Origin of the sequence: Paraburkholderia sp. 32, assembly GCF_050435345.1 — a bacterium.
In the GTDB taxonomy this organism is placed as follows: Bacteria; Pseudomonadota; Gammaproteobacteria; order Burkholderiales; family Burkholderiaceae; genus Paraburkholderia; species Paraburkholderia tuberum.
Genome location: NZ_JBNDKD010000001.1, coordinates 1 through 115343 on the forward strand (window position 1 = coordinate 1; position 115343 = coordinate 115343).

The 115343-nt window shown below is 63.9% G+C and carries 96 protein-coding genes and 9 pseudogenes (1 of these 105 running past the window's edge); 37 read left to right on the top strand and 68 right to left on the bottom strand.

The features are described from left to right. Positions 1 to 879 (bottom strand): annotated as a pseudogene (locus OKW26_RS00005) (deoxyuridine 5'-triphosphate nucleotidohydrolase); the annotation flags it as partial. Beyond that, the gene (locus OKW26_RS00010; RefSeq protein ID WP_429352271.1) at positions 879 to 2120 is read right to left on the bottom strand and encodes an extracellular solute-binding protein; all 1242 of its coding nucleotides are present in this window, start codon (positions 2118 to 2120) and stop codon (positions 879 to 881) included. The gene OKW26_RS00010 and the pseudogene OKW26_RS00005, both read right to left, overlap by 1 nt. 652 nt (positions 2121 to 2772) lie before the next feature. On the opposite strand from OKW26_RS00010, the gene OKW26_RS00015 reads away from it, so the two are divergent. The 3 genes from OKW26_RS00015 to OKW26_RS00025 all read left to right on the top strand — a co-directional run bounded on the left by OKW26_RS00015 (position 2773) and on the right by OKW26_RS00025 (position 6446). Further along, positions 2773 to 3555, top strand: a complete 783-nt coding sequence (locus OKW26_RS00015; RefSeq protein ID WP_184039263.1) for an ABC transporter substrate-binding protein — start codon at positions 2773 to 2775, stop codon at positions 3553 to 3555. A 267-nt stretch (positions 3556 to 3822) separates the two neighbouring features. Next, the gene (locus OKW26_RS00020) at positions 3823 to 4938 is read left to right on the top strand and encodes a succinylglutamate desuccinylase/aspartoacylase family protein (protein WP_429352272.1); all 1116 of its coding nucleotides are present in this window, start codon (positions 3823 to 3825) and stop codon (positions 4936 to 4938) included. Between the two features lie 329 nt (positions 4939 to 5267). Further along, positions 5268 to 6446, top strand: coding sequence for a porin (locus OKW26_RS00025; RefSeq protein ID WP_429352273.1), 1179 nt, complete (start codon positions 5268 to 5270; stop codon positions 6444 to 6446). Between the two features lie 94 nt (positions 6447 to 6540). Here the strand turns inward: OKW26_RS00025 and OKW26_RS00030 are convergent, their stop codons facing one another. Next, complete coding sequence (locus OKW26_RS00030; protein ID WP_429352274.1) at positions 6541 to 6675, bottom strand: hypothetical protein; 135 nt, start codon at positions 6673 to 6675, stop codon at positions 6541 to 6543. A gap of 134 nt (positions 6676 to 6809) precedes the next feature. Here OKW26_RS00030 and OKW26_RS00035 point away from each other — a divergent pair, with 134 nt between their 5' ends. Both OKW26_RS00035 and OKW26_RS00040 read left to right on the top strand, forming a co-directional pair. Beyond that, entirely contained in the window at positions 6810 to 8102 is a 1293-nt protein-coding gene (locus OKW26_RS00035) for an MFS transporter (RefSeq protein WP_429352275.1), read from the top strand. A gap of 43 nt (positions 8103 to 8145) precedes the next feature. Further along, the gene (locus OKW26_RS00040) at positions 8146 to 9201 is read left to right on the top strand and encodes a serine hydrolase domain-containing protein (protein ID WP_429352276.1); all 1056 of its coding nucleotides are present in this window, start codon (positions 8146 to 8148) and stop codon (positions 9199 to 9201) included. Positions 9202 to 9331: 130 nt separating this feature from the next. Here OKW26_RS00040 and OKW26_RS00045 read toward each other — a convergent pair whose 3' ends face one another. The 3 genes from OKW26_RS00045 to OKW26_RS00055 form a co-directional block, all read right to left on the bottom strand. Next, positions 9332 to 11065 (bottom strand): IlvD/Edd family dehydratase, encoded by a 1734-nt coding sequence (locus tag OKW26_RS00045; RefSeq protein WP_090809494.1) that lies wholly within the window; start codon positions 11063 to 11065, stop codon positions 9332 to 9334. Between the two features lie 220 nt (positions 11066 to 11285). Next, positions 11286 to 11711: a DUF1801 domain-containing protein gene (locus tag OKW26_RS00050; RefSeq protein ID WP_184008000.1), complete on the bottom strand. Its 426-nt coding sequence runs from the start codon at positions 11709 to 11711 to the stop codon at positions 11286 to 11288. A 240-nt stretch (positions 11712 to 11951) separates the two neighbouring features. Further along, positions 11952 to 12743, bottom strand: a complete 792-nt coding sequence (locus OKW26_RS00055) for a DUF899 domain-containing protein (protein ID WP_429352277.1) — start codon at positions 12741 to 12743, stop codon at positions 11952 to 11954. Between the two features lie 297 nt (positions 12744 to 13040). Between OKW26_RS00055 and OKW26_RS00060 the strand changes: the two genes are divergently transcribed. After that, positions 13041 to 13484 (top strand): VOC family protein, encoded by a 444-nt coding sequence (locus OKW26_RS00060; RefSeq protein ID WP_184060608.1) that lies wholly within the window; start codon positions 13041 to 13043, stop codon positions 13482 to 13484. A 53-nt stretch (positions 13485 to 13537) separates the two neighbouring features. On the opposite strand, the gene OKW26_RS00065 is transcribed toward OKW26_RS00060, so the two are convergent. From OKW26_RS00065 to OKW26_RS00105, 9 genes are all read right to left on the bottom strand, one after another. Continuing rightward, positions 13538 to 13915, bottom strand: a complete 378-nt coding sequence (locus OKW26_RS00065; RefSeq protein WP_187613935.1) for a BON domain-containing protein — start codon at positions 13913 to 13915, stop codon at positions 13538 to 13540. Positions 13916 to 13945: 30 nt separating this feature from the next. Continuing rightward, on the bottom strand, positions 13946 to 15091 hold the full coding sequence (locus OKW26_RS00070; protein ID WP_429352278.1) for a porin: 1146 nt from the start codon (positions 15089 to 15091) through the stop codon (positions 13946 to 13948). 138 nt (positions 15092 to 15229) lie between these two features. After that, the gene (locus OKW26_RS00075) at positions 15230 to 16855 is read right to left on the bottom strand and encodes a 3-(methylthio)propionyl-CoA ligase (protein WP_429352279.1); all 1626 of its coding nucleotides are present in this window, start codon (positions 16853 to 16855) and stop codon (positions 15230 to 15232) included. A 49-nt stretch (positions 16856 to 16904) separates the two neighbouring features. Next, positions 16905 to 17261: a Rieske (2Fe-2S) protein gene (locus tag OKW26_RS00080; RefSeq protein WP_429352280.1), complete on the bottom strand. Its 357-nt coding sequence runs from the start codon at positions 17259 to 17261 to the stop codon at positions 16905 to 16907. Between the two features lie 32 nt (positions 17262 to 17293). Then, entirely contained in the window at positions 17294 to 17860 is a 567-nt protein-coding gene (locus tag OKW26_RS00085) for an RBBP9/YdeN family alpha/beta hydrolase (RefSeq protein ID WP_187613938.1), read from the bottom strand. Between the two features lie 18 nt (positions 17861 to 17878). Beyond that, positions 17879 to 18727, bottom strand: a complete 849-nt coding sequence (locus OKW26_RS00090) for a TauD/TfdA dioxygenase family protein (protein WP_090809460.1) — start codon at positions 18725 to 18727, stop codon at positions 17879 to 17881. A gap of 10 nt (positions 18728 to 18737) precedes the next feature. Continuing rightward, a complete protein-coding gene (locus OKW26_RS00095; RefSeq protein ID WP_429352281.1) occupies positions 18738 to 19718 on the bottom strand; it encodes a quinone oxidoreductase family protein in 981 nt (326 codons plus the stop codon). A 107-nt stretch (positions 19719 to 19825) separates the two neighbouring features. Further along, positions 19826 to 21148 (bottom strand): MFS transporter, encoded by a 1323-nt coding sequence (locus OKW26_RS00100; protein ID WP_429352282.1) that lies wholly within the window; start codon positions 21146 to 21148, stop codon positions 19826 to 19828. Between the two features lie 154 nt (positions 21149 to 21302). After that, the gene (locus OKW26_RS00105; protein ID WP_187618072.1) at positions 21303 to 22358 is read right to left on the bottom strand and encodes a 3-keto-5-aminohexanoate cleavage protein; all 1056 of its coding nucleotides are present in this window, start codon (positions 22356 to 22358) and stop codon (positions 21303 to 21305) included. Between the two features lie 243 nt (positions 22359 to 22601). On the opposite strand from OKW26_RS00105, the gene OKW26_RS00110 reads away from it, so the two are divergent. Further along, positions 22602 to 23603: an AraC family transcriptional regulator gene (locus OKW26_RS00110; RefSeq protein WP_429352283.1), complete on the top strand. Its 1002-nt coding sequence runs from the start codon at positions 22602 to 22604 to the stop codon at positions 23601 to 23603. 87 nt (positions 23604 to 23690) lie between these two features. Here the strand turns inward: OKW26_RS00110 and phaC are convergent, their stop codons facing one another. The 11 genes and pseudogenes from phaC to OKW26_RS00165 all read right to left on the bottom strand — a co-directional run bounded on the left by phaC (position 23691) and on the right by OKW26_RS00165 (position 37209). After that, positions 23691 to 25433 (bottom strand): class I poly(R)-hydroxyalkanoic acid synthase, encoded by a 1743-nt coding sequence (gene phaC / locus OKW26_RS00115; protein WP_429354156.1) that lies wholly within the window; start codon positions 25431 to 25433, stop codon positions 23691 to 23693. A gap of 198 nt (positions 25434 to 25631) precedes the next feature. Further along, positions 25632 to 25919, bottom strand: a pseudogene (locus OKW26_RS00120) (MaoC family dehydratase); the annotation flags it as partial. A gap of 84 nt (positions 25920 to 26003) precedes the next feature. Next, positions 26004 to 26951, bottom strand: a complete 948-nt coding sequence (locus tag OKW26_RS00125; protein ID WP_429352284.1) for an electron transfer flavoprotein subunit alpha/FixB family protein — start codon at positions 26949 to 26951, stop codon at positions 26004 to 26006. Between the two features lie 13 nt (positions 26952 to 26964). Next, positions 26965 to 27714 (bottom strand): electron transfer flavoprotein subunit beta/FixA family protein, encoded by a 750-nt coding sequence (locus tag OKW26_RS00130; RefSeq protein ID WP_429352285.1) that lies wholly within the window; start codon positions 27712 to 27714, stop codon positions 26965 to 26967. Positions 27715 to 27785: 71 nt separating this feature from the next. Then, a complete protein-coding gene (locus OKW26_RS00135; protein ID WP_429352286.1) occupies positions 27786 to 29588 on the bottom strand; it encodes an acyl-CoA dehydrogenase in 1803 nt (600 codons plus the stop codon). Positions 29589 to 29800: 212 nt separating this feature from the next. Next, positions 29801 to 30805 (bottom strand): AraC family transcriptional regulator, encoded by a 1005-nt coding sequence (locus tag OKW26_RS00140; RefSeq protein ID WP_090809441.1) that lies wholly within the window; start codon positions 30803 to 30805, stop codon positions 29801 to 29803. Between the two features lie 122 nt (positions 30806 to 30927). Beyond that, entirely contained in the window at positions 30928 to 31389 is a 462-nt protein-coding gene (locus OKW26_RS00145) for a hypothetical protein (protein WP_184053585.1), read from the bottom strand. A gap of 101 nt (positions 31390 to 31490) precedes the next feature. After that, positions 31491 to 32360 carry a class I SAM-dependent methyltransferase gene (locus OKW26_RS00150; protein WP_187619987.1) on the bottom strand — a complete coding sequence of 290 codons (870 nt, stop codon included), beginning with the start codon at positions 32358 to 32360 and terminating at the stop codon, positions 31491 to 31493. Positions 32361 to 32402: 42 nt separating this feature from the next. Beyond that, positions 32403 to 33605 carry a sodium/glutamate symporter gene (gene gltS, locus OKW26_RS00155; RefSeq protein WP_429352287.1) on the bottom strand — a complete coding sequence of 401 codons (1203 nt, stop codon included), beginning with the start codon at positions 33603 to 33605 and terminating at the stop codon, positions 32403 to 32405. Positions 33606 to 34081: 476 nt separating this feature from the next. After that, entirely contained in the window at positions 34082 to 36523 is a 2442-nt protein-coding gene (locus OKW26_RS00160) for a glucose/quinate/shikimate family membrane-bound PQQ-dependent dehydrogenase (RefSeq protein ID WP_429352288.1), read from the bottom strand. Between the two features lie 245 nt (positions 36524 to 36768). After that, positions 36769 to 37209: a hypothetical protein gene (locus OKW26_RS00165; protein WP_429352289.1), complete on the bottom strand. Its 441-nt coding sequence runs from the start codon at positions 37207 to 37209 to the stop codon at positions 36769 to 36771. Here OKW26_RS00165 and OKW26_RS00170 point away from each other — a divergent pair. Then, positions 37159 to 37329 (top strand): annotated as a pseudogene (locus OKW26_RS00170) (PLP-dependent aminotransferase family protein); the annotation flags it as partial. The gene OKW26_RS00165 and the pseudogene OKW26_RS00170 sit on opposite strands and share 51 nt — an antisense overlap. A 29-nt stretch (positions 37330 to 37358) precedes the next feature. On the opposite strand, the pseudogene OKW26_RS00175 reads toward OKW26_RS00170, so the two are convergent. Continuing rightward, a pseudogene (locus OKW26_RS00175) lies at positions 37359 to 38307 on the bottom strand (GlxA family transcriptional regulator). A 208-nt stretch (positions 38308 to 38515) separates the two neighbouring features. Between OKW26_RS00175 and OKW26_RS00180 the strand changes: the two are divergent. Beyond that, positions 38516 to 39799 (top strand): annotated as a pseudogene (locus OKW26_RS00180) (epoxide hydrolase family protein). Positions 39800 to 39839: 40 nt separating this feature from the next. Next, positions 39840 to 40187, top strand: a pseudogene (locus tag OKW26_RS00185) (alpha/beta fold hydrolase); the annotation flags it as partial. Here the strand turns inward: OKW26_RS00185 and OKW26_RS00190 are convergent. From OKW26_RS00190 to OKW26_RS00225, 8 genes and pseudogenes are all read right to left on the bottom strand, one after another. Further along, positions 40180 to 40425: pseudogene (locus OKW26_RS00190) on the bottom strand (IS5/IS1182 family transposase); the annotation flags it as partial. The pseudogenes OKW26_RS00185 and OKW26_RS00190 sit on opposite strands and share 8 nt — an antisense overlap. A 168-nt stretch (positions 40426 to 40593) precedes the next feature. Then, positions 40594 to 40737 (bottom strand): annotated as a pseudogene (locus OKW26_RS00195) (ATP-binding protein); the annotation flags it as partial. Between the two features lie 10 nt (positions 40738 to 40747). Continuing rightward, the gene (locus OKW26_RS00200; protein WP_429352290.1) at positions 40748 to 40969 is read right to left on the bottom strand and encodes a hypothetical protein; all 222 of its coding nucleotides are present in this window, start codon (positions 40967 to 40969) and stop codon (positions 40748 to 40750) included. After that, positions 40969 to 42828, bottom strand: coding sequence for a type VI secretion system baseplate subunit TssF (tssF, locus tag OKW26_RS00205; RefSeq protein ID WP_429352291.1), 1860 nt, complete (start codon positions 42826 to 42828; stop codon positions 40969 to 40971). The genes OKW26_RS00200 and tssF overlap by 1 nt, the downstream gene beginning before the upstream one ends. Next, complete coding sequence (locus OKW26_RS00210; protein ID WP_429352292.1) at positions 42825 to 46385, bottom strand: ImcF-related family protein; 3561 nt, start codon at positions 46383 to 46385, stop codon at positions 42825 to 42827. Before OKW26_RS00210 ends, tssF begins: the two co-directional genes overlap by 4 nt. Continuing rightward, positions 46351 to 47658, bottom strand: coding sequence for a hypothetical protein (locus OKW26_RS00215; RefSeq protein WP_429352293.1), 1308 nt, complete (start codon positions 47656 to 47658; stop codon positions 46351 to 46353). Before OKW26_RS00215 ends, OKW26_RS00210 begins: the two co-directional genes overlap by 35 nt. Next, a complete protein-coding gene (locus OKW26_RS00220; RefSeq protein ID WP_429354157.1) occupies positions 47658 to 47918 on the bottom strand; it encodes a PAAR domain-containing protein in 261 nt (86 codons plus the stop codon). The genes OKW26_RS00215 and OKW26_RS00220 overlap by 1 nt, the downstream gene beginning before the upstream one ends. 33 nt (positions 47919 to 47951) lie before the next feature. Beyond that, positions 47952 to 48419 carry a hypothetical protein gene (locus OKW26_RS00225; protein WP_429352294.1) on the bottom strand — a complete coding sequence of 156 codons (468 nt, stop codon included), beginning with the start codon at positions 48417 to 48419 and terminating at the stop codon, positions 47952 to 47954. A 198-nt stretch (positions 48420 to 48617) separates the two neighbouring features. Between OKW26_RS00225 and OKW26_RS00230 the strand changes: the two genes are divergently transcribed. Then, the gene (locus OKW26_RS00230) at positions 48618 to 49640 is read left to right on the top strand and encodes an IS30 family transposase (RefSeq protein ID WP_429352295.1); all 1023 of its coding nucleotides are present in this window, start codon (positions 48618 to 48620) and stop codon (positions 49638 to 49640) included. 37 nt (positions 49641 to 49677) lie between these two features. Here the strand turns inward: OKW26_RS00230 and OKW26_RS00235 are convergent, their stop codons facing one another. Both OKW26_RS00235 and OKW26_RS00240 read right to left on the bottom strand, forming a co-directional pair. Further along, positions 49678 to 50481 carry an IS5 family transposase gene (locus OKW26_RS00235; protein ID WP_143037180.1) on the bottom strand — a complete coding sequence of 268 codons (804 nt, stop codon included), beginning with the start codon at positions 50479 to 50481 and terminating at the stop codon, positions 49678 to 49680. Positions 50482 to 52726: 2245 nt separating this feature from the next. Further along, on the bottom strand, positions 52727 to 55099 hold the full coding sequence (locus OKW26_RS00240) for a DUF2345 domain-containing protein (protein ID WP_429352296.1): 2373 nt from the start codon (positions 55097 to 55099) through the stop codon (positions 52727 to 52729). Between the two features lie 673 nt (positions 55100 to 55772). Here OKW26_RS00240 and OKW26_RS00245 point away from each other — a divergent pair. Further along, entirely contained in the window at positions 55773 to 57038 is a 1266-nt protein-coding gene (locus OKW26_RS00245; RefSeq protein ID WP_429352297.1) for an IS256 family transposase, read from the top strand. A 336-nt stretch (positions 57039 to 57374) separates the two neighbouring features. Here OKW26_RS00245 and OKW26_RS00250 read toward each other — a convergent pair whose 3' ends face one another. Then, positions 57375 to 57698, bottom strand: coding sequence for a type II toxin-antitoxin system RelE/ParE family toxin (locus OKW26_RS00250; RefSeq protein ID WP_429352298.1), 324 nt, complete (start codon positions 57696 to 57698; stop codon positions 57375 to 57377). Between the two features lie 250 nt (positions 57699 to 57948). On the opposite strand from OKW26_RS00250, the gene OKW26_RS00255 reads away from it, so the two are divergent. Further along, complete coding sequence (locus OKW26_RS00255; RefSeq protein WP_429352299.1) at positions 57949 to 58338, top strand: DUF6232 family protein; 390 nt, start codon at positions 57949 to 57951, stop codon at positions 58336 to 58338. A 113-nt stretch (positions 58339 to 58451) separates the two neighbouring features. On the opposite strand, the gene OKW26_RS00260 is transcribed toward OKW26_RS00255, so the two are convergent. Beyond that, complete coding sequence (locus OKW26_RS00260) at positions 58452 to 60905, bottom strand: glycogen/starch/alpha-glucan phosphorylase (protein ID WP_184060547.1); 2454 nt, start codon at positions 60903 to 60905, stop codon at positions 58452 to 58454. Between the two features lie 779 nt (positions 60906 to 61684). Between OKW26_RS00260 and OKW26_RS00265 the strand changes: the two genes are divergently transcribed. Beyond that, on the top strand, positions 61685 to 63055 hold the full coding sequence (locus OKW26_RS00265; protein WP_429354158.1) for an MFS transporter: 1371 nt from the start codon (positions 61685 to 61687) through the stop codon (positions 63053 to 63055). A 141-nt stretch (positions 63056 to 63196) separates the two neighbouring features. Here the strand turns inward: OKW26_RS00265 and ltaE are convergent, their stop codons facing one another. The 3 genes from ltaE to OKW26_RS00280 form a co-directional block, all read right to left on the bottom strand. After that, positions 63197 to 64204 carry a low-specificity L-threonine aldolase gene (ltaE, locus tag OKW26_RS00270; protein ID WP_429352300.1) on the bottom strand — a complete coding sequence of 336 codons (1008 nt, stop codon included), beginning with the start codon at positions 64202 to 64204 and terminating at the stop codon, positions 63197 to 63199. 186 nt (positions 64205 to 64390) lie between these two features. After that, the gene (locus OKW26_RS00275) at positions 64391 to 65203 is read right to left on the bottom strand and encodes a peptidoglycan DD-metalloendopeptidase family protein (protein WP_429352301.1); all 813 of its coding nucleotides are present in this window, start codon (positions 65201 to 65203) and stop codon (positions 64391 to 64393) included. A 149-nt stretch (positions 65204 to 65352) separates the two neighbouring features. Beyond that, complete coding sequence (locus tag OKW26_RS00280) at positions 65353 to 65664, bottom strand: cupin domain-containing protein (RefSeq protein ID WP_184037116.1); 312 nt, start codon at positions 65662 to 65664, stop codon at positions 65353 to 65355. A gap of 230 nt (positions 65665 to 65894) precedes the next feature. On the opposite strand from OKW26_RS00280, the gene OKW26_RS00285 reads away from it, so the two are divergent. Beyond that, positions 65895 to 66215, top strand: a complete 321-nt coding sequence (locus OKW26_RS00285; RefSeq protein ID WP_184060543.1) for a hypothetical protein — start codon at positions 65895 to 65897, stop codon at positions 66213 to 66215. 153 nt (positions 66216 to 66368) lie between these two features. Here the strand turns inward: OKW26_RS00285 and OKW26_RS00290 are convergent, their stop codons facing one another. From OKW26_RS00290 to OKW26_RS00315, 6 genes are all read right to left on the bottom strand, one after another. After that, the gene (locus tag OKW26_RS00290; RefSeq protein WP_090809377.1) at positions 66369 to 66704 is read right to left on the bottom strand and encodes a DUF4148 domain-containing protein; all 336 of its coding nucleotides are present in this window, start codon (positions 66702 to 66704) and stop codon (positions 66369 to 66371) included. 276 nt (positions 66705 to 66980) lie between these two features. Then, positions 66981 to 68390, bottom strand: coding sequence for an NADP-dependent phosphogluconate dehydrogenase (gene gndA / locus OKW26_RS00295; protein ID WP_184037125.1), 1410 nt, complete (start codon positions 68388 to 68390; stop codon positions 66981 to 66983). Between the two features lie 265 nt (positions 68391 to 68655). Then, positions 68656 to 69264, bottom strand: a complete 609-nt coding sequence (locus tag OKW26_RS00300; RefSeq protein WP_429352302.1) for a DUF938 domain-containing protein — start codon at positions 69262 to 69264, stop codon at positions 68656 to 68658. 56 nt (positions 69265 to 69320) lie between these two features. Beyond that, positions 69321 to 70190, bottom strand: coding sequence for an NAD-dependent protein deacetylase (locus tag OKW26_RS00305; protein WP_184060535.1), 870 nt, complete (start codon positions 70188 to 70190; stop codon positions 69321 to 69323). Positions 70191 to 70231: 41 nt separating this feature from the next. After that, positions 70232 to 70507 (bottom strand): oxidoreductase-like domain-containing protein, encoded by a 276-nt coding sequence (locus OKW26_RS00310; RefSeq protein WP_429352303.1) that lies wholly within the window; start codon positions 70505 to 70507, stop codon positions 70232 to 70234. Between the two features lie 102 nt (positions 70508 to 70609). Then, positions 70610 to 71374 carry an SDR family oxidoreductase gene (locus OKW26_RS00315; protein ID WP_187619826.1) on the bottom strand — a complete coding sequence of 255 codons (765 nt, stop codon included), beginning with the start codon at positions 71372 to 71374 and terminating at the stop codon, positions 70610 to 70612. A gap of 273 nt (positions 71375 to 71647) precedes the next feature. Here OKW26_RS00315 and OKW26_RS00320 point away from each other — a divergent pair, with 273 nt between their 5' ends. Further along, positions 71648 to 72481 (top strand): polysaccharide deacetylase family protein, encoded by an 834-nt coding sequence (locus OKW26_RS00320; RefSeq protein WP_429352304.1) that lies wholly within the window; start codon positions 71648 to 71650, stop codon positions 72479 to 72481. A gap of 35 nt (positions 72482 to 72516) precedes the next feature. Here the strand turns inward: OKW26_RS00320 and OKW26_RS00325 are convergent, their stop codons facing one another. Further along, positions 72517 to 73929: a DUF2252 domain-containing protein gene (locus OKW26_RS00325; protein ID WP_429352305.1), complete on the bottom strand. Its 1413-nt coding sequence runs from the start codon at positions 73927 to 73929 to the stop codon at positions 72517 to 72519. Positions 73930 to 74224: 295 nt separating this feature from the next. Between OKW26_RS00325 and OKW26_RS00330 the strand changes: the two genes are divergently transcribed. Beyond that, positions 74225 to 74908 carry a Pr6Pr family membrane protein gene (locus OKW26_RS00330; RefSeq protein ID WP_090809359.1) on the top strand — a complete coding sequence of 228 codons (684 nt, stop codon included), beginning with the start codon at positions 74225 to 74227 and terminating at the stop codon, positions 74906 to 74908. 181 nt (positions 74909 to 75089) lie between these two features. Next, positions 75090 to 75356, top strand: coding sequence for a CsbD family protein (locus OKW26_RS00335; RefSeq protein WP_013091250.1), 267 nt, complete (start codon positions 75090 to 75092; stop codon positions 75354 to 75356). Positions 75357 to 75449: 93 nt separating this feature from the next. Here the strand turns inward: OKW26_RS00335 and xth are convergent, their stop codons facing one another. Further along, a complete protein-coding gene (gene xth, locus OKW26_RS00340) occupies positions 75450 to 76262 on the bottom strand; it encodes an exodeoxyribonuclease III (protein WP_429352306.1) in 813 nt (270 codons plus the stop codon). A gap of 112 nt (positions 76263 to 76374) precedes the next feature. On the opposite strand from xth, the pseudogene OKW26_RS00345 reads away from it, so the two are divergent. The 7 genes and pseudogenes from OKW26_RS00345 to OKW26_RS00375 form a co-directional block, all read left to right on the top strand. Further along, a pseudogene (locus tag OKW26_RS00345) lies at positions 76375 to 76458 on the top strand (formate hydrogenlyase); the annotation flags it as partial. Positions 76459 to 76728: 270 nt separating this feature from the next. Next, positions 76729 to 77451: a (2Fe-2S)-binding protein gene (locus OKW26_RS00350; RefSeq protein ID WP_429352307.1), complete on the top strand. Its 723-nt coding sequence runs from the start codon at positions 76729 to 76731 to the stop codon at positions 77449 to 77451. A gap of 11 nt (positions 77452 to 77462) precedes the next feature. Continuing rightward, a complete protein-coding gene (locus OKW26_RS00355) occupies positions 77463 to 78464 on the top strand; it encodes an FAD binding domain-containing protein (protein WP_187613611.1) in 1002 nt (333 codons plus the stop codon). Continuing rightward, on the top strand, positions 78461 to 80674 hold the full coding sequence (locus OKW26_RS00360; protein ID WP_429352308.1) for a xanthine dehydrogenase family protein molybdopterin-binding subunit: 2214 nt from the start codon (positions 78461 to 78463) through the stop codon (positions 80672 to 80674). The genes OKW26_RS00355 and OKW26_RS00360 overlap by 4 nt, the downstream gene beginning before the upstream one ends. A 131-nt stretch (positions 80675 to 80805) precedes the next feature. Further along, positions 80806 to 81393: a nucleotidyltransferase family protein gene (locus OKW26_RS00365; RefSeq protein WP_184060523.1), complete on the top strand. Its 588-nt coding sequence runs from the start codon at positions 80806 to 80808 to the stop codon at positions 81391 to 81393. Between the two features lie 415 nt (positions 81394 to 81808). After that, positions 81809 to 82516 (top strand): PIG-L deacetylase family protein, encoded by a 708-nt coding sequence (locus tag OKW26_RS00370; RefSeq protein WP_090809333.1) that lies wholly within the window; start codon positions 81809 to 81811, stop codon positions 82514 to 82516. A gap of 129 nt (positions 82517 to 82645) precedes the next feature. Then, a complete protein-coding gene (locus OKW26_RS00375) occupies positions 82646 to 82798 on the top strand; it encodes a hypothetical protein (RefSeq protein WP_166618176.1) in 153 nt (50 codons plus the stop codon). 45 nt (positions 82799 to 82843) lie between these two features. On the opposite strand, the gene OKW26_RS00380 is transcribed toward OKW26_RS00375, so the two are convergent. Genes OKW26_RS00380 through aepX form a run of 3 tightly spaced genes read right to left on the bottom strand, consistent with a single transcriptional unit; the run spans position 82844 to position 86825 of the window. Next, on the bottom strand, positions 82844 to 83911 hold the full coding sequence (locus OKW26_RS00380) for a 2-aminoethylphosphonate aminotransferase (protein ID WP_429352309.1): 1068 nt from the start codon (positions 83909 to 83911) through the stop codon (positions 82844 to 82846). 23 nt (positions 83912 to 83934) lie between these two features. Further along, on the bottom strand, positions 83935 to 85098 hold the full coding sequence (aepY, locus tag OKW26_RS00385) for a phosphonopyruvate decarboxylase (protein ID WP_429352310.1): 1164 nt from the start codon (positions 85096 to 85098) through the stop codon (positions 83935 to 83937). Further along, positions 85095 to 86825: a phosphoenolpyruvate mutase gene (aepX, locus tag OKW26_RS00390; RefSeq protein ID WP_429352311.1), complete on the bottom strand. Its 1731-nt coding sequence runs from the start codon at positions 86823 to 86825 to the stop codon at positions 85095 to 85097. Before aepX ends, aepY begins: the two co-directional genes overlap by 4 nt. 550 nt (positions 86826 to 87375) lie before the next feature. Between aepX and OKW26_RS00395 the strand changes: the two genes are divergently transcribed. Together OKW26_RS00395 and OKW26_RS00400 are read left to right on the top strand one after the other, a co-directional pair. Further along, positions 87376 to 88917 carry a methyl-accepting chemotaxis protein gene (locus tag OKW26_RS00395; protein WP_429352312.1) on the top strand — a complete coding sequence of 514 codons (1542 nt, stop codon included), beginning with the start codon at positions 87376 to 87378 and terminating at the stop codon, positions 88915 to 88917. Between the two features lie 321 nt (positions 88918 to 89238). Further along, positions 89239 to 90978: a peptidoglycan D,D-transpeptidase FtsI family protein gene (locus OKW26_RS00400; RefSeq protein WP_429352313.1), complete on the top strand. Its 1740-nt coding sequence runs from the start codon at positions 89239 to 89241 to the stop codon at positions 90976 to 90978. Between the two features lie 27 nt (positions 90979 to 91005). Here OKW26_RS00400 and OKW26_RS00405 read toward each other — a convergent pair whose 3' ends face one another. Next, entirely contained in the window at positions 91006 to 92121 is a 1116-nt protein-coding gene (locus OKW26_RS00405) for a diguanylate cyclase (RefSeq protein ID WP_429352314.1), read from the bottom strand. Between the two features lie 342 nt (positions 92122 to 92463). On the opposite strand from OKW26_RS00405, the gene OKW26_RS00410 reads away from it, so the two are divergent. Then, the gene (locus OKW26_RS00410) at positions 92464 to 92718 is read left to right on the top strand and encodes a DUF2866 domain-containing protein (protein WP_090809319.1); all 255 of its coding nucleotides are present in this window, start codon (positions 92464 to 92466) and stop codon (positions 92716 to 92718) included. Between the two features lie 16 nt (positions 92719 to 92734). On the opposite strand, the gene OKW26_RS00415 is transcribed toward OKW26_RS00410, so the two are convergent. Then, entirely contained in the window at positions 92735 to 93364 is a 630-nt protein-coding gene (locus OKW26_RS00415) for a 2-hydroxychromene-2-carboxylate isomerase (RefSeq protein WP_184060509.1), read from the bottom strand. 111 nt (positions 93365 to 93475) lie between these two features. Then, on the bottom strand, positions 93476 to 94102 hold the full coding sequence (locus OKW26_RS00420) for a LysE family translocator (RefSeq protein WP_429352315.1): 627 nt from the start codon (positions 94100 to 94102) through the stop codon (positions 93476 to 93478). A gap of 113 nt (positions 94103 to 94215) precedes the next feature. Here OKW26_RS00420 and OKW26_RS00425 point away from each other — a divergent pair, with 113 nt between their 5' ends. The 4 genes from OKW26_RS00425 to OKW26_RS00440 all read left to right on the top strand — a co-directional run bounded on the left by OKW26_RS00425 (position 94216) and on the right by OKW26_RS00440 (position 97474). Then, positions 94216 to 94857 (top strand): IMPACT family protein, encoded by a 642-nt coding sequence (locus OKW26_RS00425; protein ID WP_429352316.1) that lies wholly within the window; start codon positions 94216 to 94218, stop codon positions 94855 to 94857. Between the two features lie 150 nt (positions 94858 to 95007). Continuing rightward, positions 95008 to 95589: a hypothetical protein gene (locus OKW26_RS00430; protein ID WP_429352317.1), complete on the top strand. Its 582-nt coding sequence runs from the start codon at positions 95008 to 95010 to the stop codon at positions 95587 to 95589. 97 nt (positions 95590 to 95686) lie between these two features. Next, the gene (locus OKW26_RS00435) at positions 95687 to 96307 is read left to right on the top strand and encodes a LysE family translocator (protein ID WP_026226576.1); all 621 of its coding nucleotides are present in this window, start codon (positions 95687 to 95689) and stop codon (positions 96305 to 96307) included. Positions 96308 to 96496: 189 nt separating this feature from the next. Continuing rightward, the gene (locus tag OKW26_RS00440) at positions 96497 to 97474 is read left to right on the top strand and encodes a 2-dehydropantoate 2-reductase (RefSeq protein WP_429352318.1); all 978 of its coding nucleotides are present in this window, start codon (positions 96497 to 96499) and stop codon (positions 97472 to 97474) included. Positions 97475 to 97559: 85 nt separating this feature from the next. Here OKW26_RS00440 and OKW26_RS00445 read toward each other — a convergent pair whose 3' ends face one another. The 3 genes from OKW26_RS00445 to oxlT form a co-directional block, all read right to left on the bottom strand. Next, positions 97560 to 99011 (bottom strand): aldehyde dehydrogenase family protein, encoded by a 1452-nt coding sequence (locus OKW26_RS00445; RefSeq protein WP_184060772.1) that lies wholly within the window; start codon positions 99009 to 99011, stop codon positions 97560 to 97562. Positions 99012 to 99103: 92 nt separating this feature from the next. Beyond that, complete coding sequence (locus OKW26_RS00450; protein WP_429352319.1) at positions 99104 to 100087, bottom strand: LysR family transcriptional regulator; 984 nt, start codon at positions 100085 to 100087, stop codon at positions 99104 to 99106. A 30-nt stretch (positions 100088 to 100117) separates the two neighbouring features. After that, positions 100118 to 101473, bottom strand: coding sequence for an oxalate/formate MFS antiporter (gene oxlT / locus OKW26_RS00455; RefSeq protein WP_429352320.1), 1356 nt, complete (start codon positions 101471 to 101473; stop codon positions 100118 to 100120). A gap of 370 nt (positions 101474 to 101843) precedes the next feature. Here oxlT and OKW26_RS00460 point away from each other — a divergent pair, with 370 nt between their 5' ends. Further along, the gene (locus OKW26_RS00460) at positions 101844 to 102791 is read left to right on the top strand and encodes a LysR family transcriptional regulator (RefSeq protein ID WP_018424728.1); all 948 of its coding nucleotides are present in this window, start codon (positions 101844 to 101846) and stop codon (positions 102789 to 102791) included. Between the two features lie 96 nt (positions 102792 to 102887). Further along, on the top strand, positions 102888 to 103208 hold the full coding sequence (locus OKW26_RS00465) for a hypothetical protein (RefSeq protein WP_429352321.1): 321 nt from the start codon (positions 102888 to 102890) through the stop codon (positions 103206 to 103208). Positions 103209 to 103298: 90 nt separating this feature from the next. Here OKW26_RS00465 and OKW26_RS00470 read toward each other — a convergent pair whose 3' ends face one another. The 6 genes from OKW26_RS00470 to OKW26_RS00495 form a co-directional block, all read right to left on the bottom strand. Further along, on the bottom strand, positions 103299 to 104144 hold the full coding sequence (locus OKW26_RS00470; RefSeq protein ID WP_429352322.1) for an NAD(P)(+) transhydrogenase (Re/Si-specific) subunit beta: 846 nt from the start codon (positions 104142 to 104144) through the stop codon (positions 103299 to 103301). Positions 104145 to 104198: 54 nt separating this feature from the next. After that, positions 104199 to 105014 carry a fumarylacetoacetate hydrolase family protein gene (locus tag OKW26_RS00475; protein WP_187613597.1) on the bottom strand — a complete coding sequence of 272 codons (816 nt, stop codon included), beginning with the start codon at positions 105012 to 105014 and terminating at the stop codon, positions 104199 to 104201. A gap of 9 nt (positions 105015 to 105023) precedes the next feature. After that, on the bottom strand, positions 105024 to 106271 hold the full coding sequence (gene frc / locus OKW26_RS00480; RefSeq protein ID WP_429352323.1) for a formyl-CoA transferase: 1248 nt from the start codon (positions 106269 to 106271) through the stop codon (positions 105024 to 105026). 24 nt (positions 106272 to 106295) lie between these two features. Then, entirely contained in the window at positions 106296 to 108059 is a 1764-nt protein-coding gene (locus tag OKW26_RS00485) for a thiamine pyrophosphate-binding protein (protein ID WP_429292371.1), read from the bottom strand. A gap of 458 nt (positions 108060 to 108517) precedes the next feature. Beyond that, complete coding sequence (locus OKW26_RS00490; protein ID WP_013091210.1) at positions 108518 to 109237, bottom strand: GntR family transcriptional regulator; 720 nt, start codon at positions 109235 to 109237, stop codon at positions 108518 to 108520. Next, positions 109215 to 109433 (bottom strand): hypothetical protein, encoded by a 219-nt coding sequence (locus OKW26_RS00495; protein ID WP_184010619.1) that lies wholly within the window; start codon positions 109431 to 109433, stop codon positions 109215 to 109217. Before OKW26_RS00495 ends, OKW26_RS00490 begins: the two co-directional genes overlap by 23 nt. 374 nt (positions 109434 to 109807) lie before the next feature. Between OKW26_RS00495 and shiA the strand changes: the two genes are divergently transcribed. From shiA to OKW26_RS00510, 3 genes are all read left to right on the top strand, one after another. Next, complete coding sequence (shiA, locus tag OKW26_RS00500; protein ID WP_429352324.1) at positions 109808 to 111127, top strand: shikimate transporter; 1320 nt, start codon at positions 109808 to 109810, stop codon at positions 111125 to 111127. Between the two features lie 418 nt (positions 111128 to 111545). Further along, positions 111546 to 112949, top strand: a complete 1404-nt coding sequence (locus OKW26_RS00505) for an L-lactate MFS transporter (RefSeq protein ID WP_187613591.1) — start codon at positions 111546 to 111548, stop codon at positions 112947 to 112949. Between the two features lie 10 nt (positions 112950 to 112959). Then, positions 112960 to 113088 (top strand): MFS transporter small subunit, encoded by a 129-nt coding sequence (locus tag OKW26_RS00510; RefSeq protein ID WP_090809263.1) that lies wholly within the window; start codon positions 112960 to 112962, stop codon positions 113086 to 113088. Between the two features lie 74 nt (positions 113089 to 113162). On the opposite strand, the gene OKW26_RS00515 is transcribed toward OKW26_RS00510, so the two are convergent. From OKW26_RS00515 to OKW26_RS00525, 3 genes are all read right to left on the bottom strand, one after another. After that, the gene (locus OKW26_RS00515) at positions 113163 to 114197 is read right to left on the bottom strand and encodes an SGNH/GDSL hydrolase family protein (protein WP_429352325.1); all 1035 of its coding nucleotides are present in this window, start codon (positions 114195 to 114197) and stop codon (positions 113163 to 113165) included. Positions 114198 to 114328: 131 nt separating this feature from the next. Then, the gene (locus OKW26_RS00520) at positions 114329 to 114754 is read right to left on the bottom strand and encodes a DUF3830 family protein (protein WP_018424716.1); all 426 of its coding nucleotides are present in this window, start codon (positions 114752 to 114754) and stop codon (positions 114329 to 114331) included. 300 nt (positions 114755 to 115054) lie between these two features. Beyond that, a protein-coding gene (locus OKW26_RS00525; protein WP_184037292.1) for an AraC family transcriptional regulator crosses the window boundary here: on the bottom strand, positions 115055 to 115343 show its final stretch. 623 nt of this gene lie beyond the right edge of the window; 289 of the gene's 912 nt are visible here — the last part of the coding sequence; the start codon falls outside the window, past its right edge — the gene reads right to left on this strand; its stop codon occupies positions 115055 to 115057.

Genomic DNA, 115343 nt, shown 5'->3' on the forward strand with positions numbered 1-115343 from the left:
CGGCCGCCGCACGAACGCGAGCACACGGCCGGCCGCCTCGCCGGGTCTCGCGAGACCGTTGATGAGCACCTCGCTTTGGCGTTGCTCGAACAGCTGCTTCGTGGCCGGGAAGCTGTCCTGCATCAGCACGCGCCTGCCGCGGTCGAAGCCGAAGGTTTTCGACGCGTCGGGATGGATCAGGAAGTCGCCCCACTCGTTCGCCAGATAGACCTGATAGTCGCTCGGCAGATCGCTCTGCAAACGCCGCAGCATGCCGGCCAGATCGACATCGATTACGACGACGCCGACCACCGTGCCGCGCGCATCCGCGATCGGCGTGCCGAGACGCAGCGTCGGCTTGCCTTCTGCCGCATGCGTGCCGGATTCGTGATTGACCGAAATCGGCGACGTGTAGATGCGGCCCGGCGAAAACGCGAGCGTTTCGAATACGTAGGGAAACTGAGCTTTTTCCTGTAAATCGTCACCCTCTACACGCACGAGGCCATCGCTATCGCGATCGAAACGGATCAGTTCGAGACCGTGATGCTGCCGCGTGATCAGCCGCACCTGCAGATACTCCGGGTGGTGCAGCATGAAGCTCGAATACACCTGCGCGAGCCGCTCGCGGCCGAGGTTCGGGCCGATACCGTCGTCGGTCTGCGCGACGCTCACCGACGACGGCATCGTCGCGAGCACGAGCGCGTCCGCCGCGACGTCGTCGATCGATACCGCGATGCGCTGGCCGAGCAGCTCCGTCGACGTCTGCAGGCTGTGCTCCGCTTCGTTGACCAGCATCGTGCGATTCGCGCGATACGCGTAATAGCCGGTCGCGCCCGACGCCAGCACGCCGATGCACGCGAGCAGCACGGATAGCTTGAAGGTCAGGCCGCGATGCAGCATCAGAAGCGCTCCGAACGGTCGCCCGACACGATGCGCGTCCACAGTTGCTCGCGGCGCTCGATATCTTCCACCGGACTGATCCAGACGATGTGCGCGTTGGCGCTGCCTTCGGCCGGCTCGGTCAGCGTGTTCGCGAGCCCCTGGCGCTGTGTCAGCAACGCGCTCACGCTCGGCTCGAGCATGTAGTTGATCCACTCGAGCGCAAGCGGCTGGTCGCTCGCCGCGCGCGTCATCGACCAGCAATCGAGCCACGCGAGCGCGCCTTCGTCCGGAATCACGTAGCCGACGTCGGCGCCCGCGCGCCGCAGCAACTGCACCTGCTGCGTGCCGTAGTTGCCGAACATCAACGCGACCTTGTGCTGGATGAAGAACGCGGTCGCCTCTTCGGGCAGCGTGTAGTAGGTCAGCAGGTTGCGGCGCAGATCGACGAGCTTGTGCGCGATCGTGCGCATCTGCGCGGGGTCGAGTTGAAACGGATGCGGATAGCCGAGCGCAAGCGCGGTGAACGAGAAGTTGTGCTGCGCGCTATTGAAGTCGAGCACCTTGCCACGATAGCGCGGGTTCCACAGTTCGAGCATCGAATGCGGCGCAACCGGAATCTGCTTGCGATCGTAGATGAGTCCCATCGACGAATACGTGAACGGAATCGCGTATACCTTGCCCGCCGAGGTCAGGCCGTCGATCGAGCCGAGCGCCTGGAAACGCGGCAACTGCTTCTTCGTATTCGGCAGACTCGCGAGATCGAGCGGCGCGAGCAGATTCGCCTGCGTATAGCGGCGGATTTCGGCGGTGTTGGCGGCGAGTACGTCGAACGGCGGCGCGCCCTTGCTGTGCATCTGCGCCCACAGCGCCTCATCGGAATCGACGAGCGTGACCTCGACCTTCGCGCCGTAGCGTGCTTCGAACGCCTTCACGACGTCCGGGTCCGCATAGCCGGGCCATGCGAGAACGTGCAGCACTTTCTCGGCGGCCGCTGCGGGCGTCGCCGCGCCGAAACCCGCGCACAGCAATGCGCCTATCAGAACGCGCGACACGCGGGGCAAAACCCCGGAAAAAACGTCGCACGAAAATCCGGATGAGCCAATCGATGAAAATCCCGATGTAACGCTCGACAAAAAACCGTCAAAAAACCGGCGCTGCAATAATGCCGCGCGAGCCCGCACGCCGGCGCTCGCGATTCGTCGCTTGAAAGTCTGTTTACAACAGCCTGTTTGATCCGCCGTGAACAACATCGTGTGCATGCATAACACCGTTGAGCAGAAAGGCCATGTGAGCGAGCGCAAACGCGCGGAATTTGAATCTTGACGGCCGTCCGACGACCTGCGCCCGAGCGATCCCCGCCTGCGCGGGCGGCCGGCGTCCAGCGCAGGGAGCATCGATGATAGCGCCAAAGCCTTTGTTTTTTGCACCGGTTCGAAACGGCGGCGCAAAAATATCGATGCTGGTAATAACGTGTAGGGCAATAGCCTCGAGGCCGTTCTTAATTAACGGCAAATTCAGCCGCGAGCTTTAACGATCCGTCCACGTTTCAAACTCGCGTTTCAAACCGGTTTTCGGTGAACTCGCGACAAAACCGGCGTAACTCCCAGTCGATTACGCTCGCCAGCCCTTCGTATTACCGCTCGTGCATTGCATCCGCGTTACGCAAACCCTACCAACGGTGTACGATCCGGTCACACCGGCTGGGGCGCAAGCGTTGCTCTAGAGGGCCTCCTCCCGCGCCATCCGGTGTTTTACTAGCTTCCCAATATTTTTGAACTGATAAGCTTGGCGCGCGTTGCAGGCCACCCCGGCTTGCATCCTGACCAGAAGCCCGTTTGCGAGACGCGCCGGGCGTCCCAAGGCGGCACAACCGCCGAGGGCGTAATTGAACTACACCGAGGAGTAAAAACAGTGAAAAAACTGCTAGCGGCTTTGACGGTTGCTCTACTTGCCACCGTCTCGATTGGCGCACACGCTAAAGATTGGTCGACGATCCGTTTTGGTGTTGATGCCAGCTATCCCCCGTTCGAGTCGAAAGGCGCGGACGGCAAGCTCGTTGGCTTCGATATCGACCTCGGCAACGAAATCTGCAAGCGCGTCGGTGCGAAGTGCGTGTGGGTGGAAAACGACTTCGACGGCATGATCCCGGCACTGAAGGCGAAGAAGTTCGACGGCGTGCTGTCGTCGATGTCGATGACGCCGCAACGCGCCGAACAGATCGCTTTCTCGTCGAAGCTGTTCAACACGCCGACGCGCCTCGTCGCGAAGCAGGGCTCGGGCATCCTGCCGACCGCTGAATCGCTGAAGGGCAAGACGGTGGGCGTCGAACAGGGCACCATCCAGGAAACCTACGCGAAGACCTACTGGGAACCGGCGGGCGCGAAAGTCGTGGCGTATCAGAACCAGGACCAGGTCTACGCCGACCTGATCTCGGGCCGTCTGGACGCAGCGCTGCAAGACGCGGTGCAGGCTGACCAGGGCTTCCTGAAGACGCCGCGCGGCAAGGGCTTCGCGTTCGTCGGCAAGGACCTCGACGATCCGAAGATCCTCGGCAATGGCGCCGGCATCGGCATGCGCAAGGAAGACACCGATCTGAAGGTGAAGGTCGACAAGGCGATCGCCGACATGATCAAGGACGGCACCTACAAGAAGATCGAGAAGAAGTACTTCGACTTCGACGTGTACGGCAGCTAAATCGCCCACGCGCGCCGTACGGCGCGCCGGCAGCTTGTCCGAAACGGGCTCCGCGACGCGGAGCCCGTTTTGTTTTTGCGGCTCCACATCTAGCCGCATCAAGCCACATCGTGTGGCATATCGGCTAAGATCGTGCGAGACGCGGCTTCCCTGAGACAGGTTGCCGCAGTCCGCGCATGCGGACCACGCGCGCTGCCGGCGCGCATCTTTCCCCTTGCAATCAACCACCTAGCGCGGCTGCTCCGAACGGGCCGCGAAGCCAAAACCATGCAAACCCTGACCCATCCGCTGATTGCCCCGTCGCTTGGCACCGCCCGTGAACTGACGAGTTTCCACTACGGCCCCGGCGGCGGCCAGAAAATCTATATCCAGTCGTCGCTGCATGCGGACGAACTGCCCGGGATGCTGGTGTCGTGGTCGCTGCGCCGCAAGCTGGCCGCGCTCGAAGCCGCGGGCAAGCTGCGTGGCGAAGTCGTGGTCGTGCCGGTGCCGAATCCGATCGGCCTTAATCAGCATCTGCTCGGCCAGATGCTCGGCCGCTTCGAAACCGGCAGCGCGCAGAACTTCAACCGCAACTTCTACGACCTCGCGGAACTCGTGCAGCCGTTCATCGAATCGCGTCTGACCAGCGACATCGACGCGAACCGCGCCGCCATCCGCGCGGCGATGCGTGAAGCGCTCGACGCGCAGCAGCCGACCACCGAACTCGGCTCGCAACGCCTCGCGCTGCAAAAGCTCTCGTACGACGCCGACGTCGTGCTCGATCTGCATTGCGACTGGGAAGCCGCGATGCACCTGTACACCAATCCGGACCTGTGGCCCGAAGTCGAACCGCTCGCGCGCTACCTGGACGCGAAGGCGTCGCTGCTCGCGCTGAACTCGGTCGGCAATCCGTTCGACGAGATCCACAGCTTCTGCTGGTCGGATCTGCGCGGCCGTTTCGGCGAGCGCTTCCCGATCCCGAACGGCGGCATCTCGGTCACGATCGAGCTGCGCGGCCAGCGCGATGTGTCGCACGAACTCGCGGAAAAAGACGCGCAGGCGATCATCGAGTATCTGACCTCGCGCGGTGTGGTCGACGGCGAGCCGGCTGCGCTGCCGCCGCTCGAATTCGCGGCGACGCCGCTCGCAGGCGCCGAGCCGCTCGTCGCGCCGATCAGCGGCGTGCTCGTCTATCGCTGCGAGGTCGGCACGTGGGCGGACGTGGGCCAGGAAATCGCGGACATCGTCGATCCGTTGACGGACCGCGTCGTCACGATCAAAAACACCGTGGCCGGCGTGCTGTACGCGCGGCATCTGGCGCGTTTCGCGACGGCCGGCCTCGAATTCGCGCGCATCGCCGGCCAGACGCCGTTCCGCAGCGGCTCGTTGCTGAGCAACTGACGCCAGAGCCGCTGCGACCGTCGCTGCTGTCGCGGCCGGCCATGTAACTGAATTTTCACGCACCAGTTGAAATAACCGATCGCCCGCCGTCAGGCGGGCGATTCGCTGCCACGCGTCCAGCCTCGCTCCAGGGTCGACCGACCCGCCCCGCCACCGATACACCTGCCTCCGGTGCACACGCAAAGTGTCGCGCCGACACGACACCGTGAAAAGAATTTTTCAGTGTCACATACCTTACTCTGCGTTCCCTTAAATTGCCGGCCATCGCACGACGATGCCACAGAGCAGCGCGTCGCGATCGCCAAAATTTGCTAACTCGGAGAAGTATTTTGAACAAGAAAATCCTGACCGCCGCTACGCTTGCCGTCTTCGCCTCCGCCGCTCACGCACAAAGCAGCGTCACGCTGTACGGCCTGATCGATGCCGGTATCAGCTACGTAAACAACTCGAAAACGACCACCGGCCACAGCAGCCTGACCAAGTACGACGACGGCGTCGCGAACGGCAGCCGTTGGGGCCTGCGTGGCACGGAAGACCTCGGTAACGGCCTGAAAGCGCTGTTCGTGTTGGAAAACGGCTTCAACAGCGGGAACGGCACCGCCGGCCAGGGCGGCGCGATGTTCGGCCGCCAGGCGTACGTCGGCGTGTCGCAGAACAACGTCGGCTCGCTGACGTTCGGTCGCCAGTACTCGTTCTCGACCGACTACCTCGGCTCCAACTACGCGACCGGCGGCCAGACCGTCGCGGGCAACTACGCTTACCACATCAACGACGTCGACCAGCTCACGTCGAGCCGTATCAACAACTCGGTCAAGTTCAGCAGCGCGAACTTCTCCGGCCTGACCTTCGGCGCGATGTACGGCTTCTCGAACACGGCAGGCGGCTTTGCCGGCACGCCGGGTACGGGCACGTCCACTGCCCCGGTGGCAGGTTCGTCGCGCGCTTACAGCTTCGGCGCGAACTACGCGAACGGCCCGTTCGGTATCGGCGCGGCGTACACGGACATCCGTTATCCGGGCCAGGCATCGCCGGCCTTCTCGACTTCGCTGGCAAACGTCAGCTTCCCGACGATCGGCAACGGCCAGATCCAGGATCTGCGCACGGTCGGCGTTGGCGGCCGTTACGCTTTCGGCCCGGCGACGCTGTGGGCCCTGTACACCAACACGCGCCTCGCACCGATCTCGGGTGGGTCGACCACGTTCGCCGCCTACGAAGCAGGCGCGAAGTACGCGGTCACGCCGGCTATCACGGCAGGCGCGGGCTACACGTACATGCACCTGAGCGGCGCGAACGTCGGTCACTGGAACCAGGTGGACCTGAGCGGCGACTACGCGCTGTCGAAGCGCACGGACGTGTACGTGCTGGGCATCTATCAGATCGCGTCGGGCCGCAACGGCACGCAGGATCTGCAGGCACAGATCGGTTCGAGCACGAGCTACTTCAGCACGTCGGGCGTCGGCGCCGACAACCAGCTGGCGTTCCGTGTCGGTCTGCGTCACAAGTTCTAAGCAGACGGTTCGCGGAGGGGAACATCTGTGTTCCCTGTCTGATTGAATCGATGGAAAGCGCCCTACGGGGCGCTTTTTCTTTTGCGGCGCGAAATCAGTCGAGCAACGCCGGATTCTCGATCGCGTCCGTCAGCAATTCGACGAACGCCGGATCGAACGCGAGGCCTTCGAGACTGCATGCGATATCGAATAGCTGGGTCAGCTCGATTCCGCTTTGCCGTTTCGGCAACGATATCTGCCAAATATTGTAATTGTCTATAAATATCGTCCACCCCAACATCGGGTCACACGCTTCGATCCCGCGCCCGCGCCGCTCACGCGACACTGCCGGCGCGCCTCCCAATGCCGCCAGAGGACTTCGTCATGAGCATGGACTCCGTCACCGCCGCCGACGCGCTCGCGCGGCACACTTCGCGCTCGAGCGTATCGCGGCTGATTCTCGCGACCTCGATCGGCAACGCACTGGAGTTCTACGATCTGGTCGTGTACGGCTACTTCGCGGCCGTGCTGTCGCGCACGTTTTTTCCGGTGCACGACCGCACCGTATCGCTGCTGCTCACGCTCGGCACCTTCGCGCTGTCGTATCTCGCGCGACCGATCGGCGCGCTCGCGCTCGGCTCGTTCAGCGACCGCAAAGGCCGCAAGGCATCGTTGACGCTATCGATTGCGATGATGACGCTCGGCACCAGCATGATCGCGTTGATGCCGTCGTATGCGGCGATCGGCGTGCTCGCGCCGATCGGCGTATTTGCGTCGCGGCTGTTGCAGGGATTCTCGGCGGGCGGCGAGTTCGGCAGTTCGACCGCGTTTCTGATCGAACATGCGCCGGAGCGCAAAGGCTTCATGGCGAGCTGGCAGTTCTCGAGCCAGGGCGCGAGCACGGTGCTGGCGTCGATGTTCGGCGCGGTGTTGACGAGCACGCTGACGACCGCGCAACTCGAAGGCTGGGGCTGGCGCATTCCGTTCCTGTTCGGCATGCTGATCGGTCCGGTCGGGCTCTACATTCGCCGCCGCATCGACGAAACGCCGGAGTTCGAGCGCGCGGAAAAATCCGCCGCGCCGGTGCGAGAACTGCTCGCGACGCAAAAGGAACGGGTGCTCGTGTCGATCGGCGTGCTCGTGCTGACCACCACGGCCAACTACATGCTGCTCTACATGCCGACCTACGCGGCGCGGCAGCTCGGACTCGCACCGTCGTCGGGCTTCATCGCGACACTCGCGGCCGGTCTGATCATGATGATGCTCACGCCGGTCGTCGGTCATCTGTCCGACAAGGTAGGCCGCGTGCGCATCATGCTCGGCGCCGGCGTGCTGTTCTTCGCGACCGTGTATCCCGCCTTCGTGCTGATGAACGCGCGCCCGTCGCTCGGCTCGTTGCTTGCCGCGGTCACGTGGGTCGCGTTGCTGAAGGCGACCTACTTCGCGCCGATTCCGGCCTTGATGTCCGAGCTGTTCCCGACCCGCACGCGCACGACCGGCATGGCGTTCGGCTACAACATCGGCACCACCGTGTTCGGGGGCTTCACGCCGCTCGCCGTTGCCGCGCTGATCGCGGCGACCGGCAATAATCTCGCGCCCGGACTCTATCTGATGCTCGCGGCCGTGCTGAGCCTTTTCACCGTGATGTGGGCACGCGTGCGACTGCACGCACGCTGAGTCTCTGCCTCGCGGGCTTCGTTGAACCGACAGGAACTTATCCATGCAAGACCGTTTGCAGCAAGCCGTGCAGTTCGCGGTGAATCATGAATCGCTTTGGGACCGCCATGTGGGTGGCGCATGGGGTGTGCACGTCAACGACCCGCCGCCGTGGAACAGGCTGCTCGGTCCCGTGCATGATCGCGGGCCGGTGTCGGGCGCGATCGCCGTCGACGGCCGCGTGCTGACGAGCTGGGGCGAACCGGATCGCGCCGACCTGACCTTCAGTGTCGCGAAGATGTACCTCGCGCTGCTGGCCGGCGTCGCTCACGATCGCGGCCTGTTGCCCGACGTCGACGAACCGGTGCGCGTGCGCGTACCCGACATCGGCTTCGACGACGAACACAACGCGCCGATCAGCTGGGCGCATCTACTGCAGCAAACGAGCGAATGGCGCGGCACGTACTTCGGTTTGTCGGATCAGGCGGATCACTACCGTGCGGTCAATTTCGCCGCGCCGCCCGACGGCAAAAAAGGCGATCTGCGTCCGCCGCAACGGCCGGGCACGTACTGGGAATACAACGACGTCCGCATCAACCAGTTCTCGCTCGCGCTGCTGCATCTGTTCCGTCAGCCGCTGCCCGAGGTGTTTCGCGAAGCGATCATGCGGCCTTCGGGCGCGAGCGAAAACTGGCAATGGGTCGGCTACGACAACGCGTGGGTCGAAATCGACGGGCGACGCATGCAGTCGGTGCCGGGCGGCACGCACTGGGGCGGCGGCATGTCGGTCAGCGCGAACGATCAGTTGAAGGTCGCACAGATGCTGCTCAACGACGGCGTCGCGAACGGCCAGCGCGTGCTGTCGTCCGAATGGATCGCGCGCATGCGCACGCCGTGCGCGATCGCGCCGTTCTATGGCTACCTCGTGTGGCTCAACACCGGGCGCAAGGTGTTCCCGAACGTGCCGGAGTCGAGCTATTTCGGTGTCGGCGCAGGCAGTTCGTTCACGTGGGTCGAACCGGAGCGGCGCATGACGGTGGTCGTGCGCTGGCTGAATCCGGCCGCGGCGAACGAGTTCTTCGGACTCGTGCTCGACGCGGTCGACAACCTCGGCCAATAGCCATTAGCGGCGCACCATCCAAGGCAGCTGCGCCGCGAACGCCAACCACAGGTCATAAAAAAATGCGGGCGATGCACGAATGCATCGCCCGCACGGTCATGGGCCGAGCCGTTGCCGTTGCAACGGCGCGTCAGTGCGAATGCCGCGGCACCGCGGAACCTCGACACCCCACGAGGAAGTCGAGGTCGCAACCCTCATCGGCCTGCAGCACGTGATCGATATACAGGCGCCGGTAGCCGCCACCTTCCGGCGGCTGGGGCGGCACATGCTGCGCGAGACGGCGCTCGAGTTCCGCGTCGCTGACATCGAGGTGCAGCGTGCCCGCGTCGCAATCGAGCTCGATCCAGTCGCCGTCCTGCACCGCGGCGAGCGGGCCGCCGGCCGCCGCTTCCGGCGTCACGTGCAGCACCACGGTGCCGTAGGCGGTGCCGCTCATGCGCGCATCGGAAATGCGCACCATGTCCTTCACGCCCTGCCTCAGCAGCTTCGGCGGCAGGCCCATGTTGCCGACTTCGGCCATGCCCGGATAACCCTTAGGCCCGCAGTTCTTCATCACCAGCACCGAATTCGCGTCGACGTCGAGCGTCTCGTCGACGATGCGCGCCTTGTAGTGCTCCAGGTTCTCGAACACGACCGCGCGTCCGCGATGCTTGAGCAATTCGGGGGTCGCCGCCGACGGCTTCAGCACCGCGCCGCGCGGCGCGAGATTGCCGCGCAGCACGCGGATGCCGCCATCGGCGACGAGCGGCTTGTCGAGCGGACGGATCACTTCGTCGTTGGTGTTGGGTGCATCCTTCACGTTGTCCCACAGCGACTTGCCGTTGACCGTCAACGCGTCCGGATGCGGCAGCAGGTTCGCTTCGCCGAGCCGGCGCAGCACGGCCGGCAGGCCGCCCGCGTAATAAAACTCTTCCATCAGGAAACGGCCCGACGGCATCAGGTCGACGATCGTCGGCGTGTCGCGGCCGATGCGCACCCAGTCGTCGAGATCAAGATCGATACCGATGCGCCCCGCGATCGCCTTCAGATGAATCACCGCGTTGGTCGAGCCGCCGATCGCCGCATTGACGCGAATCGCGTTGACGAACGCCTCGCGCGTGAGGATCTTCGACAGCTTCAGGTCTTCGAGCGCCATTTCGACGATCCGGATTCCCGACATATGCGCAAGCACGTAGCGGCGCGAGTCGACCGCGGGAATCGCCGCGTTGTGCGGCAGCGACGTGCCGAGCGCCTCGGCCATGCAGGCCATCGTCGACGCGGTGCCCATCGTGTTGCAGGTGCCCGCCGAGCGCGACATGCCCGCCTCGGCCGACAGGAACTGATGCAGATCGATCTCGCCGGCCTTCAGCGATTCGTGCAGCTGCCACACCGCGGTGCCAGAGCCGATGTTCTTGCCGTCGAGCTTGCCGTTCAGCATCGGGCCGCCGGTCACGACGATCGCCGGCACGTCGCAGCTCGCCGCGCCCATCAGCAGCGCGGGGGTCGTCTTGTCGCAGCCGGTCAGCAGCACGACCGCGTCGATCGGATTGCCGCGGATCGCCTCCTCGACATCCATCGCCGCGAGATTGCGCGTGAGCATCGCGGTCGGACGCAGATTCGATTCGCCGTTGGAAAACACCGGGAACTCGACCGGGAAGCCGCCCGCTTCATAGACGCCGCGCTTCACGTGCTCGGCAAGCTTGCGAAAGTGCGCGTTGCACGGCGTCAGCTCGGACCACGTGTTGCAGATACCGATCACGGGACGCCCGTCGAACTCATGATCGGGAATGCCCTGATTCTTCATCCAGCTTCGATACATGAAGCCGTTCTTGTCAGCCGTGCCGAACCACTCGGCCGAGCGCAATTTCCGCTTTTTTTCCGACATACTAGGTCCTTGATGCATGTGCCGGGACCCTCACCGGCCAATTTGACGGAAGCGGCCCGCCCGGCGCTACGGCGCAAGGTTGCCGCTCAGTGTCCAGGGATGGTGCAGTGTACGGAGCGAGTTGATATCTTTCCAATTATATTTTTGGTGATATCGATATCAATTCTGGTATCGACCCACCGGGGTTCGCGGCGGGGCTGGCGAGCAGACTGTGCCGGCCTCAGGCGTCGCCGGACGCCTGCTTACGGCGGGCTTTCGGTAGTGCGCCGCGCGTGTTCGTCTTCAGATGATTCTGGTTATAGTCGATCGCGGCGCAAATCAGCGCTTTCAGTGCGCGCTCGTCGACCTCGTCGCTTTCGAAGAAGTCGATAGCGCGCCGCGCGTTGCCTTCGAGGCCTGCGTTGAACAAGCCGTCCGGGTCGGCCAGGCCCGCCCCATGCGCGAAGGTGAGCTTGACCTTACCCTTGTGCGCGTTGGCGACCGCGATCATGCCGTCGCGCGACCAGACCGGACTACCCATCCACTTGAATTCCTCGACGATCGCCGGGTCCGCCGCGAGCACGCATTGACGGATGCGAGCGAAGGTTGCGCCGCGCCAGTCGGTGAGTCCTGCGATCAGTTCGTCGATACGTTCGGATGCGTTCATCGGAGTGCGGCCCTCGTAAGCGGGGAAACGAAGCGGTTGAACCGATAGGATGCCGTAACGATCCAGTCATTGTAATCTCCGCCTGGATTCGTGGCTGGCGGATGACGCGATTTCAAACATCGAACGTACCGCGATACTGCTCATTCGCATCCGGGGACCTGGGCTCAGATTTCACCTCGAAACTCTACGCTCGAAGTGAGTCACTCGGAGAAACGACAGCGATCGATGATTCGTCAGGCGCTAGTCGTCGCGTTTCCGAAACGCAGCCTCTCCGGCATCTGACACCTCGACCCACTTCGGATCGGGAGCCGCGCCGGGGACGTAAGTGTCGTTCCAGTTCCACCACTTGTACGGTCGGCTCTGCGGGTAGCCCTCCGGCGAATCCTCCCACGTCTCCTGCCGCCCGAGCGCCGTCATGTCAAGGTAGCTCCAGATCGTGCCCATCGCCTCGTCCCCACGCCCGTTAATGAAGTACGTTCGGAACACCCGCTCGCCGTCCCGGATGAACGCGTTGTGGCCGTGCCATTCGTCCACGCCGAAGTCGGCGTCGAAACTGTCGGTGATGGTGTACCAGGGGATCATCTCCCAGCCCATCCGGGTCTTCAGGCGCGCGATATCGGCTTGCGGCGCGCGGGACGCGTACACAAGCGTAGTGTCGCGAGCGTGCAAATGGGCAAGGTGGGAGACCTGATCGGCCCCCAGGGAACAGCCAATGCACGCATGCTCTGGCCACCCGTGCACGCCGGGCTCGAAAAAGGCGCGATAGACCACCAGCTGGCGGCGGCCGCTGAACAGGTCGAGCAGGCTTACTCTGCCTTCCGGCCCGTCGAACGCATACGTTTTATCCACGGCAAGCCATGGCATCCGCCGTCGCTCAGCGGCCAGCGCGTCGCGGGCACGTGTCAAGGCTTTCTCCTTGACGAGCAGCTGCTCGCGCGCGGCCTCCCACTCTTGCCGCGACACAATCGGTGGTGTCTTCATGGCAGGCTGTCCATCTTTCCCACGTTTCTCAGGTGACTTGATCGTCGTCATCGTGACCTCCGGGTTTGAGCGATGTCCTGTGCGTTCGGGTCGGAAGGCGATTCGCTCACCGGGCATCGCTCGCTGCTGATGATGGGGTAGTTTAGGCCGCCGGACATCGAATGGTGGGAGTGACAAATGTGACGCGATTCAGGTGCGGCTCGATTCAGAAGGAGCAGCGCTAGCGACCTCGATTCGTCGTTGGTCAAAAGGCGATGGAATCCCGTGGGTAGCCAAGCGACCGCTTAGCGGATCGGGGCAGACTATTATGTCCGGCAACCCATATTCGCCCACCACCCGGAGGTGACGATGAACGCGATCCACGAGCTCTACCCCTATCTGCGCGTGCGCAACGCCGCACGGGCTATCGAGTTCTACGCGCAGGCATTCGGCGGCGTCGAGCAGTTTCGCCTGACCGAGCCAGGCGGCCGCATCGGTCATGCCGAAGTGAAGATCGGTCCCGCGACCGTGATGCTGTCCGATGAATATCCCGAGCACGACATGCTCGGACCGACCGGCGACAGCCGGCCGAGTGTGCTGCTGCATATCCACTGCGACGACGTCGACGAGCTGTTCGCACGAGCGGTTGCAGCGGGCGCAACCGTGGTCCGCCCGCTAACCGATCATTTTTATGGCGAGCGCTCGGCGACCGTGCGCGATCCGTTCGGCCACGAATGGATGCTCGGCGCGCAGATCGAAGCGCTCACGCCTGAAGAGATGCAGCGCCGTTACACGGCGCTGTTCGACAGCTAGTGGATTGTTATATTGGGCTCCTCGCGCTTAATCCCCCGATGCGTGAGCTCTTTTTACATCCCGCCGAACGGCTTTTCCACCGTGAGCTTGTTGGTCACCGAAGTCACCCCCGGAACACCCTTCGCGATCTCCGCGACCTGATTGATCTGGGAAGCGTCGGTGACCGTGCCGCTCAGCGTCACCGCGCCGCCTTTTGCGATGACGCTTATATTGCCGGCGCTGATCTCCTTGTGCTTGCCGATCGCGGCATACACCTGCCGACGCAGCGCGCGATTGGCTTGCCTCGAGCTGACGGGAGCGGCTGCGCTAGCTGACATCGCGGGTGCGCCCGAAGCTGCACTAGCCGTCTGGCCCGACTGCGACCATGCGTTGCTCGACGCGGCCAGAATCAATATGGCAATCGCCAACGCGCGTGCCTGAATGCTTTTCATCGAATACTCCAGTTGTTATAGGCGACGTAATCAGAAGTTATGGCGGATGCCGACCATGGCCGCCGTAGTGGACACGCCAGGCGCAACCGGGGCGCCATAGACGATGGTCTGGTTCATGGTCCCCCTGTTGTTGACATAACCCACCTGCGCGTAAGCCTTGGTGCGCTGGGACAGGTTGTATTCCGCGCCCACGGCGAACTCGCCCGAATGGTTCGCCGAGTTGTTCTTGTCTTTCAGGTAGTAGTACCCGGACGTGATCTTGAAACGCGGATTGAACTGGTAGCCGAGGCCCCCCGAGATCATTTCGAAGTCCGCGGTGTTGGTATGGGCCGGGTTCTTGCCGGCGCCGTACGAGGCCGACACCGAAAATCCGGCGATCGTGTACAACGCACCGAAATAGTAGAAACGGTTGTTCGCAAGCCCGGTCGCGGGGATAGCGGGCGCCGCCGGGTAGGTGATCGGGTACGGGTTGGTATCGTGGCCGTTGTAATACAACGCGGACAGATTCAGACCGTAGTTCGAATACTTGAGCACGGCCGACTCGCGCGTACCGCCCTGGAACTGACCGGCGACGCCGCCCGGCGCGTACTCGAGCGCGAGCGACGCGCCATGGAATTTCGGCGAGTTGTAGACGAGCGCGTTGCTGTCGTACAGCGCGCCGATCGGCGCGTTCGTGCTCGTGCCAGGCCAGCCGGCCGCCTGATTGATGCCCAGCCACGCGGTCAGAACACTGCCGAAATACTGCGCGCCGCGGACGTCGGTTTCCGCCATCGCGTAGATCATCGGAATGATCTGCCGGCCGGCGTCGAAGGTACCGAACGGCCCTGATGCGCCGACCGTCGCGAACTGGTTGAAGATCGCCGTGACGCCCGGCGTGTCGGACAGACCGAACTTGCCGTTCGCGGTGTTGAACGCACCCTGCAGCTTGAAGTTGATCTTGTAGCCGCCGCCGATGTCTTCGCTTCCCTTCATACCCCAGAAGCTCGAATAGATACCGCCGTCCTTCAGCTGATAAATTTTGCCCGTGTTCGGCGCGTGCGGCAGAAAGGTAGCGGCCGATGTGCTCTGATACAGCAGCCCCGTATCGACTACGCCATAAAGCGTCACTGACGACTGCGCATGAGCCGCGGTGGCGAAAATGGCCAACACGACAGCGCTGCTTGACTTCAACTTCATTGTGTCTCCTTCGCGTACCGGCGGTGGCGCAAAAGCCGATGCTGCGGTCGCTTCAAATGGTTGGTGGTTTTGTGTGCGCCGGGCGTACCCGGTCGCGTTGTTGCGTGAATCGAACTGCGTTGCTGCGAAAGCCGTGCGTCAGGGCAGGTAGTAGTTGCCGAACTGATCGCGTAACTGGTTCTTCAGGACCTTGCCTGTTGCGCCGATAGGCACCGTGTCGACGAACACCACTGCATCGGGAGTCCACCAGCGCGCGACCCGGCCGTTGAAGAAGGACAGCAGTTCGTCGCTGGTCAGCTCGCTGCCCGGCTTTTTCACGACCAGCAGCAGCGGCCGTTCGTCCCACTTAGGATGCCGTGCGGCGATACACACTGCCGTCGAGACTTCCGGATGCAGATAAGCGACGTTTTCGATCGCCGCCGAACTGATCCATTCGCCGCCCGACTTGATCACGTCCTTGCTGCGATCGGTGATCTGCATGAAGCCGTGCCGGTCGATCGTCGCGATGTCGCCGGTCGGAAACCAGCCGTCGCACAATGGCGACTCGACGTCGGCGCCGAAGTACTGCTGCGTGACCCAGTGACCGCGCACCTGCAGATCGCCAGCGCTCTCGCCGCCCCATGGCAATTCATTACCGTGGGAGTCGACGATCCGCATGTCGATGCCGAACAGCGCGCGTCCCTGCTTCGCCTGAACCTTGTACTGATCCTCCATCGGCAGCGACTGCTGATGCGCCTTGAAGCTGCAGACCGTGCCGATCGGGCTCAATTCGGTCATGCCCCACGCGTGCAGTACCTCTACCAGGTGGCGCTTCTGGAACGCCTCGGTCATCGCGGTCGGACACGGCGCGCCGCCGATCACCGTGCGTCGCATCGACGAGAAGGTCCCGCCCATCGCATCGACATGCGTGAGCAGTCCCTGCCACACCGTCGGCACGCCGGCCGACAGCGTCACGTGTTCCGTTTCGATCAGTTCATAGAGCGACTTGCCGTCGAGCGCCGGCCCCGGAAACACCAGCTTCGCGCCGACCATGCAGGCGATATAGGGCAGTCCCCACGCGTTCACATGGAACATCGGCACGACCGGCAGGATCACGTCGCGCGCGGAACAGTTCAGCGAATCGGGCAGCGCCGCCGCGTAGGTGTGCAGCACGGTCGAACGGTGGCTATACAGCACGCCCTTCGGATTGCCGGTGGTGCCCGACGTGTAGCACAGCGACGACGCGCTGTTTTCATCGAGCAGCGGCCATTCGAAAACGTCGTCGTGCAGCTCGAGCAGATCCTCGTAGCACATCAGCATGCCGCTCAGGTCGTTCGCTTGCGGCATGTGCGCGCGATCGGTCATCGCCACGAATACTTTCGGGCTCTTCACCCGGGGCGCGACGCTCTCGATCAGCGGCAGAAAGGTCAGGTCGAAGAACACGACACGATCTTCCGCATGCTCGATGATGTACGCGAGCTGGTCGACGTGCAGTCGTGGGTTCAGCGTATGCAGCACGGACCCGGAGCCCGACACCGCGAAATAGAGCTCCATGTGGCGATAGCCGTTCCACGCGAGCGTCGCGACGCGCTCGCCCCGGCCGACGCCGAGCGTCGACAGCGCGTTGGCCATACGGCGCGCGCGCTGCGCGAGGTGCCGATACGAATAACGATGGATGTCTCCTTCCACGCGTCGCGACACGATTTCCTGTTCGCCGTGATGGCGCTCCGCGTGCGTGAGCAGCGCGGAAACCAGCAGCGACTGCTGCATCATCAAGCCTTGCATCTTTCCGTCTCCTGATTGGTTGTGGCGTCTCGGGGCCGGCCTACCGGCCTTACGTTGCCGCGCTGCCGGCTCGCGCTTGCGAGGGCGTCGCGTTCGGCGCGTCGAGACTCACCACCACCTTTGAATCCACTATGTCGACCGGGAAGGTCGTCACGCTCAATCCGCCTGTTTCCGCCATGCAGCCCGTGCGCACGTCGAAGCGCAGACCGTGCGCCGGACAGCGCAACATGCAGCCTTCCAGCTGGCCGCTCGACAGCGCGGCCCCGTTGTGCGGACATGTGTTGTCGATGGCGTGAAGCGAGCCTTCGATGTTGAACAGCACGATGCTGCGGCCATCGATGAAGGCCAGCTTGCGCTGGCCCGGCGCGAGCTCGCCGGCAACACCCACCACGATCCGACGCGACATCCCAGACTCCTTCTGATCCGACGCGGGCCGCGTCACATCAGTACCAGGCGGCGAATCAACGTCTCCGCCATCGGCCATTCGCCAAAGCCCGAAGCAGGGTTGAGGTGCCCCACTTCGCCGAGATCGACGAGGCGGCTGCCCCAGTCCTGCGCCATCTCCTGCACCTTCTCGAACCGCGCGAGCGGATCGTTGCGGCTCGCGCCGACGATGCTCGGAAACGGCAGCGGCTTGCGCGGAATCGGCAGCCAGCCGTTCTGCTCGAGCGTATCCAGCTCCGGATAGCCCGCCGGCATCGGCGTCTCGAGGTCCGCGGGCGCCGCGAGCAGCGCAGCGTGAATCTCGCGCTTGTGCTGCGCCGCCCAATGCACGGTGATCATCACGCCAGCGCTATGCGCGACCAGAATGACCGGGCCGTCGATCCGCGCGAGCGTGGCATCGAGCGCCGCGACGCGTGCCGCGCAACTGAGCTTGTCGTGCTCGAGCGGCGGCACCGACAGCGCTTTCGGCAGCCGTTGCTGCAGCAGGGTTTGCCAATGCTCCGCGACGTGGTCGCGCAGACCCGGAACCATCAGAATGGTCGGTTTCAATTCGTAATTCATGGGAAGCTACCTGCTAGTTCAGTACGGCTTGTCGCCGACGATGCCGGCGCGCTCCATCTTGCGGTGGCACGGCGGGTAGTCCATCACCGCATAGTGCTGCGTGCTGCGATTGTCCCAGATCGCGATGCTGTTCTTCTGCCAGCGCCAGCGCACCTGGTACTCGGGGATGTACGCCTGGCTGATCAGATAGCGCAGCAGATCGCCCGCGCCCGGATTCGCGTCCTGCCCGAAGCGCACTCGCTCCGGCGTGTGAAAGTTCGTGAAATGGCTCGTGAAAGCGCTCACGAACAGCACCTTTTCCTCCGTTTCCGGATGCGTGCGCACGACCGGATGCTCCGCGTCCGGAAATTGCGCCTTCAGCGCGAGACGCTTTTCGATCGGCATCGCGGCACCGAAGCTCGCCTCGATGCTGTGGCGCGCGCGCAGGTCCGCGACCTGGGCCTTCACGTGCGCCGGCAGATTCTCGTAGGCGAGGACCATGTTCGCCCACATCGTGTCGCCGCCGACGGGCGGACACTCGACGCAGCGCAGCACGGCACCGAACTGCGGCGCTTCGCGCCAGGTGGCGTCGGCATGCCACGCGTTTTCGTAACGGTCGTTGGGCTGATCCGGGGTCTTGTAGATACGCACGAGGCCCGGATTTTCCGGATCGCTGCCCGCGACCGGATGGTCTTCCAGTTCGCCGAAGCGGCGCGCGAACGCCACGTGTTCGGCACGCGTGATGTCCTGGTCGCGCAGGAACAGCACCCGGTGCTTCAGCAGCGCCGAGCGGATTTGGGCAAACAGGCCATCGTCGTAGACGGCGTGGGCGAGATTCACCCCTATCAGTTCGGCGCCGATCGAGCACGTCAGTTGTTCGACTCGCATGGCTAGCTCCTTAGATGACGAAGATCGACGAACCCGTCGTCTTGCGCGACTCCAGATCACGATGGGCTTGCGCCGCATCTTCGAGCGCATAGCGCTGATTCAGCTCGATCTTGATGCGTCCCGAGGCGATGAGCCCGAAGATTTCGTCGGCAAGCTCGTCCTTCTCGGCCGGGTCGGCGATGTAGTCAGCCAGCGCCGGGCGGGTCAGATAGAGCGAGCCTTTCATAGCCAGCAGTTGCGGATTGAACGGCGGGATCGGGCCGGAGGCCGTGCCGACGCAAACCAGCAGACCGCGGCGCTTCAGCGAATCGAGCGAGGCCTCGAAGGTGTCTTTGCCGACGCTGTCGAACACGACGTTCACGCCGACGCCATCGGTCAGTTCGCGCACGCGCCTGGCGACGTCTTCGTGGCTGTAGTTGATGACGTGGTCGCAGCCGTGCGCGCGGGCCACCTCGCCCTTGGCCTCGTTCGAAACCGTGCCGATCACGGTCAGACCCAGCAGCTTCGCCCATTGCGAAACGATCAGGCCGACACCGCCGGCGGCGGCATGCAGAAGGATCGTGTCGCCCGCCTTGAAGTCGTGAATGCGGCGCATCAGATACGCGCAGGTCAACCCGCGCATGGTCATGCCGGCAGCCGTTTCGCAGTCGATCGCATCGGGCAGCCGGATCAGCGGCGCGGCCGGAATCAGGCGTTCGGTGCTGTACGCGCCGAGCGTGTTGAGGAAGCCCGTGTAAGTCACACGATCGCCCACCGCGACGTTCGTGACGTCCGGGCCAACGGCCTCGACCACGCCCGCGGCCTCCACGCCCATCCCCGCGGGCAGCGGGACCGGATACAGGCCGCTGCGAAAGTAGGTGTCGGCGAAATTGAGGCCCACTGCCTGATGGCGCAGGCGAACCTGACCGGGACCGGGGTTGCCCACTTCGACGTCCTCGTAGCGCAGCACGTCGGGACCACCGGTTTCATGAAAGCGAACTGCCTTTGCCATGTTGACTCTCCAATTCTTTACTTGATCTGCACTTTGCAGAATTCGTTGCGCCAGCGGCGCAGTTACAGGTTCGGTGCTCCGCGCCTTCCGCGCGGCACCATGCGAGGTCAGCGTGCCGCCTGCTCGCGCAGCGTGTTCAGCCGATCCAGATCGCCCGAGTAGTTCCGTTTGCCGATCATGAATGCGGCGGCCGCGACGAGCGGTGCGAACGGCACCAGTTGCAACGCGCCCAGCAGTCCGATCCGATCGGCGATGATCCCCGTGAGAACAGCCGCCGGCGCGAGGCCCAGCAGGTTGTTCGCGAGCGTCAGGGTCGCAAACGCCGAGGCGTGAATCGTCGGCGGCGTGAGGTTCGCCACCATCGCACCCGACGGGCCGCTCGCACCGGCGCAGAAGAACATGCCGGCGCCGATCACGACCAGCTGCCACGGCCCCGCGGGCATCCGCAAGCCAATCGCGAGCAGGACGAAACAGGCGAGGCAGAAGGCGATCGCGGCGCTCCACTTGCGTTCCCGCATGTTCTTGCTGAGCCGGTCGGCGAGGTTTCCGCACACCACCATGCCCACCCCGGTCACCAGCACGAACACCGCCGCGCACATCGCAGCCTTGCCGGTGGCCATGCCGTAATAGCGATTCAGGAAGCTCGGCATCCATGCCCACACAGCGGCGGGAACCAGCAGATGGAGGCCGCTGCCCACATAGGCGCACACCACGGACTTCGTCGAAAACAACCCCTTCATCAGCGCGCGCAGGCTCATGCACATGCCGCGCGATTGCGCCTGCCTCGTCACGCTCGCCGGCTGCAGTGGCACAAGACGCTTTTCGGTGACGACGAGGCGGTAGATCACGACCAGCACGACCCCCATCGCCGCCATGGCGCCGAATGCCGAACGCCAGCCGAGGTGAGCCGCCACCGCGCCGCCGAGCGCCATGCCCAGCACCGAGCCGAACGCGCCGCCCGCCATGAAGGTGCCGGTCAGCGTGGAGCGCAGCCGGACCGGAAAGATGCTCAGAACAACTGCGATACCGACACTGCCATAGGCCGCTTCGCCGATTCCGACAAAGGCACGCGCCAGCAGCAACTGCCCATAGTTCGCCGAGATCGCGCAGCCCACCGTCGCGAGACTCCACATCGCCGCCATCAGCACGATGCTCTTCACGCGGCCCCAGCGGTCGGCCAGAACCGACAGCGGGAACGTGAGCACGCCGACCATCAGCGCGACCACGCTGCTGAGCGAACCCAGCTGCGCGTCGGACAGATGCCATGCCGCCTTGAGCGGCGGAAACACGGCATTCAACACTTGCCGCGACATATAGTCGGAAAGCAGCAATCCGACCGTCAACGCAAACACCACCCACGCATAAGCGCGCACGTCCGTCTGAGCTGCCGAAACTTCACCCGTCGTGGGCGCTGTATGCTGAACGAGCATATTTTGTCTCCTTCCACGCTGACTCCCTAGCGGCCGCCTTGCCCGCATGGGCCGACGACTGTTATGGATTCAGCTATCTGCTCCCCGCTATGCACCGGAAGCGTTAGCCATGAAGCCCGGCCTCGGCCAATGCGCCGGCCCGGGCTCCTGGTGATCACGCCGCGCGAAGCGGCAGGTTCCTGACACCGGCCTGGCGGTTCGGCGCCATGCCGTTGGCGACCAGCGTCTCTTCGACCGTCTCGTACTGCACACCAATACGATAGATCTCGCGCGCTTCTTTGCCAGTGGCAATTTCGCGTCCCAGTTCGCGCGCGACGCGCACGCACTGCTCGATCTGCTGCACCGACGTGAAGCGCTTGCCGTGCTGATCGATGATCGTGTCCTCGATGCCGCAGCGCGGATGCAGGCCCATCGACATCGCCATCATGTTGAACGGCAGCACGTTCTTCAGCAGCGACTCGGCGGTGAGCGTGCAGCCATCCGGCGCGCGATGCACGAAGTTGAAGAAGTTGAATGGATTGGGGCCGTCGAAGCCGCCACCGATACCGATCCACGTCAGATTCAGCGGGCCCTTGTAGACGCCCTTGCGCACGAGGCGTTCGAGCGTTTCGAGCGCGTGGATGCCGGTGAGCTGGAAGTGCGGCTGGATGCCCGAAGCCTGCAGGCGGCGCAGGTGTTCCTCGACCCAGGCGGGACCGGCCGGCACCGTCATTTCACTATAGGCGGCCATGAACGCGGGGTTGGAAAGCGAGGTGCCTGCCAGATACTCCGGATAGAGCAGCTCCATGATGTTCATCTGCGTGGTGTTGATCGCGACCGTCACCTGATCGGGCTTCGGATCGAGATCGGCCAGCATATGGCGCGTGTCGTCGGACAGCCACTTCGCGGCTTGTCCGTCGTCTTCCGGCGCAAACGAAATCGAGCCACCGACCTGAATGATCATGTCGGGCACTGCCGCGCGCACACCCGCGATCAGTTCATTGAACTTCGACAGGCGCTTCGAGCCCTTGCCGTCCAGTTCGCGCACGTGCAGGTGCAATACCGTGGCGCCGGCGTTGTAGCAATCGACGGCCTTCTGGATCTGCTCGTCCATCGTCACGGGGATGTCTTCCGGGAAGTCCTCCGGCATCCATTCCGGGCCGTAAGGGGCGGTGGTGATGACTACCTTGTCCTGATTCTCAGGGTGCAACGAATCGTCGAGAAATTGCATTTGTTTGCCTCCATCCAGTTTTGAAGTGACGGTGTTCCGCTATCGCGAGGTCGCATGAAAATTTGCTGGAACACATCGAACGACATGTGCCCACAATACGGCAATCGCGCGCTACACTTTTATGATTGGACGCCATCCTTTTAGCGATTCGTGCCACTGCGCGTTAACACCAATAATTGCGCGAAGCAAGTGTTTAATGACTAGAAAAAATACCCAGCGTGTGAATCGTCCGGAGAAACTACGATGGAAACGATGGTGACGTCGGTAGCCATGAGCGGTTATTTCGAAGTGACGCGACGGCTTGGACTCAATCCGGTCGAGCTCGCGAAACAGGCCGGCATCGACGCCGGCGCGCTCGCGAATCCGGACGATCGCGTATCGGCCACCGCCTGTTGCCGGCTACTGGAAATGACGGCCGAAAAGGCGTCGTGCCCGACCCTCGCGCTGCAAATGGCGGAAACGCGGCAGACTTTCGGCAGCGGCGTGATCAATGTCCTGCTCGCGCACAAACGCACGCTGCGCGAAGTGTTGCTGGCCGCGGCCGAATACCGCCATCTGCTCAACGAAGCGCTGGCGGTGTACGTCGAGGACGCGGACAATACGGTCACCATTCGGGAGGAACTCGTCGTCGAACGGGGTACCCCGACAAGGCAGGCGATCGAACTCGCGCTCGGTGTCCTCGCGCGGCACTCCGGTGCTCTGCTCGGCAAGTTCTGGAAACCGCGCGAGGTCCACTTCACGCATCCGGCGCCCAAAGACCTGACGTTTCATCGACGCTTCTTCGGCTGTCCGCTGGTGTTCGGTAGCGACTTCAACGGGTTCGTCTGCGCAAGCGCCGATCTCGACTACCCGAATCCACTGGCCGATCCTGAACTCGTGCGCTATGCGGAAAGCCTCGCCTCTCCGCTGAACGAGAGCGCCGCGGAATCGGCCGCGCTGGAAGTGCGCAAGGCGATCTACCTGCTGCTGCCGCTCGAGCAGGCGAACGCCGAGCTGGTTGCACGTTATTTGCGTCTGAGCGTGCGCACCATGCAACGGCAGTTGAATTCGGCCGGCACCAGCTTTTCGGATCAGGTCGAGGAAGTCCGCGGCGAACTCGCCGTGCGCTACATGAGCAATCCCACCTATCCCATCGGACGGGTCTCGGCGCTTCTCGGCTACGCGCAACAGGGATCGTTCACGAACTGGTTCGTGTCGCGCTTCCACATGACGCCGCGCGACTGGCGCGCGAGCCACGCGAAGTGACGGCCGGTGGCAGTGAAGACGAAAAAACGGGGGGTGATGCACTGAGCATCACCCCCCGTTGTTGCCGCACCCGCTATCGCCATCCGGTCACTCGGCGCGAAGCTTCACATAGCGGCCTGGTGCGCTCTCGATTGCCTTGTACTTCCTGTTGCCGAGCTTCGTGCGTGCCTCGACCTGCTCGCCGGAATGCTGCTTGACCCAGTCGATCCAGTGATTCCACCAGCTGCCGCGCTGCTGAACCGACGTTGCGAGCCACTCGTCGGCGTTCTCGTCGCAGGTATCGTTGGTTCGGTAGCTGCGCTTGTTCTTCGAGGCCGGATTGATCACACCCGCGATATGGCCGCTTGCCCCCAGCACGAACTCGGTTTGACCGCCCAGTAGTTGCGTCGACTGATAGGCGGACCGCCACGGCACGATGTGATCTTCCTCGGCCGCCATCAGATAGCTTGGGATATCGATGTTGCCGAGATCCACCGGCGTGTCGCAGAACTTCAGTTTGTTCGGCACGCGCAGACTGTTTTCGAGGTACATGTTGCGCAGATAGAAGCTGTACATCGGACCGGGCAGATTGGTCGTGTCCGCGTTCCAGTACAGCAGATCGAACGCGGCCGGGGTTTTGCCTTTCAGGTAATTGTTCACGACATACGGCCAGATCAGATCGTTGGCACGCAGCGACTGGAATACGAAGCCGAGTTCGCGTCCGGGATAGAGCCCACCGCCACCGATTGCATGCTCGCGCATCGCCACGCCCTGCTCGTCGATGAACACGCCGAGATCGCCCGGGTCGGTGAAGTCGAGCAACGCCGTCAGCAGCGTCAGGCTGGCCACGGAGTCATCGCCGTTCGCACGCATGACCGCCAGCGCCGACGACAGCATCGTGCCGCCCACGCACCAGCCCAATGCATTGACCTGGTCGGCCCGGCTAATCGCACGCGCGACGCTGATCGCCTGCATCACGCCGTCCTCGAGGTAGGCGTCCCACGTGGTCTGCGCCATGTCCTGCTGCGGGTTGCGCCAGGACACGACGAACACCGTCAGGCCCTGCTCGCAGGCGAAGCGCACGAAGGAATTCTCCGGCTGCAGATCCAGGATGTAGAACTTGTTGATGCACGGAGGAACGATCACGAGCGGCCGCGCGGCGACCTTCGGTGTCAGCGGCTCGTACTGGATCAGCTGAAACAGATCGTTCTCATAGACCACCGCGCCACTGGACGTGGCGACGCTGCGGCCCACTTCGAACGCGCTTTGATCGGTGATCGAAATCGAGCCGCTGCCCAGATCGTCGAGCAGATGCGTGACGCCCGCGAGCAGGCTCGATCCGCCCGATTCCACCGCCGCCCGGATGACTTCGGGATTCGTCGCGACGAAATTCGCGGGGCTGGCGAAGTCGATGAACTGGCGCATGAAAAAGCGCAGCTTGTGCTTGCCCTTTTCGTCGAGCGCGCTCGCCTCGACGAACTCCGCGAGTGCCCGGGCATTGATCAGATAGCTCTGTTTCAGAAGGCTGTACCAGCCGTTGCTGGACCAGTCGTCGGCGTGAAAGCGCCGGTCTCCCTGCTCGGGCTCGGCGACCGCCTTCAACTCCGTGCGCCCGCCGATCAATCCGGCGACGGCGTCGCTCCACAGTTGCGCCTGCTGTTGCAGATAGTGGGCGCTCGTGTGGGTCACGGAGCCTCGCGCAAACGGCCCGTTGAAATCGAAGTCCGAGCCGTCGGTGTCGGGCACCGTCGTCGCGTATTCATCCTTGACCGGCGAAAAACGCCATAAATCGAAGCCGGCATTGACCCAGCCCGTGGAAAACTCGTGTGGCATGCTGAATGGCATTCTCATGGCGGGGCTCGCTATCATGCTTTGCTGACGGCGCAAGCCGCGTCCGCGACGACACGGTCGCGGCAGGTTTGTCGGCATGACCACGGCGTCGCCTTCGATCACCACCTTGCCGCCGACCGTGCAAACGGTGGACAGCACCACGCGGCGCTTGTCGTGAATCAGTTCCTTGACGGTCACTTCGGCCTGCACGGTGTCGCCGGGTCGAACCGGCGCCTTGAAGCGCAGGTTCTGGCCGAGGTAGATCGTGCCCGGGCCGGGCAGCCGCCCCGCGATCGCCGCGGAGATGATGCTGGCGGTCAACATGCCGTGAGCGATGCGCCCCTTGAAGGGTGTGGTTTGCGCAAACTCCTCGTTGATGTGAACCGCGTTGATGTCTCCCGACGCGCCCGCGAAGAGCAGAATGTCCGCCTCCGTGATGGTCTTGGCGAACCGGGCACTCATGCCCGGTTGCAGGTCTTCGAAATCGTATCCGTTAAGCTCATTCATGATTATTCCGCTTGCTGGGCGCGTATTTGCCCTCTCTTCTGGCACGTACTGCGCGTTGTGCCGGACGCTAACCGCTGGATGCGGTTAGCCGAGCGCCTGCTCGAGTTCCGGCACGAGGGTGAACAGATCGCCAACGAGGCCGTAATCGGCGACGCCGAAGATCGGCGCTTCTTCATCCTTGTTGATCGCGATGATGACTTTCGAGTCCTTCATGCCGGCCAGATGCTGGATCGCACCCGAGATGCCGACCGCGACGTACAGTTGAGGCGCGACGATCTTGCCGGTCTGGCCGACCTGATAGTCGTTCGGCACGAAGCCCGCGTCGACCGCCGCACGCGATGCGCCGAGCGCCGCGCCGAGCTTGTCGGCCAGCGGTTCCAGCACCTTCGTGTAGTTCTCGCCATTGCCCAGACCACGGCCACCCGACACGATGATCTTCGCGCTCGTCAGTTCCGGACGATCGAGCTTCGTCACTTCGCGGCTCACGAACTGCGCGAGGCCTGCGTCGGCTGCCGCTTCGATCTTCTCGACCGCGGCGCTGCCGCCTTCGGCCGCGACGGCATCGAAACCGGTCGAGCGCACGGTGATGACCTTGATCGGATCAGCCGATTGCACGATCGCGATTGCGTTGCCCGCGTAGATAGGACGCTCGAACGTGTCGGCGCTATCCACTGCCGTGATGTCGCTGATCTGCGCGACGTCGAGCTTCGCGGCGATACGCGGCGCGATGTTCTTGCCGGAGGCGGTGGCCGGCGCGAGGATGTGCGTGTAGTGCTTCGCCGCATCTTGCACAAGCGTCAGGACCGTCGCTTCGACGTTTTCCGCGAGGCCTGCGGCCAGTTGCGGCGCATCGGCGAGCAGCACCTTGCTGACACCAGCGATCTTCGCGGCCGCATCGGCCGCGCCCTGCGCGTTATGCCCCGCGACCAGCACGTGAATATCACCGCCGATCTTCTGTGCCGCTGCGATCGTGTTCAGCGTCGCGGCCTTGATCGACGCATTGTCGTGTTCTGCAATTATCAGGTTCGTCATTTCTCGGGTCTCCTCACAGCACCTTCGCTTCGGTCTTCAGCTTCTCGACCAGCGTCTTCACGTCCGGCACCTTCACACCGGCGGAGCGCCTGGGCGGCTCGGCGACTTTCAGCGTCTTCAGACGCGGCGTGACATCGACGCCGAGGTCTTCGGGCTTGACCGTTTCCAGCGGCTTTTTCTTCGCCTTCATGATGTTCGGCAGCGTTACGTAGCGCGGCTCGTTCAGGCGCAGATCGGTCGTGACCACGGCCGGCAGCGTCAGCGACAGTGTTTCCGCGCCGCCGTCCACTTCACGCGACACCGTCGCCTTGCCGTCCGCCACGACAAGCTTCGACGCGAACGTCGCCTGCGGCAGATTCGCGAGCGCGGCGAGCATCTGGCCGGTCTGATTGGAGTCGTCGTCGATGGCCTGTTTGCCGAGGATCACCAGTTGCGGCTGCTCCTTGTCGACGAGCGCCTTGAGCAGCTTCGCGACGGCGAGCGGCTGCAGGTCTTCGTTCGATTCGATCAGGATCGCGCGATCCGCGCCGATGGCGAGCGCGGTGCGCAGGGTTTCCTGCGCCTGCGCAACACCGGCCGACACGGCGATCACTTCGGTCGCGACGCCCGCTTCCTTCAGACGCACCGCTTCTTCAACCGCGATTTCGTCGAACGGGTTCATCGACATTTTCACGTTCGCGATATCGACGCCCGTACCGTCCGATTTCACGCGGACCTTCACGTTGTAGTCGACCACTCGCTTGACTGCTACAAGAACTCTCACGACACTCTCCTTCCCACACCGATAGGGCCGAGCCCTACCGCTTTGAATGACACATTACTTCCGTTGATCGATCAGAACTGGTCTTCGCGCAGCGCCAGCGCGCCTTCGCCATCGCGAGCACCGCGAACCGCCGCTTCGAGCGCGATTGCACGAGGCAGCACCTGCGTCGCGTAGCTATGCGCGGTCGCGATCTTCGCGTCATGGAAGGACGGATCTTCGTCGCGCTTGTCGGCCGCCAGCACGAGCGACCGTGCGACTTGCCAACCCGCGAGCACGATACCCGCGAGCATCAGATAGGACACACTGCCGGCGAACACCGCATTCGGATCGCTTTTGACGTTCTCGACCACGTAGCGCACCGCGCTGTACAACGCCTCGCGGCCGGCGGACAGATGACGATGCATCGCCTGAAAAGCCGCGCTCGAACCATACGAGGGGTGCGCTTGCACCGCGGCCAGGGTCGCGTCGATCTGCGCGAGCAGCATCCCGGCCACCTCGCCGTTGTCGCGCATGGTCTTGCGGCCGACGAGGTCGTTGGCCTGGATCGCCGTCGTGCCTTCGTAGATCGGCAGAATGCGCGCATCGCGGTAGTACTGCGCGGCGCCGGTTTCCTCGATGAAGCCCATGCCGCCGTGCACCTGCACGCCGAGACTCGTCACCTCCAGCGACATCTCCGTGCTCCAGCCCTTCACGATCGGCACCAGGTATTCGTAGATCGCCTGATGATTCGCGCGCGTCGCGCCGTCCGGATGACGATGCGCGAGATCGCAATGCGACGCCGACACATAGGCCAGAGCGCGCGCGCCTTCGGTCAGCGCGCGCATCGTCGAGAGCATGCGCCGCACGTCGGGATGCTGGATGATGGCGACCGACTGCTTCGCGGAGCCATCCACGGGACGGCTCTGCACGCGCTCCTTCGCATACGCGACGGCCTGCTGGTACGCGCGATCCGAGATCGCCACGCCCTGTACCCCCACGGCGAAGCGCGCGGCGTTCATCATGATGAACATGTACTCCAGACCGCGGTTCTCCTCGCCGACGAGCTGCCCGATCGCGCCGCCGTGATCGCCGAACTGCAGCACGGCGGTCGGGCTCGCCTTGATGCCGAGCTTGTGTTCGATCGACACGCAATGCACGTCGTTGCGCTCGCCGAGCGAGCCGTCTTGGTTGACGAGGACCTTCGGCACGACGAACAGCGAAATGCCTCTCACGCCTTCAGGCGCTCCCGGCGTGCGTGCGAGCACCAGATGCACGATGTTTTCCGTCATGTCGTGCTCGCCCCAGGTGATGAAAATCTTCGTGCCGAAGATCCGGTACGAGCCGTCGCCCTGCGGCTCGGCGCGGCTGCGCACGAGCGAGAGGTCGGAGCCGGCTTGCGGCTCGGTCAGATTCATCGTGCCGGTCCAAACACCCGCGATCATCTTCGGCACGTAGCGCTGCTTCAGCTCCTCGCTACCTGCCGTCAGCAGCGCTTCGATCGCGCCGTCGGTCAGGAGCGGGCATAGCCCCAGCGACAGGTTGGCGGCGTTGAGCATTTCGATGCAGGGCGTCGACAGCAGCTTGGGCAGATCCTGACCGCCGTATTCAGACGGATGTTGCAAACCCTGCCAGCCGCCTTCGCTGAACTGGCGAAACGCGTCCTTGAAACCGGCCGTGGCGGTCACCACGCCGTCCTTCCAGGTGCTCGGGCTGCGGTCGCCGTCGACGTTCAGCGGCGCGAGCACGCCTTCGTGCAGCCGCGCGGCCTCTTCGAGCACCGCACGAGCGGTGTCGGCGGTTGCGTCCTCGCAGCCGGGCAAGCCCGCCAGTTGGTCGATTCCGGCCAGTTCCGTGAGTGCAAACAACATTTCTTTGAGAGGCGCGACGTAGCTCATTACCATTCTTCCGATCAGATAGTCCGTAGGGAAAGTCACCCGTCTGGCACCGATGCGGCCGGGGTAACGTATGGCTGAATCGTAGCGTCGGACAGGCCCTGCCCGGTTGTCCAAACCGGACGATCTATTGACATCTCTGGCCACGTCGGAGGGAGTAAGCGCCCCGTGGGAACTGCGTCGGCGGGTGTTGCCGACGCATCGATATGACGCGATCAGCCACCCCGGCGATAGGCCGCCGGGGTGCTGCCGGTCCAGTGACGGAACGCTCTGTGGAATGCGGTGGGGTCGCCGAAGCCGACGTCGCCCGCGATGATGGCGATGGGCTCGCGCGTGCCCGTCAGGCGCTGGATCGCGATGTCGCGGCGCAATTCGTCCTTGAGCATCTGGAACGCCGTGCCCTCGGCGGCAAGATGACGGCACAGCGTTCTGACCGAGCAGTGCAGGCCTTCCGCCGCCTCTTCGATGGACGGGACGTCGGGCAGCCGGGACGCGAGATGTTCCCGCACGCGATGACTGAACAGCTGCTCGTTGAACGAAACGAAGATCCAGTCTTCCGGCGCGCGAGCGAGAAACCTGCGCAGGTTCGCCTTGCGCTGACGCACGGGCAGGTCGAAATAGCTGCTGCTGAACTGCATCGAGGTCTGATTGCAGTCGAACTTCGCCGGTCCGGGAAACAGATAAAGATACTCGAGCGCGTGAGCGGGACGGGGAAAGGCGAACTGCACCTGCAACAACGCAATCCGTTGACCGATCAGCCAGGACGCGATCCCATGCGCGAGCTTCAGCATCAGCTCCTGGCCCAGCATGCCGGGTTGCGCTCCCGTGCTTCCCGGACGCAGCGCCAGGCTCGCGACGAGGTCGCCGCGGCGCGACTCGAAGCGGAAGTCGTCCAGCACGAGATGGAAGAACTGGCCGAACCGGTGCATCGCGGATTCGAGATTCGGCGCATCCAGCAGGCTCAGGCAGAGAAACTTGAGCGCGCCGCTGCGCAGCGGGCGCGAGAAAACGCCGGGCATCTCATCGTCGAGTTCGATCGCGAGCGAGCGGTAGAGCGTCGAGAACTGTTCCTCGGTAACGCGCGCTCCAGGCTGGTCCAGAAGCGCGCGCGGAATGTTCGCGCCCGACAGATGCCGGTCGACGATATCCGGCCGCGTCCCGACGCTGCCGAGGAACCCGTTGACGAGCGAGATCGGTACGGTTGCGCCAGGAGCTTGCATGAGAAGGTTCCGCGAGGCGAAGACGCATCAGCATAGCGCCTCCCGCCGCATCGTGGCGAGGGTTCGGCGAATCGCTACGCGAGTGCCGCGTTCGGGGCCCCGTGGTTCCGGTAGCTTGCCGCCTATTGCGCCGATGCGTGCGAGCGCAGATAAGGCACGTAGCCGTTCTGAATCTTCAGGATCTTCTCGGCGCACTCGTCATAGTCGTCGCCCTTCGCGTTGTCGGGCCCATACATGCCGCGGCACTGCGCGAACAGCGACAGCGTCGCGCCGCCCGTGCTCCTGTTCGCGCGGGTCGCTGAGAAAGCGGCTTTGCCCGAATCGTCGGGCACGTCGGTATCGATCGCGACCGCGTCCGCGCGGATCACGTGCGTGTCGGAATGCTGCTCGATATAGCGTTTCGTCGCCGCCCACGCGGCATCGCAATTCGCCGGTGTGCAGTCGATCACCGCGTCGCGTTGCGCGGCGCGAAGGTTCGGCTCGCTATGAAGGATCTCCTGCTGGGCGCGTTGCGCCTGCTTTTCCGGGGACGAGCAGGCGGCGAGTGCGCATGCGACGAGTGCGAAGGCAGCGATCTTTTTCATGAGTAGACTTCGGAGGCCATGGTCGAGCGCGATTATAGCGGTGCGGGGAAAGCGATTGCGTATTCACGACTCACATGCTGGGTTGGTAACTTCGGTTGGCGTCATCGCCCATAGGTGTTCGCCACCAGCAACTCCTCCGCATTGCCCGGCGGTCGCAGCCCATCCGTCCGAGCCGCGAAGTAGCGCTGCGTCAGATCGGCCGCGGACACGTGCCGCGCGTCGTCAAAGCCCGCTTCGCGCCCCATGGCGATCATCTGCTGCGGCATGAAGAAGCTGATGAACGGTGTACCGCTCGCACGCGCGCCCTTCTCTGCCATTTCGAGTCCGGGGCGCACGTCCGGGTCCGCCATCTCCAGCGGCAACAGGAACGTCATCGCGAACGTCGAGCCGCGCGCCAGCCCGGCCACTTCGCGCAGCGTCGCCGCATTCGCCTCTTTCGTCAGATACATGCTGACGCCGGTCGACACGACGACGGCCGGCCTGCTTTCGTCGAAGCCTTCGGCGACGAGACGCTGCCGCCAGCTATCGCCCGCTTCGAAGTCGACCGGCACGAAACGCAGCCAGTCCGGCAGGCCGAAACCAAGCTCGCCGAGCCGCTGACGCTTCCACGTTTGCGGTCCCGGCGGGTCGACCTCGAACACGGTGAGCCGCGACGCAATGTCGGGCCGGCGTTGCGCGAAGCTGTCGAGACCGGCGCCCAGAATCACGTATTGATCCACCCCGCGCCCGGTCTGCTCGACGACCAGATCCTCGATAAAGCGTGCGCGCGCGACGATCGACGCGCGAAACGGCCGCGTGAATCGCGGATCCATGTCGCCACGGCTGCGCCAGTCTTCGGCGGGTGCCAGCAACTGCAAGCCGACTTCGTCTTCGAGCACGTGCGGCGGCGCGTCGGCCTGCACGTGCAGCGCACGCCATAACGCGACGCGCGCGGCGGTACTGTCGGGTGCGATGTGTCGTGGATCGCTCATGGTATTTGCCCGCTTGGGTTGATGTGCCAATGCCACCGCTGCTCAATGGAAAAACGGCAGCGCGAGAAACAGTTTGATGATGATCGCGTTGACGATGTCCATGAAAAACGCGCCCGTCAAGGGCACGATCAGGAACGCGATATGAGAATGGCCGAAGCGGTTCGTGATCGCCTGCATGTTCGCGATCGCGGTCGGCGTGGCGCCAAGTCCGAGGCCGCATTGCGCCGCGCACAAGACGACCGCGTCGTAGTTGCGGCCCATCGCTGGGAACGTGATGAATACCGCGTAGAGCGCCATCAGCAGCGTCTGTGCCGCGAGGATCGAGATGATCGGCACCGCGAGCGCGGCAAGCCCCCATAGGTCGAGCCGCATCAGCGCCATCGCGAGAAAGAGCGCGAGCGCGACGTTGCCGACAAGCGCGACCGCGTGCTGGTCGATCCGCACACGCACGAGCGCGAGCACGTTGTTCAGGATCACGCCGATGAACAGCGTGCAGACGAACGTCGGCAATTCGAACGCGGTGTCCGCGATCCAGTCGGCAAACATTTCGCCGCCCGCGAGGCAGATCGAGATCAGCGCGAGCGTCGTGATGATCGCGGCGGGCGTGGTGGCCTGCTGCGCCTTCGGTTCTTCGAAGACCAGCGTTTCGTCCTTTAGCTGTTTGACGCGCAGCAACTCGTCGGCGCTGATCCGCCGCATCAGCAGCCGTGCGATCGGACCGCCGAGCACGCCGCCCATCACGAGGCCAAACGTCGCGCAGCCGATCGCGATCTCGGTCGCCGACTCCAGTCCGTGACGCTCGGTAAAGATCTGGCTCCACGCGGCGCCAGTACCGTGGCCGCCCGACAACGTGACCGAGCCGCCGAGAATCCCAAGCAGCGGATCGACGCCGAGGGCGAACGCGAGCAGCAAGCCGACCACGTTCTGCAGGATCAGCAGCCCGCAGACCAGCGCGAGAAAGCGGATCAACACCGGGCCGCCCGCCTTCAAACTCGATAGATGCGCATTCAGACCGATCGTCGAGAAGAACGCGAGCATCAGCGGCGCCTGCAACGTCGAATCGAACCTGACCTGCACGTGGGTGGTGAGGCGCGTGATCAGCACGCAGATCGCGACGATGAGCCCGCCTGCCACCGGCGCCGGAATCGAATAGGTCCTTAGCACGCCGATCCACTGCACGAGCTTTTCGCCGAGCAGCAGCACGAGCGACGTCGCGACCAGCGTGGCATATACGCCAATAGTCATGAATGGCCTCCGAGCGGGAGCGTGACAACGTTTTCTGTTTTCCCGGCGCGACGCCGCGGCGCATCGGAATGCGGCAAGGCTTTGTCGTCATCCGGAGCGCGCGCGAACCTGCGACATCTTAGCCAATCCGTCCGGGCAAAGTATGATTTTCCTTGGGTTTTATCCGGCAAGGTCGGAGCCCATATTGGGTTTCTCAGTACACGGAGTGACCGACAGATTCTCGCACTGACGTGAATTCAAAGTAGCGGGAACAGGAGATGCGTAGCTCTGCAGGATAGCCCGACGAGCGCTGTCTGATTGCGTCGCAAGTATCGATCGGATGCCACCCAACCAGGAGATGTCATGAAACCAATTCTCTACCGCCGGCGGCGAGCAATTCGCCGTCCGCCGCAAGTCAGTGTCAAACAGATGACCGCATTGCCGTGCGTGGACGTGGCAGTCCTGTCCACGCACGTCCACCCTGCTTCACCGCTTTGCTATTGCGGCAACGCATAGGCAATCACGTAGTCGCCGAGCTTCGTACCGAATGAGCCGTGACCGCCTGCCGCAATCACCACGAACTGACGTCCGTTGACCGAATAGCTCATCGGCGTTGCCTGCCCGCCGGCGGGCAGACGCGCCTGCCAGAGCTGCCTGCCGTTGTTCACGTCGAAGCCGCGAATGTAGTTGTCGGCCGTCGCGCCGATGAACGCCACGCCGCCCGCCGTGATGATCGGGCCGCCGAGCATCGGCATCCCCATCTTGAACGGCAACGGAAGCGGTGAGCTGTCCCGCACCGTTCCGATCCGCTTCTTCCATACGATCTGGTTGGTCTTCAGATCGATCGCCGAAATGAAGCCCCAGGCAGGTTGCTTGCAAGGAAGACCGACCGGCGACATGAACGCATTCAGTGTCACGCCGAACGGAACGCCGTATTGCGGCTGAATTCCGGTCTCCGTCCCCGAACCTTTCGCGCCCGGTACCGGCTGAATCGGATTGCCCGGGCCACGCGGAATCAGCCGCGAAACGAACGGCAGCGCAATCGGATTGGCGACCGCAATCTGGCGATCTGTGTCGACCGCCATGCCGCCCCACTCGAACATGCCGAGATTGCCCGGAAAGACCAGCGTTCCTTGCTCTGATGGAGGTGTGAAGGTGCCTTCATAGCGCAGCTTGTGGAACATGATCCGGCATACCAGCTGGTCGTACATCGTGGCGCCCCACATGTCGGCATCGGTGAGATCCTTCGATGGCCGGAAGGTCAGTCCGGAGAACGGCTGGGTAGGCGAAACATGGTCGCCGGGCGCTGCACCCTGCGGCACCGGACGCTCCGGAGCCGGCACCACCGGCACGCCCGTGCGCCGGTCGAGCACGAACAGGTTGCCGGTTTTGGCCGGCGCATACACGACAGGCACGGTATTGCCCTTGACGTCGGTAATGTCCGCGAGCGTGGGCTGCGATGGCAGGTCCATGTCCCACAGGTCGTGGTGGACCGTCTGATAGAACCACGCGAGCTTGCCCGTCGACGCGTGCAGCGCGAGCAGGCCGCTCGCGAAACGCTCCTGCTCCGCCGTCCGGTTGCCGCCCCAGATGTCCGGCGTGGTCACGCCCATCGGCAGATAGACGATGTCCAGCTTGGGATCGTATGCAGCGGGCGCCCACGAGTTCGGGGACGTTAGCGTGTAGTGACCGCCGGCGGGAGGATTCTGATTCGGGTCCTTCGCGCCCGGGTCGAACACCCACAGCAGTTCGCCGGAACGCACATCGAAGCCGCGGATCACGCCCGACGGCTCGCGCGTCGAATAGTTGTCCTCGACCGCGCCCGCGACGACGATCACGTCGTTCGTGATGACCGGCGGCGAGGTCGGCTCATACATGCCGGGGGTCGTCACCGGCTGGTTGTGCTGGAGATCGAGATCGCCGCCGTTGGCAAAGGTTTTGCACAGCGCCCCTGTCTCCGCGTCGAGCGCATACAGGTGGCCATCGTTGACGGGCAGATAGATGCGGCGCATGCAGGCCCCGGCGGTCGCGGCAGTCGCAGCGGGCGCAGACGCCGGTTGCTGCTGAGCGGGCGCCGCGGCCGATGCGCCCGAGGGCTGATCAGCCGTCGGCGCGGGACCGGCCGCGGAAAGATCGACGTAAGACACACCACGGCAGGTCACGTGCTGGAACGACGGATCGGCCTTCAGCTGCGGATCGAATTTCCATTTCAACTTGCCGGTCCGCGCATCCAACGCCCATAGGATCTGATGCGGCGAGCATAGAAACAAGGTCTCGCCGATCTTGATCGGCGTGACTTCGTCCGTAATCTCGACGGGGTCGTTGGGGCCTTTGCTATCCCCGGTCCGGAAGGTCCACGCGACCTGTAAGTCCTTGACGTTTGCAGGCGTGATTTGAGTCAGCGGGGAATAGCGGGTACCGGCCTGGGTGCGCGCGTAGGCCGGCCAGTCGGCGGCGCTATCACCGGTCTCTGCGGGGGCCGCCGATGCCGCACTGAAGCTCCCGTTGACCGTTTGCGGATCGTTGAAGTTCGCGTAGACGAGCACGCCCGCCCAGACAGCCAATGCAACGACGAGCGAACCAATGCCGAGCCCGCGTGCGCCCTCCATCCGCCAGCTCACGAGCAGCAGTAGCCACACGCCGAAAATGACCAGCACCCCGGAGCGCGGAGCCAATGCCCAGAAGTCCGTGCCGGACTCCCAGAGTGCCCAGACCGCCGTCGCAATCATCACGAGCGCATAGAGAACGAGCGCAGCGGGCTTGCGCCGGTAAAGCAACCACGTCACTACTGCGAGCAGCAGGCCCGTGATCAGGTAGTACCACGACCCGCCTACGGCAATCAGCCATGCTCCGCCGATCACGAGGTAAAGCGAAGTGAGCGCGAGAAACACAAGTGTGATTGCACCGATGACGACTGACCAACCGGGCTGTCTCGACATGATGATCTTCCACCCTAATCAAGAACGACGTGCGCGCGCAGACCGCAAAAGATGGGCCTGGTCTGTCCTGTTGTTCGATGCAGGCGCGTGACTTCTCGCGGGTTATCGCGCGTGCAGCGATGAGATCGAACCTGCCGCGGACATGCAACCGATACTTCGCTATCTGACCTGTTGGCCCAGGTGGTCGAGAGCGTAGCGTCGGCAATGCTCAAGATATGCCGCTTCGTTGGCGACGGTCAATTGAATCATGCTGCGCCACAGCGATGATCGGTGAGCTTCCAGCCCGCTCGCTCCAACGCGATATGCACGGCCGGCACGGGACCGAGACCGAGACCGAACATGCCGGGCTCGACGGCGGCGATGCCGAAAGCCGCAAGACGCGCACTCGCTTCGATGCCCCTGGCGTCGGCATAACCGCGCTCGGCCACGACCATTGCCGCCGCACCGCTGTTCAGGCCGGGCGCATTGCCCGCCGTGATCGTGCCATCGGGACGGAACGCGGGACGCAGCTTTGCCAGCGTTTCCACGGTCGTTTCCGGACGCGGCTGCTCGTCGCGCGTGAACTGGATGCTGCCCTTGCGCCCTTCTATTTCGACGGCGACGAGTTCGGCATCGAATGCGCCGCGTTGCGCCAGGCGATCGCCATGGCCCTGAGGCGCGAGAAGATCGCCGTTTCGACCGCGCATCCGTTCGCCGCGTCGGCGCACGTACCGCACGCGATCCGGCTCGCGCTCGGCGCGGTCAGCTTGACGACGCTCGAGCAGTCGCTGCAAACGGTCGCGCGGGTCATTGCCGACCAGACCTACCGATCGAAGACTGCGCTGGGCCGCCCCCATCATCCCGGCGCGGCCCAGCGCGCATTGCGACGTATCGCCTGTGGCGGTTGTCCAAACGCTCGAGTGAACGCATCGCGCATGCGGCGCGGGTCGGAAAATCCGGTCTGCTGGGCGATCTGTTCGACCGTATGGCGGCTCCTTTCCAGCATGAGCCGCGGCGGCTTCGAGACGCAGTCTCTCGACGGCCTTGGCGGGCGATTGCCCCGTCTCCGCCCGGAACGCGCGGCTGAACTGACGCGGGCTGAGCCGTGCCACTTCGGCCAGTTGTTCCACCAGCAGTGGTTGCGCGAGATTCTTCCGCGCGTACGTCAGCGCGGACTGAATGCGATCCGATTTCGCATCGAGTTCCAGCAACGCCGAATGCTGGGACTGACCACCGGCGCGTCGATGAGAAACGACGAGCGTTTGCGCGACCGATCTCGCAACGTCCACCCCCAGATCGGCCTCGACCAGCGCCAACGCGAGATCGATTCCCGCCGTCATGCCCGCAGACGTCCAGATCGAACCGTCGACCGCGTAAATCCGGTCTTCCTCCACACGGATGCGCGGAAACTGCTTCCGCAGCGCGGACGCATAGACCCAGTGCGTGGTGGCGCGCTTGCCGTCGAGAAGGCCCGCTTCGGCCAGCACGAAGGCGCCCGTGCAAATAGCGGCGACGCGCCGGGCCGTCGCCGCGCTGTGACGTGCGTAGGCGAGCAGCCCATGGGACGGCCGCGCCGCGCCCGGATCGCCGCCCGTGAAAAGGACCGTGTCGAACGTTCGCTCTTCGAAGGGTTCGGTCATCACCGTGGGACCACCGATCGGTCTGACCGGCGCGCCATGTTCCGACAGCGTGAGTACTTCGTAGAACGATTCACCGAATTTCTGATTGGCAAACGAAAACACCGGCTGCGCGGCGAGCGACATGGCGTGAAACCCATCGAACACGACGAACGCGACTGACGGCACGGCGATTCCTTTGAGTGGTGTCCTGAAACCGTAGTTTCTACGTCCTTTGCGATCTCGGCGGCCGCCCATATAAATGCGCTATGGATGCGCGGATTTGATTGAACGCGAATAAGCGGCCCTCGACGATCCTTCCGCACCAGCGGTCGACCGACTCTTTCAGTTCCCATTCTAGTCACCGTTTCCTTATCGCAGGTCAGGAGAACTCCTCATGAAAGTCCTCAAATCCCTACTCGTCACCGCGCTGATGGCGGCGCCCGCCATCGCGAACTTGCCGGCGACCGCGCTTGCGGCCGAAGCGGCCGCGACGTCGGCTGCGTCGACGGACGACACGGCGATCCGACCGTTCACGGCGCACTTTTCCGACGCGCAGCTAGCCGACCTGAAGAAACGCATCGCGCAGACGCGCTGGCCGCAACCGGAGACGGTGACGGATCGGTCGCAAGGCGCGCAGCTCGCGAAGCTGCAGGCGCTCGTGCAGTATTGGAGCACCGACTACGACTGGCGCAACGCTGAAGCGAAGCTCAACGCGCTGCCGCAGTACGTGACCACGATCGACGGCGTCGATATTCACTTCATCTGGGTACGCTCGAAAAATCCCGGTGCGTTGCCGCTCATCATGACGCATGGCTGGCCCGGCTCGGTCTTCGAAGAGCTCAAGGTGATCGGACCGTTGACTGACCCGCTAGCGTACGGAGGACGGGCGGAGGATTCGTTCGATCTGGTTCTGCCATCGATGCCCGGATATGGGTTTTCGGGCAAGCCGGCAACGGCCGACTGGACGCCTGATCACATCGCGCGAGCGTGGGAAGAACTGATGCGGCGGTTGGGCTATCAGCACTACGTCGCGCAGGGCGGAGACTGGGGCTCGGTGATCGCCGACAAGATGGCCGCGCAAAAGCCGCCGGGCTTGCTCGGCATTCACGTCAATATGCCCGCGACTGTCCCGCCCGAAATCGCAAAACGGCTGAAGGCAGGCGATCCGCCGCCGCGCGGACTTTCCGACAAGGAGAAAATCGCCTACCAGTCGCTGAACAATCTGTACACGCGCGGCGGCGGCTATGCGGCGATGATGGTCACACGTCCGCAGACGATCGGCTATGCGCTCGCGGACTCTCCGGTCGGGCAGGCTGCGTGGATGTACGACAAATTCGCGGATTGGACCTACAGCGGCGGCTATCCTGAACGGTCATTGACCAAAGACGAGATGCTCGACGACATCACGTTGTACTGGCTGACCAATACCTCCACGTCGGCGGCGCAGCTGTACTGGACCAACAACGCGAACAACTTCAATAGCGTGAACATCTCGATCCCAGCCGCCGTGACGGTGTTTCCCGGCGAGATCTATCAGGCGCCCCGCAGTTGGACCGAGCGCAGCTATCACCACCTCATCTAGTTCAACGAAGTGAACAAGGGCGGCCACTTCGCGGCATGGGAACAACCGCAACTTTTCTCGGAAGAAATTCGCGCTGCCTTCAGGTCGCTGCGCTGATCGCTGTCTCGCACGGCGTAACGTTCGAAGGAGATTCGCAATGTCGGATGAAATCAACAGGCGTCGTCGACGCCTTCTCGGGAGCGCCGCCATCGGCGTCGGCGCGCTCAGTCTCGGTTTGAACGGCTGGGCGAATGCGCAGTCTGTTGCAGGAAATACAAACGGTAGCGACGCGCCGCGACCAGCATCGTTCGCGACGATCAAGCAGATCGACGCCGGCGTTCTGAACATCGGCTATGCCCAAGTCGGACCCGCCGACGGTCCCGTGGTGATACTGCTTCATGGCTGGCCATACGACATCCACAGCTTCGCCGACGCTTCGCTGCGGATCGCATCGGCGGGCTATCGGGTGATCGTTCCACACTTGCGCGGTTATGGCGCTCATAGGCGAAGTCGGCCAGATTGAACCAGTGCTGCACGAAGTGGATCCGCAGCATGCGCTCCAGACCGATCGGCTGGCGGCCATTGCCGCGCTTCGGATAATGCGGCTCGATCACCGCGCACAGTTGCGCCCATGGCACGATCGCGTTCATCGTGTCGAGAAACTCGTCGCGCCGCGTGCGTTTGCGGTGCGTCTCGAAACCCGTTCCTTGATCGGCTGCCATCGCCAGCGTCTGCTGCTTCATCCTGTTTCGCCTTCGTCGTTCGATCCGATCTCTGACGCCTGACGTACCGGTTCGGTGGACTTAATTAGCGTTGCCCTAGACGGGTCCGGCTTGGGTAGTCCCACATAGCATCTCTGCCTTGGCCAACGGACGGACAGCAGCGCGAGGAAGTTCTCGTGCTGCTCGCAGTTACGATGAAGCGTCTGGATGGGCGGGCACCGTGAATTGAAAGATCGCGCCGTGCGGCACGTTCGCGCTTGCCCACAATCGGCCGCCGTGTGCCTCGACGATCGAACGGCAGATCGGCAGCCCCATCCCCAAACCGGTCGGCTTGATGCTTCTATCAAGTATGTTCGAGCCGTGGCGCATGGCGTGAGCGGCTGTGATCATCCTCGTTCAGTGCGCCGCGTGCCGTCACCACGAGGTTCATCTGTTTGACTTTCGTCTCGAACACCGCGCGTGTGACATCCACGGTGCCGTCCTTCACCGACTGCCAGGTCCCGCATGCCGAGACGGCCAGCGCGAGGCCCACGCCGAGCGCACCCCGCAAAATCCGGACACTCATCACAAAGGTGCTCCCTCGAAGTCGATGCGAGGATAGACGGTCTCCTTGCCACCGATGCTCAGTACCAGTTGCATGGAAACATGAAGGCTCGCGTAGCGCCCCAGAAAGTGATTGAGCACTTCGCCGAATAGCGCAGCATCGCCCGGCCCGTCGAACGCGGTCGGATCGAGTTCGACATATGCGCACGCAATACGTTGTACGTATGCCCGCTCCACCTTCTGCTTCTCGGAGAAACGTACGTCCCTGATCGCGTCGATACGACGCGAGACCCCGTCGTCTGGCGTCCAGTCGTAGAGTTCCAGCGTCTCACGCAGCGCCGGTGCGCCCTCCATATGGATCCGGTTCAGTTCGTTCGCGCCACCCGCCGTAAAGTGCCCCAATACGCGCCAGTCGTAGCCCGGGTAATAGCGCGGCGGATAGAGCGGCATGGACGGTGCCGTGAGGTTGCGCACCGATGCAATCCCGGTGAAGTCCGATACGGTTTCAGTGATCGTCGCCTCGGCCAGCGCCATGCGCGGGAGACGCCCGTTATTGGCGAGCGCGCGTACCGTCAGGTAGCGGTCCGGATCGGGACGGTCCTCGTCGTTCTCTGCGTGCCGGTACGTTCCGGCCCATAGCTGCCCCGCCAGCGTCACCCAGAGTTCCCGCCCAAGCGGACCGAAACGCGTCGACGTATGGAAGTAGCGCTCAGGCTTTTCGTGACGCAACGCCCAGCCACGATGCCGGAAACTCGTGAACGCCCGGTAGTCGTGCCGTGCGCTGTCCTCCGGCTCGGCGGCGATCACCGCGAGTACATCGTACGGCTCGACATGAGAGGCGATGCCAGGCTGTACGCGGATGCAGTGCTCCCTGTCGTGCCAGCCGACAGGTTCCAACGGCAACGCATCGACCTCAAACAGGTTGATGACAGGCGTGCAGAACAGGCGGAAATTCTCGCGGCTGACGGGATAGTCGCCAGGCATCCGGGCATCGAGTTCAATCTCGAAGGTCATCTGCGCTTCACCCGCCGGCAGCGCCGCAGCATCGAACCCGCACAGGTCGACGAAGTGAAACTTTTGCGGGAACACAAAATACTCCAGCATCGTCTGCTCGCGGTCCAGTTGCCCGTCGCGCTTCGCGTCTGTGACTGGCCATAGCCGCGTCGACGGGCCGAAGCCTGCCGCCTCGACATGCACCCCGTCCAGCGGCTGCAAGGCGCCGCCCCGTACTGACGGCAGACGCAGCCCGATTGACGCAACCTGCCGCGTCAGCGCCGCGTATAGCGTAGCCGCAGCGGGCCGGTCGCCATGCAGGTACAGGCGGATACGCGACAGGTCCATGCGCTCGCGCTGCTCCCCGAGCCAGAGACCAAACGTCAGGCGGATCACCGTACGCCCGTCGGCGCGTACGGCGACGACCGCATCTTCTACCGAGAGCGGTAACAGCTCGACGGGCTGCGTCGTCCGGTACACGCACTGCACCTTATCGGGACCGACGGGCGTTGAGCGTACGACGGCTCCGGCGGGAATCGGCACCGCAGTTGCGCCCGTTCGGTTCAGCGGCGAGCATTCGATGATCGACAGCGACGGGATCGCCCGCGCCATATGCTCGTAAAGGTTGTCGAGCATCCCTTCGGTCACTTCCGGCATGCCGTCGTCGAGCTTCATGCGTAGCCGCGCCGAGAGAAATGCAAAGGCTTCGTTCACCGCGCGCACAGCCCCCTCAGGTTCGCCGTAGAGCATCCCCATGCGACGCGCGGCGTCAGGCTGCGCCTGCGCAAACTCGCGGCCTGCCTCGCGCAGGTAGCGCATCTCTTCGTCGTAGTACCTGAGGAACGGATTCTCGTGCTCAGTCGGGTTTTTCTTCCAGGGTGCGGTCATGGTTGCAATTCCGGTGGCAGGGGAGGAAGCATCGGTGCGGCACCAGCCTTGCCGACAACAAAAATCCTTTCGGGCATCTGGAAGCCGTGCAGCTTCAGCAGTTCGAGCGGACCGGCTCCAACCTGGGTTCGCAGCACGTAGCGCAACGGGTCGCCACTTGCGTCGTTCCACGTGAGCTGGTAGCGGGTACTGTCCAGCTGCTTCACCTCGGCTTTTGCGAGCAGGCGCAGGAATGCCCAGTCGCCCGTCGAATCGAACGCCTGCCTCAGGCCCGCGTTGAGCGTCTGCCACGTCAGACCCGCGTGCCCGTTCAGGCCGTCGCCGGGCCAGGCGAGCGGCGTCCAGCTTTCCTGCTGGTTAAAGTAGACGATCTGCTTGCCGTCCACCGACAGTTCCGAGCGCGTCACGTCCGGCGTCGGCAACGCCATCATCTCGAAGCGCTCGTTGGCATCGCCCTTTATGTAGAGTTGCGCGCCGACCGTCGAGAGCTGGCGCAGGCCGGCAAGGAACTTCGGATCGAACTGGAGTGCCTGTGGTGCCAGTTCGTTCGGTGTCCAGTGATCGCCCTCGAGCTTGAGTACGCCCGCGAGTTGCGTCGAGATGAAACGGGCGACCAGGCCGGTGTCGGGACGCACGAAGCGGCCGAGTTCGGCGAAGGATGCATCGGCCTGCGTGTCAAAGAACGGATAGCGGCCGCTCATCGCCGCGTTGAATGGTGCAGCCACGCTTGCGCGCCATGCTTCGTCCAGGCTCGCCGCGGCGGGTTGCAGAATGGTCTGCCACGCCGCTTCGAGCGGCTGTGCGAACACCGCATTGCCAAAGCCTGCCCATGCGGAGCCGAGACTTGCGGCTGTCAGCGCCGCATCGTCACGCGCCTGAGACAGCTCCGAGAGCTTGCCCTGGAAGACCGCCTGCGCGAGCGAGCGCGCCATCGCCTGTGCGTCGGGACTGCCTGCGATCTGCTGAAGCTTCAGTCGCATCGTGGTGACCGCCGTCAGATAGCGCGACAGGCTGACGCCACTCAGCGCGACGTTCGTCGATGCACCGGCCTTGCCGTTTCCGCTGTTCGTCGCTGCACCGCCGCTCTCTCCCATCAATGCAAGCAGCGGACCGAATGACTTGTCCAGCGGACTGACGGCCGGTGCGTTCGCGTCGTCGCTGCCAATCAGGCTTTGCGCCTTGCGCACCAGCGTGTCGGTCAGCGCCTGTGAGGGTCGTCCCGCCTGCGCCTGATACTGCACCGACTTCCTCAGCGCGATCAGCGGCGACGTTTGCGCGTCGGCGAGGCGGGTGAGCTGGTCGATCGCGCCGTTCAGATTGGATGCCGGCTGCCACTGGAGGCTGTTGAGCATGGTCTGCCAGGCCGCGGTGTATTCCGCGAAGTAGCGCGCGGTGAGGCGCTGCTTCAGTTGCTCCGCCGCGCGCTTTTCGTCGATCGCGGCGCCGGTGCGGACCGCCCCCTGTGCGAGGGTGTTACCGATGGTCTGTGACGGTTGCGCGCCCGTTAGTACCCAGTCGCCGCTGACGCGCCGCTCGCGCGCGGTCCGGTCGATCGCCTCCGCGATCATGCCGTCCCACGCCGCGCGCGTGTAGATGCCTGGCACCGTCTGGGACGTATTGAATAGCCCCTGCGCGTCCGCACCGTTAAGCAGCGTCTGGAGCGACGCATCCGCGTATTTGCCGCTGACCTCGTCGAGGATGCTCTGGTACACCGTGTCGTCGGCCGATGCGAGACCCATCTGAGTCACCAGCATGTTGCGGGTCGTGCTCACGAGGCTCTGGTCGGGTGTGATGCGCCATTCGGGGTGGGCCTTCAGGTGGTCGGCGTAAAACGCGGCGAGCCGGCGGCCGGTATCGTCGCGCTCGCCTTCCGGCATATCGACCGGGCGGCGCCACAACGCGACAAGCGAGCGGCGCAGAAATGCGGCGTCGGCGCGGGCGGGGTCGGCGAGCATCAGGTAGGTCTTCAGCGCGTTGTAGGTGCTGCCGCGCGCATCCTGCGACTGCAGCGCGTCGGCCCGCGCTTCGCCCGCAGCCTTCAGCAGGTCGGTGATGGCTTGCACGGCCGGCGCCTGCAGATTGCGGGTCGCGGCGATACGGTATGGCGGCCACATCGCAGCGAGAAGGGCGTCGTTCGAAGAAACGCCCGCGCGTAGATACCAGGGCGCGCCATGCTGCCGACGGTACTCAAGCTTTTCCATCAGCTGCTGGAGCGCGAGCTGGGCTCGCCAGGCCTCGGCGGTTTGCGGTTTTGCATCGACAGCGGCCTGCGCTGTCTGACTGGCCTTACGCATCAACTGCCGGTTGCCGATGAAGGACACCGTCATCCATACGCACCACAGGATCGCCGCAGCCGTGACGAGCGTGGCGAGCGCGTTGGGCCAGTAGAAGCCGACGCGTCGGCCGCGGTAGTTGGGCGCCCCCGCCGCGATCTCGCGCCACACCGGCAGCAACGCGGCGGGCTGCACGCGCAGGACGGTTACTGCCGGCGGCGCGTCGGCGGGCTCGCCGGGCGTCCCGTCGCCGTTGGTAACCGGTACCGGTACGACGGTGGGCCCCGGAAAAACCGGCGCGAACATGACGCCCGCAAGCGGCGCGCGCAGCCAGTTCGATGCAGCCAGTCCCTGAAGGCCATCGACGATGCGCTCGCCATGGTCGCCGACGTACTTCGAGATCTCCATCAACCAGGTCATCCGAAGGTTGTTGCGGGTGCAAAGGTGTACGCCCGCGTCCGCAGACCGCTGCTCGACCTCGTTCAGCAGTTCCGGCAACCTGGCGGCGGCTTCCTGTGCCTGCCTGCGCGAATCGTTCGGCATGAAGGTGCCGACCGCGTCGAAGCGTTCCGACGGGCTACCCTTCGCCTCGACCGGGTGCAGGAACGTGACGGGCGCGGCCCAGCCGAGCGCAGTGGCGATGCCCGAAAGTGCACGGGGCAGTTCGGTATCCGTATCGTCCGCGCGGGCGACATGAACGACGCCATCAACCGGGTAGCGGCGGCGCAACTGCCGGATCTGGCCCAGCCACTTCGCCGCCTCGATCCCGTCCGGCGACACATGCACGAGGATGGTTTCGTCCACATGCATGACGCCCGCCTGCCTGAGACCGGGCGCGACCTGATCGACGCGTTCATCCGTACCGTTCACCAGCAGCCAGCGCAGGCGGTGCCGCCAGAACCAGCCGTGCGAGACGCGCAGTTCCTCGTACACGCGCTGCAGCCGCGCATCGCGCCTGAGCGGCTTGGCTGCCTTCGTGTGATCGCCGGTTTCCCGGTGAAAGAGGCGTCCCGCGAAGGCGTAAGCGCCGGTTGCGAACAGGACGAGATGGGTCACGACGACGATGGCGAAGGTGACGAGGATGGCAATGATCGCCTTCAGCTTCGGCTCGCCGGACGCGACGCCCACCATGTCGCCGCGCAGCGATACGATGCCGATCGCAAGCAGGGCGACGACCAGGGCTGCGACGGGTAGCCCCCAGATCGCCAGACGGCCCGATGGCGCGGATACCTCCGTCGTGGTTGTGGGCTCAAGCGAGCGCAGGGTAAGCCTGGGGTCTGTCATCAGTATTCCGGTTGATATCTGTTGTTGCAGGAGTTACGTACAGGAGCGCGGACTGTACGCCGTCGATGATGAGTTGCGGGCCGTCTGCCGCGCCCGATTCGATGGCCGCTGCAATGGAGAGCCAGCCGTTGCCGTCGCCAAGGTCGCCGACGATACGGTCGGGCCGCCGCTGCGCTCCGTCTTTCGCAATGGCATCCATGTGGGCCTCGCGCAGCGCCTTGTCGCATCCGCCTACAGGACGGGTTATCCACGCGCGTACGATCGAGGCGAAGTCAGCCTTGCCCCATACCGCAGCATTCGCGAAGCCGTATTCGACTTCGTCTGCGAGCCCGGCGACGGGCCGGTGCAGTAGCGCGGCGACCTTGACCGTTTCCGGTAGCTGGAAGTATCCCGCCGTCAGGAGCACGGCGACGCATCCCTCGGCGCTGCCCTCGGGCGGACCAGCCTCATGCCATGCGGTCGCCACGACGAGCAACGGGCGCGTCTCCTTCGCGTCGAGCCACGCATCGGCGACGATCGACCCGTCCGAAGCTGGTACCGCCTGGACCGCGAGTGGCGGCAGGCCCGCGATGTGTAGCGCCTCGACCACCCGCGCGACGTCGGCCTGCTCCCTACCGTAGGCGCTCAGTACGCGTACCTGCGGCCACCAGACCCGCTCGTAGCTTGTCAGGGCAAGCAGACCCGGCTTCAGCGGCTCAAGCGCCTGGGCAATCTTGAGCGTCAGCAGCGAAACCTGCTTCGTCGTCTGTTCCGCCTCAATGCTTTCTTCACCGACCTCAGGACCGACCGTAGCGGGCTCGTCAAGCATCCAGTTCGCGTCCTCGAAGCGGGCGTGAAAGACGCGTTCCGAGCCGGTACGCGGTATCTGCGCAGCGGGCAGGCGTTTCCCGGCGGCAATCGCGTCCGCAAGCGTCTGTTCGCCAAGCGGCAAACAGCACCCGACGCCGAGCACCTGAAGCGGCTTCTGCGCCGTGCGTAGTCGCGCCGTCAGCCACCGGCTACGATGATGGTTGCGCCAGTGCGCGCGGTACCAGAGGCCCTCGTAACCGGCGCGCTCGATAGCCAACAGGATCAGGAACGTACCGTTAGGAGCGCAAACGAAACAGAAACAGAACCATCCTCCGCTTGCTGGCTGGCCCTTCGGCCAGAGCAGCATGGCAATGGCAACGCCGAATACGTTGCAGGCGAGCCAGATGCAGAACCACCACGGCCAGAACCGGGGGCGGCGCGGGTAGGCGCTAGGGCGTCCCGCTAAAGAAAGGTCGACCGGCATTACTCGATATTGACGTTCTGAAGCGACGAGATCAGCCGGCAACCGCACGCGCAGCGGTAATGATGGAAGGCGACGTCCTTGCCATCACGGTCGGGAAGCCGCGCGTAACCTTCGTCTATGACGGTGGGGCCGTGCTGGTTGCAGATAGCCGCGTCGCCCTTGCGGGCGAGCGGGCGGCCCATGAAGTTGGTCCAGGGCGAGCCGCCCGCGACTTCGCCGCCGTGTTCGAGTTTGTCGCCTTTACGGATGGGCGATTTCATATCCACGTTACCAATTTTGCGAGTGGATGATTTCTACTTGAGAGGCGACAAACGAGTGGCGCATACCTTGGGGATATTTTGATCCCAAAATGTACTAAAAAGGCGGTGCCCTTTTTTGTCAACCTTCAGATTGACAAACTCATCCCCACACAGCGGCGCTGGACTTCGCTCCACAAATTTCTTCGTCGATGGAGAAAACGTAAAAACCCTGTAAACTGAATACGTTCCCATCCCATCGTCTACATGCCACACCGCAAATCCAAGGTGACCACTAAAATCATAGTCATTAACATCTACATATATAGGCTTTTCGATATCAACATCTACCCGTTCTCGATTATTTTTGCCGCCATAATTTACTTGCCAGGTCAAGGCACCCCCTTCGGTTGTAATTACTGCCTTGACCCCATTGGCAGGCGAAAAAATATGCGCATCTTCAGCCGCGCTTACCGAGAGCGAAATAAGCGACAAAGTTAAAATAAACAATCCAATCATCTTCATTAACTACTCCGGCCTAAGCATGGATGCTACGATTGCATTTTTCGGGTGAGGAGGGGCAATTGAAATTGTTTCGGACACGTCTGTCCCATCGCCCAATATTCTCAGCATATACGCCGAATATGCTTGTCTTTCGTAATATCCGTTACCTCTTAGTCTCTAGTTCCAAGTGCAACACCTTGAATGAGGTAGGGTGTTGCGATGAAGAAGAACTACAAGCATTTGAGTGCGGAAGAACGCGCGGCGATCATGATCGAACATCAAAAGGGCGGCAGCATAAGAACTATTGCGGGGCTGCTGGGGCGCAGCGCTTCGACGGTGTCGCGCGAACTGGCGCGTAATTGCAGCGTGGACGCGCCGCGCTACTGTGCGACGCAGGCGGCCTCGGCCTATCGGCTGCGTCGTCGGCGCTGCGTACGGCCGCGCAAGTTGATCGAAGGCAGCGCGCTTTATCGGCATGTGCATGATCACCTGGTCTACTGGCGCTGGTCGCCGCAGCAAATCGCTGCCAAACTGCGGGCCATGTATCCAGACGACCCAAGTCAGCACGTCAGCCACGAGACGGTCTATGCTGCCATTTACACGTATGCACGTGGCTCGCTGAAACCAGCCATGATCGCAGCCTTGCGCCAAGAAAAACCGGCGCGCGGAAATCGGCGCACGACGCTTGCTGGCGGCAGCTATGTTCCCGAGGATTTGCGCATCCAATATCGCCCCGAGCAGATCGAGCAACGGCTGTTGCCGGGGCACTGGGAGGGCGACTTCATCAAGGGTGCGTTTAATCGTTCCGCCGTGGGCACGCTGGTCGAACGCAAGACGCGCTTCGTGATTCTGTGCCGCATGGATGGCTGTACGGCCAGGAATGCGCTGGAAGGCTTCTCGCGGCAAATGAAGAAGTTGCCGGCCTTTCTTCGCGAGAGCCTGACCTACGATCGGGGAACGGAAATGGCCTGCCATGTCGAGCTCTCCAGGCGGCTCAATATCGATATCTGGTTTGCTGATCCGCATGCGCCCTGGCAGCGCGGCAGCAATGAGAACACCAACGGCTTGCTGCGTCAGTTTCTGCCAAAGGGCACAGACCTTTCGACGCTCTCGCAGACCCAACTCAATGACATCGCCAAATTGCTTAACGGGCGGCCTCGCCAGACGCTCGGCTGGGACTCCCCCGAGGAAGCAATGGCTAAAGAGTTAGAGAAGGCTGGATTAGCTAAACGTTGCACTTGACTCTTGAGACTGCCCCTCCTCCGTTGACTAGAGCGTGTTAGGCACTTTTCATAATCGGTGCAGCATGAACGAGCATAAGCATGGCGAAGACGACGAAGTGCAGGCCTGCCAGGGTTTCGGGCAGGCGCTCGTAGTCGCGTGCCAACCGCCGGAAGCGGTTGAGCCAGCCGAAACTGCGCTCGACCACCCAGCGGCGGGGCAGCAGCACGAAGCCCTTCTTCGCCTCAGGCAGCTTGATGACCTGCAGTTCAATGCCTTCATCACGTGCGGCCTGTGCAGCAGTGTCGCCCGTATAGCCCTGGTCAGCAAACGCAAGTTTCACCGTCTGACCGGTGACGTGCTGAACCTGACGCGCAAGCTCGGCCACCTGCGCGCGCTCCTGCTCGTTGGCCGGCGTAATGTGCACCGCGAGCAGCATCCCCAGCGTGTCGACAGCCATGTGAACCTTGCTGCCCCGCTTGCGCTTGTAACCGTCGTAGCCCGCACGCGGCCCGCTTTCACACGTGGACTGCAATGTGCGTCCATCCAGAATGACCGCACTGGGCTGGCCCTGACGCTGTTGCGCCACGCGCAGCACCGAGCGCAAATCGTTGACCATCGCCTCGAAACAACCCGCGTTCAGCCAGCGCTGCGTTTGCTGGTAGACCATTTCCCACGGCGGAAAGTTGGTCGGCAGCATGCGCCACGATGCACCCGCGCGCGCCATCCAGCGAAGCGCGTTGAACATTTCGCGCAGTTCGTATCGGCGCTGCGGTGCATCTTCGTTCATCAAGGTCAGATACGGAGCGGCGAAGCTCCATTCCTCGTCCGAAACATCTGTCGGGTATGGCTTGCGTTCTATCATCCCGCCAGGTTACCAGGTCTGACAGAAAGTGCCTAACACGCTCTAGGCGATTTATAAAGCCGACATCCGATGCCGAATAATCCTTATCAGCGATCCTGCTAATGCTTGATCCTTGGGAGAAGGCTTTCGAAACCCAATAAAATCCACCAGAATCGCAGGCGTACTCAGGATTCTCCGCAATAATATCTGGATCATAACGGGGGAACCAAATCATCAATTGCCCACCATCACTCGGATTTGATGAATAGTGACGCGACGTTGTCGTAATGCGATGAGCTACACCCGCCAATCTCTCAATATAAGAGCCGCTATTATTGCTAGGGATAGACCGATAATTTCCGTACGCCTCAAAATTGCCGGCCCATGTAAGCTGCATAATCCCATGACCATAAAATGGACCGTAGAATTCGGTTGCGGGATTGGCCGCTGAATATTGGCCAAACCCCCATTCGTGCATAAGGCGCCTTGTGCCACCAAGATTACGCCACTGAGCAGTCTCCAAAAGGACTTGAGCTAAAAACATAGCGATACGCTTCGGGTTACTTCCAAGATACTTTCTAAAACAGCTATTTAGTGAAACTACGTGATTCTGGATACGCTGGCGCGCAATTGCCGCCGTCACCCTAAAAGTATCGTTATCCGTAGTGATGGCTCTCCGAGGACTACCACTTTGCGTATAGAACGGATAGCGAGGAAACGTAGCGGCCACCTCGTCTCGGGTCAGCCACCCACACTTCCTGAAATGCCGGACAAACGCTAGTGGATGGAAGAACCAGAGCTTTTGCCCGGCGGGCAAGCCGGTCGTATCCCAGAACTGGATTTCCTTGAGGTAATTGAGGAACTTGTTGTAGCCCTGGTCGTTGCCGTGATAGAAACCGCCCTTGTCGAGCAGCTTCACGTAGCGCGTCTGATTGTTCGTGCTATCCCATTCACTGGGGGCGTTGCAAATGAATCCGCGCAGCGCCTGGCGAACACCATCGTGACCCTTGACGTAGCCTGAAAGCGCGTCCGCCTTCTGCACTTCTGTCGTTTCCGCCGAGACCGTTGGCTGTTCGCTGGCCGCAGCATCCTTGACCAGTTTCTTGAGCGCGTCGATATCGCACAAGCCGTCGCTGCTGAAGGGCATATTACCGTCACTGAGCTTTTGCCAGCCCATGAGCGACGGGAAATCCGCGTCGGACAGCTTCTTGATCGCCGCGTTGTTGATATTGATATAGCCTTGCTTTCCCGCAGCATAGGTCACTTGCACCCACGTCGCACAGGCCGCCCCGGAGAGGGTCGCGGGCGTCGAGAGGATGCGCCCAAAGCGCAGCATCTCGTAGCCGTCGCTCGGACAGGTGCCGTAGAGCGCGGTCGCGCGGCGATAAAGATCGTATTCGTAATCGGCCTCGCACACCGGCTGCTCCGTCAGCAGCGTGCGCGAACCGTCCGCCTCAACGCTCCAGACGTTGGTGTATTTCGCTCCCTTGCTGAAGTACGTCTCGACGACGAGCGGCGGCGTATTCGTCCCCGTCTGCCGCGTCTCGAACTTGATACCGTGCAACGTGTTGTGTGCGTCAGTTCCCGGAGGGAGCGCGTAGAACTGCTGCCCCGCAGGGATCGTATACCAGGTATGGCCCCAGCAGTCCGAACTCGTCGGCGTGTCCGGCGCGGCGTTACCGAGTTGCGTATGACCGAAATACGCATCGAAATCGCCCGGCGTCATGAAGATCTCGAAGTGCGTGTAGGTTACGCCGTCGTAACGCCCGAGAAATCCGATGACGTCCTTGCGCCGTACCGTATTGTTGCCGCCACGCATCGCTGGTTCCACCGCACCCTGGGCAACCTGGCCAGTAGGCTTGCGCAGGAACTCGGGCAGCCGTCTCCCGTCGTGCCCGAATGACTGATACTCGGCGAGCGGCAGGAGGTGCATGTAAAGCGAGTAGAACGTCAGCTTGCGCCCGTCGCCCGTTTCGGTCGAATGCCTGAGCAGGACGAAGCCTGCGTTCCCATTGCCCGAGTCCATCGCGTGCTGGCAGACCCGGTATGCGACGACCTCGCCGTCGGCGATGGCATAGACAGGACCATGCACGTCGGGCGCGAGATGGGCGCCACAGTGCCAGCGCCGGTCGAACGCGATCGGATAGATGCCGTGTGCGAGTTCGAACTTGTCGACCGCGTCCATCATGGGGTCGGGCCTCGATCCGTCGGTAGAAGTGAGGCCGGATTCAGGCAGAAACGGAGGGCTGATAATCATGGCGTGTTAGTTGGTATGGGAGTACCGCTCATTGAGCGTTAGGTCACTTTTCGGCAGGACAGGTAGGACGGCTGGGACGTTGCCGGGGCCGACAAACGTAAACGAGGCGGCCTTGATGGTGTATGCGCCGGGGCAGTGGAACGTGATGTTGCCGCCCTCCATGACAACCGAGGCCCCGCCGCAGTTGAGCGTGATCTTCGACTTCGCCGACACCTGCACATCCGCACTTTCGCTGGCGACGCGCAACTGCTTCTGCGCGAACAGATCCATGCCGTCCGTGAGCGCTGCCATCAGGACCTTCCCCTTCGCCGCGATAAATTTCATCCCGAGCTTGTGTGCACACAGCGAAATCAGATCCCCCGCCACCATGCGCAGGCGCCTAACGACGCTCACGTCCATGTCCTGGCCTGCCGTGACAATCGCGTTCTGCCCCGCCGAGTGCTGCATTGATTTCGGCGTCACGAACGCCATGCCGCCGGGGGCGCTCGCGAGCAGCCCTGCGTCGCGAAGCTGGTTCAGCCCGTCGAGCAGCGCCGACTGCGTGGCGCGGTCGGCCGGATCAGCACCGGCCTGCGTGGTCGCCGTTGCCAGATCCGTCACGCGCTGCAGGGCCGCCTTGAGCTGCGCGACAGCGGCGGGCATGTCCAGGTGCGGGGTATCCGGCCCGGCTGCCGCGTCCGCCGAGAGGAACAGGCCCTTCGCCGCGCGTGCCGTGCCCCACGATTTAGTGGTAGCCTCAAACCCCTCTCCGCGAGCGAGCTTCTTGCTGTTGAGCAGGTAGCCCTGGTTGAAGGCCGTCTGGCTGTACACGGTCGCGAGGCGCGCACTCTCCTTTCCTTGCAGATCGTTGAACACCACCTCCGCACCGAGCAGCGGCGAGCGCCAGATGGCATAGCTAAACAGCGACTGGTCTCCGCGCACCACGTCCGGGTGGGCGTAGTCGTGCATGGCCCCCGCTATGTAGATGCGGTCCACGTCGCGATTTTCGGCGTCGAGCAGGACCTCGGTCCCCGGCAGCAGGGGCGAGTGGAAGCCGCCCTGGTAGGACGATGACGGACGCAGCAGGCGAAGCTTCAGCAGCTTGTTGTCGGTGTTGCCCGTGCCCTGCAGGAACTTCGGCAGCACGCTATAACGCCCGTGGTCGTCCATGTCGCCGTAGGGGGCGGAGTCGCTCGTCGTGACCACGCCCACAGCGGGACCAGGCAGAAAACGCCAGTCCCGCTCAAAGTCAAACCTGGGCCGGTAGGTCAGGTGCGCCGGCATCGCCTTGAAGCGCGTATAGGCCGGCTTGGTGCGGCTGCCCTTCATCTTGAACGAAGTGATCACGAAGCCGTATTCGGCGCTCGGCATCTTCGCATTGGTGAGCTTCATTACCACGCCCGCCGCGATGCCCTTGGCGTCGGTCCTGCCCGCCAGCGTCGCCTGACGCGCGATCTGCCCGTCGCGCCGGGTCTGTGCGAACGTTTCGGCCTGCGCTGGCGTCAGATGGCCTTCGACGCTGCGACTGATCTGCCCGAACGACGAGCGGTCATCCGTCTCGATGGAGACATTCGCCGTGGCGCGAAGGGGATCGTCCGGCGTGCAGTAGTTGCGCTCCCACAGTTCGATGGTGGCCGGCACCAGCGCGCGCTGCTCATGCACGGCCTGGGCCGCTTCGTGCCAGCTCGCATGCAGGCCCGAGGCATCCAGCAGCGGCACGTCGACCGAGCGGATATAGGCGCGCGGATTGTTGGCGAACACGATGGTGTCGAGCTTGCCATCCTTGCCGCGTCCCTGCTTGTAGAACCAGAAAACGCCGAGGCGACGGCAATGGCGGGTGATGAAACTCCAGAGCGACTCCTCCAGCATCACCACCTGCTCCATCTTCTCCTGCAGCCCTTCGATCTGGAATTCGACATCGAAGGCATCGAAATTCTTGCGGTCGACCAGCGCCTGGGTGATCAGCTCCTGCAACGTCACATCCTTGAATGTGTCGCTTTTGATGATGCGTTTGCAGAGGGCCACAAAGCGCGGCTCGATGAGCAGCCGGTACGCGGACTCGTCGCGGCTCGTGCGGATGCGCTTCCAGCTCGTCACCACGCCGTTGAAGGTGGCGGCGTCGTGACTGACGGGCTGCACGTAGCTCACCGAGGGCACCGCCGCCTGCTCGTCGATCTGCAGGCCCGCGCGACGGCCCACATACTGCTTGCCGTCGATCTCCAGCCGTGGCGACGTAACCGTGACGTCGACGCGGTAGTCCTTGCAGAAGCCACCGCTGGCCTTGAAATCGAGCACGTCGAGGTCATGGGGCTGGGAGCCGATCCAGATCCTGAGGTGCTGGGTCAGGCGCGCGCTCGGATGGCTGAGCGCGGCGGTAAAATTTTTCGTCACAGCATTCATCCACACATCCCTGTATGGTTAAAGAAACGAGGCACAACTGTTGCGTCAGCAACCTTCAACCGAAAAAATCTAGGGCGGTACCCGCTGCCCGTCAATCACTCCACGCCCACCCTGTGCGAAATTGCCAACGATTTTGTGAATGATCGTTAAATCGGAATCCTTTGCTTTTTCGAGATGGAAACGCGTGATAAACGGGTGCAGCAACACCTAATGGCGAACGACGCATGCGAGTCGATCGCGCGCGGGAAACGGTCAGCCCTGCTGCTCGTGATAGCGCAGTGTGGTAGAGAGAAGCGTGGCGTCGCCGCGAGCGCGCCTCCAGAAGTTCGGCGATGCGCTCAATCATGGCCAGCATCTCCTCGCGCGTTTCGTTCGGGTCGGGTCGGGTCGGGAGGCACATGATTTATCTGATGGACGCGCGTGACAACATATGCAGACACAATATGCAAAACGAATAAACGTCTGCTTCTCGCCGTGCAATTGAAAAAGGCGGCATCAAGCCGCCTTCATTGGATTGCTGACAGAGCCAGTTAGTGCTTCGTCGTGGTCGTGCCAGAGCTAAGCTCGAATCTGGTGTATGGGGGATTTGAGGCGGGAGATTGAAGGCGGTGGAGGTTTCAGCTGAGAATCTGATTGTCGAAGTCGGAAACCAGCAAACAACAAACCATCCACCATGAGCAAGTTTACGGAAAAAGAAGTCGTCGGTCTATCGGAAGTCGGTCTGGGCTTGGACGATCTGGTGCGCCAGGGCGCGCGGCAGGTGATCCAGCAGGCAATCGAAGCAGAGCTGTCGGCGCTGCTGGAGCGGTTCGAGAACGTTAAAACCCTGCACGGACAGCGTGCCGTGGTGCGCAATGGCTATCTGCCGGAGCGCGAGGTGCTGACGGCGGCCGGCCCCATTGCGGTGAAGGTGCCGAAGGTTCGCGATCGATCAGGATCAGGTGTGAAGTTCAATTCATCGATTGTGCCGCCGTATGTGCGGAAGTCGCCGCGCGTGAGTGCGGCGCTGCCGTGGCTGTATCTGAAGGGCATTTCGACGGGCGATATGAGCGAAGCGCTGGGCGTGCTGCTGGGCGAGGACGCCAAGGGGTTGTCGGCGAACGTGGTAAGTCGCCTGAAGGCGCAATGGGGCGATGAGCACGCCAGCTGGAGCCGGCGTGATCTGTCGAACTCGCGCTACGTGTACTGGTGGGTCGACGGCATTCATACCGGCCTGCGCAGCGAGAACTCGGATGGTCAATGCCTGCTGGTGATCATCGGCGTGAGGCCGGATGGGCGCAAGGAGCGTGTGGCAATCGGCGACGGGTATCGGGAGTCGAAGGCGTCCTGGCAGGAACTGCTGCTCGATCTGAAATCGCGAGGCTTGCAGGGTGGTCCGCTGCTGGCCGTCGGTGATGGCGCAATGGGCTTCTGGGCCGCACTGGAGGAAGTGTTTCCTGCAACGCGCGGCCAGCGCTGCTGGTTTCACAAGATGGGCAACGTGCTCAACGCGCTGCCGAAGTCGCAACAGGGGCGCGCGAAGGCCGACCTGCAGGCGATCTGGATGGCGGCGACGCGCGCCGACGCGTACGCCGCGTTCGATCGTTTCGTGACGGTCTACGCCGCGAAATATCCGAAGGCAACCGAAACGCTGAAGAAGGACCGGGAGAGCCTGCTGGCGTTTTACGACTTCCCCGCCGAGCACTGGCAGCATTTGCGCACGACGAATGCGATTGAGTCGACATTCGCGACCGTGCGCCACCGGACGACTCGCACCCGCAACTGCGTGTCGCGACCAACCTTCCTCGGTCTGGCATTCAAGCTGATCGAGGAAGCCGAGAAAACCTGGCGCCGTATCAACGGCCCTGAGCAGATCAAGCTGTTGCTGGAGGGCATTGCCTTCAGGGACGGCGAACCGGTGCAAGGCGATCAACCAGTTCAGCAGAAACTCGCCGCCTGAAGCCGAACGCTATCAAGCTGCCCATACACCACTCTTGACGTTAGCTCGTCGTGCCAGGAGTCGCAAGTCTGTCCTGAACGCTTTGCGCCGCATCGGCCAGCAGGTCCGCCGCATCGCGGGGAGTAAGACGACGGTCCGGAATACCCTTCGCCTGCGCAAACGTCCCGAACACCTCTTCGGTATTTATGAAGGGCGCTTTTCAACAGCCTGTGTAAGCGGCCCGCCCAAGGCACCTTGAAATGAAGGGATCGTGAAGGCGACGATTGTGTCCAGGTCAATGCCGAGTGGCTGCTCGCGGGATCTGTGCCGTGCAAATGGCGTCAATGGAACTCGCTGTCATCGCTCAGCGAGCCACGCCGGGATATCCCGCTTTCCGTTGAGCAAGCGCCACATCTCGACGTGATCCTTGCGCTCAATGTAGAAGATCAGATGCGGGTAGCGAGCAAGCGGCCACGCCCGCAGGCCCGGTATGTCCAGCTCATACCCGTAACGGGGAGACCCGATGTTGGAGCGGTTAGCGAGATGCGCGTATGCTTGCTCGATCTCCGCAATGAACGCGAGCGCTGCCTGTTCCGAGCCTTCGTCTACGAGGTGGTGGATCAGCTCGTCTTCTACGTCTTGCTTGGCCAGTCGCGTTGGGATGACGGGCTTGGCCGTCATTTGCGCGAAGTACGCACTCGGGCGCGCAGCGATTCGAAGTAGGCGGCATCGGCCGGACCCACGAGGCTGCCGCAACCACTCTTTGACTCGCGCCGCCATATTTTAGTCAAAATCCCTCAACTGTTTTTTTAGTCATTGGAATCGCTCTCCCTTGCAACACGGGCCTGAGAGGGGATAGAAAAGTCCGTAACTTTAGGAATTTGAAGGAAGTCTGCTACGCTGCGCGCTTCACCACCCTCGCATTGAAACGATGGAAAGCCCTTTCAACGATCGCGGCGTGTCGGTCACGCGCAACGCCCTCTCATCCGCAGGTCAGGTCTTCCCGCTGCGCGATATCGTCGACGTGCAGGTCGTGACCGTGCAGAAGAACAAGGTCGTGCCGCTCGTGATCTCGGTGGCCGGGCTGCTCGGCGCAATCGTCGGGGGCTTGCTGCACTCGGCGTCGGGACTCGTATGCGGGGTGATGCTGATCGTGGTCGGTTGGCTTACCTGGGTGACCCAGGACATCACGCATCGGCTGATGGTCAAGACGGCCGACGGCGAGCGCGAAGCGCTGATGAGTACGGATCGCGAGTTCGTCGAGCGCGTCGGCGAGGCAGTGCATCGGGCGAAGGCCGCGGCTGCCGCGCCGAAGGCTTGACGCGGGGCGACGATCGAACATGACGAAGCCGTGCGCGACGGATCAGCACCAGCCTCGCACGGCTTTCGATCTGCTTGCCCGCAAGCAACGACTACGTTGCCGTCATCTCGCGCTCAGTCGAGACTGAGCGGACTCACGCGCCAGATATTGCGCGCATACTCGCCGATCGTTCGATCCGACGAGAACTGCCCCATCCCCGCGACGTTCTCGATCGCGCTTTCGGCCCACGCGTGCTTGTCGACGAAACGCGCATCCACTTCGTTCTGCGCCTTCGCGAACGCGTCGAAATCGGCGAGCACCATATAGTGATCGCCCCAGTCGACCAGCGTGTGAAAGATATCCGAGAAGCGCAGCGGATCGTCCGGCGAAAAGTAGCCCGTGCGAATCTGATCGAGCGCGGTGCGCAGTGCTTCGTTTTCCTCGTAAATCCGCCGCGGCCGATAGCCGCTTGCGCGCAGGTCGTCCACCTCGTCGGCGGAGTGACCGAAGATGAAGATGTTCTCGCGCCCCACCGCGTCGCAGATCTCGATGTTCGCGCCGTCCATCGTGCCGATCGTCAATGCGCCATTGAGCGCGAGCTTCATGTTGCCGGTGCCCGACGCCTCGGTGCCGGCCATCGAGATCTGCTCCGACAGATCGGCCGCCGGAATGATCAGCTCGGCCACGCTGACGCCGTAGTTCGGCACGAACACGACCTTCAGCCTGTCGCCGATCAGCGGATCATGATTGACCTTCTCGCTGACGTCGCCGATCAGCTTGATGATCGTCTTGGCCATCCGGTACGCGGACGCGGCTTTGCCCGCGAACAGCACGACGCGCGGCACCCAGTCGCGCTCCGGATTCGCGCGAATCTCGTTGTAGCGTACGATCACGTGCAGCAAGTTCAGCAACTGGCGCTTGTATTCGTGAATGCGCTTGACCTGCAGATCGAACAGCGCGTCCGGATCGAAGTGCAGCTTCGTGTGATGCGCGAGCCGGTGCACGAGCCGCAGCTTGCTCTGTCGTTTGGCCTCGCGGAACGCTTCGACGAACTCGTCGTCCTTGCGCAGATTACGCAGCTGCTCGAGCTCGAACAGATTGCTGCGCCAGTGTGTGCCGATGCGCGCGTCGATCAGCGACGACAGCGACGGACTCGCCTGCGCGAGCCAGCGGCGCGGCGTGATGCCGTTGGTCACGTTGGTGAAGCGGTCCGGATAGATGCGCGCGAAGTCGGCGAAGATGTCGCGCGTCATCAGCTGCGAATGCAGCTTCGACACGCCGTTCACCTTGTGACTCGCGACGATCGCCAGATACGCCATGCGCACGCGCCGCTGCCCATATTCATCGACGAGCGAAATGCGGCGGATCATCTCGGCGTCGTGGCCCGAGTGCTCGCTGACGTGCTTCAGAAACTGCGCGTTGATTTCGAAGATGATCTCGAGATGCCGCGGCAGCAGGCGTGACAACATTTCGACATCCCATGTTTCGAGCGCCTCGGGCATCAGCGTGTGATTCGTGTACGAGAAGATCTGCGTCAAGTGTTTCCACGCCTTGTCCCACGGCACATGATGCTCGTCGACGAGCAGGCGCATCAGCTCGGGAATCGCGAGCACCGGGTGCGTGTCGTTCAGATGCACCGCGACCTTCTCGGAGAAGCGTCCGAACGTGCTGTGCGTGCGCTGATAGCGGCGGATCAGATCCTGCATCGTCGCCGACACGAAGAAGTACTCCTGGCGCAGCCGCAACTCGCGGCCCGCCGGCGTCGAATCGTCCGGATAGAGCAGCCGCGACACGTTCTCCGACATGTTCTTGGTGTCGACCGCGTTGCGGTAGTCGCCACGATTGAATGCGCCGAGGTCGAGTTCCTCGGTCGCGCGCGCGGACCATAGGCGCAGCGTGTTGGTTGCGTCGGTCGCGTAGCCGGGGATCACGGTGTCGTAGGCGGTCGCGTTCACATGCTCGGTGTCGATCCATTCGGTCTTGTCGCCGCGCTGCACGGTGCGGCCGCCGAAGTGCACCATGTACTTGATTTCGGGTCGCGGAAATTCCCATGGATTGCCGGCGCGCAGCCAATAGTCGGGCGCCTCGACCTGCTCGCCGTTGACGATTTCCTGACGGAACATGCCGTACTGGTAACGGATGCCGTAGCCGAAGCCCGGAATGCCGAGCGTCGCCATCGAGTCGAGAAAGCACGCCGCGAGCCGGCCGAGGCCGCCGTTGCCGAGCGCTGCGTCGGGTTCGAGATCGATCAGCGCGTCCATGTCGACGCCGAGGCTCGCGAGCGCCTCCTTCATCTGATCGTGAATGCCGAGCGCGAGTAGCGCGTTGGTAAAGGTCCTGCCGATCAGAAACTCCATCGACAGGTAGTAGACCCGCTTCACGTCCTGCTCGTATTGCAGGCGCGTGGTCTTCATCCAGCGCGCGACGAGCCGGTCGCGCACGGCCAGCGCGGCCGCGTGCAGCCAGTCGTGCGGGTGAGCGGTAACGGCGTCCTTGCCGACGCCGTACATCATGCGATTCGAAATTGAGCGCCGTAGCGCGTCGACGGTACTGTTGAGCTGGTCGAATTCCAGATCGACGGCTGTCATCGAAGCCTCCGGGAAGGTCGACGTGGCAAACGCGAACCGCACGAGAGACGGACGGGAGGCGCGTGCCTGTCGGAGCGGTTTAAAAAAATAGAGTAGGACATTTTAGGGATCGCGCACGCTGGCGCGCGAGCGGACGGTAACGCATACGGCGTGCCCGGCGAGCTCGCCCGCTGCCGCGCGACCGAGCCGCGGCGGGCGCCCGGACGCGGTGCAAAGCCGCGTGGCAGCGGCACTCGGGGTGGGCATCGGCGCGCATGAGTCGGGTGACGAAAGCGGGTTGGGGAAGGCAAACGCCCGAAGCATCTGCGAGCCGCACATCGATTATTTTTCCGATGCGTGACGAGCGGATGAAGCCCCGAATAGCCTGATTTTGTGATCGAATTGGGCGGCCGTTCTGCCGGGCGGTTTTGTCGTATGTGTGTTGGATTTGACGCGGCGCGCGCCGATTTGGAGATGGCGGGCGGGATTGGCAGTTAGTTGCGTTTCATTGAGATCGATCAAAGCGCCTCATCTTCTAGCCGCCTCCCGGTTCCTGCCCGCCTCCCTGCACGATCGTGCCGTCTCTGCAACAATCGCGACGTTGCGCCGCACAAGCCGCCACGCTGATCCGCCGTGGACCGACAGCGCGCGCCTCACCCACGACGAAACCGCCGCCCGAGCGCGTCGCCTCTCCGGAAGCGACCGACACCGGCATGCCCAACCCCGCGAGCCACGCCTTGTCCGATAAGCTCAGCCCCGCCGTCGGCGTCCCCACGCCGACTCTCCCCGCCGACGGCCCGATGTCGGCCGCCAACCGCCGCGCGATGGCCGCGATCATGCTCGCCGTCGCGCTCGCCACGCTCGATACCGCGATCGCCAACACCGCGCTGCCCGCGATCGCCGGCGACCTGCACGCGGCGCCGGCCGCCTCGGTCTGGATCATCAACGCATATCAGCTCGCGATGGTCGCGACGCTGCTGCCGCTCGCCGCGCTCGGCGACATCGTCGGACATCGGCGCATCTATATCGGCGGCATCGCGCTGTTCACGCTGAGCTCGCTCGGCTGTGCGATGGCGCCGACGCTGCCGCTGCTCGCCGCCGCGCGCATCGTGCAGGGCTTGGGCGCCAGCGCGATCATGAGCGTCAACACCGCGCTGATCCGCTATCTGTACCCGCCGCATCGGCTCGGTCGCGGGCTTGGCACCAATGCGCTGATCGTCGGCGTGTCGTTCGCGGTCGGGCCGACGGTGGCGTCGTTGATTCTGTCGGTCGCGACCTGGCCGTGGCTGTTCGCGGTCAACGTGCCGCTCGGTGTACTCGCGCTGAGTTTCGCGATGCCGGCGCTGCCGCATACCGCGCAGAGCCGGCACCCGCTCGATCCGGTGGCGGCGCTGCTCAACGTGGTCACGTTCGCCGCGCTGATCTTCGCGCTCGGCGAGGCGGCGCAACGCGCGTCGCTGCAGATCGTGCTCAGCGCCGCGGCGCTCGCCGGCGTGTTCGGGCTGCTGCTGATCCGCCGCGAGGCGGGCCACCCCGCGCCCATGCTGCCTGTCGATCTGTTCAAGCGGCCGGTGTTCGCGCTGTCGGCGGTGACGGCCGTGTGCTCGTTCGCCGCGCAGGGCCTCGCGTTCGTGTCGCTGCCGTTCTATTTCGAGGACGTGCTGCTGCGCAGCCAGGTCGAAACCGGCTTCCTGATGACGCCGTGGCCCGTCGTGGTCGCGCTCGCCGCGCCGCTCGCGGGCGGCCTGTCGGACCGCTACCCGCCGGGGCTGCTCGGCGCGATCGGGCTCGCGGTGCTGTCGGCGGGGATGGCCTCGCTGGCGCTGCTGCCCGCCCATCCGCACGTGCTCGACATCGGCATCCGTATGGCGATCTGCGGCGCGGGTTTCGGCTTTTTCCAGTCGCCGAACCTGAAGGCGCTGATGGCGAGCGCGCCGCCGGAGCGTAGCGGCGGCGCGAGCGGCATCGTGGCGACCGCGCGGCTGCTCGGACAGGCGACCGGCGCGGCGCTGGTCGCGCTGTGCTTCGGCATTGCCGGCCGCCAGCATGGGCCGACGCTCGCGCTCGGCCTCGGCGCGTTCTTCGCCGGCGCGGCGAGCCTGGCGAGCGGCTTGCGGCTGCTCGCGCCGTCGCATCGCGCGGGCGTGCAGGCGAAGGCGGCGGTCAAGTGAGATATGCGCCGGACGGCGCGTGAGGCGGGGATGAAGCCTGAATGAAGCGCGCCTCGAACGAGCGCGCACGAGTTGGAGCCAGTGCGGGAAGACGAGGCGGCAACCACGCGAGCCGCCTCGCTTGCGACCCATGCGGCGCGATCAACGTGCCGCGAAATACCCCTTCACCGCGGCAATGAACATGTCGATATCGTCGCGCGACACATCCATGTGCGTGACGAAGCGCGACGCATACAGCATCTGCGTGAGGATGCCGCGCTCCTTGAGCCACGCCTCGAGCGGCGCGCAATGCTGCTGCGGAAACTGCGCGAACACCATGTTCGTCGCGACCGACTGCACCTTCACCAGCTCGATCGTCTCCAGCCCCGCCGCCAGATGCGCGGCATTTGCGTGGTCGTCGGCGAGCCGCTCGACGTTGTGATCGAGCGCGTACAGGCACGCCGCCGCGAGCACGCCAGCCTGGCGCATGCCGCCGCCGAGCACCTTGCGCCAGCGATGCGCGACGTCGATCAGCGCGCGGCTGCCGACCAGCACCGAGCCGACCGGCGCGCCCAGTCCCTTCGAAAAACAGATCGACACCGAATCGAACGGCTCGGCCAGCGCCGCGACCGGCTTGCCCGCCGCGACCGCCGCGTTGAACACGCGCGCGCCGTCGAGGTGGGTGGCGAGGCCGCGCTCGCGCGCGAGCCGCGTCGCATCGGCGACGTACTGCGCCGGCAGCACCTTGCCGCCGATCGTGTTTTCCAACGCGAGCAGCCGCGTGCGCGCGAAGTGATCGTCGATCGGCTTGATTGCGGCGGCGATCTTGTCGAGTGGGATCGAGCCGTCGGCGGCGTTTTCGAGCGGTTGGGGCTGGATGCTGCCGAGCACGGCCGCGCCGCCGCCCTCGTATTTGTAGGTGTGCGCGAGCTGGCCGACGATGTATTCGTCGCCGCGCGCGCAGTGCGCCATCAACGCGGCGAGGTTGCTTTGCGTGCCGCTCGGGAAGAACAGCCCTGCTTCCTTGCCGGTGCGCTCGGCCAGCGTGGCCTGCAGACGCAGGACGGTGGGGTCGTCGCCCCAGACGTCGTCGCCGACTTCGGCCGCCGACATCGCCGCGAGCATCGGCGGAGTCGGACGGGTAACGGTATCGCTGCGCAAATCGATCATTGTGTGTCCCTGTGCGTCCATGAATGACAGCCTACGGCAACCGGCCGCCCGTGCATTCCGGAAGGAACGCGCGCGCCGGCAAACGAGCCATACAGTGTATTCAATTCAGACGACGCTGAAAATCGGCGCATCCCCGAGAAGCGCGCCGATCCGGCTGCGATGAGCCAACAGTCGCGACGGGGACGCTCAGCCGCCAGGCTTCGGCAACCACTGGAGCGGATCGACCGGCTGGCCGTTCTCGCGCACTTCGAACTGGATCGACGCGACGCCGTGGCTATCGACACCGACCTCGCCGATCGTCTGCCCTTGCGCCACCGCATCGCCTTCCTTGACGAGTAGCTGGCTGTTCTGGCCGTACGCGGTGATCAGCGAATCGTTGTGCTTGATGATGATGAGCGGGCCGTAGGCTTCGATGCCGGTGCCCGCGTACACCACGCGGCCGGTCGCCGCGGCCTTGACCGGATCACCGGGTTGGCCGCCGATCACGATGCCGTTGGATTTGCCCGGCGCGAACGCGCGCAGGATCGGTCCGCGCAATGGCCATTGCAGCACGCCCTGCTGCGGCACGGCGGCAGGGGCCGGCGCACCGGGTACGGCGCCCGGCGGCACGGTCGCCGTCGCGCCCGGCGCGCCCGGCGCGGCTGGCGCACCCGGCGCCACCGCGACCGGCGGCGTGACCACGCTGCCCGAGGCCATCGGCGGTGAAACACGCAGCACCTCGCCGGGTGCCACCGCCGCGTTGACCGGCAAGCCGTTCCAGGCCGCGATTTCCTGCGGCCTTCGTCCATAGGCCGAAGCGATGCCGGACAGCGTATCGCCCGGATTGACGCGATAGTAGCCGGCGGGCACCGGGACGGTCGCGAGGCTGGTCGTGCTCGACGGCGCGTTGCTGTAAAACGGCGTGCTTTCCCACGGCATCGTCGTGCAGCCGGCGATCGCCACGCCGAGCGCCGCCGCCATCAGCAGGCGGATCGCCGTCGGTTGCCATTGTTGTGTCATCTGCTTTTCCTCGACCTGTGTCTCAATCCGATTCAATCGACGCCGCAGCAATTGCCGTGCCGTCACGCTTGCACACGGTCGCGGTTGTCCGCTGCCGCCTGGATATCGTGCGCGACCGCCACACACGCGCCGTCAAACTGCCGTGTTCTTCAGACGCTGCCCTGCTTTTCGACGACGAGCACGCGTGCCGCGCCCAGCGGATGCGCGACATGCTCGGTGCCGACCGACGCATGGAACACGTCGCCGGTTTCGAGCACTGTCGTGCGTTCGACGCCGTCTTCGCGATAGCGCATTTCGACGCGGCCGTCGAGCACGGCGAATACCTCCTCGCCGTCGTTCACGTGCCACTTGTACGGCTGGTCGGTCCAATGCAGACGCGTGGTGACGCCGTTCATGTTCGCGATGTCGAGCGCGCCCCAGGCACGCGACGCGGTGAAGCTTCTGCTGCGGATGATCTTCATGGTCGATGAGCAATTGGCAAGCGCGCAAGCCCGGCGGGCGGCGCCGTGCGCCCACGGCGTCGGCGCTCGCGCGGCTGGCCCTATTATAGGTCGCGTGGCCCGCGCGTCTGGGCGAGCAAGCCGCCACGGTCGTTCCGTCCGATCATTGCAGGCGATCGACCATCGCCTATACTCAGTCAAGCCGCGCGGAGCAGCTCACGACAATGTTGGGATTCTGGGAGGAATCGAGGATGAACAAAGCCACCTTTCTGGCCGTGCAACTCAACGTCGACGATGTGGCGGCGTCTGCCGGCCTCGTCGAACTGCTGAACACGCATCTGATCTTCGCCGCCGAAGTTGCCGAGGCCGCCGATGCGCTCGTGCAACTGGCGAGCATCGCGGGACTGTCGAGCGGGGTCGAGGCGAGCGTCGAGCTGCCGGCGGTGGCGCTCGAACGGCTGCGCGAGGCGCTCGACAACCTGAGCGACTACGACGAATCGTGGCTGCTCGCGCTGGAGCCGAGCCGCGCGCTGTTCGATGACATCGGCCGGCGGCAGCGAACGCTGCATTGACGGGAACGTCGCAGCACGGCGCCGTAAACGACAAAACGCCATCCGATCGAACCGGATGGCGTTTTTTCTTGCCCGCCGCGTTCGCGCTATTCCACGAAGCGGCGTCTACAGCGCACTACAACTACCCACTACATCTGCGGACTGCTACTGCGATTAGTTGCCGAAGTACACCGAGTCACGGTTGGCCTTCGCCGGGATGACAGCGTGGCCAGCTTGCGACGTGCCGGCGGCCGGAGCGCCGTAGCCACTGGTGTCTGCGGGGTTGGCCGCGATGGCCGTGCCGCGTTGCGCATCGACGCGTGCTTGCGCTGCCTGGATGTCGGCCGGGTAGTTCACGTCGCTGGCGCTCGGGTTGTAGCCGGCCTTTTCGAGTTGAATCAGTTCAGCGCGAACCTGAGCACGGGTCACCGGCTGACTCGCTTGAGCGAACGACGCGACCGGAACAACGAGGGCGGCGGCGATAGCAACAGCGGAAATCAGGGTCTTCATGATTAACCTCCAAAGGACTTGTTGTGTGGTGCGCTTCGGGTTTCTGCTTATCCCTCAGCGATTGAAAACAAGTTTAGAGGTGTCTCGATCTAGGGTAAACCCTTAAACCAGTGAAACTCTATTGCTGCCGTCGCAATAATCATTTGGCATTCTTTAAAGTCCGCGTTTAACCCGCGAGACATTTGGTAATAATGCGGCGTTTCCTTGTTGATCCAAACGGAGCAACGGCCCGGCGCGCCCTGTCACCATGGCGCGCCGGGCCGTTTTTTCAACCGCTCAGCTCCACTGCGCGTGGAAGCTGCCCGGCTTGTCGATGCGTTCGAACGTATGCGCGCCGAAGAAGTCGCGCTGCGCTTGCACGAGGTTCGCGGGCAGACGCTCCGAGCGGTAGGCGTCGAAATACGCGATCGCCGACGCGAATGCCGGCACCGGCACACCCGCGTTGACCGCGGCCACCACGACTTCGCGCAGCGCCGCCTGGTAGTTCTTCGCGATGTCGCGGAAGTACGGGTCGAGCAGCAGGTTCGCGAGCGCCTTGTCCTTCGAATAGGCGTCGGTGATCTTCTGCAGGAAGCGCGCGCGGATGATGCAGCCCGCGCGGAAAATCTTCGCGATCGTTCCGTAGTCGAGATCCCAGTTGTACTCTTCCGACGCGGCGCGCAACTGCGCGAAGCCCTGCGCGTACGAGATCACCTTGCTGAAGTACAACGCGCGGCGCACCGATTCGATGAACGCGTCCTTCGCGCCTTCGAGCGGCCTCGCCTGCGGACCTTCCAGCACCTTGCTCGCGGCCACGCGCTGCGTCTTCAGCGACGACAGCACGCGCGCGAACACCGCCTCGGTGATCAGCGGCAACGGCGCGCCGAGGTCGAGCGCGTTCTGGCTGGTCCACTTGCCGGTGCCCTTCTGCGCGGCACGGTCGAGAATCACGTCGACGAGGTCCTTGCCGGTTTCGTCGTCCTTCTTGCCGAAGATCTTCGACGTGATTTCGATCAGATAGCTGTCGAGCTCGCCCTGGTTCCACTCGGTGTAGACCTTGCCGAGTTCCTCGTTCGACAATCCGACGACCTGCTTCAACACCGCGTAGCTTTCGGCGATCAGCTGCATGTCGCCGTACTCGATGCCGTTGTGCACCATCTTCACGAAGTGGCCCGCGCCGTCCGGTCCCATGTACGCGACGCAGGGCTCGCCGTCCGGCGCCTTCGCGGCGATCTCGGTGAGGATCGGCGCAACGAGGTCGTACGCGTCGCGCGGGCCGCCCGGCATGATCGACGGGCCTTTCAGCGCGCCCTCCTCGCCGCCCGACACGCCGGTGCCGATGAAATGCAGACCCGCCTTCGCGAGTTCCTGGTTGCGGCGGATCGTGTCGGTGAAAGGCGTGTTGCCGCCGTCGATCAGGATGTCGCCTTTTTCGAGCAGCGGCTTGAGCGAGGCAATGGTCGCGTCGGTCGGCTCGCCGGCCTTGACCATCATCAGAATGCGGCGCGGCTTTTCGAGCGAGTCGACGAACTCTTCCAGCGTGAAAGCCGGCACCAGTTTGCGGTCCGGAAATTCGGCGATGAGTTCGTCGGTTTTCGCGCGGCTACGGTTGTAGACCGACACCGCGTGGCCGCGGCTCTCGATGTTGAGCGCCAGATTGCGGCCCATGACCGCCAGCCCCACCACGCCGATTGCCTGTTTGCCCATTTGAATTCTCCAGAGTCCAAAAAAATGTCGTGGCGCCGCGCCATGAGAACGGCGGCGCGGCGTCGAGGGTGAAAGGATAAAAGAAATGCGCGCTTGCCGCTTGGGAGGGGCAAGCCGCCAGTTGCTCGTGCTCCTGTCGTGCTCATGTTTGCGCGTGACGACAGGTATTGTGCGCGCGTCGGCGTTTGCGCGGCGGGTTCGGTTTGGGATCGCACCGAGGTTTGGCGCAAGGCGTGGACGAATGCGCGGCCCGTCGGTGCCCCCGCTACCCTGCCCGCTTCGTGAACACCAGGCTGAAGTTGTTCGCGGGCATCGCGACCACCCGTTCGCAGGTGAGCCCCGCCGTGTCGCCGAGCGCGACGACCGCTTCCATATCGCGCACGCCCCATTCGGGATCGCGGCTCTTCAACCATTGATCGAACGCTTCGTTGCTCGGCGCCGTGTGCGCGCCGCCGCGCCGGTAAGGGCCGTATAGATAGAGCACGCCGCCGTCGACGAGGCGCCGCCCGGCGCCGTCGAAAAGTGCCTGCGCCGCGCTCCACGGCGAGATGTGGATCATGTTGATGCAGACGACGGCGTCGAGCGCATCGACGCCCCAGTCCGGCTGATGCACGTCGAGCGCGAGCGGCGCGCGCAGGTTCGCGAGCCCCGCCTGCGCGGTCCACGCGGCAATCGACTCGCGCGCCTCCTCATCGGCATCGCTCGGCTGCCAGTCGAGACCGGGCAGCGCGCCGGCGAAGCAGATCGCGTGCTCACCGGTGCCGCTCGCGATTTCGAGCACGCGGCCGCTCGCCGGCAGCGCCTCGCGCAGCACGGCGAGGATCGGTTCGCGATTGCGTTCGGCGGATGGCGAATGTTGCCGGGAGTCGGTCATGGTCGGCTCTGGGTGTTCCTCAGGTTTTGACGGTGATCCACGGGATCTACTCATTCTCAATCGCCAGCCAGCAGACCGGCGAGCGCGCTCAAGGTATCGCCGCACGGCGCGGCCACCTTCAGCGACAGCAACGGATCGGCGCGCGTGCGGCCGAGGTTGATCGCCGCGATCGGCTTGCCCTGGCGCTGCGCCCACACGCAGAAGCGGTAGCCGGAATACACCATCAGCGACGAGCCGGCCACGAGCACGGCGTCGGCCGCATCGAGCGCATGCGACGCCGCTTCGACGCGCGCCTTCGGCACGTTCTCGCCGAAGAACACCACCGACGGCTTCAGCAACCCGCCGCAGTTCGTGCATGCCGGCACGCGAAAACCGCCGAGATCGTGCCACTCGAGATGCGCGTCGCCATCGGCGGCGGCTTCGGCCGTGACGTCGAGCAGAGCGGGGTTGTCGGCTTCGAGCGTCTGCTGGATCGCCGCGCGCGAGTGCTGCATGCCGCAGTCGAGACAACTGACGCCGTCGATGCCGCCATGCAGCTCGATCACGTCGCGGCTGCCCGCGCGCTGATGCAAGCCGTCGACGTTCTGCGTGACCAGCGTCGGCACGTGACCGGCCGCTTCGAGCCGCGCGAGCGCGACATGCGCGGCATTCGGCTGCGCGCGCGCGACGAGCGGCCAGCCGACCATGCTGCGCGCCCAGTAGCGCTGACGCATCGCCGGCGTGCCAAGGAACTCCTGCAGCGTGATCGGCGGCGAGCGCTTCCATGCGCCGTTGTCGTCCCGGTAGCCGGGGATGCCGGAGTCAGTGCTGATGCCCGCGCCGGTCAGCACGAACAGGCGCGGATGACGCTGCACGAAGCGATGCAGATCGTCGAGCGTGTGCGGATCGGTGAGAGATTCGGTCGGCGTGAGCTGAAGGTCGGTCATAACGGGGACGGTGGACGATCGTGCGCGAATTCGTGCGCGAATCAGCGGGGAGGGCTCGGTTTGCCGCGCGTGGGTGTCGAGCGACGCGCGTCGGCTTGCGGTTTCGACTTCGCGCCCTGCGTGTCCGGTCGCCGCGCTGGCCGCGCTTTCTGCGCCTGCCGCTTGTGCCACGCAGCCAGCGCGAGCTCGTAGCGCTCCAGCGCTTCATCGTAGAGATCGAACACACACTGCGTGCAGCCGCTATGACAGCAGTCGTCGAGATCGGGCCGCACGGGCGGCTGTGGCGGCGGGTCGTCGCTGGGTGTGGCGCGGGGCACGGCGGCTTGCTTTGCGTGGAAAGACGGCGGAGCGCCCAGTATAAGTTGAACGCGCGCGCCCCGCTCCGCGCCCCGGCGTTGTGAGCCGGTGCTGCGCGCCGCTCAGCCGCGCCCGACGAACGGCATCTTGCTCGCCATGATCGTCATGAACTGCACGTTCGCCGACAGCGGCAGGCTCGCCATATGCAGCACCGCGTCGGCGACGTGCTGCACGTCCATCAGCGGCTCGACCGCGATCTCGCCGTTCGCTTGCGGCACGCCGCGCGCCATTCGCGCGGCCATCTCGGTCCCCGCGTTGCCGATGTCGATCTGCCCGCACACGATGTCGTATTTGCGGCCGTCGAGCGACACCGCTTTCGTGAGTCCGGTAATCGCGTGTTTGGTCGCCGTGTACGCGGCGCTGTTCGGACGCGGCGCATGCGCGGAGATCGAGCCGTTGTTGATGATGCGGCCACCGCGCGGGTTCTGCGTCTTCATCAGGCCGAACGCCGCGCGCGTGCACAGGAACACGCCGTTCAGATTGGTATCGACGATGGAACGCCATTCGTCGATGCTCACTTCGTCGAGATCGACGGGCGAGCCGTTGCGTCCCGCGTTGTTGAACAGCAGGTCGAGCCGGCCGAAGCGCGCGCGGATCGTGTCGAAAAGCGCGGCGACGCTGTCGGCGTCGGTCACGTCGCACGCAACCGCGAGCGCGTCGCCGCGCAGCGCCCGCGCTTCCTGCGCGACCGCATCGAGCGCGGCCTGGCGGCGGCCGGCGAGCACCACGCTATAGCCGTGCTGCGCGAGCGTCAGTGCGCACGCGCGGCCGATGCCGCTGCCCGCGCCCGTCACCAGCGCCACTTTTCCGTTTCCTGTTTCCGACATCACGCATCTCCTGTTTTGTATTGGGTAGCGACCCGAGCTTGTTGCGGCGATCGGTCCAATCGCCATCGACACGCGCGACTCTTTTCGCCCCGCACCATACAACAGCGAATCGGCGATCGCAAACCGCGCGACGTCTTTCAGCGCGCTTTCACCGGATACGTGGCCGCCGAACGGCACGTCGACGAGCGCAACAGTGGTATCGTTCGCGGCTGCGCATCGCGCAAGATTCACGGCCTTCCCGGGACGGAGGAAGGCGTACTGGAAGCACGTTCGATGAATGAATGCCCGAACCCGCCGCGCCGTTGGCCGCGTAGCCGCAACTCCGCACTGCTGAACGGCACGATCGGCTGGCACGTGATCGTGCTGATCGGCGTGGCTGTCGCACCGGCCGCGTGGCCATGGTGGCTCGCCGCGATCGTCGCGAACCACGCGCTGTTCACGATCGCCGGACTATTGCCGCGCTCCACCCTGCTCGGGCCCAACTGGACCCGCCTGCCCGCGAACCCGCGCAACGCGGATGCAATCGCGCTGACCATCGACGACGGTCCCGATCCCGCCGTCACGCCGCAAGTGCTCGATCTGCTCGACGCGTTCGACGTGCGCGCGACGTTCTTCTGCATCGGCGCGAAGGTGGAGCGTTATCCGCAACTCGCGCGCGAGATCGTCGCGCGTGGGCATGGGCTCGAAAATCACTCGCAGGTGCACGTGCATACGTTTTCGGTCACGTTTCCGCGCGCGTTGACGCGCGAGATCGCCGCCGCGCAACGCACGCTCGAAACCATCAGCGGCGCGCGGCCGATGTTTTTCCGCGCGCCCGCCGGCCTGCGCAACCTCTTCCTGGAGCCCGTGCTACGCAAGCTCGATCTGCGTCTCGCGGCCTGGACACGACGCGGCTACGATACGCGCGAGCGTGACCCTCACGTGGTTGCACGGCGGCTGCTCGATGGTCTCGCCGCGCGCGACATCCTGTTGCTGCACGATGGCAACGCCGCGCTGACGATCGAAGGCCAGCCGCTGATTCTCGCGGTGCTGCCGAGCGTGATCGAAGCGGCGCGCGAGCGCCATCTGCGTTTCGTCACGCTGCGCGAAGCGCGCGCCGATGCGTGACGGTGCGCGTGAAGTGACACCACGCGCACGCAGCGCTACACACGGAAATCCGCCGCCATGTCCTCGTCGGTGCGCGCTTCGAGCTTGCCGTCGCGGCACGCTTTGATGAACACGTCGTAGTCGCGCTCGACCTGATCCGCGTAGGCGCTCGCGTAGCCGCTCAGCGCTTCGCCGAACTGATCGCCGCGGCCGATGTACGCGCTGATCTCGATCGCCTGGCCGCTCGCCTTCGCATGCGCGCGCGCCATGATCCAGCCGCATAGCCGCGCATAGCCGTCGAGCAGATCGCTGTCGAACAGCTCGATATTCGCGGACAGCTTCATGTCGCGCAGCTGGCGGAAATAGAAATGCCGCCCGAGCGGCCCGGTCCCCCAGCCGAGGAAGACGTCGCTCGCGGCCTGCAGCAGCCGCTGTCCTTGCACGACGCGCTCGCCCTGATGCTTGACCGCCGGCGACTTGTAGAACTGCGCGATGACCGACGGCCGCGCCTCCTTCAATTGCAGGAACAACGGCTTGCCCATGTGATCGACGAGCAGCACGACCAGACAACGCGTGCCGACGCTGCCGACGCCGACCGCCTTGAACACGACGTCGTGCCTCGTGAAGTGATCGAGCAGTTCGCGCCGATCGTGCGACATCGTCTTGCGGTACTCGTCCCACACTTGCTCGACCATCTTGTCGACGTTGCCGGTCCGGTAGGTTTCGGTTTCCTCGGCCGTCAACAACGTGTTCGCACCGTGCACGCGAAACAGCGCGGGCGGCGCATCGTGGATGGTCCACCGATTGCCGTCGAACGAGGCCATTTTTTCGAGCAGGCTTTCATGCGTGCGGCTCGCGGCCTTCTCCATGCCGCGCCGCACCGCGCGCCGGCGCTCGGGCGTCAGTGCGATCTCGGCCATGCGGTCGAACGTGATGCGGTCGTACCACAGGTCGAGCGCGCCGAACTGCGCGTATTGCGCGACGCGATCGCGATACGAGCCGACCGCGGTCATCACCAGACTCTCGGCGGTGCCGCGGCTCAGGCGCATCTGGCGTGCGGCCACGACGAGGCTCGCGCACAGGCGTTTCAGGTCCCATTCGAACGGGCCGATCGAGACTTCATCGAAGTCGCTCAGGTCGAAGACCAGTTGCCGCTCGGGCGTGGCGAAGCCGCCGAAATTCATCAGATGGCCGTCGCCGCAGATCGGCATGGTGAGGCCGGTGTCGTGCACCTTGCTCAGATCGTGCGCCTGCAGAATCGCGCTGCCTCGAAAGAACGAGAACGGCGAGGCAGCCATGCGCCCATAGCGCAGCGGCACCAGATTCTCGACGCGCTCCGCGCTGCTCTGTTTCAGCAGCTCGATCGGATCGCGGTGCAACTCGCCGACCGCCCGGTGACTCGAGCGTTTCGAATGCTCGCGCGCGGCGCGGCCGCGCGCTTCCCGTTCGGCAATGGTGCTGGCTTTCATGCTTTCTCTCCGTTTTGCGAGTCTTGAACCGGCGCTGACAGAGACTGCTTGCCGCGCGCGGCGTCGTTAACATCGAGGGCTGCAGCCGCGATCATAACGGGTCGAAACACACAATGAATCTCCGCCTGTGAGCGCGGCCCTTGCAGCCGTGGCGGCGAGCTTGCAACCCGCGTTGCAACCCGCTTTACAGCCAGCCAGTAGCTCGCGTAGTACGCCGTAGTATTTTGCCAACGCCGGCGCGCGTGGGCGCGAAAGCCCATGCAGCCGCGCGCGCACCGCGCGTAGAATCGAGCGCATGCGCCCTACCCTCGCTCCGCAGCGCGAGCCCGAGCTGCCGCTGCATACGCCCAGTGTGTCGTCGCTGACGTTGGCGGCGGTCATTGCGCTGATCGCGTGGATGGCGATCCTCGCGCAAGCCGACCTCACGATCGATCGATCGCTCGCGCGCGGGCTCACCGTGTTCGACGCGCTCGCGCGCATGAGCAGCTACCTGACCAATCTGACGGTGCTCGCCAGTGCGCTCTGCTTCACCTGCATCGTGCTGCGGAAGCACCGCTCGCCGCTCGTGCGCTTTTTCCGGCAGCCCACGGTCGTGACCGCGGTGGTCGCGTACATCGTGTTCGTCGGCCTCGCGTACAACCTGCTGTTGCGCGGACTGTGGCCGCTGTCGCCCTACCGGCGCCTGCTCAACGAGTCGCTGCACAGCGTGCTGCCGATGCTCGCCGCGCTCTACTGGGTGCTGTTCGTGCCGCGTTTTCATCTGCGGTTGCGCCACGCTCCGCTGTGGCTCGTCTATCCGCTCGCCTATCTCGGCATCACGTTCTGGCGCGGCAGCCTGTCGGATTTTTATCCGTATCCGTTCATCGACGTCGAAACGCTCGGGCTGCGCCAGGTGCTCGTCAATGCCGCGCTGCTGTTCGGCGGTTTTCTGATGCTGCTGGCCGTGTTCGTCGGCATCAATTTCGGGCGCCGACGATGATGTTCCCGCACGTCCCGTTTGGCCGGATGCATGGCGTCCCGTCGCCGGGCGCACTTCTTGCACCCCTTTCGTCACTGACGCAGGCTCACGCCGCAGTGGCACGGCTTGCGCGGCGCCCTTGTGCGAGCGCGTTGCAATTGCAGCGGGCCCGCACGTAAATATGACAATAGGAGCGATGCATATGGATACGAATTCAGCGGCAGGCGCGGTAAAGGAAGTCGCGGGCAAGGTGCAAAGCGCGGTCGGCGATGCCGTCGGCGACACCAGCGCGCAGGTAGCGGGCAAGGCGCGCGAATTGAGCGGCAAGGCGCAGCAGTTATGCGCGAATACGACGAGCCTCGTGCGCGATACGACGGCCGAAAACCCGTTCACGACGTTGGCCGTGGTTGCTCTCGCCGGGTTCGTGATGGGCGCGCTGTGGTCGCGCGGCGGTCGCGACTACGACTGAAGCAGGCACGGCGCCGGATCATAGGCGCCGATCAACAGGGCGCAGCAGTCGCGCCAAAGCGGGCGATCCGCCGCAAGCGGATCGCCCGCCGCTTCACCAGCCGCTCTTCTTCTTGCGGCCGGCGCCCATTTCCAGTTCGATCCACGTCGGCGCGTGGTCGCTGGCATGCGGTTCGCCGCGCACCCAACGGTCGACGCCCGCATCGCGCAGGCGCGGCGCGAGGTCGGCGCTCAGCAGCAGATGATCGATGCGCAGCCCCGAATTCGTATCCCAATGACGGCGGAAATAATCCCAGAACGTGTACACGCGTTCGTCGCCGAAATGCGTGCGCAGCGCATCGGTCCAGCCTTGCGCGAGCAGCCTGCGATAACGCTCGCGGCTCTCCGGCTGCAGCAGCGCGTCCTTTAGCCACGAGCGCGGGTTGTAAATGTCTTCGTCGGTCGGCACGACGTTGAAGTCCCCAGCGATCACGACCGGGTGGCCGCTCTGGTAGAGCTGCGCCGCATGCGCGATCAGATGATCGAACCACGCGAGCTTGTAGTCGAACTTGGGGCCGGGCTGCGGATTGCCGTTCGGCAGGTACAGACACACGATCAGCACGCCGCCGACCGCGGCCTCGATGTAACGGCTATGCGTGTCGTCTTCGAAACCGGGCAGACCGCGCCGACGTTCGAGCGGTGCGTCGCCTTTGGCCAGAATCGCCACACCGTTCCATGCGCTCTGGCCTTGCCACACGGCGCCATAACCGGCGTCGCGCAATGCGTCGACTGGAAATGCGCTATCCACCGCCTTCAGTTCCTGCAGACACACGACGTCCGGCGCCTCGCGCTCGAGCCATTGCAATAGCGCCGCCTGCCGCGAGCGGATACCGTTGATGTTGAACGTCGCAATGCGCAGCTTCGCCATGATCATCCCTCCCTCGCCTATTGCTCCGCGCCCGGTTGGCCCGTTCCAAATTTATCACCCGCAAAGCGGACATTTTCCATCCAGTTCAAACCTGTCGACATCCGCGGCGAAGCTACCCGTGAGTTTGACGATCCCCGGATGTCCGCCGCCGATCGATTTGCTGCGAGGCATCCTCGCAGCCTGCCGGGCGCGTTGAGCCCGGAGGTCGATTTCGCATTTTCCCCGTTGCAACGTGCAACTTTTGCCCGTGTTTGCGCGGCTCCAGCCGGAGCTCCATCGCGGTCATTGCGCATATTGGCCTGCCTTTATTGCGCAGATCGGCTTTGCGCTTGCAGCGAGTTTTTAATACCGTGTTAGCTGCAACGGCATTCAAATTGCTGCGCAATAGTTTTGTTTCAACGCGATGCGTTGGACATCGACGCGTCGTCAGCCTGCATTGACCTTTCAGTGGAGTCAACAGATCGTCATGACTACGCCTACAGAATGTCAGCATTGCGGGGACGCCCCCGCATCAGAGTCCACCGCCGAGCCCACCACCACGCCTTCCCAACCGTCACGACGCCGCTTCCTGCAATCTGCGGCGGCCGCCGCGACGATCGGTGCGGCGCCGCATCTGCGCGCGCAAACGCAAGCGCCGACGCCCGCCTCACCCGCGCCGCCAGGCATCCCCGTGGTGCCGCCGCGCCCCGTCACGTTGACCGTCAACGGCCGCGCGTACACGCTGCAACTCGAACCGCGCGTGACGCTGCTCGACGCGTTGCGCGAATACGCGGGACTGATGGGCACGAAGAAAGGCTGCGACCGCGGTCAATGCGGCGCCTGCACGGTGCTCGTCGACGGCCGCCGCATCAACTCGTGCCTGACGCTCGCGGTCATGCACGAAGGCGAGAACATCACGACCGTCGAAGGACTCGCGAGCAACGGCGCGTTGAGTCCGGTGCAGGCCGCGTTCATCGAACACGATGCGTTCCAGTGCGGCTACTGTACGCCCGGGCAGTTGTGCTCGGCGACCGCCCTGCTCAGCGAATTCCGCAACGGCACGGCGAGCACCGTGACCGCCGACGTGCGCGCGCGTCCCGCCGCGCTCACCGACGACGAAATCCGCGAACGCATGAGCGGCAACCTCTGCCGCTGCGGCGCGTACGTGAACATCGTCGCCGCGGTCCGCGCCGCGCACGACAACGCCTGACGGAGACCGACATGGATGCGATCTCCTACGAACGCGCCGGCGACGTCGCCAGCGCGGTGCGCGCCGCGCAACAGCCGGGCGCGGTATTCATCGGCGGCGGCACGAATCTGCTCGATCTGATGAAGGGCGGCGTCGCGCGGCCGGTGCGGCTCATCGATATCACGCACATCGGCGGCCTCGACTCGGTGACGACGCTGCCCGGCGGCGGCATCCGCATCGGCGCGCTGGTGCGCAACAGCGACGCGGCCAATCACGCGCTGGTGCGCGAGCAGTACCCGCTGCTGTCGCAAGCGCTGCTCGCGGGCGCGTCGGCGCAGTTGCGCAACATGGCGACGGTCGGCGGCAATCTGCTGCAACGCACCCGCTGCGGCTACTTCTACGACACCGCGTTCACGCAGTGCAACAAGCGCCTGCCCGGCAGCGGCTGCGCGGCGCTCGACGGCCATAACCGCGCGCATGCGATCCTCGGCGCGAGCCCGCAATGCATTGCGGTCAACCCGTCGGATATGAGCGTCGCGCTGGCCGCGCTCGATGCGCTGGTGCGCGTGAGCGGTCCCAGCGGCGAGCGCACGATCGCGTTCGCCGATTTCCATCGGCTGCCGGGCGACCGGCCCGATGTCGATACCACCTTGCAGCCCGGCGAGCTGATCACCGCGGTCGATCTGCCGCCGCCGCTCTTCAGCGCGCATTCGCACTATCTGAAGGTGCGTGACCGCGCCAGCTACGCGTTCGCGCTCGTATCGGTCGCGGCGGCGTTGCAGATGGATGGCGAGCGTGTTCAGAGCGCGCGCATCGCGCTCGGCGGCGTCGCGCACAAACCATGGCGCGCGAACGTGGCCGAGCAGATGCTGAGCGGCCAGCCGCTCAGCCAGGCCACGCTGAAGAACGCCGCCGCGGCCGCATTGAGCGGCGCGCAGCCGCGCCACGACAACGCCTTCAAGGTGCAGCTCGCGCAGCGCGCGATCGTGCGTGCGGTCAATCAGGCAGCGGGCAACGCGGGAGGTATCGCATGAATCTGATCGGACAACCCCTCGATCGCGTCGACGGACTGCTGAAGGTGACCGGCGACGCGCGTTATGCAGCCGAATTCCCCGGGGCGCGCCTCGCGCATGCGGTGCTCGTGACGAGCACGATCGCGGCCGGCACGATCGCGTCGATCGATGCGAGCCGCGCCGAGGCCGTGCCCGGCGTGCTGCTCGTGATGACCTACCAGAACGCGCCGCGCCTGCCGAATGGCGGCCGGCCCGCGCTCGCGCCGCCGGCCGGCCGGCATCTGTCGCTTCTGCAGGATAACGAAGTGCACTACAGCAACGAGCCGGTCGCGGTGGTCGTCGCCGATACGCTCGAACATGCGGCCGATGCCGCTCGCCAGCTGCGCATCGCCTATCAGCCGGGCGCCGCGGCGCTCGACTTCGAGCAGGCGAAGGCGCACGCGCATGCGCCGGACAAGCCGCAGGGCCGCCAGACCGACACGCAGCGCGGCAGCTTCGAAGACGGCATGCAAAGCGGCGACGTGCATATCGAAGCGACCTATACGACGCCGATCGAGCACCACAACCCGATGGAGCCCCACGCGACGATGGCGCAATGGGACGGCCCGCAGTTGACGGTCTACGACTCGACGCAGGGCGTGAGCGGCGCCGCGCAGGTGCTCGCGAAGACGTTCGCCATCCCTGTGTCCGACGTGCGCGTGATCTCGCCGCTGATCGGCGGCGGCTTCGGCTGCAAGGGCTCGTCGTGGTCGCACGTGTCGCTGTGCGCGATGGCCGCGCGGCAAACCGGGCGGCCCGTGCGGCTCGCGCTCGAACGCCCGCAGATGTTCGGCCCGGTCGGCGCGCGGCCGCGCACCGAGCAGCACTTCGTGATCGCCGCGCGGCATGACGGCACGCTGAGCGCGATGCGTCACGACAGCATTTCGAACACGTCGATGATCGAAGACTGGACCGAGACCTGCTGCATGGTCACGCGCATGCTGTACGCGGTGCCCAACCAGATAACGACGCACCGGCTCGTGCAACTCAATGTCGGCACGCCGACCTTCATGCGCGCACCCGGAGAAACCACCGGCTCGTTCGCGCTCGAATCGGCGATGGATGAACTCGCCGTCGCGCTGAAGATGGACCCGCTCGCGCTGCGCCTGAAGAACTACGCAGACAGCGATCCGCAGGAGCACAAGCCGTGGTCGGGCAAGTCGCTGCGCGAGTGCTATCAGATCGGCGCCGAGAAGTTCGGCTGGTCGCGCCGCCCGCACGCGCCACGTTCGAGGCGCGACGGCAACACGCTGATCGGCATGGGCATGGCGACCGCGACCTATCCGGCCAACCGCAGCGAGGCGTCGGCGCTTGCGCAGATTCTGCCGGACGGCACCGCGGTGGTCGCATCGGGCACGCAGGACATCGGCACCGGCACCTACACGGTGATGACCCAGGTCGCCGCCGATGCGCTCGGCTTCACGCCCGAGCAGATCCACTTCGCGCTCGGCGATTCGTCGCTGCCGCGCGCGCCGGTCTCGGGCGGCTCGCAGTCGGCGGCCAGCGTGTCGCCCGCGGTGCGCGACGCGGCGAGCCAGGCGCGCAGCCAGTTGATCGCGCTGGCGCTTGCCGATGCGGCGTCGCCCGTGCATGGCCTGCCGCTCGATGACGTCACCGTCGCAAGCGGCTGGGTCGTGAGCCGCTCGCAACCGGGCAAGCGCGATCCGGCCGCGGCGATCATCGCGCGCGCGGGCGGCAAGCCGATCGAGGCGAGCGCGACCGTGAAGCCCGGCGACGAGAAGCAGAAGTACTCGTTCCACTCGTTCGGCGCGGTGTTCGTCGAGGTCCACGTCGATGCCGAGCTCGGCACGATCCGCGTGCCGCGCGTGGTCGCGGTGTACGACGTCGGCCGCGTGCTGAACCAGAAGACCGCGCGCAGCCAGATGATGGGCGGCATCGTATGGGGCATCGGCGCGGCGCTGCAGGAGGAAAGCACGCTCGATGCGCGCTTCGGACGCTTCACGAACGCGAACCTCGCCGAGTATCACGTGCCGGTGAATGCCGATATCGGCACGCTCGACATCACCTTCATCGACCGGCCCGATCCTTATATCAACTCGCTCGGGGTGCGCGGTATCGGCGAGATCGGCATCACGGCCGTGGCGGCCGCGATCGCGAACGCGGTGTACAACGCGACCGGCGTGCGGGTGCGCGATCTGCCGATCACGCTGGACAAGGCGGTGCGGACCTGAACCGGCGGCAGTGTCGGAATTGGAGTGAAAGCGAAAGCGGCGGGCGGCTTGCATCGGGCGTGCCTTGCCGCTTGCTTCGCGCACCGTTGCATCGCACAATCGGGGACATTCCTGTCTACCGGTATCCGCCGATGGCCTACGCTTCGCTCGCCACTGGTGTGTTGCTCGCCGCCGGTCTCGGCTCGCGCTTCGATCCGCACGGGCTGCACAACAAACTGCTCGCACGTATGCCCGACGGCAAGCCGGTTGCGCATGAAGCCGCGCATCGGCTGCTGCGGGTCGTGACGCGGGTGCTCGCTGTCGTGCGGCCGGGCTCCGACGCGCTCGCCCGCGCGCTGAACGATGCCGGCTGTGATGTCGTGTTTGCTGCGAGCGCCGAGCGCGGCATGGGCGCGAGCCTCGCCGCCGGTATCGAAGCGAGCGACGACGCCGAGGGCTGGATCGTCGCGCTCGCCGATATGCCGCGCATTGCGGTTCCGACGATCGAAGCGATAGCCCGCGCGCTCGACAACGGCGCGCCGCTCGTCGCGCCGTTCTACGACGGTCAGCGCGGCCATCCGGTCGGCTTCGGCAGCGAGCATCGCGACGCGCTACTCGCGCTGGACGGCGACACCGGCGCGAAAGCGCTGCTCAGGTCACACGCGCTGACGCGCATCGACGTCGACGATCCCGGCATTCTGCGCGACGTGGACACGCCGGACGATTTGCGCACGCTCTAGCCGCTAACATCAGGCTCGCCGAGACTGGCTGACCGCAGCCGGTCGACATCGAGAATCTTGCCGGACAAGGAACACTGATGCGGCATGAAGCCCCTGGATCTGACGCGTTTCGATCTCAACCTTCTGGTTGTACTTGAGCCGTCGAGATGGCGACTCACACCAAAAACGTGCGCTTCAAGGGCCCCTGACGGCGGCGCGCGACGAACCGGAAAGCCACGAGCGTCACTGGATGGACGGATCGAAAGTTCGATCCGCGGTCTTTCAGGCACGCGCTTTGCGCCCCGCAAGTTTCGCGCGCAAGCCGCGCCAATTGCGCCTAAGCTGAGGTGACGCCATTTTTTTCGCACGCGGCGCCTTGACGACCGGCAGCCTCGATGCCTCATCCGTGCCGCCTCGAATCCCCACACGCAAGCCCATGAGCGAAACCACTCCACGCCTTTTCATCGTCTCGCCCCATTTCGACGACGCCGTCTTCAGTTGCGGCGCCTTGCTCGCCGCCCATCCCGACGCCGCCGTCTGCACCGTGTTCGCCGCACCGCCCGAACACGACATGCACACGGAGTGGGACGAAAAAGCAGGCTTCGCGAACGCCCATGAAGCGGTCCGCGAACGCACGATCGAAGACAACCGCGCGCTCGAAGTGCTCGACGCGATCCCGCTGCGCATGCCGTTTCGCGACAGCCAGTACGCCGACTCGCCGTCGATCAGCCAGATGGCCGCGGCGCTGGAGGAAACGATTTACCGCACGACCGCGAACACGCTGCTGATGCCGCTTGGCCTGCATCACGACGATCACGCCCGGGTATTCGAAGCGTGCTGCGAGATCCTGCCGCGGCTCACGCATCTGGACTGGTTCGGTTACGAGGAAGCGATTCACCGGCTCACGCCGGGCGCGGTGCAGGCGCGGCTCGCCGATCTCGCGCAGCGCGGCATCGTCGCGACGCCGGCAACGCCGAGCGCGGGCCACACGATCGACGTGCAGCGCCGCGCGCATCTGAAACGCGAAGCGGTCAACGCGTACGCGAGCCAGTTGCGGGCGTTCGGCGCCGGCAACTACGACGACGTGTTCGCGACCGAGCGCTACTGGCAGCTCAGCGCCGGCCGCAAACGCGCGAAGAAATAGCAAAAAGGAGCGAGCAGGAAGCGCGGCGAGCGCCTACGCTTGAAGACAGATAGCCGACGCGGCGGCACACATCGGCGGTATCAAGCCGCTTCGGCCGGACCCGCGCATTTCAACCGCAAGGGTGACGCAATGAGCTACGACATGCACACCAGCCCGATTCCCGACCCGAACGCCGATCCGAACCGCGACCCGGAAGCCGACCCGCTCGTGCCGCCGTCGCCGGGGCATCATGCCGAGGAGCCGCAGCGGCCTGACGGGCCGCCGGACAAGGATCCGGTGTAAGGGAGCCGCGAGCGGCGCGGTCGCGGCGCACCGCTCGGCGCAGCGTCAGCGCATCAAGTCGCTGAAGCCCTGCAGCAGGCGCTCGATATCGGCCGCGTGAATGTTGCCCATCGTCGAGATGCGGAACAGCTCCGCCGACAGCCCGCCCTGCCCCGCATAGATCACGAAGCCGCGCGCCTTCAGCGCGTCGTGCAGTTGCGGATACGCGATACCGTTGGGCAAGCGGTACGCGCGCAACACCACCGACGACTGCCCGGCCGGCAACACACTGTCGATGCCGCGCGCCGCCAGCCCCGCGCGCACCTGCTCGGCAAGCGCCGCATAGCGCGCGTGACGCGCGCGCCAGCCGCCTTCGTCGGCGAGCTCACGCAGCGCCTCGACCAGCGCGTAATACGCGTGCACCGACGGCGTAAACGGCGTGTTGCGCTGATCCTGCAAACGCGCGAGCCGCGCGAGATCGAGGTAGTAAGTGCGACTCGCCGCGCGCGCGAGCGCCGCGCGCCGCACCAGCACGAACGACGCGCCCGGCACGCCATGCAGGCACTTGTTGGCGGTCGCCGCGAGCGCGTCGAGGCTCGCGTCCGCGAAATCGATCGTTTCGGCGCCGAAGCTGCTGACACCGTCCACCAGCAGACGCAGGCCGCGCTCGCGACACAAGGCGCCGAGCGCCGCGATGTCGTTCAGACGGCCCGTGGTCGTTTCATGATGAATCACCGCGACGTGCGTGAACGACTTGTCGGCGTCGAGCCGTTCGGCGATCTTCGCCAGATCGGGCGCGTCCATCCAGTCGTGCTTCAGCGCTTCGTGCGCGATGCCGTATTGCGCGGCGATCTGCGCGATACGCTCGCCGTACACACCGTTTTCGACGACCAGCAGTTTGCCGTTGTGCGGCACCAGCGCGGCCGTCATGCTTTCGACGGCGGCCGTGCCGGAGCCGGTCATCAGTACTGCCTGCCATTCGTTCGGGTCGAGCCCGTACACGTCGACGAGACGCGTGCGCGCCTCTTCCTGGAGATCGAAAAACTCGCTCTCGCGATGGCACAGATCCGTCTGCAACAGGCTGTTGCGGACACGTTCGGTGAGCGTCACCGGGCCGGGGTTGAGCAGCAGCATGGGCGCTCCTGTTGGCGTTGGGTTCAGATCGCGCCGATGTGGCGCATCAGGCGCGTCTTCACATCGGGCGGCGTAATGGTCGGGCGCGGCAGGCCGTCGGGCGTGCCGCGGCGGATCGTCAGGCGCGCGAAGCGCGGCCCGTCGAGCGGCGGCGCCGCGAACAGCTCGTCGATGATCGCAGGATCGTCGCTCTCCACCGCCGACGCGTAACCGCACGCGGCCGCCACGCCCGCGAACGACACCTGCGACGATACCGTCGCCTGGCCGCCGGTCGAGTCGTGCGCGCCGTTATCGAGCAGCACGTGCGTGAGATTCGACGGGCCGTACGCGCCGAGCGTCGCGAACACGCCCATGCGCATCAGCGCGGCGCCGTCGCCGTCGAGCGCGACCACGCGCAGATCGGGGCGCGCGAGCGCGAGGCCGAGCGCGAACGGCGTCACGCAGCCCATCGAGCCGACCATGTATAGCTGGTTCGCGCGATCGTCGATCGCATAGAGTTCGCGGCCGCAAAAGCCGGTCGACGCGAGCACCACCGTCGAGTCGAGCGGCGTATGCGCGATCACCTTTTGCAGCGCGTCGTGGCGCGTCGCGAGTTCGTTCGCGGCGCTGTCGCGAAACTGCGCGCGAGGCTCGACCGGCGTGCGCCGCCTGGGCGCGCCGCCGTCCTTCAGTTCATACGGCGCAACGCTGCCCTTCTGCATCACGAGCGCGTACGGACGGCCGGTTGCGTCCATGTGCGCGATCGCGCGATCGAGCGCCGGACCGATCGCGTCGGCCTCGGTCGGGAACGTCTCCCACGGAATTTCCATCGTGTCGAGCATCGCCGGCGTGATCGGGCCCATCAGCGCGTGCTGCGGCTCGTCGGCAACGCCGGGCTGGCCGCGCCACGTGACGATCAGCAGTTGCGGCAAGCGGAAGGTCCACGTCAGCGACGTCAGCGGGCTGACCGCGTTGCCGAGCCCGGAGTTCTGCATCATCGTGATGCCGCGCCGGCCGTTTTTCGCGCCGAGCGTAACGCCGGCGATCAGCGCGACCGCGTCGCCCTCGTTGGCCGCCGACACGTAGTGCAGCGATTCGTCCTGCAGCACGTAGTTGATGAAGGGCGTCAGATACGAGCACGGCACGCCCGCGTACCAGTCGAAACCGCGCTCGCGCGCCGCCTCGACGAACTGTGCTGCTTCGATCATTGCGCGCCTCCGTGTGCATCGTTCGTCGTCGCCCCGCCGCCGACGGCCGTCGCGAACGGCGCCTGCGCGTGCGCGAAGTCGCCCGCGCGGCGGAAATCGTCGAGATCGTTGACGCCGCGCCAGTGGCCGTGCACGTATTGCACCTCGATCGACTCGCCCGCTTCGATCAACGCGTTCAGCAGCGCGGGCATGTCGAGCGCCGCGAAATCGTCGCGCGTCCGCAACTCGCGCATGACCGCCCGCAGGCGCTCGCGACCCGCGCCGCGCACGTTCAGCAGACCCACCCAGCGGCCATGCGGCACTGGGGCGACGCCCGCCGCCGACGACTGCTCCCGCCCGCTCGCGACGTGCCGCAGCACGATCTTGTTGCCGAACAGACCGCGGTCGTCGGCGGCCGAGCACCACGCGAAATCGCGCACGCTCGCGTTCTCCGCATCGGTCAGCGACGAATCGACGACCACGCTGAACGCGGCCTCGCTTTCCACCAGATCGCGCAGGATGTAGCTGCGAAACAGCAGGTCGCCGTACGAAATGACCGTGTCGCCGGTCAGGTGGTCGAGTGCGCATGCGAGCGAGGCAAGCTCGCCGGTCTGCGCGTGCTGCTCGTTGACCACGAGGCGGATGCCCGCGGTATCGATCGCGTCGGCGCGATAGCCGCCGACCACGGTGATGTCGTTGACGCCCTGCTTCTTGAACGCGTCGACGAGCCAGCGCAGCAGCGGTTTGCCGGCGATCGGCAGCATCACCTTCGGGCGGTCCCCGGTCACCGCTTCAAGGCCTTTGCCGCGGCTCGCGGCGAGCACGACGGCCGAGCCGGCCGCGCGGCCGCTCGACAGATAGCGGTCTTCGGCTTCCGAATATTCGTCGGCGTCCTGCAAACGGAAGATTTCGTTGACGGCCGCGATGCTGTCCTCGACGTTGACGAGCGTCTCGCTCGAATGGATTTCCTTCGCGACGGCCTGCATCGCCGAGGTCGCCGCGCGGATCAGATGGTTCGCCCAGATCACGGTGCTGATGCCCGCTTCGCGGAACACCTCGGTCGGCGTGCTGTAGTACTTGGTCGGCACGATCACGAGCGGCGCGCGCCCGGCCCATTCGCGCGCGAATTCGAGAATCTCGTCGGGGCGCGACAGCTTGCTGTGAATCAGGATCGCATCGGCACCAGCTTGGGCGTACGCTTGCGCGCGGCGCAGCGCTTCGTCCATGCCCCAGCCCGCGATCAGCGCCTCGACGCGCGCGACGATCGAGAAATGCTCGTCGTTCTGCGAGTCCTTGCCCGCCTTGATCTTGCCGCAGAATTCGTCGATATCGGCAAGCGGCTGCGCCTCGCCGTTGATGAAGCTGTTGGTCTTCGGAAACTGCTTGTCCTCGATGCACACGCCGGCGATGCCGCGCTGTTCGAGCTTGCGCACGAGGCGGCGCACGTTGTTGAAGTTGCCGTAGCCGGTGTCGCCGTCGAGCAGGATCGGCAGATCGCTCGCGTCGGCCATGAATTCGAGCGTATCGACCACCTGCGTCCAGCTCGCCTCGTTGTTGTCGCGCACGCCGAACTGCGCGGAGATCGCGAGGCCCGAGCCCCAGATCGCCTTGAACCCAGCTTCGCGAACGATGCGCGCGGACAGGCCGTTATGCGCCTCCATCATGAATTCGAGTTCGCTGCTGACGAGCATCTGGCGCAGGCGCGCGCTGCGGGACTGGGAAACGAAAGCGGGATCGCGTGCATTCATTCTTCGGGACTCCTGGTGGCGGGCTTATTGGCGTTCTTCCATGCCAGGCTGGCAATCGGAAAAGGGCGACTATAGCGGAATTTTTTATGACGAGTCTTTGAAGGTCTCAGCGGTCTTTCGTGGTTGCGCTTAAGTGGAAAAATGTGTTGTTTTTTGCATTCGTGACCATTTAACGGGATTTTTTGGATTTGATTGGCGTTTTGTGGGAGGTTGGTGTGAGCCTTCCTGGATTGGGCTCATCAGGTTTTACGCAGACCAGCGCCGGCATTTTTCATGTCGATTTTCTCGCGCATTTTTCAATCGCTGCGATTTACCGAAAATCGCCGGTTAATTCAGATTCGCGAATAATGCACAAAAATCTTTTTCGAATTGCGCGCATGAACGCCGCTTAAAAACCTCAATAAATTCGCCTATTAATCGGACGAACAGCGATGTCGAACAGCGGGTTTTCCCTGTCTCGATCAATGCCATTTCGCGCCGTAAACACAGCGAGCGGCATCCGACCGCAATTCAATGGACCTTACTGGCCAAAACGCCTATTCCCATCGCTATGACTCTGAACCGAAAACTGGCGTCCATGATCGCCGTTCTGTGGGTCGGCCTGATCCTGATCGGCGCGTTCGGCGCGTGGCAGAACCGCGCATCGATGATCTCGGACCGACGCGAGCAATTGCGCTCGTTGATCGAAGAGGCAAACCACGTCGTCGGCCACTACTACTCGCTCGCCCAGCAGCATGCGCTGTCCGAGGACGACGCGAAAAAGCAGGCGCTCGCGACGCTCGGCGCGATGCGCTACGGCAAGGACGGCTATTTGTCGATCAACGACTCGCAGCCGGTCATGCTGATGCATCCGATCAAGCCCGAACTGATCGGCAAGAACCTCGCGCAGTTCACCGATCCGGCCGGCAATCATCTGTTCGTCGATATCGTCAACTCGGGCAATCACGACGGCGGCGGCTTCGTCGATTATTTGTGGGCCAAGCCCGGCAGCGAGCAGCCCGTCGCGAAGACCAGCTACTCGATGCACTTCGCGCCGTGGGACTGGTACCTCGTGACCGGCATGTACATGGACGACGTGCAAAGCGCGTTCTACCGCAGCCTGCTGCGCTGGCTCGCGATCACCGTCACGCTCGGTGCGCTCTCTACGGTCGTGATGCTGGTCGTGCTGCGCAGCATCCGCCGCTCGCTCGGCGGCGAACTCGAAGTGGCCGTCGAGCACGCCCGGTTGATGGCGCAAGGCAACCTCGCGACGCCGGTGCCGATCGAGCCGCACGACAACAGCAGCCTGCTGCATGCGCTGCGCACGATGCAGGCGGGACTCGTCGACACGGTCTCGCGAGTGCGCCAGGGCACCGAGAACATCAACGTCGGCGCGACCGAAATCGCAGCGGGCAACACCGACCTGTCGCAGCGCACCGAGGAGCAGGCGGCGGCGCTCGTGCAAACCGCGTCGAGCATGGATCAGATGACGGTGAACGTGAAGCAGAACGCGGACAGCGCGACCCAGGCCGCGCAACTCGCGAGCGACGCAGCGAACGTCGCGACGCGCGGCAGCCGCGTGGTCGACGACGTGGTGCGCACGATGGGCGAGATCACCGCGAGCTCGCGGCAGATCGGCGACATCATCGGCGTGATTGACGGCATCGCGTTCCAAACCAATATCCTCGCGCTGAATGCCGCCGTCGAGGCGGCTCGCGCCGGCGAACAGGGCCGTGGCTTCGCGGTGGTCGCGGCCGAAGTGCGCAGCCTCGCGCAGCGCTCGGCGACGGCCGCCAAGGAGATCAAGGCGCTGATCGAAACCTCGACCGATACCGTCGAGACCGGCTCGTCACTGGTCGCCAACGCGGGCGCGACAATGGGCGAGATCGTGCAGTCGGTGCGGCGGGTCAACGAGATCCTCGAAGAAATCAGCCACGCGTCGCGCGAGCAGAGCGCGGGCATCGAACAGGTCAATCGCGCGGTCGGCGAGATGGATCAGGTCACGCAGCAGAATGCGGCACTGGTCGAACAGGCCGCGGCCGCCGCGCATTCGCTGAAGGACCAGGTCGCCGTGTTGCGCGACGCGATTGCGAGTTTCGCGTTGCCGGCTTGAGCTTGCCCCGCCGTGCCCGCAACGGGCGCGAAAAAAGAAGGCGCCCCACAGGCAGGGAGCGCCTATTCAACACGCCGCGTCGGAGTCGACGCATCAATCGAACGAATCAGCCGCGCGGATTTTGCAAGTCCGCGCGGCTTTTCGTGATCAAGCTTCGGCTCGGCTCGCCTTTGCTCCAGCTCGAACGCACCTCCTTTCACACTCCTCGCATTTAACTTACGTTTTATTTACAATCGGCCCGGCGACAGTCCTTGCCGCCAGGCCTCGTGGCTTTGGCGGCCTCGTTCAATCGAAAGTACGTGAGGTCCGCTGCCCGCCGCCATGATCCGCCAGAAAAAACCGCCGTCGTCCGATCCCTATGCCTTAGCCGCGAAGAACCCGCTGCTCGATGCGCGACTACCCGCGTGGCGCTCGAAGTTCGTCGTGCTGCTCGTGTTCGGCGCGTTCGCGACGCTCGCGCTCCGCGCGTTCTGGGTGCAGGTCGTGAATCAGGACTTCTACGTCGACCAAGGGCAGAAGCGCTATCAGCGCCTGCTCGAACTCGACGCGACGCGCGGCCGGATCGTCGATCGCAATGGTTCGATGCTCGCGGTCAGTCTCGCGACCTACGAAATCTGGGCCACGCCGAAGCTCGTCGACGAAAGCGCGTTCGCGCCGCTGGCAAAGCTGCTCGATCTGCCGCTCGCGGAACTGCGTCGGCGTCTGAACGGCGAGCGCAGCTTCGTGCTGCTCAAGCGCCAGGTCGATGCCGACACTGCCGGGCATCTGTCGCGCCTCGGGCTCGCCGGGATCACGCAGATCGCCGACACCAAACGCTTTTATCCCGAGGGCGAGTCGGCCGCGCACGTGGTCGGCTTCACCGACATCGAGGACAACGGCCAGGAAGGCGTCGAACTCGCCGCCAATGCGCAGTTGCAAGGCGTGCCCGGCCACCGCGAGGTGATCCGCGACCGGCTCGGCCGCGTGATCTCGGAGACGCGGCCGCTCGTGCCCGCGCGCAACGGCGCCACGATCCATCTGACGATCGACCGGCGCATCCAGCAACTCGCGTACACACAACTCAAAGCCGCGATCGCGCAGCACCGCGCCGAAGCGGGCAGCGTGGTCGTGCTCGATGCGCGCAACGGCGAGATCCTCGCGCTCGCCAACTACCCGAGCTTCGATCCGAACGACCGCACGCACCTGTCCGGCCGGCAGTTGCGCAACCGCGCGGTGATCGACACGTTCGAACCGGGCTCGACGATCAAGCCGGTGGTCGTGGCACTGTCGATCGACGAAGGCAAGGTGCGGCCGCAGAGCATCATCGATACCGCGCCCGGCTGGTATCGGATCGGCCCGGCCGTGATTCACGACACGTCGAATCACGGCGCGATGACGGTCGCCGAGGCGGTGCAGAAGTCGAGCAATATCGCGCTGGCAAAGCTCGCGCTGAATCTGCCGGCCGAGACGATCTGGACCAAGTATCGGCAATACGGGCTCGGTCTGAAGCCCGAGCTGCCCTTCCCTGGCGTGGCCGCCGGCAAGCTGCGGCCGTATCAACGCTGGCGCCCGATCGAACAGGCCACGATGGCGTATGGCTACGGGCTGTCGGTATCGCTGCTGCAGATCGCGCAGGTCTACACCGCCTATGCCGGCGACGGCGCGCTGAGGCGCGTGAGCCTGCTGCGCGAGCCGCTCGACGCGGACGGCCCCGCGTCGTTCGCCGAGCGCGGCGAATCGGTCACGACGCCCGGCACCGCGCGCGCGATCCGCAACATGCTCGAAATGGCCATGGGCAACGGCGGCACCGGACGCGCCGCGACCGTGGCGGGTTATAGCGTCGGCGGCAAGACCGGCACCGCGCGCAAGCAGATCGGCGCGGGCTACGCGAAGAACCGCCACCGCGCGCTGTTCGTCGGCATGGCGCCGATGAGCGATCCGCGCCTGATCGTCGCCGTGATGATCGACGATCCGGCTGGCAAGGCGTACTATGGCGGCACGGTCGCTGGACCGGTGTTCAGCGGCGTGATGGGCGGCGCGTTGCAGCTGCTCGGGGTGCCGCCGGATGCGGCAGGAGTGTGACGCGTAGTTAGTGTTAGTTACGGTCGATCAGCCCTGCTCGTCGAGCGCATCGACCTGCGCCTCGATACGATTGCGGCCGTTGCGCTTGGCCTGATACATCGCGCGATCGGCCTCGTCCATCATCGCCTGACCGAGCGACATCGCCTCGGCCGGGCTGCCGGCGACCACGCGCCCGGCCACGCCGATCGACACGGTCAATGCAATGAGCTCGCCGTGCTCGTCGCGCACGTCGAGATTCTCGACCGCACGCCGCACGCGTTCCGCGACGGTCAACGCGTCGCTGCGATCGCCTTGCAGCAGCGCGGCGAACTCCTCGCCGCCATAGCGCGCGACGGTGTCGCCAAGCCGCACCTGCTGTCGCACGCAGGCGGCCACCGCCGCGAGCGCGCGGTCGCCGCTCTGATGGCCGTGGCTATCGTTGATGCGCTTGAAACCGTCGATATCGATGAAAAGACACGCGACCGGCACGCGATAACGGGCCGCGCGCATCAACTCCTCGCGCAGCCGTTCGTCGAAATAGCGGCGATTCGCGAGGCCGGTCAGCGAATCGGTCATGCCGAGCTGCCTGAGCCGCTCGCGATGCGCGACGTTGTCGAGACTCGCGGTGACGATGCTCGCGAAGCGCTCGAGAATGTCGGTGGCCATGCCCGCGCCGAAGCGCGCGGGGTCGTCGCTGCCGAGGCATAGATAGCCGCTGACGCTCGTGCCCGCGGCGAGCGGCAGCAGGATCGCGCTGGCCGGCACGTGAGCTGGCGCGGCACCGAAGAACGCGCGGCGCGTGTCGTCGTCGAGTTCGCCAGGGCGGCCGAGCCACGGCCGATCGTCTTCGCACAAGGATTGCGCGACGAGACCGCCCTCGCGCGACGTCTTCAGCTGCGCATGATCGAGCGCGCGCAGGTTGCCCGGCTCGAGCAGTTCGAGCAGCATTGGCGCGCGCTCGTCGAGCCACAGCACCACGTTCGCGAGCGAGAACTCCCTCGGCAGATGGCTGAACAACGTATCGAGAAACGATGCGAAATCCTGCGCGCCGATCAACCGCAACTCGACGTTCTGGAAGCGGCGCAACGTGCGCTCGTTGTGCTGCACGGTGTCGACGAGCGAGCGAAGGCGCTCGGCAAGCGGCGTTTGGGCGAGATTCGTCACGGTATCAGTAAGGCGGCCCTGAAGGCGAAGCGGGGTCGACGCCCCAACTCTACTGATAACGGCCGATCCGCCGGGGTCTTGAGGGCAGGCTCGCGACGTGTCGGCCGGCCTGCCAGCGTTCATGCCCACTGTTGTCAGCTCTCGCTTGCATTCACTTGCACTCGCTTACACGCAATGAGATCCGTTTGCGTAATGATTGCGGTTCTTAAGTTTCGCTTAATTGTTCCCTGCAAGTATGTGGCACATCCCCTGTTGAGCCGCCAGAACATCGGCGGCGCTTTTTCTTGAGGGGTGCCAGAAGCGCGACCGAAAACGGTTACGCGCACAAGAAGGAGGTAAATCATGGTTGAAGAGATGGTAGTCGAACACCTGCGTGCGATGCCCGGCCATGAATGGACTCGCCAGATTCACTCCTGCAAGGTCTCCGATCCGCTGCAACCGCCCTGGGGCCGTTCATACCGGCTCGTCGAATGGACGATGAAGCACGCGCCCGAACCGAGCCGTCGCGTCGTTCCCGCCGAAAGTACTCCGCTCGAAATCGCCCAGGCCGTGGTCTCTCACGTGCCGGGTCGGCGCTTCTGCCAGCAGGCTGATTAAGCGCTCCCGCTGACGTTCAATGACGCGCCGCGATCGCGTCGCAATGGTCCAACGCGTCCTCCAGCCTGTCATTGCCCCAGAACATCTCCCCACCGACGAAAAACGTCGGCGCACCGAAAATCCCCTTGTTGATGGCCCGTTCGGTCTGCTCGCGCAAGCGGAGCTTGTTCGCGTCGCTCTGCGCGGCGTCGATCACGCTCTGCGCCGGTAAGCCAAGCGAGTCGAGCGCGTGACTGACGACATCGATTGAACCGATGTCGCGGTCGTCGACGAAATTCAACTGCATGATCTTGCGGCACCAGGCACCGATCCACGGCTCGTTCGCACCCAGCAGCGCGACACGCATCGCGAGAAGCGCCGCGCGCGGAAACGTGCTGGGGCGCGTGAGCGCAATGCCGTATTTGCGGCATTGACGCTCCATGTCTTTCCACACGTACGCGCCTTTTTCTTTCTGCAGTACGAAGGGCGAGTTGTCGAAACCGAGCTGGCGAAATACCGGACCGAGCAGAAACGGCCGCCAGACGATCGTCACGTTGCGCGCGGCCGCCAACGCTTCGATCCGCATCATGCTCAGATAGCTGTAGTTGCTGCCGAAGTCGAACCAGAACTCGATTGCGCGCGCCGTCGAAGTTGCGTCTTCATTCATCGCTGTCTCCTGAATCGCGCGTGCCATGGCATCGTGGCCTTGCAATGCTTAACAGTCGCGTCGTTGGGTCGCTGATCCTGCTGGCGCCGTCCTGAACTCGCGCTTCCGGACTCAGCGTGTTTGCACTGCCACGCGCAGGCCGAGCGAAATGAACAGCACACCGATGAGCTTGTTCTGCCAGCGCGTCAACCACGTCAAACGCTTCACGAGTTTGCCCAGCGGCCGCATCGTCAGGACGATCAGCGTCGTATAAAGCGCGCTCATGGCAACGAAAATCAGCCCGAGTGCCGCGAACTGCAGAAACGTCGAGCCATGTTCGGGGCGCACGAATTGCGGCAGAAACGCAAGGAAAAACAGCGCGGTCTTCGGGTTCAGCACTTCGGCGGGAATCGCCTGCAAGAACGCCTTCGAACCCGACACCGGCGCGACGACCGGCAGGTGCGCACTCGCCTGCTTTTCGCGCAACGCGCGAATGCCCAGATAGACGAGATACGCGGCACCGACGAATTTCACCGCATTGAAGGCCAGCGCGGACGTCATCAGCAGCGCGGAGAGGCCAACCGCGGCGCCCAGCGTATGCACGAAATCGCCAGTTGCGATACCGAGACCGGTCAGAATGCCGGCTTTACGTCCGCCGTGCACGGTGCGCGTCAAAACTAGCAGCACGGCCGGCCCTGGAATCAGAAAGAGCCCTAGCACGACGGCAACGAACGTCCCCAACGTGGATACGTCAAGCATTTCGTCTCCTTGCGACGCGCGGGGTCTAAATGACGGGCGCGCGTTCAGCGGACCATTGTAGACGAACCCGCGAAGCGGCCCTTGCGCCTCGCTGGCACCGACGATCCGTTACCATGACGGACATCGCGCCGCCTACCGTGTGCTTCTTTTCATCCACCGACGTTTCCGCCTTGCCCACCTATACCCTGCCCGCACCACTGAGCGCGGAACTCGAGATTCGCAAGAGCCGCTTCATCGCGCATGCGATCCCGGTCGCCGATCGCGATGCCGCGATGGCCGAATTGCAGCGTCTGCGCGACGAACATCCTGCCGCGACGCATGTGTGCTGGGCGCTGCTGGCGGGCGGCCAGTCCGGCATGTCCGACGACGGCGAACCGTCCGGCACCGCCGGTCGGCCGATTCTCGAAGTGCTGCGGCATCACGATCTGGATGGCGTGCTTGCGGCGGTCGTGCGCTATTACGGCGGTGTGAAGCTCGGCACGGGCGGTCTGGTGCGCGCGTACACCGATGCGATCGCGTCCGCGCTGCTCGACGCGCCGCGCGTCGAGAGGATTGCCCAGGTGTTGCTGGGCGTCGAAGTGAGTTATGCCGACGAAGCCAAAGTCCGTCGATGGATGGACGCCGAAGGCTATGCGCTCGTGGACAGCGCCTACGGCATGCTGGTGAAGATGACGATGCGCGTGCCCGCCAACGCACTCGACGACGCCAAGGCAACGCTGATCGATATCACGCAAGGAAAGGCGGGCTTTTTCTGAACGGCTCAGGTCCGGGCCTGACGCGGGCAATTCCGAAAACATCCGTTTGAAGGTTCGACGGTCCGGTTCGCTGCTACCATGCTGTTCTTCACCGGGATGACTCCACTGAAAAGGGCAACTCCTCTGACTTCGACCGCCGCTTTCTCCCGCATGGCTGCTGCGCGTTCGCCGTTGAGATCCGTCGTGCTCAAGGGCTGCGGCGCCATACTGCTGCCCACGCTGCTGTCCGCGTGCTCGTGGTCATGGTTCGGCCTGAACAGCAGCGCCAGCGCAACGCACACGAAAACCCACGGCACCGGCTCGCTCAGCGTCGCCCCTGCACGCGACTTCGCGTATCTGTCCGCGCGCGACGGTCATATCTCGCCGAACCGCATCGAAAATACCGGGATGACCGGGCTCGTGCTGAAGGACGACGTCAGCCTCGTGGTGCGCAATGGCGTCGCGAATAGTCTGCGAGTGGCCGGTTTTCGTATCGACGACAACAAACGCGTGCTCAGCGGCAGCATCGAAACCTTCACGGTGGACGATAGGCGCTCGCCGGCGCTGTGGACGCTGAAGATGCACTACGTGGTCATCGATGCGGCGACCCAAAAAGTCATGTACACGACCACGCGCACCGTGAAGCAGAAGTCGCCGAAATTCACCAGCAACACGATCGCGATCGAAGACACGGTCAAGCTCAGCGTCGATACATTGATTGGCGATCCAGGCTTTATCAATGCGGTGAACTGAGCACGCGGCTGGCCGAGGCGCGGCGCGGTTTCGCTACAATCCCGGCAACGCATCGCGCGCGATGCATCGTGATCTCCCGTTCGGAATGCAAGCCGTCATGTCCCTTACCGCCTGGCTATTCTTTTTACCCGCCTGCTTCGCCATCAACCTCGCACCCGGGCCCAACAACCTGCTTTCGATCAACGTGGCCGCGCGTCATGGCTTCATGAAAGCGTTCGTTGGCGGCAGCGGCCGGCTGCTCGCCTTCGCGATGATGCTCGCACTCGCCGCGACCGGTCTCGCGGTCGTGCTGCATGCGTCCGAGTGGATCTTTCTGGCGATCAAACTCGCGGGCGCCGCTTATCTGATCTGGCTCGCGATCCAGTTGTGGCGCAGCGACGCACCCGCAATCGATACGTCGCAACCCCAGGAGGCCGCGCTCTCGCGCATTGCCCGGCACGAGTTTTTCGTGGCGGCGGGCAATCCGAAGGCGATTCTGGTTTTTACCGCATTCCTGCCGCAATTCGTCGACGTCGCGCAGCCGATACTGCCGCAATTCGCCGCGCTCGGCGCGAGCTTTCTGGTACTCGAATGGGTGGCGATTGCATTGTATTCGTGGGCCGGCATGTATCTCGGCAAATGGCTGATGCGCGCGCAGATCCGCCGCTGGTTCAATCGCTGCTGCGGGGGATTTCTCGCGGCAATCGGCGTGAGTTTTCTGCTGGTTCGGCGCGGCTGAGGTATCGAGGCCGACAGTCGAAGCAGCCTTCACATCGCGGTCTTTTCATAACGAATAACTAATACATCGACGGAGAAACTTTAACTATCAGCATTCGTCGCGCCACCTTATGCTCGAACCGTGACCGGCCGCGAATGACTGCAATGCGGCATTGGGCGAACGGCTTTTTCATCGTCACGGAGCGACATCATGAAGATCTGCATCTTCGGAGCGGGAGCGATTGGCGGTTTAATGGGCGTGCAATTGGCACGCGCCGGCGCGGACGTCAGCTTCATTGCGCGCGGCCCGCATCTGGCCGCGATGCGTGAACACGGCGCGCGCCTCATCATGGATGGCGAAACGTTCAGCGCGCCGGTGCGCTGCACGTCCGATCCACGCGAACTCGGCGTTCAGGACTTCGTCATCGTGACGCTGAAGGCGCATTCGCTGCCTGGCGTGGTCGATTCCATGCAACCGCTACTCGGCAAGCACACGGCGATCGTTACCGGCGTCAACGGCATTCCATATTGGTACTTCTATCAGCACGGCGGGCGCTTTGCCGGCACTCGGCTGACGAGCGTCGACCCCGACGGTTCGCAATGGACCAAGCTCGGACCCGAGCGCGCGATTGGCTGCGTACTCTATCCGGCGGCGGAGATCGTCGAACCGGGGGTGATCAAACACGTGTACGGCAAGAAGTTTCCCATCGGCGAACCCAGTGGCGAGCGCACCCCGCGCGTTGAGCAATTGCACGAGATCATGCAGGCGGCCGGCTTCGAAGCGCCGATTCGCGACAACATTCGCGACGAAATCTGGCTCAAGCTATGGGGTAATCTGTGCTTCAACCCGATTAGCGCATTGACGCATGCAACGCTCGATGTGCTCACGAGTGACCCGGGCACGCGCGCGGTCTCACGCACGATGATGCTCGAAGCGAAGCGAATCGCGGATCAGTTCGGCGTGCACTTTCGCGTCGATGTGGAAAGGCGTATTGATGGCGCGGGTGCGGTCGGTGCGCACAAGACATCAACGCTCGTCGATCTCGAGCACCGCAGGCCGATGGAAATCGATCCTTTATTGACCGTCGTGCAGGAAATGGGGCGACTCGTTGCCGAACCGACACCCACTATCGACGTCGTGCTCGCACTGATCAAATTGCGCGAGAAGATGGCTTTACAGGGCAATTGACCGAGTACTCGTCAATTCCCTTTCGTCTTGCAACACGACCTGAAGGATCGGATGCCATGCATCCGATCCTTTTTCGCATTTGCCGCTATTGATCGATCGCCACCCACACCGCCTTCGGTTCCGTGAAGTTCTCGATCGCGACATCGCCATGCTCGCGACCGAAGCCCGAATCGCCAGCACCGCCCCACGGCAAACGCACGTCCGTATAGCCGTAGGTGTTGATCCACACCGTGCCCGCCTTCAGGTCGCGCGCCACGCGATGCACGCGGCTCAAGTCAGCGCTCCACACGCCAGCCGCGAGACTGTACGACGTGCCATTGGCGATTCGGATCGCGTCCGCTTCGTCGTTGAAACGGATCACGCTCGCCACCGGCCCGAAGATTTCTTCCTGCGAAATACGCATTTCGTGCTCGACATTCGCGAACACGGTTGGCTCGACGAAAAAGCCGCGATTGCCGACGCGCGCGCCACCCGTCACGAGCGATGCACCTTCCGAGCGTCCCGTGTCGACATAGCTCAATACGGTCTTCATCTGCGCGGCCGAAATCAGCGGTCCCATCGACGTTTCGCGCAGCGACGGGTCGCCGACCTTGATCGACTTCGCGCGCGTGGCCAGACGCTCGACCACTTCGTCATACACGTCGCGATGCGCGAGTATCCGCGACCCGGCGGAGCACACTTGCCCTGTATTGAAGAACACGCCCGACGCCGCAGCTCGCACCGCATTGTCGAGATTCGCGTCGGCAAAAATCACGTTGGCCGACTTGCCGCCGAGTTCCAGCGTCACGCGTTTGAAGTTGCCCGCCGCGCCCTGCAGGATGCCTCGTCCGACCGAAGGCGAACCGGTGAACGTGACCTTGTCGATACCGGGATGCGAGACCATCGCGTCGCCCACCACGCTGCCTTTGCCGGTGACGATGTTGAGCACGCCCGGCGGCACGCCCGCTTCGAGCGCCAGCTCGCCGATGCGCAACGCGGTGAGCGGCGTGATCTCGGCGGGCTTGACGATCAGCGTGCAACCGCATGCGAGCGCGGGCGCGATCTTCCACATGCCGATCATCAGCGGAAAATTCCACGGCACGATTGCGGCGACCACGCCGACAGGTTCGCGCAACGTATAGGTCAATGCATCGGGACGCGTCGGCACCACCTGGCCGTTGATCTTGTCGCACCAGCCTGCGTAGTATTCGACGGTATCGATCGCGGCGGGCACGTCCTGACGCATCACCGCGCCAATCGGCTTGCCGCCGTCGAGACTCTCGAGCGCGGCGAGTTCTTCCATGTTCTCGCGCATCAGGCCCGCGAGACGTTGCAGGATGCGCCCGCGTTCGGCGGCCCGAATCGAATTCCATACTTTCAATGCGCCGCGCGCGGCGCGCACCGCGGCATCGACGTCGGCGGCGCTGCCTTGCGCCACCCGTGCGATCGGCTCCTCGGTCGCGGGGTTGATGTCGACGGAATATTCCCCGGTGCCTGGCGGCATGCGCTTGCCGTCGATCAGCAGATCATGGTGCCTGAGATCGGTCTGGATTTCCATCATGAAGCTCCTTGAGTAGGACGTTATGTGGTTGACTGACGGCGCATCGATCGAATGCCGCGCGCCGCGCAAGCTTTTTGGTCGGCCCCTGTCTAAGGTTCCGGCAACAGGCTTTGCCGCACGGACCGCCAGTTGAAGCTTGGCGTCGCGGCTGCGGCAGGCGCTTCGTTCGCGATCGGTGAATGATCAGTCGTCGACGCAACGAACTGCGCCCACGCAGCAGCCGCATTGGGACGAAGCGAGCGATTTCTGCGGTGCACGAGTACCGTCGTCAATGCCGTTTCGGGGACCAGCGGACGACTCACCAACGAAGCGCCCGGCGAAGGCCAATGCGCATCGACAGGCAATACGCCGACACCCAGTCCCAATTCGACCATGCGCGCTACGGCCGCGACGTGTCCGAGTTCCTGCAACGGCCGGCGCTTCGATCCGTTCGCGGCGAGTACCGGTGCGAGCGCGGCACGCACGCCAGTATCGGCATTCAGCGTTATCAGCGGACATTCGCGCAACGCGTGCCATCCGATGCTGTCTTGCCGCGCTAGCGGATGCGCGGATGGAAGCACCGCCTGCAGTGGCGTAGTGAAAAGTACCTGAGCGTGCAGTAGAGGACTATCGACAGGTACAGTCACACAGACCGCGCCGAAATCCACCTCGCCCTGCTCGACACTGGCCAGTACGCTGCTTTGAGGTTGATCCTTGACCGATACGACCAGCTCGGGAAAAACCGACGCGCACTGCGCCAAAGCCTGCGGCACCCAGCCCGATGACAACACCGGATTACTCGCGAATAAGACGACGCCCGTGTGCCCCTCGTAAGCATCGCGCTCTTCGAGCAGCGTCAATTCGATTTCGTCGAGCAGCCGGCCAATTCTTCTCTCGAGACTCGCACCCGCATTCGTCAGTTCGACCTGGCGTGTCGTGCGATCGAACAGCTTCAATTCGACCGCGTCTTCCAGTTCACGCACGCAACGGCTCACGGCCGACTGCGTCAGATCGAACTCGCGCGCCGCGCGCGTGAAACTGCGCTCGCGCGCGACCGCGACGAATACCTTGAGTTGCTGCAGCGAAACATTCATGGCATCGGTTCCGGGCGCGCGACGCTCACGTTATTCGCCAGACTGTCCGGGCCAGTGACTCATTCGCGACGCATTGCCATTGCCATTGCCATGACCCGCGACGGCCAGCGCGCCCTGAGGTTCGTTGTGCGATTCGATCCACCGCGCGCGCATCGGCTCGAGGATGAACTTCGCGCAAATGCCGGCTGCGATCGTGATGACGGCGGCGAAGACGAAGACAAGGCTCCAGCCGCCCGTCGCCGCGAGTATCGACGCGATCGGCACCAGCAACGAGGCCGTGCCCTTCGCGGTGTACAACGTGCCGGCATTGGCGGCCGCGTACCTGCTGCCGAACGTATCGGCGCAAGTCGCCGGGAAGATCGAGAAGATCTCGCCCCAGAACAGGAAGATCAGCGCGGCAAAGACCATGAACGCATACGGATTGCTGCCGAACTGCATCATGCCGAGCAACGCGAGCCCTTCGCCGATGAAGATCACGAACATCGTGTTTTCACGGCCGATCTTGTCGGAGATGAAGCCGGACAGCGGACGCGTCAAGCCGTTGAAGATATTGTCGATCGACAGCGTGAGGGTCAGCAGCGGCAACGTCGCGCCGAAGACCGTCATCGGAATGCGCGCTATGCCCCAGTCTTTCGCGATCGGGCCGATCTGCGCGGTCGCCATCAAGCCGCCCGCCGCGACCGCGACGAACGACGCGTAGATCACCCAGAACACTGGCGTTCTGATCATCTGGCGCGAGGTGAAATCGACCTTCGACACCGCGAAGCGGCTCTTGCGTACCCCTGGCTGACGCAAGATCGGCCGCGTCAGGAGCATCGCGAGCAGCAGAATGCTGACGCCTTGCACGATGCCGAAGAACAGGAACGTCTCTTCATAGCCGCGGCGCGTAATCATGTTCGCAATCGGAATCACCGTCAGCGCGGCGCCTGCGCCAAAGCCCGCGGCCGTCAAACCCGCGGCGAGACCGCGCCGGTCGGGAAACCATTTGAGCGCGTTGCCGACGCATGTTCCATACACACCGCCCGCGCCTATCCCGCCAATCACCGCGGCGAAATACAACATGCCGAGCGTAGTCGCATGCGAATTGAGAATCCACGACAAACCCGCGCATACCGCGCCGGCTGCCACCACCGGGCGCGGCCCGAATCGATCGACGAGCCAGCCCTCGAACGGCACGAGCCACGTCTCGGTCAGAATGAAGATCGAGAACGCGAGCTGGATCGACGCCTCGCTCCAGTGATGCCGCGCATGCATAGGGGCCACGAATAACGTCCACGCATATTGCAGATTCGCCACCAGCGCCATGCATACCATGCCGATGACGAGTTGCCACCATCGGTTACGCCAGGACATACGGGTCGTCGATTGCTGGGTGATATCGTTCATGAGCCTTGTCTCCACTATTTATTTAGTGCAGCCGGCTGACGCGCCGCGCTGGATGTGTCCCGCCTTATCGTTATGGCCCGAGAACTTCCTATTCGGGAAAAATCTCAATTGACGCTTTTTTGTTTCCGCAGATCCCCGAACTCGTCTTCTATAAAATTCTTGCTTTATTCCGACCAGAACCACGCTTCAGCCGGTAATCATTACAGGTTATTCCCCCGCTATTGAGTCCGCCACACCACATATCTATGCGTTAACCCGCGTATTACAGCAGCTATTCGGCTTGTTATAAGTTTCATGCTAGGGTCATTGCTGAATTACTCATAATTAAAGTTTGTTATTATGTTGATTCACGTTTCCTTATACATCGACCATGACGATGCGCAATGCAACTCTGCGGCAACTGAAGGTCTTTGAAACGGTAGCGCGCCACCTGAGTTTTTCGCGCGCCGCGGAGGAATTGCATCTGACTCAGCCGGCCGTTTCCACCCAGGTCCGGCAACTCGAGGAACATGCGGGGCTGCCTCTGTTCGAGCAACTCGGCAAGAAGATCTATCTGACGCCGGCCGGCACGGAAATGCTCCACTACAGCCGCGCGATCATGCAGCAGTTCCATGAAGTCGACGAAGCGATGAGCCAGTTGAAGGGCGTCTCCGGCGGCAAACTGAATGTTGCGGTGATTAGCGCGGGCGACTATTTCTTTCCGCGCCTTCTCGCCGAATTCACGCGTCGCTATTCGGGTGTGGATCTCAATCTCGCGGTACACAACCGCGAAGAACTGCTTCATCAACTGGCGACCAATCAGACCGACCTCGCGGTCATGGTGCGTCCGCCGCACGAAACCGACGCGACCAATGAACCGTTCGCGCCGCACCCGTACGTGATCGTCGCGGCGCCCACTCATCCGCTTGCGCACAAGCGCAATATCCGCTTCAGTCAACTCGCGAACGAAGCGTTCATCGTGCGCGAACGCGGCTCGGACACGTGGAATTCGATGGAAGAAGGTTTTGCCGGCCGGCTGTCCAATCTGAAGATTGCGATGGAGATCAAGAGCACCGAGACGATCAAGCAGGCGGTCATCGCCGGCATGGGCATCGCGTTTCTGTCCGCCCATACGATCAGCCTCGAATTGCAACTGGGTCATCTGGTCGTGCTCGACGTCGAAACCTTTCCGGTCATGCTCAATTGGTATGTCGTGCATCGGAAGAACAAGCGTCTGCCACCGGTTGCCGTCGCCTTCAAACGCTTCCTGATGGAGGAAGGCGCCAATCTGATCGAAAAGATCACCCGCGTGAAGGAACTGAGCGTGCATAAGCCGTAGGCTATGGAAAGCCAATAAAACTTTAACTATTGCAAATCGATCGCGACTTCTATGCTGCAAGCGAGTTCTTTCACTTGCGAGCCGAGGAGGCCGATCATGAACCACGCTCCGGTTGAATCCCGTATCAGTACACGCAACGCTCGCACAGCGGCGGCGGATCACAAAGACCAACACGACGATGCGCATCTGAGCGCCTACAATGCCGCGTTCAGCGATCTTGGGCTGCGGTTTCGCTGGGACCGTGCGACGCTCGACATGCTGAAAGAGTTCAATGGCGAGTTGGCGCGAATCACCGCTTATATCGAGCGCTATCACAGCCACCTGCATCGGGCGTACGATGCCGACTTTCTCGCGCAACTGATTCTGCATAGGAAGACGCAGTACTACAGCGAATTCGCCGCGACCGTGGGCGACTAGAAGCATCGAAAAAGACTCGGGCGGCGGGATCATCGTCCCGCCGTCTTCGCTATTGGCAATCAGGTCTCCTGGCGGCGCATGCATCATTGATCAGCGACGTGTAGTGAAATGAATCGGCCGCTCGTGCGCGCATTGGCGTGCACAGTCGCGCTGGCGGCCGTTGCCGCGTCTACCATCACGCCCATCCCGACTATCTGCAGAGGCGCTCACGCGCATCATCGCCGGCGTGACATCGCGAAGCGCCCACGTCTGCTCTTCCCCGCCATGCCACTCGATGTTCGCGAGCAGGCCCGGCTTGCCGATCGCCAGGCCATCGCTACGCGCGGCGAAGGCATACATGCGCGCTGCGCAACTGACGCGATTCGCCGCGTGAGCGGGATCGGCCGAGTACTCGCGGCTCAGCATCAGATGCACGCCCATTGCCAACGCCAGCGCGCCCGTCGCGAGCAATGCCGCGAGTCCGAACGGCTGTGCCTGTTCAGTGACGAAGCCGTAACCGAGCCATCCGCATAAAAACAGCGCAAACAGATTGACGACGTGATGTCCCGGCCGCGCGACCGCCTCGAGTTGCAATGCGCCGCGCAGCTTGCAGAACGCAATCGCCGAGATCGCAAAGAGCAGCGCGCCGATCAACACGGCTGCAAACAGTTCGATGCGTTCGGTGTTCTCGCGCGCCGCTGCCAACAGGTAGCGCGTAAAGCCTGTCGACGCGACCGCCAAACCGATGCCGCTGCCAAGCAATGCAAGCATCCGGGGCCTGCGTGTCAGATCGCGTTCGCGCACGCATGAATGCCGCTGCGCCGAACGTCGGCCGAACTGTCGTCGCGAGAGCGCGGCCAACGCCACCATCAGCACCGCAATCAACGCCGCGGCGACAGTCACGGCGAGCAGCAGCAACAGGTCCATCCACACGGCACTCCCACAGGCTTGCGGCATGCGTGATCCTCCGTGATGCGATGAAAAGGCAAGAGCCGCGAGGTCCGGCCCTCGTCAACCGACGTTCGCGGTATCGCCCGATCGCCGTGGCTCGTCGCGCTGCGCCGCGCTCAAGGTATTGGTCAGCGTGCCTATCCCATCGATCGTGATCGAGACCGTTGCACCGTCCTTGATCGACCCCACGCCCACCGAGGTGCCGCACGCAATCACGTCGCCGGGTTCGAGCGTCAGATCCTGCGATATCAGACTCACCTGCTCGGCCGGCGAAAAGACCATATCGGCGAGCGGATAGTTCTGACGCTCGGCGCCGTCGAGCGTGGTCAGGAGGCGCGCCGCCCGCCAGTCGAAACCGGAGACGATGGCCGGACCCAGGCAACAGAAGGTATCGAAGCTCTTCGCGCGACACCACTGCGGAAAATGCGGATTCTCGTTAAGCAGATCGGCGGCGGTGACGTCGTTGACGAGCGTGTAGCCGAAGATCGCCGCCTCCGCCTGTTGCGCATCCACGTCGCGGCAACGCTGGCCGATCACGATGCCGAGTTCGCCTTCGTAGACGATCTTGCCCGCGTAGTGACGCGGCCGGCGGATCGGCTCGCCCGCGCCGATCACCGACGCCGCCGGCTTCAGCAGAAACAGCGGATGCGTGGGCACGGGTTTGTCGAGCTTCGCCGCGAGCGCGTGATAGTTATTCCACAGCGCGACGATCTTGCCGGGCGCGCACGGCGCCAACGGCGTCAATGCGCGCAGCGACAGTACGGCGCCGGTCGGCACCGGCTGCGCGAGACTTTCGTACTCGTGCAGATAGGCGCCTTCGACACGGCCGAACACGATGCCGCCGTCGCCCGACATGAACCGCATCCACGTCTGCATGCCTCGCTCCTAGATTGCGCCCGCCGTGCGCAGCGCCGTGATCTGCTCGGCCGAATAACCGAGCTCGGCCATCACTTCATCGGTATGTTCGCCAAGCAGCGGCGAGCGTTCGACGTCGGTCGGGCTGTCGGACAGCTTGATGGGATTGCCCACTGTCAGATACTTGCCGCGCTTCGGATGATCGACTTCGACGATCGTGCCGGTTTTGCGCAGCGACGGCTCCGCGGCAATTTCCTTCATCGACAGGATCGGGCCGCACGGAATGTCGTATTCGTTCAGGATCTGCATCGCCTCGAACTTGGTCTTCGTCATCGTCCAGCGTTCGATTTCGGCGAAGATCTCCTTCAATCGCGGCAGGCGCGCGGGCGCCGTCGCGTAGTCGGGGTCCGTGGCCCACTCCTCCTTGCCGATCACGTTGCAGATCTTCGCCCACACGGGCGCCTGCGTGATGAAGTAGATATAGGCGTTGGGGTCGGTCTCCCACCCTTTGCATTTCAGAATCCAGCCCGGCTGGCCGCCGCCCGACGCATTGCCCGCGCGCGGCACCGCTTCGCCGAACGTGCCGTTCGGATATTGCGGATACTCCTTCATCACGCCGGTACGGTCGAGCCGCTGCTGGTCTCGCAGTTTGACGCGGCACAGATTGAGCACGCCGTCCTGCATGGCCGCGAGCACGCGCTGGCCGCGTCCGGTATGCGTGCGTTGATAGAGCGCAGTGACGATGCCGAGCGCGAGATGCAGCCCCGTGCCGCTGTCGCCGATCTGCGCGCCGGTCACGACCGGCGGGCCGTCGTCGAAGCCGGTGGTCGAGGCCGCGCCGCCCGCGCATTGCGCGACGTTTTCATAGACTTTGCAGTCCTCGTAAGGACCGGGACCGAAGCCCTTCACCGAGGCGACGATCATGCGCGGATTCAATTCCTGAATCCGCTCCCACGTAAAGCCCATCCGGTCGAGCGCGCCCGGTGCGAAGTTTTCGACCAGTACGTCGCATTTCTGGATCAGCGCTTCGAGCACCTGCTTGCCTTCCGGATGCTTGGTGTCGATCGTGACCGAGCGCTTGTTGTGATTGAGCATCGTGAAGTACAGGCTATCCACGTCGGGAATATCGCGCAGCTGCTCGCGCGTGATGTCGCCTGCGCCTGCCCGTTCCACCTTGATCACGTCCGCGCCGAACCATGCGAGCAATTGCGTGCAGGTCGGCCCCGATTGCACATGCGTGAAATCGAGGATGCGCACACCGTCGAGTGCCTTGGCCATGTCGTATCTCCTGAACGATGAGGGTTATTTGTACATGGTCTGGTTCTTCGTGCCCGGTGCGTACTCGCGCGGGTCGACCCAGATGTTGACCACCGCCGAGCGGCCGGTGCGATGAATCGCTTCGCGCGCACGCTGTAGCGCGCTCGCGATCTGCGCGGGATCGCGCACTTCCTCGCCATAGCCGCCGAGCATTTCGGCGAATTTGCTGAACGGCACGTCGCCGAGCAGATTGCCGACGTTGCCGCGTTCTTCGCCGTATTTGGCAAGCTGGCCGTAGCGGATCTGGTTCATCGCCGAGTTGTTGCCGATCACCGCGAGATACGGTGCGCCGAAGCGGTTCGCGGTTTCCATGTCGAACGCGGTCATGCCGAACGAGCCGTCGCCGTAATAGCAGAGCACTTCCTTGTGCGGGTGCGCGAGCTTCGCCGCGAGCGCGAAGCCGGTGCCGACGCCGAGCGAGCCGAGCGCGCCGGGGTCCATCCACTGGCCGGGGCGGCGCGGGCGCACCGCTTGCGCGGAGATCGTCACGACGTCGCCGCCGTCGCCGATATAGACGGTGTCGTCAGACAGGAATTCGTTGAGTTCGTACGCGACACGATACGGATGAATCGGCGTGCTGTTCGAGCGGAACAGCGGCATCAGTTTTTCGGTTGCGCTCGCTTCGGCGTCGCGCAACTGCGCCATCCATTTGCGGCGCGCCTGACGCTTGTCGTCCTTGATACGACCGCTCGCGGCCTGCAGCACCGCGGCGAGGATCGCGCCCGGATCGCCGACCAGACCCAGATCGATATCGCGATTCTTGCCGACGGTTCGATAGTCCATATCGATCTGCACCAGCGTCAATTCCTTGCTGATGCGTCGGCCGTAACCCATGCGGAAATCGAACGGCGTGCCGACCACGATCAGCACGTCGGCATTCGCAAACGCCTGCGAACGCGTGCGATCGAAATGATGCGGATCGCCCGGCGGCAGCAGCCCGCGGCTCGCGCCATTGAAATAGCCGGGAATCTCGATGCCGCGCAGCAGCGCGATCGCTTCCTCGTGACCGCGCGCGGTCCACACCTGCTGGCCGTACAGGATCGCGGGGCGTTCCGCATCGACGAGAATGTCCGCCAGTTTCTCGATGTCGCGCGGGTCACCGATCGATTTCGTCGACGCGCGATAGCGGCCCGGCCGCGGCACGATCGCGCGCGACACGTCGACTTCGCGGTCGAGCACGTCGCGCGGAATTTCCAGGTAGGCGGGACCGGGCGCGCCGTTGAAGCATTCGCGCGCGGCCATCGAGATCATGTCCGCGACGCGCTCGGTGCTCGACACGCTCGCGGCGAACTTCGTGATCGGCGCCATGATGTCGACGTGCGGCAGGTCCTGCAGCGAGCCCATCTTGTGCTGCGTCAGCGCGCCCTGCCCGCCGATGTGCAGGATCGGGCTTTCCGAGCGGAACGCGGTCGCGATGCCGGTCACCGCGTTCGTGCAGCCGGGGCCGGCGGTCGTCACCACGCAGCCGAGCTTGCCGGTCTGGCGCGCGTAGCCGTCGGCCGCGTGTGCGGCGACCTGCTCGTGGCGCACGTCGATGATGCGGATGCCTTCGTCGACGCAGCCGTCGTAGATATCGATGATGTGGCCGCCGCACAGCGTGAAGATCGTGTCGACCCCCTCGTTTTTCAGCGCCTTTGCGACCAGATGGCCGCCTGACACGACGCCCGCGTCGCGGGTCTTCTGCTTGAGCGTGTCGTCGGCGGTCGTGGTGGCCGTGGCCGGACTCAGGGATGAAACAACTGCAGACATGGTCATCTCCTCATCAATCGGATGTGCAACGGTTATCGACGGACGCGTCCGCTTCGATATACGTCCGGTTGCACCGACGTCTCACGGCTTCGAAGATACCGTATGTGATATATCACATTCCTTCAAGGCCAATTTCGAGACATAGACGGCGCGAAGTTTGTGCTGCTCGAGCTTGTCTGCCGCAGCTTTGCGCCGAATCTACAGGGCTCTGCGGCAGTCATTTCAAGGGAAAACACCAAGTCGTGCGTTACACCGGTCATTGTTGATATATCACATACCATATTTTCAGGACCGTCAAGCAAGGTTTATCCCGCAGCGCGGCGGCGACCTCGTTTTGTTTGCCGTTCGCCGCCGCGCGACCTGCGCATTCGCTCGAAGTGCGCGCACGCAAAAAAGCCCGCGGTGCTTGCACACGCGGGCTTTTCGCAATCAGCAGCCAGGCAGCGTCTACGCCGCCATCAATCGAGGAAATCGCAATTGGCTTCGACGAACGCCGCGAGATCGAGCGAATGCTGGCGCGTGAGCCGCTCGGCGAGTTCGGTATCGCGCTTTTCGAGCGCCTCGATGATGCGCAGATGATCGACGATAGAGCGCGCGGCCCGGTCGCTCTGCGAGATGGTCATGCGCCGGATCGCGCGCACGTGGATGAAGATGTTCTTGATCGTGTCGAGAATGATCTGCGACTTCGACAACTCGACGATCGCCTGATGAAACGCGATGTTCGCGTCCGAATACTCGGCGATATGCTCGGCCGGCGTCGTGTCGCGGAAATTGTCGAACATATGGCGCAAGCGGCCGATTTCCTCGTCGGTCGCATGCAGCGTGGCGAGCCGCGCGGCCATGCTTTCGAGCGCGGCCCACATCTGGATCATCTCGACGATTTCGCGTTTGCTCTTGCGCACGATGTAGATGCCACGCCGCGGCACCATGCGCAGGAAGCCTTCCTGCTCGAGCAGCGTCATCGCTTCGCGCACCGGCGTGCGGCTCACGCCGAGCGATTCGCTGAGCACGCGCTCGTCGAGACGGATTTCTTCGCGATTCTGGTAGATATCCGCGTCGGCGATTGCCTGACGCAGCATCGCATAGGCCTGATCGCGCAAGCTCGCACTCGCGCCGATTGGCTGCAACGACAGGGTCAACGGGGTGGCCACTGTTTCAGTTGGAAGTTCTGACGACATTCATCGCCTCTGCTTGAACACGCGCGCGATTCGGCGCCGCCGTTTTGCCGCGCTGCTCGCCCAGACCCACGAAGCGGCCATGTTGCGATGCAGGTGCAGCGACCGATTCGGGAATCCAGTCGGTCAGCAGAACGGTGGCGGCACAGCCCAACCCAACGACGGCCATGGCGAACAGCGCAAGAGGCACGAATTCCACGTGTAACTCCGGATGATTGAGAAGATTGATCCCTCAATCATATGCTGCAACGCCGCATTTTTCAATATTCGGTATGTAGTATATCAATGACTGTTGTTTTTAAGATTACTTTCACGTTAGCACGCCGCGCGCTGCGTGGGTTCGCCCACATCGTTCCCCGCGACGGTTCTGCGTGGCGCTCGGTGTAAACACGCAAAACGCGCGCTATTCGCGCAGCCGCGAGCGATGATCGCGCATTTTCTCCATCATGCGGATTGTGAATTCCGGATCGCGTCATTAACCTTCCGGACATTCCCTGCGCGGATCGATCGCGTCGAAAGCCTCGCCCGGGCGGCGCGATCGATTAAAGCACATATCACATTGAAGGAGACTCGATGAGCACCACCCACCCGCAGGCCACAGTGGCCACTCACCGCAATGCGCGCAGTCGGGCTCGCAAGGCCGCGCTCGGCAGCTTTATCGGCGCCGTGGTCGACTGGTACGACTTCCTGTTGTACGGCATCGTCGCCGCGCTCGTGTTCAACGCCGAGTTCTTCCCGAACGTCGGCCCGGCGATGGGCACGCTTGCCGCGTTCGCGACCTTCGGCGTCGGCTTTCTGTTCCGGCCGCTCGGCGGCTTCGTGTTCGGCCATTACGGCGACCGGCTCGGACGCAAGCGCATGCTCGTGCTCACCGTGATGATGATGGGTCTGTCGACGGCCGCGATCGGTCTGCTGCCGGCGTTCTCGACGATCGGCTGGTTGGCGCCGGTGCTGCTCGTCACGCTGCGCGCAATCCAGGGCTTTGCGGTCGGCGGCGAATGGGGCGGCGCGGCGTTGATGGCCGTCGAAAGCGCGCCCGAGAAAAAGAAGGCCTTCTACAGCAGCGGCGTGCAGGTCGGCTACGGCGTCGGGCTCGTGCTGTCGACGGGACTCGTCGCGCTGATCAGCCGCTCGATGGACAACGCCGCGTTCCTCAGCTGGGGCTGGCGTCTGCCGTTTCTGTTCAGCGTCGTACTGGTGCTGATCGCGCTCTGGATCCGCTCGAGCATGGAGGAATCTCAGGAGTTCGTCGAGAAAGTCGGCCAGCATGGCGAGCGCCGTGTGCGCCTGCCGATCGTCGAAGCGCTGCTGCGCCATCCGAAAGCCTTCCTGCTGATCATCGCGCTGCGGCTCGCCGAGCTGTTCACGATGTACATCGTGACCGCGTTCGCACTGAGCTACTCGACCACGAACCTGCACATGCCGCGCGAGTTTTTCCTGACGATCGGCTTCGTCGTCGGCGCGCTCAGCTGCGTGACGATTCCGTGCTTCGCCTGGCTCGCGGATCGCTTCGGCCGCCGTCGCATCTATATGATCGGCGCGCTGGTCGGCGTGTTCAGCGCGGTGCCGTTCTTCCTCGCGCTCGAAGCGCGTTCGACAGTATGGATCGTCGTGTTCGCGGTGATGCTTGCCAACATCGCGCACGACATGGTCGTCAGCGTCCAGCAGCCGATGTTCACCGAGCTGTTCGGCACCGAGTACCGCTATAGCGGCGCGGGTGTCGGCTATCAGGTGGCGAGCGTGGTCGGCGGCGGATTCACGCCGTTCATCGCGGTCGCGCTGGTCAGCTTCGCGGGCGGCTCGTGGCATCCGGTGGCCGCGTATCTGGCGATCGGCTGTCTGGTCTCGGTACTCGTTGCAGCACGCATGAAGACCGGGCGCAAGATCGATTGACACCGGCGGAACTCGCCGTCGATACACGACGGGCCGGCGCGGCGAAGAAGCCGCGCCGGCCCGTTTCGTTTTGTGCCGCGCGTCGTGCGCGTCTCGTTTATTGCTGACTTTGCATAGTGGCTCTATCTAGTCAGAAGTACGACGCAACCCGCTCGGAGCGTCCCACGATTTGCACGATCGCGTGAAGAATACCCGCGTTTCACCAGGTTCACACCTTATGTCCGCGTGCTTCATATTGCGAAGCCATCGTCCAGGTCCTATTGTCGAGCCAGGCGCGATTTTGGGTACGTGGATCCAGGTCATATGAAATGAAAGTACATATAGCGATGACGCGACGGCGTGCGCAAGTTACACTGCGCCGCCTCAAGGTATATGCACGAAGCGCCGATAAACAGAACAACTGTAAGGAGACCCACTTATGAGTAGCATCAGCGAGCCGGGCGGCCAACGAGGCTCAGCCCCATTTTTTTCCAAACAGGCCACCGTCGCACAGCCCGGCTTTTCGCGCTGGATGGTGCCCCCCGCGGCGCTCGCCGTGCATCTGTGCATCGGTCAGGCCTATGCGTTCTCGGTATTCAACGGACCGCTGACCAAAGTGATCGGCATCACCCAGTCCGCGCCAGATGACTGGTCGCTGACCGCGCTCGGCTGGATCTTTTCGCTCGCGATCGTGTTCCTCGGTTTGTCGGCGGCATTCGCGGGCAAATGGCTCGAACACGTCGGTCCGCGCCGCACCATGTTCACGGCAGCATGCTGTTTCGGCGGCGGGTTCCTGGTGTCCGCGCTCGGCGTCTATCTGCATCAGATCGTGCTGCTATATCTCGGTTACGGCGTGATCGGCGGGATCGGGCTGGGGCTCGGTTATGTGTCGCCGGTGTCGACGCTGATCCGCTGGTTCCCGGACCGCCGCGGCATGGCGACCGGCATGGCGATCATGGGCTTCGGTGGCGGCGCGATGATCGCGGCGCCGTTGTCGGTCGCGCTGATGAACCACTTTCATAGCGCAACGAGCGTGGGCGTCGCGGAGACCTTCGTCGTGCTCGGCATCGTCTACTTCATCTCGATGACGGTCGGCGCCCTCGCGATCCGCGTGCCGCCCGCCGACTGGAAGCCGGCCGGCTGGACGCCGCCCGAAGTCACGCAGCACCGGCTGATCTCGCGCAACCACGTGCATATCGATCAGGCGTTGAAAACACCGCAGTTCTATCTGATCTGGTTCGTGCTGTTCCTGAACGTGACGGCCGGGATCGGCGTTCTCGGCCAGGCCTCGGTGATGATCCAGGAGAGCTTCAAGAACACCGTGACGGCGTCCGCTGCGGCCGGCTTCGTCGGATTGCTGTCGCTGTTCAACATGGGTGGACGTTTCGTGTGGTCGTCGGCATCGGACTGGATCGGTCGCAAGAACACCTACGCCATTTTCTTCGTGCTCGGCGCGGTGCTCTACTACTTCGTGCCCAGCTTTGCCGCGAACGGACAGATCGCGCTGTTCGTGCTGACGTACTGCATCATCCTGTCCATGTACGGCGGCGGCTTCGCGACGGTGCCGGCCTATCTCGCCGACATGTTCGGTACGGCGTTCGTCGGCGGCATTCATGGACGGCTCCTGACCGCGTGGGCGGCAGCGGGTGTAGCGGGTCCGGTGCTCGTCAATTACATCCGCGCATATGAAGTCGCGAACGGTGTCGCCAAAGCGGACGCGTACACGATGACCGTGCACATCATGGCCGTGCTGCTCGTAATCGGCTTTATCTGCAACCTGCTGGTCAAGCGTGTGGATGAGAAGCACCACATGACCGACGCACAAGTCGCCAAGGGCGCGTGAGGAGATCCGTATGTCGACCGTTCAAACCGTACATCCGACCAACAAGGTGATGCTCGCGGTGTTCTGGGTGTATGTGATGATTCCGCTTGCCTGGGGGGTGATCAATACGCTGACGCAGGCGATGAAGTTGTTCAAGTGATGACCTGATGGGGTGCGCACCCCGGCCTGGTTCAGGGGCGGGGTGCCGATAGCGCGCCCCGCCGTAGTCTCCCCTCACCGCCCCAACCCGCTATGCGCGATCTGCTGCTCGACGAACTGCGCAAACAACGCATGCATATGCGTCGTCGGATGCAAATCATCGGCGAACATGTAAGTCTGATCCGCATTGGCGCTCACATAGGTCGCCGGCGAACATAGCAGCGCGGTGTCATCGGGCGTTTTCTTCGGATCGCAGGCCTGCCCCGTATTCGACACGGTAAAACCGTTCGCCTGAAAGCTTCCGATGACCTGATTCGTCCACGTGTACGAATCGACCTCGATCACTTTCGACTGCAGCCCATCGGTTTGCAACGCGGCGTTCAACGTAGCGTTGAAAAGCTGCGACAACTGCGTGAGGTTCGCGCCACCATCGGCCGAAGCGAGCCCCTTCGGCGACAGCCCGATATTCGGCAGATTGATCACCACCACATGCGCGCCGCCGTTCTGCACGATCTGCCCGACGAGCTGGGCGAGCGTCGTGGCCGCCGCCTGCACGATCGGCGCCGCGGCGGGCAGGTTGCCGGCGCGGAGCACATCGTTCGCGCCCACCCACACGAGCACGAGCTGATTGGCGTTGAAGCTGCCGTGAGCGCTCAGATAGCTCGACAGTTGCTGATTGACAGGCATTTCGACGTTGCCGATGACGTCGCTCAGATAGTCGTACTGGTTCGCCGGCGTCGCCACCGTCGAGCCCCCTTCCGCGTAACCGAGGCCGCTCTGCGCACTCAGCTTATGCGTGAAATCGATCGTGAACGCGGCGCTGAGCGTATCGCCGTAGTATTGCGCGACCTGCTGGGACCACACCTGGCCGGGGTTGGTCGTGAAACGCCCGCCTCCCACCGCGCTCGCCAGCGGCGCATAAGTCCCGACGTCCGACAGGCTGTCGCCGAACGACACGACCTGCAGCATGACGCCGCCAGCCGGCTCGGCCGCCGTGCTGCCGCCGCTACTCGACCCGCCGCTGCCGTTACCGCCCCCGCCGCAAGCCGAGAGCAGCACGATCGACATGGCAAAAACTACAGCGCGGACCTTGTCATTTATGCCTCGCATTTGCTCCTCCTGGCCGGGCGGGCCGGCGGTGTCGAGTGCCTCACGTGCGTGGTCGGTGCCGGATCGATACCTGACCGCACGCGGCTCTTCAAACAAGCATCGCGTATGCCCAGCAAGGAAATGCGGCTCGCTCAAAGCCTCTCGAACACCACCTCCTGCGCGCCTTCCCACAGCACCTTCGTGCCGAGCTCGCGCAGTTTTTCCTTGCCTTCGACGATCGTCAGAAAATGATTGCCCGCGAGTTGCCCCATCTTGCTCGCGAAGCAGCATGAGCCATATGCGAGGATGATCTCGGTCTCGCTATAGCCGCCCGGATAGAACAGGATGTCGCCGACCGATGGATGGCTCGTGTGATTCTCGAAGCCGACCGCGACGCCGTCGTTCTCGAGCTTGAATTCGCCGAGCGGCACCCAGCAGCCCTCACCGCTCCAGCGCACATGGATCAGCTTCTGCCGGTACGGCAGCAGCTTCAGGAAGGCGGCCACGGTCTGCGGCGCATCGGGATGGGTTTCGGCGATGAAGGCGTGGCCGCAGGCGGTCATCTTGAGTCGGGTCATGGCGCGTTATCCGGTATGTGGGGTTCAAAAGCGGTTCGATTCTGTCGTCCGATGCAAGGTTTCGACAGATACAGTTGTCGGCGCCGCGGTCAGTCCAGTTAGACCACGCCTGGTCGCGGGCGGCCGGCCGAACCGCGAAGCCTTGCTCCACGTGCCATGCCAGTTTGCACCGCGCGCCGCCACGAAAGTTCGTAGTTTGCAAGCCGCGCAATGCAAAGCACACTGCGCAAGTGCGTGATTCCGACTGTAGAAAGGCGAGCCGTTACGGTGTGCGCAGGCAAGCATCAGCCGGCGTGCATCTCAAGCGCGCAGCCGGTAGGCGAGCGGCGTCGCACCATAGCCACGCTTGAACTGCACGGAGAAATGACTGGCATTCTCGAAGCCAACTTCGAGCGCGATTTGCAGCACGGTTCGATCCGTGGCGCGCAGCAGCCTCGCCGCTTCCTCGAGCCGCAAGCGCGTCACGAACTGATGCGGCGTCTCCCCGGTCTCGCGGCGAAACACCCGGGCAAAATGAAAACTGCTTAGGCCGGCCTGCTCGGCCAGTTCGGCGATCGCCAGATCTTCGGCGAGATTGGTGCGGATGTAC

Coding starts and splice junctions, on each gene's coding strand:
- OKW26_RS00010 (WP_429352271.1), bottom strand. CDS start 2,120: ATGCACACGATGTTGTTCACGGCGGATCAAACAGGCTGTTGTAAACAG.
- OKW26_RS00020 (WP_429352272.1), top strand. CDS start 3,823: ATGCAAACCCTGACCCATCCGCTGATTGCCCCGTCGCTTGGCACCGCC.
- OKW26_RS00035 (WP_429352275.1), top strand. CDS start 6,810: ATGAGCATGGACTCCGTCACCGCCGCCGACGCGCTCGCGCGGCACACT.
- OKW26_RS00040 (WP_429352276.1), top strand. CDS start 8,146: ATGCAAGACCGTTTGCAGCAAGCCGTGCAGTTCGCGGTGAATCATGAA.
- OKW26_RS00045 (WP_090809494.1), bottom strand. CDS start 11,065: ATGTCGGAAAAAAAGCGGAAATTGCGCTCGGCCGAGTGGTTCGGCACG.
- OKW26_RS00050 (WP_184008000.1), bottom strand. CDS start 11,711: ATGAACGCATCCGAACGTATCGACGAACTGATCGCAGGACTCACCGAC.
- OKW26_RS00055 (WP_429352277.1), bottom strand. CDS start 12,743: ATGACGACGATCAAGTCACCTGAGAAACGTGGGAAAGATGGACAGCCT.
- OKW26_RS00060 (WP_184060608.1), top strand. CDS start 13,041: ATGAACGCGATCCACGAGCTCTACCCCTATCTGCGCGTGCGCAACGCC.
- OKW26_RS00065 (WP_187613935.1), bottom strand. CDS start 13,915: ATGAAAAGCATTCAGGCACGCGCGTTGGCGATTGCCATATTGATTCTG.
- OKW26_RS00070 (WP_429352278.1), bottom strand. CDS start 15,091: ATGAAGTTGAAGTCAAGCAGCGCTGTCGTGTTGGCCATTTTCGCCACC.
- OKW26_RS00075 (WP_429352279.1), bottom strand. CDS start 16,855: ATGCAAGGCTTGATGATGCAGCAGTCGCTGCTGGTTTCCGCGCTGCTC.
- OKW26_RS00080 (WP_429352280.1), bottom strand. CDS start 17,261: ATGTCGCGTCGGATCGTGGTGGGTGTTGCCGGCGAGCTCGCGCCGGGC.
- OKW26_RS00085 (WP_187613938.1), bottom strand. CDS start 17,860: ATGAATTACGAATTGAAACCGACCATTCTGATGGTTCCGGGTCTGCGC.
- OKW26_RS00090 (WP_090809460.1), bottom strand. CDS start 18,727: ATGCGAGTCGAACAACTGACGTGCTCGATCGGCGCCGAACTGATAGGG.
- OKW26_RS00095 (WP_429352281.1), bottom strand. CDS start 19,718: ATGGCAAAGGCAGTTCGCTTTCATGAAACCGGTGGTCCCGACGTGCTG.
- OKW26_RS00100 (WP_429352282.1), bottom strand. CDS start 21,148: ATGCTCGTTCAGCATACAGCGCCCACGACGGGTGAAGTTTCGGCAGCT.
- OKW26_RS00105 (WP_187618072.1), bottom strand. CDS start 22,358: ATGCAATTTCTCGACGATTCGTTGCACCCTGAGAATCAGGACAAGGTA.
- OKW26_RS00110 (WP_429352283.1), top strand. CDS start 22,602: ATGGAAACGATGGTGACGTCGGTAGCCATGAGCGGTTATTTCGAAGTG.
- phaC (WP_429354156.1), bottom strand. CDS start 25,433: ATGAGAATGCCATTCAGCATGCCACACGAGTTTTCCACGGGCTGGGTC.
- OKW26_RS00125 (WP_429352284.1), bottom strand. CDS start 26,951: ATGACGAACCTGATAATTGCAGAACACGACAATGCGTCGATCAAGGCC.
- OKW26_RS00135 (WP_429352286.1), bottom strand. CDS start 29,588: ATGAGCTACGTCGCGCCTCTCAAAGAAATGTTGTTTGCACTCACGGAA.
- OKW26_RS00140 (WP_090809441.1), bottom strand. CDS start 30,805: ATGCAAGCTCCTGGCGCAACCGTACCGATCTCGCTCGTCAACGGGTTC.
- OKW26_RS00145 (WP_184053585.1), bottom strand. CDS start 31,389: ATGAAAAAGATCGCTGCCTTCGCACTCGTCGCATGCGCACTCGCCGCC.
- OKW26_RS00150 (WP_187619987.1), bottom strand. CDS start 32,360: ATGAGCGATCCACGACACATCGCACCCGACAGTACCGCCGCGCGCGTC.
- gltS (WP_429352287.1), bottom strand. CDS start 33,605: ATGACTATTGGCGTATATGCCACGCTGGTCGCGACGTCGCTCGTGCTG.
- OKW26_RS00160 (WP_429352288.1), bottom strand. CDS start 36,523: ATGTCGAGACAGCCCGGTTGGTCAGTCGTCATCGGTGCAATCACACTT.
- OKW26_RS00165 (WP_429352289.1), bottom strand. CDS start 37,209: ATGCGCGGTCGAAACGGCGATCTTCTCGCGCCTCAGGGCCATGGCGAT.
- OKW26_RS00200 (WP_429352290.1), bottom strand. CDS start 40,969: ATGAGTGTCCGGATTTTGCGGGGTGCGCTCGGCGTGGGCCTCGCGCTG.
- tssF (WP_429352291.1), bottom strand. CDS start 42,828: ATGACCGCACCCTGGAAGAAAAACCCGACTGAGCACGAGAATCCGTTC.
- OKW26_RS00210 (WP_429352292.1), bottom strand. CDS start 46,385: ATGACAGACCCCAGGCTTACCCTGCGCTCGCTTGAGCCCACAACCACG.
- OKW26_RS00215 (WP_429352293.1), bottom strand. CDS start 47,658: ATGCCGGTCGACCTTTCTTTAGCGGGACGCCCTAGCGCCTACCCGCGC.
- OKW26_RS00220 (WP_429354157.1), bottom strand. CDS start 47,918: ATGAAATCGCCCATCCGTAAAGGCGACAAACTCGAACACGGCGGCGAA.
- OKW26_RS00225 (WP_429352294.1), bottom strand. CDS start 48,419: ATGAAGATGATTGGATTGTTTATTTTAACTTTGTCGCTTATTTCGCTC.
- OKW26_RS00230 (WP_429352295.1), top strand. CDS start 48,618: ATGAAGAAGAACTACAAGCATTTGAGTGCGGAAGAACGCGCGGCGATC.
- OKW26_RS00240 (WP_429352296.1), bottom strand. CDS start 55,099: ATGAATGCTGTGACGAAAAATTTTACCGCCGCGCTCAGCCATCCGAGC.
- OKW26_RS00245 (WP_429352297.1), top strand. CDS start 55,773: ATGAGCAAGTTTACGGAAAAAGAAGTCGTCGGTCTATCGGAAGTCGGT.
- OKW26_RS00250 (WP_429352298.1), bottom strand. CDS start 57,698: ATGACGGCCAAGCCCGTCATCCCAACGCGACTGGCCAAGCAAGACGTA.
- OKW26_RS00255 (WP_429352299.1), top strand. CDS start 57,949: ATGGAAAGCCCTTTCAACGATCGCGGCGTGTCGGTCACGCGCAACGCC.
- OKW26_RS00260 (WP_184060547.1), bottom strand. CDS start 60,905: ATGACAGCCGTCGATCTGGAATTCGACCAGCTCAACAGTACCGTCGAC.
- OKW26_RS00265 (WP_429354158.1), top strand. CDS start 61,685: ATGTCGGCCGCCAACCGCCGCGCGATGGCCGCGATCATGCTCGCCGTC.
- ltaE (WP_429352300.1), bottom strand. CDS start 64,204: ATGATCGATTTGCGCAGCGATACCGTTACCCGTCCGACTCCGCCGATG.
- OKW26_RS00275 (WP_429352301.1), bottom strand. CDS start 65,203: ATGACACAACAATGGCAACCGACGGCGATCCGCCTGCTGATGGCGGCG.
- OKW26_RS00280 (WP_184037116.1), bottom strand. CDS start 65,664: ATGAAGATCATCCGCAGCAGAAGCTTCACCGCGTCGCGTGCCTGGGGC.
- OKW26_RS00285 (WP_184060543.1), top strand. CDS start 65,895: ATGAACAAAGCCACCTTTCTGGCCGTGCAACTCAACGTCGACGATGTG.
- OKW26_RS00290 (WP_090809377.1), bottom strand. CDS start 66,704: ATGAAGACCCTGATTTCCGCTGTTGCTATCGCCGCCGCCCTCGTTGTT.
- gndA (WP_184037125.1), bottom strand. CDS start 68,390: ATGGGCAAACAGGCAATCGGCGTGGTGGGGCTGGCGGTCATGGGCCGC.
- OKW26_RS00300 (WP_429352302.1), bottom strand. CDS start 69,264: ATGACCGACTCCCGGCAACATTCGCCATCCGCCGAACGCAATCGCGAA.
- OKW26_RS00305 (WP_184060535.1), bottom strand. CDS start 70,190: ATGACCGACCTTCAGCTCACGCCGACCGAATCTCTCACCGATCCGCAC.
- OKW26_RS00315 (WP_187619826.1), bottom strand. CDS start 71,374: ATGTCGGAAACAGGAAACGGAAAAGTGGCGCTGGTGACGGGCGCGGGC.
- OKW26_RS00320 (WP_429352304.1), top strand. CDS start 71,648: ATGAATGAATGCCCGAACCCGCCGCGCCGTTGGCCGCGTAGCCGCAAC.
- OKW26_RS00325 (WP_429352305.1), bottom strand. CDS start 73,929: ATGAAAGCCAGCACCATTGCCGAACGGGAAGCGCGCGGCCGCGCCGCG.
- OKW26_RS00330 (WP_090809359.1), top strand. CDS start 74,225: ATGCGCCCTACCCTCGCTCCGCAGCGCGAGCCCGAGCTGCCGCTGCAT.
- OKW26_RS00335 (WP_013091250.1), top strand. CDS start 75,090: ATGGATACGAATTCAGCGGCAGGCGCGGTAAAGGAAGTCGCGGGCAAG.
- xth (WP_429352306.1), bottom strand. CDS start 76,262: ATGGCGAAGCTGCGCATTGCGACGTTCAACATCAACGGTATCCGCTCG.
- OKW26_RS00350 (WP_429352307.1), top strand. CDS start 76,729: ATGACTACGCCTACAGAATGTCAGCATTGCGGGGACGCCCCCGCATCA.
- OKW26_RS00355 (WP_187613611.1), top strand. CDS start 77,463: ATGGATGCGATCTCCTACGAACGCGCCGGCGACGTCGCCAGCGCGGTG.
- OKW26_RS00360 (WP_429352308.1), top strand. CDS start 78,461: ATGAATCTGATCGGACAACCCCTCGATCGCGTCGACGGACTGCTGAAG.
- OKW26_RS00365 (WP_184060523.1), top strand. CDS start 80,806: ATGGCCTACGCTTCGCTCGCCACTGGTGTGTTGCTCGCCGCCGGTCTC.
- OKW26_RS00370 (WP_090809333.1), top strand. CDS start 81,809: ATGAGCGAAACCACTCCACGCCTTTTCATCGTCTCGCCCCATTTCGAC.
- OKW26_RS00375 (WP_166618176.1), top strand. CDS start 82,646: ATGAGCTACGACATGCACACCAGCCCGATTCCCGACCCGAACGCCGAT.
- OKW26_RS00380 (WP_429352309.1), bottom strand. CDS start 83,911: ATGCTGCTGCTCAACCCCGGCCCGGTGACGCTCACCGAACGTGTCCGC.
- aepY (WP_429352310.1), bottom strand. CDS start 85,098: ATGATCGAAGCAGCACAGTTCGTCGAGGCGGCGCGCGAGCGCGGTTTC.
- aepX (WP_429352311.1), bottom strand. CDS start 86,825: ATGAATGCACGCGATCCCGCTTTCGTTTCCCAGTCCCGCAGCGCGCGC.
- OKW26_RS00395 (WP_429352312.1), top strand. CDS start 87,376: ATGACTCTGAACCGAAAACTGGCGTCCATGATCGCCGTTCTGTGGGTC.
- OKW26_RS00400 (WP_429352313.1), top strand. CDS start 89,239: ATGATCCGCCAGAAAAAACCGCCGTCGTCCGATCCCTATGCCTTAGCC.
- OKW26_RS00410 (WP_090809319.1), top strand. CDS start 92,464: ATGGTTGAAGAGATGGTAGTCGAACACCTGCGTGCGATGCCCGGCCAT.
- OKW26_RS00415 (WP_184060509.1), bottom strand. CDS start 93,364: ATGAATGAAGACGCAACTTCGACGGCGCGCGCAATCGAGTTCTGGTTC.
- OKW26_RS00420 (WP_429352315.1), bottom strand. CDS start 94,102: ATGCTTGACGTATCCACGTTGGGGACGTTCGTTGCCGTCGTGCTAGGG.
- OKW26_RS00425 (WP_429352316.1), top strand. CDS start 94,216: ATGACGGACATCGCGCCGCCTACCGTGTGCTTCTTTTCATCCACCGAC.
- OKW26_RS00430 (WP_429352317.1), top strand. CDS start 95,008: ATGGCTGCTGCGCGTTCGCCGTTGAGATCCGTCGTGCTCAAGGGCTGC.
- OKW26_RS00435 (WP_026226576.1), top strand. CDS start 95,687: ATGTCCCTTACCGCCTGGCTATTCTTTTTACCCGCCTGCTTCGCCATC.
- OKW26_RS00440 (WP_429352318.1), top strand. CDS start 96,497: ATGAAGATCTGCATCTTCGGAGCGGGAGCGATTGGCGGTTTAATGGGC.
- OKW26_RS00445 (WP_184060772.1), bottom strand. CDS start 99,011: ATGGAAATCCAGACCGATCTCAGGCACCATGATCTGCTGATCGACGGC.
- OKW26_RS00450 (WP_429352319.1), bottom strand. CDS start 100,087: ATGAATGTTTCGCTGCAGCAACTCAAGGTATTCGTCGCGGTCGCGCGC.
- oxlT (WP_429352320.1), bottom strand. CDS start 101,473: ATGAACGATATCACCCAGCAATCGACGACCCGTATGTCCTGGCGTAAC.
- OKW26_RS00460 (WP_018424728.1), top strand. CDS start 101,844: ATGACGATGCGCAATGCAACTCTGCGGCAACTGAAGGTCTTTGAAACG.
- OKW26_RS00465 (WP_429352321.1), top strand. CDS start 102,888: ATGAACCACGCTCCGGTTGAATCCCGTATCAGTACACGCAACGCTCGC.
- OKW26_RS00470 (WP_429352322.1), bottom strand. CDS start 104,144: ATGCCGCAAGCCTGTGGGAGTGCCGTGTGGATGGACCTGTTGCTGCTG.
- OKW26_RS00475 (WP_187613597.1), bottom strand. CDS start 105,014: ATGCAGACGTGGATGCGGTTCATGTCGGGCGACGGCGGCATCGTGTTC.
- frc (WP_429352323.1), bottom strand. CDS start 106,271: ATGGCCAAGGCACTCGACGGTGTGCGCATCCTCGATTTCACGCATGTG.
- OKW26_RS00485 (WP_429292371.1), bottom strand. CDS start 108,059: ATGTCTGCAGTTGTTTCATCCCTGAGTCCGGCCACGGCCACCACGACC.
- OKW26_RS00490 (WP_013091210.1), bottom strand. CDS start 109,237: ATGTCGTCAGAACTTCCAACTGAAACAGTGGCCACCCCGTTGACCCTG.
- shiA (WP_429352324.1), top strand. CDS start 109,808: ATGAGCACCACCCACCCGCAGGCCACAGTGGCCACTCACCGCAATGCG.
- OKW26_RS00505 (WP_187613591.1), top strand. CDS start 111,546: ATGAGTAGCATCAGCGAGCCGGGCGGCCAACGAGGCTCAGCCCCATTT.
- OKW26_RS00510 (WP_090809263.1), top strand. CDS start 112,960: ATGTCGACCGTTCAAACCGTACATCCGACCAACAAGGTGATGCTCGCG.
- OKW26_RS00515 (WP_429352325.1), bottom strand. CDS start 114,197: ATGCGAGGCATAAATGACAAGGTCCGCGCTGTAGTTTTTGCCATGTCG.
- OKW26_RS00520 (WP_018424716.1), bottom strand. CDS start 114,754: ATGACCCGACTCAAGATGACCGCCTGCGGCCACGCCTTCATCGCCGAA.